We start from the raw sequence: 112,925 nt of genomic DNA on the forward strand, positions 1-112,925 counted from the left end.
AGATCAGGCCTAAAGCTGATCATGTCCATAGGTTGCGATTGTGGCTGTGGGATGTCCATAGCCCGTACTAACCTGTGCCCGCCGTCCTTGGGCAAGTCGGCGGGGGCCAGGTTCTGGGTTATGCGCCGCTGTGGATAGTTCAGCCCGGAGTTGACGATGGCACTGCGTACCCGGTCCTTGCTTTCCTTGACCGTGGTTTCTGGCAGGCCAACCAGGGTGAGATGAGGCAGGCCGTTGGCCAGGTGGGTTTCGACGCTGACCGAGGGTGCCTGCACGCCCACCTGGGCGCGGCTGTGGACGATGGCTAGGGACATGGTCGCTCCGTTGTCGCTGAAAAGGGCCGCTTCCTGCGGCTGGGTCAAGGATAGCGATGGTGGCCACGACAGGCGCAACAAGTGTGCGTCGTGGTTTTGCAGAGCAGGTTTTTTCCCTGTGTTTTCTTAAAAATCGGCAAAAAATGGATCCAATAATCTTTGCGCAGGTGCGTGGTATGGCTTAGTGTTGTTGGGCAAATGCCGTTGCCATGGGATGGCACAGCGTCTTCTTTCAAATGGACTTGAGGTATTGCGCCGTGCAAACGCTCACCCACACGCGCCAGGTTATCCGCGAACTGGTGCAGGCCAATTCATTCATTGAACTCACCTGCTTTTTCGACAGCCTTGAGGCGCAATGGCGCCAAGCCCCGCCGGGCGAGTTTCCGGCCTACCTTGTGGCCATCGAAGGGCACATGCTGGTCGAGCCGGAAAACCAGGGTGACAGGGCCCTGAGCCAAGTCATCAAAGCCTGGATTCACGCCTGCCCGAAGGCTTATCACCCACAGGTGGTAATGGGCATGCACTGCTTCCACCGGGCTTGCCAGGTGCAGGACGCTGGCCAGCGCAACGCTGCGCGCTTGCTGGCCGTCGAGCAAATATGTGAAACCGCGACCGCGCACCTGTTGTGTGCAATGGACCGCTGCGCACAACCCGTGGCAGCTGCCATTGGTATGCTGCGTATCAGTGCGCAGCTGCGCGAGCCTGGCTGGTTGATCGAACTGTTTCAGGGGCAGCCTGCGCGGTACAGGCCCAGCGCCCATGCCGATGTGGAAGTGCAGGAAGCCGCGGCGCCCTTACTGGTGAAGCATGGCTTGTTGCCCTTGGCCGAGCTGCCCCAAGCGTTGCCGGCGTGCCTGAGCAGGCGGGTCGATCACGAAAACGAAGCACCACGCTATTACTGGTTGCGCCATGCGCTGGTGGCACGCCCTGGTTGTTTTGAAGCGATCCAGGCCCACGCCGATTACCTGCTGCCCCGTTGGGGCGCCAGCTTCGATGCGTTAGACCTGTTGGCCAATGGGCCATTGTGCGAGGCGTGGGATGAAGCGTTGCGCAATGCGTTGCGCTGGATGGCCGTCGAAGACCGGCTGAAACTGCCACATACCGAACAGTTGCAGGCTGTCGCCGACTGGCAGCAACTGTTCGATGCCTGGTTGCAGCGCCCGCTAAGGCCAAGGGAAAGCGCCGTTGTGCTGGCTTGGCGAGGCGCGCTGCGTAGCAGTGCCTTGCAAGACCATGCCGGCGGTATGCGCGATTTCGCCGCGAGCTTGGCGTGTAACGCCGATCACGGTGCCATCGCTGCCATGGGCGAGCCATTTCGCTGCTTGGTCGGGCTGATACTTCGCGATGGCATGGCAGATGAACACCAACTGTTGCGCACCGCCATCGAGCGCCTGTGTGAAGGCCGCTCGCATGCTGGCGCCTGTGCAATGCGTGCTGCCGGGCATCGCTTCGGCCTATGGGGGCTGCCACGTTCGGCCGAGCAGGCCAGGCTATGGTCGCAGGTGGCGGTAACGCGCCAGCGCGCGGGCCAGGCGCCAGGCTTCGAGGTGCTTGCTGTGGCGCGGCTGCTGTGGGCGGCCAACCGGCATGAGGTGGCGTGTTACCTGTACGAGCGGTGTGCCGAGCTGAGCTTGCCGGGGGCTGCCCTTGGCCTGTACGAGCTGCACAGCGGCGGCCTGGGCAACACCCCGGCGGACTATCTGGATGACGAGGCGGCTGAGTATTGGCTGCAGCGTGCGGTAGAGGCGGGCAGCAGGCAGGCCAAGTACAACCTCGCCTGCCTGCGCATGGATGGCGATGAGGACTTGAATGATCGAAGTGCCATGCTGGCCGTCAGGCGCTTGCTGGTCGATGCGTTGGGTAATCCGCAGACCAATGCTCGCGCGCGCTTGCATCTGGGAATGCTGTTGCGCCAGTTTGGCGAAGCGCAGGAGCGATCCGAGGCGGTTGCCTACCTGTCGAGCCTGGTCGAGCACCCGGACGCGTGGATTGCCGGGCGCGCCAGTGCCGAACTGGGGTTGGCCTGGATGCAGGGGCGCGGCACCCGCAAGCAGAGCCGTTTTGCCGCTATCGAATGGGCCAACCGTGCGGCTGCCTTGCAGCCTGGGGATCCAGCCATCGAAGACATCCAGGCCGAGATCCTCAACTCGCACAACCGGGTGAAGACGCTGGTTACCCAGTGTGGTGCGACCTTGTTTCGCGGCACCTTGCATGCCAGCGAGTTGCCGCCGAAACAGGCAATCCTCGAGGCGGCCCGCATGGGGGCCTCGGCCTGACACCGTGGCACTGACCGCGACGGGCTGAACGTCGGTGACTTTGCCTTCAAAGCATTGCGTGCGCTGCCATTAGTGACAAAAGCGCCTTGTATCGCGAGTTATTCTTGCGCGCCGGGCGTCATGCGTGCTTCCAGCTCGGCAACTTGTTTTTCCAAGGCCTCCAGCCGAGCGCGGGTGCGCGCCAGCACGACCATCTGGCTGTCGAATTCGTCACGGCTGACCAGGTCCAGCTTGCTGAAGGCGCCTTGCATCAGCACCTTGAACTGGCTTTCCAGTTCTGCACGGGGCTGTGCAGTATCGCTGCTGAACAGGCGCGAGGCCTGGTCGCTCAGGGCATCGAGAAGGGCTTTGGGCGCAAGCATGGGGCTGTCCACTGAAACTGAGAAATGGCCGGCAGTGTAGCACGCACAAACCTGACGTTTGAGTGCACGTTTTTCGCGCAATGCGCCCTGCCGCTGCGCACCGAAACTGTGCATGTTTCCCATGCTGGCGACTGGCCAATCCCGACCCTTTCGCATAACTCGCTGTTTTCCGGTGATTTGCCGGAACTGGCAAGGTTTCTGCAAAGACCTGTACGAGCCATGCACTGATGCAGTTCCTTGTGACCAAGCAGTGCGCACGCGGAGCCGGATGCCGACGACGCGTTACAAAGCCAACCGCTGCGCTTAGACTTGAGACGGGTTTGTTTTCCTGGGGCAAGTCCACCAAATCGGGAGAGAGTTTCATGAAGCTAGTCACAGCCATCATCAAGCCGTTCAAGCTGGACGACGTGCGCGAGTCGCTGTCGGAAATCGGCGTGCAGGGCATCACCGTCACCGAAGTCAAAGGCTTCGGTCGGCAAAAGGGCCACACCGAGCTGTACCGAGGTGCTGAATATGTGGTCGATTTCCTGCCCAAGGTGAAGATCGATGTCGCCATCGATGACAAGGACCTTGATCGGGTAATCGAAGCCATCACCAAGGCAGCCAACACCGGCAAGATCGGTGACGGCAAGATTTTCGTGGTGAATCTGGAGCAGGCAATCCGCATCCGTACCGGCGAAACCGATACCGACGCGATCTAAGCAGCAATAAAGCCTCACCAAACCCAACGCCCCAGGAGAAAACAACATGACTCTGCGTAAGATCGCAGGGCTAGGAGCCCTATTGTCCCTCGTAATGCCCGGGCTTGCCCTGGCAGAGGAAGCTGCCCCAGCGCTGAACTCCGGCGACACCGCCTGGATGCTGACCGCAACGGCGCTGGTGCTGTTCATGACCATTCCGGGCCTGGCCCTGTTCTATGGCGGTATGGTGCGTTCCAAGAACGTGCTGTCGGTGATGATGCAGTGCTTTGCAATCACCGGCCTGATGAGCATTCTCTGGGTCGTCTACGGCTACAGCATGGCCTTCGATACCACCGGTATGGAAAAGGGCGTGCTCAACTTCAATTCCTTCGTCGGCGGCTTCTCCAAGGCCTTCCTCAGCGGCGTCACGCCCGAGAACCTGACGTCGGCCACCGCACTGTTCCCTGAAGCGGTCTTCATCACCTTCCAGATGACCTTCGCCATCATCACCCCGGCACTGATCGTGGGTGCTTTCGCCGAGCGCATGAAGTTCTCCGCGATGCTGGTGTTCATGGGCATCTGGTTCACCCTGGTGTATGCGCCGATCGCGCACATGGTGTGGAGCGGTGACGGTGCACTGATGTGGGACTGGGGCGTACTGGACTTCGCTGGCGGCACCGTGGTGCACATCAACGCGGGTATCGCAGGCCTGGTCTGCTGCCTGGTGCTGGGCAAGCGCAAGGGCTACCCGACCACCCCGATGGCCCCGCACAACCTTGGCTATACCCTGATGGGCGCCGCCATGCTGTGGATCGGCTGGTTCGGCTTCAACGCAGGCTCCGCCGCTGCCGCCAACGGCACCGCTGGCATGGCCATGCTGGTCACCCAGATCGCCACCGCTGCTGCTGCACTGGGCTGGATGTTCGCCGAGTGGATCGGTCACGGCAAACCCAGCGCCCTGGGCATCGCTTCGGGCGTGGTTGCCGGCCTGGTTGCCATTACCCCGGCTGCAGGTACCGTGGGCCCGATGGGCGCCCTGGTGATCGGCTTGGCTTCGGGTGTGATCTGCTACTTCTGCGCCACCACCCTCAAGCGCAGGCTCGGCTATGACGACTCGCTGGATGCCTTCGGCGTGCACGGCATCGGCGGCATCATCGGTGCCATCCTTACCGGTGTGTTCGCAGCCCCGGCGCTGGGCGGCTTCGGTACCGTCACCGATATCGGCATGCAGGTCTGGATCCAGGCCAAGGGCGTGATCTTTACCGTGGTCTACACCGCCATCGTCACCTACGTGATCCTCAAGGTGCTGGATGTGGTGATGGGCCTGCGGGTCAACGAAGAAGAAGAGTCGGTCGGCCTCGACCTGGCTCAGCACAACGAACGCGGCTACAACCTGTAACTGCGACGCGGTAAAAACTTGCCCGGCTTGCCGGGCATTTTTTTGCCAGATTTTCAGCATTTCGCGCTTGGCAAACGGTTTATCCGTCACGTTCGCGACGTAGGTAAAAAACTTACAAGTCGTAGGGCGTTTATGGTGCTTTGCTTTTTCCACGGGCGCGCTAGAATGCGCGCCGAAGGGTGTTTGACGTGTAGTCCACACACTTCGCCAGCCTTTGCTAGGCTTGCCAATAGCGTGTGGCCAGCAGGGGCTAGATGGATTTGTCAGGTCCTGCCAGGAGCAGGGCCTGCTGGGTGCCGCCTCCCATCAGGAGCGCCGACCCAAGGGCAGTGGCCTAACCCACGGCCAGTTGAATTTTCACTGGTGGCTGCCGGTCTACGGCTGCACTGGTCTATAACTAACCTGCTTTTCGCAAGTCATGAGGTAGAACATGAGCGACGACGATCTGGAAAACGACGACCTCGAAGTAGGCGATGAAGACGAGGCTGATGAAGGCCTCGAAGCGGCGGCTGACGACGGCGTTGAAGACGCTGGCGATGACGACAGCAGCCCGGCACCTGCTGCCAAGGGCAAATCCAAGGCGGCTGTCTCGGTAGACGAGATGCCGAGCATGGAAGCCAAGCAGAAGGAGCGTGATGCACTGGCCAAGGCGATGGAAGAATTCCTTTCGCGCGGTGGCAAGGTGCAGGAAGTCGAGGCCAACGTGGTCGCCGACCCGCCCAAGAAGCCGGACAACAAATACGGCAGCCGCCCTATCTGAGTGGCTGAACGCAAAAAAGCCCGCCGTCGCTGCGGGCTTTTTTGTGGGCGTTTGCCGATATCTTTTCATTGCCAGTGAGATCGAGCGCAGCTCGCGATGCGCCGCGCGGGCGGCGCTCGATATACGCACCAAGGCAAATTTCGAGGCGGTCTTTTGTCAGCGCCAGCGCGAAAGGACGTCGGGCAGCTGCGAAAGGCGCTGGATCTCGGCATCCGGTGCCTGCTCACCCGTCCACGCCTTGCCCTGGGGGTTGAACCAGACGGCCCGTAGCCCGGCGCGCTGGGCGCCTGCGATGTCATCGCCGGGGTGGTCGCCGATGTGAACGGCGGCGCTGGCGTCCGCCTCGCCGCGGCGCAGGGCTTCCAGGAACGGTGCCGGGTCCGGCTTGCCGATGCCGAGGTCTTCGGCGCACAGGGCAAAGCGAAAGTAGTCCGCCAGCCCCAGCCGGCTCACATCGGCATTGCCGTTGGTGACCACGCCCAGGGTGTAGTGATGGCGCAAGATCTCCAGCACCGGCTGCACCTCGGGGAAGATCTCCACCTGGTGGCGAGCGTGCAGGAACACTTCAAAGCCTTCGTTGGCAAGCGACTGCGCTTGCTTTTCGCTGTAGCCGACCTCTTCCAGGGCATGGAACAGCACCCGTCGGCGCAGGGCGCTGATGCGGTGCTTGAGGCCGGGCTCGGCCTGCACCAGGCGCTCGCGGATGGCGAACAGGTGCTCCACCGGCACGCCGCCCAGGATCGGGGCGTTGGCTTCGAGCCAGTCGCGCAGCACGACTTCGGCGCTGGCGATGACCGGCGCGGTGTCCCACAGGGTGTCGTCGAGGTCGAATGTGATCAGCTTGATGCTCATGAGTCTGTGCCTTTGCTGCGTTTGGCCCGAGGGTGGGCGCTGTCGTACACCGCGGCCAGGTGCTGGAAGTCCAGGTGGGTGTAGATCTGCGTGGTACTGATGTCGGCATGGCCGAGCATCTCTTGCACCGCCCGCAGGTCCTGGGACGATTCCAGCACATGGCTGGCGAAGGAATGGCGAAGCATGTGCGGGTGCAGGTGCTGGCCCAGCTCGCGCTCACCCGCCTTCTTCACCCGTTGCTGCACAGCCCGTGGCGTGATGCGGTTGCCCTGGCGGGTGATGAACACTGCGCGGTCACGCGGGTTGCCGATGCCGCGCAGGCGGTACCAGGCCTGCAGCGCCTCGCGGGCCTTGCGGCCAACCGGCAGGACGCGGGCCTTGCCACCCTTGCCCAGCACCTGCACCAGGCCGGCGGCGAGGTCGATGTGATCGAGGTCGAGGTTGGTCAGCTCGGACAGGCGCAGGCCGGACGAATAAAAGAGCTCAAGAATGGCCTGGTCACGGCGGGCGATGAAGTCGTCGTCGACGCCGCCATCAAGCAGCTGCAGGGCGCGGTCGGTGTCCAGCACCTTGGGCAGCCGGCGCTCACCCTTGGGCGCGCTCAGGCCGGTGGCCGGGTCGTGCTGGCACAGGCCTTCGCGGTTGAGGTAGCGGTACAGGCCGCGCACCGCCGACAGCAGCCGGGCCAGGCTGCGTGAAGACTGACCGTGGTGGTGCAGGCGGGCGATCAGCTGGCGCAGTTGCTGGATCTGCAGCGCCTGCCAACCGGCAATGCCGTGTTCCTTGCAGTAGCCGATGACCTTGTCCAGATCGCGCCGGTAGCCCACCAACGTATGCTCCGACACCTGGCGCTCGTTGCGCAGGTGTGCGCAATAAGCCTCCAGCTGGCGTTCCATCAGCGTACCGAGCGCAGGGTCTGGGTAACGCGCGGTACAACGCGGCCGAGCACTTCGGCGATGTAGCCGAGGAACAGGGTGCCGACGCTGCTCTTGTAGTGTTGCGGGTCGCGGCTGCCGATCGCCAGCACCCCGTGCAGCCCCTGGTATTCGAGGGTGGCCACGGCGCTGGAACCCACCTCCCGGCGCTGTTCTTCACCGAACAGGAACGCCAGCTCGTGTTCACGCAGGTTGCCACTGACCGTCTTGCCGCCGCCCAGCAGGGCACCGATGGCCTGTTGCGCCTCGGCGTTGCTGACCCAGCGCCCGACCGGCGCAACGTTGTCGCCGAACAGGATGAGGCTGACGAAGGGCACCTGGAATTCCTGGCGCAGGCTGTCTTCGACCGCCATCACAACTTCTTCCAGGGTACCGGCGTCGAGCAGGTCGAGGATCAGCCGTCGGGTCTTGTCGAACAGCCGGTCGTTGTCGCGGGCCACGTCCATCAGTTGCGACAGGCGATGGCGCATCTCGATGTTGCGGTCACGCAGCAGCTTGAGCTGGCGTTCCACCAACGACACGCTGTCGCCACGCTGGTGCGGGATGTGCTGTTCGATCAGCAGCTCGTCGTGCTCGGCGAAGAAGGTGGGGTGGGCGCGCAGGTAGGCGACCACCGCTTCGGCATCGAGCTCGGCGGACTGCTGGGGTACAACCTTGGGCTGATCGGTCATGGCGGTTACTCGCTTAGAGACGAACCTGTCCTTCGTAGACGCGCACGGCAGGGCCGGTCATCAACACGGGCTTGCCGGGGCCGGCCCATTCGATGTGCAGGCGGCCACCGGGCAGGTCGAGGGACACCGGGGAATCCATCCAGCCTTGGCTGATCGCTGCCACGGCCGCGGCGCAAGCGCCGGTGCCGCAGGCCTGGGTTTCGCCCGCGCCGCGTTCCCACACGCGCAGGTTGGCGCGGTGGCGGTCGATGACCTGGAGGAAGCCGGCATTCACCCGCTGCGGGAAGCGTGGGTGGTTTTCGATCTTCGGGCCCAGCTCATGCACGGGGGCAGTATGCACGTCGTCGACGCGCAGCACGGCATGCGGGTTCCCCATGGACACGGCGGCAATCGAATGCAGCTGGCCGTCGACTTCCAGTGGGTAGTTCAGCGCCTGCTCGTCAGCGACAAAGGGGATTTCGGCAGGAATGAACCGCGGTGGGCCCATGTCGACACTCACCTGGCCGTCGTTCTGCACGTCCAGCACGATGATGCCGCTTTTGGTTTCCACGCGGATACGCTTTTTCGCGGTCAGGCGCTTGTCCAGCACGAAACGGGCGAAGCAGCGCGCACCGTTGCCGCACTGCTCCACTTCAGAGCCGTCGGCGTTGAAGATGCGGTAGCGGAAGTCCACTTCCGGGTTGTTCGGCGCCTCGACGATCAGCAACTGGTCGAAGCCGATGCCGGTATGGCGGTCACCCCATTGCTTGGCGTGCTTTGGCTGGATATGCGCGTGCTGGCTGACCAGGTCGAGGACCATGAAGTCGTTGCCCAGGCCGTGCATCTTGGTAAAACGCAGCAGCATGGGCTTACTCCGGCAGCAGGCTTTCGCCAGCGTACAGTTCGGCGATGGTCTCGCGGCGGCGTACTTCGAACGCCTGGTCGCCGTCGACCAGGATTTCAGCGCAACGGCCACGGGTGTTGTAGTTGGAGCTCATGACAAAACCATAGGCGCCCGCGGACTGCACGGCCAGCAGGTCGCCTTCGGCCAGGTTCAACACGCGGTCCTTGCCGAGGAAGTCGCCGGTCTCGCAGATCGGGCCGACCAGGTCGTAGGCACGGCCTTCGCCTTCGCGTGGGATGACCGCGCTGACACCCATCCAGGCCTGGTAAAGGGCCGGGCGAATCAGGTCGTTCATTGCCGCATCGATGATGGCGAAGTCCTTGTGTTCGGTGTGCTTGAGGTATTCCACGCGGGTGAGCAGCACGCCGGCGTTGGCCACGATGTAGCGGCCCGGCTCGAACACCAGGGCCAGGTCGCGCTTGCCTACGCGTTCGCGAATAGCCTTGATGTAGTCGGCCACCAGCGGTGGCTCTTCGTCGCGGTAGCGCACGCCAACGCCGCCACCCAGGTCCAGGTGGCGCAGGTGGATGCCGCAGTCGGCGAGGCGATCGACCAGGTCCAGCAGGCGGTCGAGGGCATCGAGGAACGGTTCCACGGTGGTCAGCTGCGAGCCGATGTGGCAGTCGACGCCGACCACTTCCAGGTTCGGAAGCTGCGCAGCACGCACGTAGATGGCCTCGGCGTCGGCGATGGCGATGCCGAACTTGTTTTCTTTAAGGCCGGTGGAAATGTACGGGTGGGTTCCTGCGTCAACGTCCGGGTTGACCCGCAGCGACACCGGGGCAACCTTGCCCATCTCGGCCGCCACGACTTGCAGGCGCTCCAGCTCGTCGGTGGACTCGACGTTGAAGCAGTGCACACCCACTTCCAGGGCGCGGCGCATGTCTTCGCGGGTTTTGCCGACGCCGGAGAACACCACGCGGTCGGCGCGCCCGCCAGAAGCCAGCACGCGCTCCAGCTCACCGCCGGAGACAATGTCGAAACCTGCGCCCAGGCGCGCCAGCACGTTCAGCACGCCAAGGTTGGAGTTGGCCTTGACCGCGAAGCACACCAGGTGCTCGGTGCCTTGCAGGGCGTCGGCGTAGCTGCGGTACTGGGCCTCGATGTGGGCGCGCGAATACACATAGGTGGGGGTGCCGAAACGTTCGGCGACGGCCGACAGGGCCACCCCTTCCGCGAACAGCTGACCGTCGCGGTAGTTGAAAGCGTTCATCTGGTTTCCTTACTGCGCAGGCGACTGCTCGGGCTCGGACTGCAGCTCGGGCTGCTGCGCTGGCGCCGGGGCCGCGGCCGGCTTGGCTTTGGGCTGGTGCTGGTGCGACTTGTGCGCTTTGCCGTTATCGCCGTCTTCAGGCAGGTACAGCGGGCCTTTCTGGCCGCAGGCCGAAACGAGGCAGGCAACAGCGACCAGCGCCGCGAAGGAGGAAATCAGGCGCTTCATGGGTGAAATCCTTAGAAAAATGCAGTATTGCGCCCGAGTATACCGAGCGACCGGCGGCTTGCCTATGCAAGGGCCGGTCCGCCGGGCGGGCGATTCTTGCCGCCTGCAATGGCTAAACTTTGCATTCGGCGCCAAGCGCCCGTATCTTGCCCGGCTTGCCTGTAACGCAGCCAATTTCGAGGTTCCTGCAATGAGTTTGAGTGAAGCGCGTTTCCATGATCTGGTCGACGCGACCCAACAGGCGTTGGAAGACCTGTTCGACGAGAGCGGCTTGGACCTGGACATGGAGAACTCCGCCGGTGTTCTCACCGTCAAGTTCGAAGGTGGCGCCCAGCTGATCTTCAGCCGCCAGGAACCGCTGCGCCAACTGTGGCTGGCCGACCGTTCGGGTGGTTTCCACTTCGACTACGACGAAGAGAGCAAGAAGTGGGTGTGCGAGAAGAGCGACGAACTGCTGGGCGAAATGCTCGAACGCATCGTCTGGGAGCGGGCTGGCGAGAAGCTGGACTTCGACGAGATCTGACATGAGCAGCGTCCAGGCCCGGCCACCCAAGCCGCTCTACAGCAACGTCAGCCCCGCCGTGCCATCGCCGTGCATCAGCGTTTGCCGGCTGGACGAGCAGCGGGTGTGCACCGGCTGCCAGCGGCATGTGGAGCACATTCGCGAATGGCGTTCAGCCGATGACGAACGGCGTCGGCAGATCTGCCGCGAGGCCCAGGCCCTGCGCGACCAAGCTAAGGCACACTGCTAGCAGGGGCTTGAGTATTTGCCCGGCTGTGGTAGTGTCGGGTTCTGCGTCGGTGACGCCAAAGCCTTCACAAACCCCGCCCTTGGGCGGGGTTTTGCTTTATCTGCACGACGAAAATCGCCTGTTCAAAGGAGTCTGACTGGATCATGAGCACCAAGCCTTCCCTCATCCTCACCCGATTGGACGTACAGCGTCTGGAGCGTCTTATCGACAGCCTCGACGAGAGTACGCCGGGTGTGCTCGCCCTGCAGGACGAGCTGGACCGCGCCGAGCAGGTGGTCGGTCACGAGGACGTGCCAGCGGGCGTGGTGACCATGAACTCGCGCGTGCACTGCCGTGAGGAAGCCAGCGGCAAGGACTACCACCTGACGTTGGTCTATCCGAAGGACGCAGGGCCGGAAGGCAATGTCTCGGTCCTGGCACCGATCGGTTGCGCTTTGCTGGGGCTGTCGGTGGGCGAGCAGATCGACTGGCCGGCACCGGGTGGCAAGACCCTCAAGCTGAAGCTGCTGGAAGTGGAATACCAGCCAGAAGCGGCGGGCGATTACGACCTGTAAGGGTCAAGGGGGCCGCACAGCGGCCCTCGGTCATTCCCCCAGCACCTGCTCCAACCCCTCATTCAACGCCTGCTCCAGCACCCGCTTGTAGCTCAGGTACACCTGCGTCGCGCCCAGCCGGTCATCCAGCAGCTCGGACAAATCCAGGTCGGTGATGTAGCACCGGTACTGTCCGGCACCGCGCCGTTGCCCGATGATCTGCCTGGCCACCACTGCATACAGCTGACCACCATGCTCCAGCTCGGAAAACTCTTGCTGGTCGCAGTACAGCGTCACATGCGCCGCACCCGCCACTCCGGCCTGGATGATGGCCTGCACCGCATAGTAAGGCTGGCCGCTGCCTTCGACCGGAGCCTGGCGCGCCTCGATGCTGCGCGCCTTGCCAGCGCCGGAAGGCAACAGTTGCGCGTAGTGGATGTCCAGCGAGGCAGCGCGCTGGGTATCCAGCGGCAGCCGGGCATCACGGCGCATCACCACTGATCGCAGGAAGCGTTGCAGTGGCAGCAGCAGGTGGGCTTCGTCATGCAGGGGAAGGCGCTGCTGCCACAGGGCATTGTATTCATCCAGCACATACAACTCGGCCCAGCCACCCTGCAGGCGGTAGAACACCTGGATGCAAGCCGGGCGGCCCTGTTCCAGCACCAGGCGCAAGTCGTGGTCCAGCAGTGCGTTGCTATCCAGGTACAGCGGGCTGTAGGCGCTACGCTCCTCGCCCAGGTGGGCCAGCAGTGCTTCGTGCTCGGCCAGGGTGGCCAGGCCGACATGCCCGGCCAACAGCTCCAGCACATGGGTGTGTTGGGCCACCTGTAGCAGGTAGCGGTGGTTCAAGCCTTGGTCCAGCAGCAGCTGCACCGTGTCGAAAATTTCCTCCACGCGCTGGCCGATGGCCTGCGCGCGGCTCTGGCAAAAACAGCGCACTCGTACCCGTGGCCGGTGGCCGCGCAGCACCGGGCTGTTGAGGAAGTCCCGCAGGCAGCGCACCAGCGCGTGCTCACCGTCGTAGCGCTGGACCAGCACTTCGTTCCAACTGTTCAGGGTGACCTGGTCCAGGGTCAGCACCAGGTTTTCGCGCACGCCTGCGTAGCTCAACGAATCGGTACGCTCGGTGGTCATCAGGATGTTCAGGTCGCGGTGATGGCGCAGCGGGTCGATGGCGACATTGACCAGCAACAGCACCTCGTCGGCAACGCTGGGCTGCAGCAGGCGCACTTCGCTGACGATTGGCAAGGGCAGGGGAATGCTTTGCTGCAGGCAACCCATCAGGTTGAACAGCTCGAACTCGCTGAGGTCGCTGACGCCCGGGTGCAGCGCCAGGCGCGTGCTGCTGTCGATCACGCCGTTGCGGTGGGCCCAGGCCAGCAGTTCAAGCAGCTCGCGGCAGCGTTTGATCGGGCTGAAGTGCTCCACCTCGTTGGTACTCAGGTTGCCGCTGTACAGCTCCCAGTGGTAGCTGCCTGGCTCCTTGCGGTTGGGCGCCTGGACCAGGGTCAGGGTGCCTTCGGCCAGGTCCGGGGCGATGCCGGGGTTGATTACCTCGACCTTGCCGGCGCGGCGCTCGAAGGCCGCATACAGGCGCCGGCCCAGCACATTGAGGTCGCGCTGGTCGGCGCGGCTGCTGGCGTTCTGGGTGCTGGCAAACTGGCTGAGGAAGCGGTAGCTATGGTTCAGCTCGGCCACCAGTTCGCGGCGCTCGACAGCGACTTGCTGCACTTTCCATTGGCTGCGGCTGTCCAGCAGGGCCAGCTGACGCTCGTCCCAGCCCCACTCGTCTGCCAGGCGCTGCAACAGCCGGCGCTGCCAGCCATTGGCGCGGCCCTGGTCGCTGAGCTTCTTGTTCACCTTCAGGTACAGGCTGCGCCTTACCAGCTCCAGGCGCGCGGGCTCGCCACGTTGCAGCAGGTAACGTTCGATGCGTCGGTACACCATCACATACGGGTCCAGCTCGTCGAGGTCGAGCTGGTTGGCGAACACCGCCTGCTTGTAGTCCAGGCTCAGGCAGCGCACGGTGGGGTGTTCGCTGGCGTAGGCCTCGGTCAGCAGCAGCTTGAGTAGCGACTTGTAGGGCGAATCGATGCCCTTGAACAGTTGCCACAGGCCGGCACCGACGAACTCGCCGGGCGGAACGTGCGCCAGGTTGCCCAGGTCGAGGGCGTCCTGGCTGTGGATGAAGCGCTTGGTCAGCAGGGTCTGGGTGTAGGCGTGGTAATTGTGTTCCTGGTAGATGGGTACCAGCCACCACAGCGGTGTACGCCCTGCCAGCCATAGGGTAGTGCGATAGAACTCGTCCAGCAGCAGGTAGTGTTGGGTGGTGCCGCAGTCGTCGGAGCCCAGCTGGCCATCGCGTTGGCCCTGGGCAAAGCCTTGCGTGTCGATCAGGAAGAAATGCGCCTCGGCGCCCAGGCTTGCCGCCCAATCCTCCAGCAATTGGCACTTGCGGCGCAGTTCTCCCAGCAAGTGCTCGGGCAAGCCGGGCGCATGGCACACCCACAGGTCCATGTCGCTGTGCTCGGCCTGGGCCAGTGAGCCCAGGCTGCCCATCAGGTAGAGGCCATGGATCGGCCGTGGCGGGTTGCCATGGCGGGCCTTGTAGGTGAACGAGCGGGCCAGGCGCTGGGCCTCGACCACCAGCTCGGCACCTGGCTCGTAGCCCGACACGCCAGCCGGTGTGCTACCCGAGACGTAGCCCGGCAACAGCGGATGGTTTACGTGAAACAGCAGCGGCAGTAGCGTCAGTACCTGTTGCTGGCGTGTCGACAGGCCTTCCATTGCCCGCTGCAGCCTCCCCTGGTTCAGCTGCAGGAAACGCGCACGCAATGTCGCCAGGACTTTGCGATCAATGCCTTCGTCCAGGTCAGGGCGGATTTCGTGAGGGTGGTTCATTGTGCGCTCGGGTAGGCCAGTAAAGCTGTGGCGAGTGTAGCCTGAGTGGTGGGGCCGGATAAGCGCTAATTGGGATTTTGGCGCCATTTTTCCAGCGCGCGCCTGCTCCAGCTTTTGCTGCGCTTCAGGCATGATGGGCGCACTGATTTCATGTAGAGAAATTCCGATGCGTGTATGGATCGATGCCGACGCCTGCCCCAAGGCGGCCAAGGATCTGATCGTCAAGTTCGCCCTCAAGCGCAAGTTCGAAGTGGTGATGGTGGCGGGCCAGGCCGTGGCCAAACCAGCGTTCGCGATCGTGCGCCTGATCGTGGTACCCAGCGGCATGGACGCAGCCGACGACTACCTGGTCGAACACGCCGTGCCCGGTGAGTTGGTGATCTGCAGTGATGTGCCGCTGGCTGACCGCCTGGTTAAAAAGGGCGTGACCGTGCTGGACCCGCGCGGGCGTGAGTTCGACGAGCGCAACATGGGCGACCGCCTGGCGGCGCGCAACCTGTTCACCGAGTTGCGTGAGCAGGGCCAGGTGGGGGGAGGGCAGGCGGCTTATGGTGAACGTGAAAAGCAGGCGTTCGCCAATGCGCTGGACCGGATCATTGCCCGGCTGAGTAAAACCTGATGCGGGGCTGCTTTGCAGCCCCAAAGGCTTACTGGTCACCCTCGTGCGTGAGTTCCAGGATTCGGTCCACCAGCTTGTAGATCCCGCCCGCCGCTTCGCTGATCGACTTGGCTTCCATGTAAGCCGGGGTAGTCACAAGCTTGCGCTGGGTGTCTTCGACAATGTCGTGCACATCGCACTCTTCATGGGTGCCGCCCATCTTCTCGACAGCCGCCGCAGTGCCTGCGTCGCTACCGATGGTGCAGACCACGCCCGGCCCGTAGATCTTCGCGGCCAGTGCCGGCGAAATGCAGATCAGGCCAACCGGCTTGCAGGCGTCGGCAAAGGCTTCGGCCAGGGCCAGCACGTCCGGGTTGACGCTGCAGTTGGCGCCTTCCACGGCGAAGTTGGACAGGTTTTTCGCCGCCCCGAAGCCGCCTGGCACGATCAGCGCATCGAAGTCTTCAGCCTTGGCTTCGCGGATGTCCTTGACCTCGCCGCGGGCAATGCGCGCCGACTCCACCAGGACATTGCGCGACTCGGGCATTTCTTCGCCGGTCAGATGGTTGATGACATGCATCTGCGTAATGTTCGGCGCGAAGCACTGCACCTGCGCACCGCGCTGGTCGAGGCGCAGCAGGGTGATCACGCTTTCGTGGATTTCGGCGCCGTCATACACGCCACAGCCGGAAAGAATCACCGCTACTTTTTTTGTCATGCTCATTACTCCAGTGTCGAGGCGCTAAATGTCCTCTAGTTTGGCAGATGTCGCCATAGGGGTTGCCGCAGGTGCGGCCTAATCTTGATGGATACCGCCTGAGGCCGTACCCATGGACCTGATATTGCTGGCCGTGCCGTTCTTCTTCGTGCTCATCGCCCTGGAGCTGGTGGCCGACCGTGTGCGTGGCCAGCGCAACTTTACCCTGGCCGATTCGATCAACAGCCTGAGTACCGGCGTGCTGTCGACCAGCACCGGGTTGCTGACCAAAGGCGCAGGGCTGGTGACCTATGCCCTGGCGTTCGAGCACCTGGCACTTTTGCGCCTGCCGCCCGAAGCCTGGTGGGTATGGCTGCTGGCCTTTGTCCTGTACGACTTCTGCTACTACTGGCTGCACCGACTGGGCCATGAACGCAACGTGCTGTGGGCCGCGCATTCGGTGCATCACCAAAGCGAGGAATACAACCTCACCACCGCGTTGCGCCAGACCAGTAGCGGGTTCATCTTCTCGTGGATCTTCTACCTGCCGCTGGCACTGCTGGGCGTGCCGCCACTGGTGTTCATCACCGTGGCATCGCTCAACCTGCTGTACCAGTTCTGGGTGCATACCCGGCACATTCCCAAGCTTGGCTGGCTTGAGTGGGTGTTGATCACGCCATCCAACCATCGCGTCCACCATGCGCAAAACCCTGTTTACTTGGATCGCAACTACGGCGGTGTGTTCATTCTCTGGGACCGTCTGTTCGGCACCTTCAAAGAGGAGGACCCGGCCGAGCCTGTGGTGTTCGGGGTAACCACGCCGCTGGCCAGCTGGAACCCTCTGTGGGCCAACCTGCAGTTCTATGCCCAGCTCTGGCATGACGCCCGGCGCACTGCCAGCCTGTGGGACAAGCTGCGCATCTGGTTCATGCCCACTGGCTGGCGCCCGGCCGATGTGGCCGCACGTTACCCACAGGCCAAGCAGGACCTGACGCTTTTTCGCAAGTTCGAGGTTGCCCTGGGCCGCCCGCAACAAGCCTACGTGGCGACGCAGTTCGTGGTTTATGTGGCCTTGGGCAGCTACCTGATGGACGTAGCCGAACGCCTGCCGGCCGCCGCGCTGGTGCTCGGCTGGTCGCTCATGGCGTTTGGTCTGTTCGTGCTGGGCGGGTTGCTGGAGAACCGGCCCTGGGCTGCACGCCTGGAACTGGCGCGGCTTGTGGTGAATGCGCCGGCGCTGTACCTGGCCGGCGCACTGGGCCTAGCGGTGGTCGCGCCGCTGGCCTGGTTCCTGCTCGTGGTCTATAGCCTTCTCAGCCTGTGGGGCCTGGGCCTGGTCCGCCGCCTTGCGCTCCGCGCGCAAGGCGCGGAAACGCCGGCGCAGCCACAACAGGACGCCCAGCCCCACCAGGCCTCCAAGTACCCATAGCTCGTAACGCTTCACGTTGCCCAGCAGGCCTTCGAGAATGGCGCCGAAGTGGTACGCAGCCGCGCCCAGGGCTATTGCCCAGATGGCCGCGCCAAGGCCGTTGAGCAGCAGGTAGCGGCGCGGCGGGTAGCCCGACAGGCCAATGGCCACCGGCATGACCGTACGCAGGCCATAAACGAAGCGGAAGCTCAGCACCCAGATGTCGGGGTGGCGGCGGATGTGGTCCAGCGCCCGGTCACCCATCGCTTGCCAGCGTGGTTTGCGCGCCAGGATCCTGCGCCCGTGGCGGCGGCCCATAAAGTACCACAGCTGGTCGCCGGCATAGCTGCCGAAAAACGCCACCAGGCACACCAGCTTGATGTCCATGTACCCACGGAATGCAAGGAAACCCGCAAGCACCAGGATGGTCTCGCCTTCGAAGAAGGTGCCTAGAAAAAGGGCAAAGTAGCCGAAATCCTGCAGGAATTGTTGAAGCATTTTCTGAGGTGCTGGCGAAATGAACGCGCAGCCTACCCCTTCGCGCGCATTCGTGAAAGTGTCCAAATGTGTCTCGACGTGAACAATTCCTACACAGACAATGCCAGAGGCCACGCGCCATGGCTTGCCCTGGTGTGTAACACAGGCGTCATAATGGGCGCTTATCTTGCCGCTCAATTGATGATAGGGCGTTAACGTCCTCAGGAACGCCAGATGAATAATGAAGTGCTCACCCCTGTCGCGATCAAGGATGCCCAGGAGCTCCCGGAAGAGTTGGTGCAGACCCCGCCAGACCTGCCGCCGGCGCCCGAACCGGAGCCTGTAGAGGAACAGGTCGCCGAGCCTGTGGCCGCGGCGCCCGCGCCCGCGCCGGCCCCGGCAATCACCGTCCCCGGCCTGGACGACAGCAGCCTGTACATTCATCGCGAACTCTCGCAGCTGCAGTTCAACATCCGCGTGCTGGAACAGGCCCTGGACGAGAACTACCCACTGCTCGAACGCCTCAAGTTCCTGTTGATCTTCTCCAGCAACCTCGACGAGTTCTTCGAGATCCGCGTCGCCGGCCTGAAGAAGCAGATCAACTTCGCCCGTGAACAGGCCGGTGCCGACGGCCTGCAGCCGCACCAGGCGCTGGCGCGTATCAGTGAGCTGGTGCACATCGAGGTAGAGCGCCAGTACGCGATCCTCAACGACGTGCTGCTGCCGGAGCTGGAAAAGCACCAGATCCGCTTTATCCGCCGCCGTTACTGGACGCCCAAGCTCAAGACCTGGGTGCGCCGCTATTTCCGCGACGAAATCGCCCCGATCATCACCCCGATCGGCCTCGATCCGACCCACCCGTTCCCACTGCTGGTGAACAAGAGCCTCAACTTCATCGTCGAGCTGGAGGGGGTCGATGCCTTCGGCCGCGACTCGGGCCTGGCGATCATCCCGGCCCCGCGCCTGCTGCCCCGGGTTATCCGCGTGCCTGAAGAGGTGGGCGGCCCAGGTGCCAACTACGTGTTCCTGTCGTCGATGATCCACGCGCACGCCGACGACCTGTTCCAGGGCATGAAGGTGAAGGGCTGCTACCAGTTCCGCCTGACCCGTAACGCCGACCTGGCGCTGGACTCCGAAGAAGTCGACGACCTGGCCCGCGCCCTGCGCGGCGAGCTGTTCTCGCGCCGTTACGGCGACGCCGTGCGCCTGGAGGTGGCCGACACCTGCCCGAAACACCTGTCGGACTACCTGCTCAAGCAGTTCAGCCTCAGCGAAAGCGAGCTGTACCAGGTCAATGGCCCGGTCAACCTCACCCGCCTGTTCAGCATTACCGGCCTGGACAGCCACCCGGAGCTTCAGTACACGCCGTTCACCCCGGCGATCCCCAAGCTGCTGGTGAACGCCGACAACATTTTCAGCGTGATCAGCAAGCAGGACATACTGCTGATGCACCCCTTCGAGTCCTTTACCCCGGTGGTCGACCTGCTGCGCCAGGCCGCCAAGGACCCGCACGTGCTCGCCGTGCGCCAGACCCTGTACCGGTCCGGGGCCAACTCGGAAATTGTCGATGCCCTGGTGGACGCTGCGCGTAACGGCAAGGAGGTCACCGCGGTGATCGAACTGCGCGCGCGCTTCGACGAAGAGTCCAACCTGCAGATGGCCAGCCGCCTGCAAGCGGCCGGTGCGGTGGTGATCTACGGCGTGGTCGGTTTCAAGACCCACGCCAAGATGATGTTGATCCTGCGTCGCGAGCAGGGCGAGATCGTGCGTTATGCGCACCTGGGCACCGGTAACTACCACGCCGGCAATGCCCGCCTGTACACCGACTACAGCCTGCTGACCTCAGACGACGCCCTCACCGAGGACGTCGGCAAGCTGTTCAGCCAGCTCATCGGCATGGGCAAGACGCTGCGCATGAAAAAGCTGCTGCACGCGCCGTTCACCCTGAAGAAGGGCATGCTCGACATGATTGCGCGCGAAACCCAGTTTGCCCTCGAAGGCAAGCCGGCGCACATCATTGCCAAGTTCAACTCGCTGACCGACGCCAAGGTCATCAAGGCGCTGTACAAGGCCAGCCAGTCGGGTGTGAAGATCGACCTGGTGGTGCGTGGCATGTGCTGCCTGCGCCCAGGCATTCCGGGGGTTTCACACAATATCCAGGTGCGCTCGATCATCGGCCGCTTCCTTGAGCACACGCGGGTGTTCTACTTCCTCAATGGCGGCGAAGAGCAGATCTACCTGTCCAGTGCCGACTGGATGGAGCGCAACCTCGACAAGCGCGTCGAGACCTGCTTCCCGGTGGAAGGCAAGAAGCTGTTGCTGCGGGTGAAGAAGGAGCTGGAAGGCTACCTGACCGACAACACCCACGCCTGGACCTTGCAGCCAGACGGGCGCTACGTGCGCATCACCCCGACCGGCAACCAGAACCCGCGCAGTGCCCAGGCGACCCTGCTGGAGCGCCTGAGCAACCCGGTCCTCAACGTACGCTGAGGACGAAGCCGACCCGGGCCAGCCACTCCGCCTCGTTGGCGAAGTCGGCCTGGGTCAGCTGGTTCTGTTCCAGCCAGCCTTCAGGGAAGGCCACATCCAGGCTTGCATCGCCAGCGTTGAGCACCACCTTCGGCATCTGCTGGTTGCCACGGATGTGGTGAAACAGAATGGCGAAGCGCAGCAGCACGCACAGGCGCAGCAGCTTGATGCCTTCATCACCCAGCTCGGCGAACTTGTCCTTGGGGATGTTGCGGCGGTGGCCGCGTACCAGCAAGGCCATCATCTGCTGGTCCTCGCGGGAGAAGCCCGAAAGGTCGGAGTGCTCGATCAGGTAGGCGCCGTGCTTGTGGTAGTGATAGTGGGCGATATCGAGGCCTACTTCGTGCACTTTCGCGGCCCAGCCCAGCAGATCGCGCCAATTCCCGTCTTTCAGCCCCCACGCATCAGCCACTTGGTCGAAGGCATGCAGTGCCTTGCGTTCCACGCGCGCAGCCTGGCCCTGGTCCACGTGGTAACGCTCCATCAACGAGTTGAGGGTGCGTTCGCGCACGTCTTCATGGTGGTGGCGGCCGAGCAGGTCGAACAGCACACCTTCGCGCAGGGCGCCGTCACAGTGGTCCATGCGCTGCAGTTCCAGCGCGTCGAAAATCGCTTCGAGAATGGCCATGCCCGCCGGGAAGATCGTGCGGCGGTCCGGCTTGATGCCGTCGAAGTCGATCTTGTCGACTTCCCCCAGCTTGAACAGCTTGCGCTTGACCCAGGCCAGGCCCTCGGCGTTGACCTCACCATTGCCCAGGCCACCGGCCTTGATGGCGGCGCCGATGGCGCGGATGGTGCCGGACGAGCCGATGGCCTCGTCCCAGGTCAGGCGATGCAGGGCATGCTCGATGCTCATCAGTTCCAGGCGCGCGGCCGTGTAGGCCTGGGCGTAGCGGGCCGGGGTGATCTTGCCGTCGCGGAAGTAGCGCTGGGTGAAGCTGACGCAGCCCATCTGCAGGCTTTCGCGCAGCAGCGGCTCGAAGCGCTGGCCGATGATGAACTCGGTACTGCCGCCGCCGATGTCCGCCACCAGGCGCTTGCCGGGGGTGTCGGCCAGGGTGTGCGACACACCCAGGTAGATCAGGCGCGCCTCTTCACGGCCGGAGATGACCTCCACCGGGTGGCCGAGGATGGCTTCGGCGCGCTGGATGAATTCGGTACGGTTGCGCGCTTCGCGCAAGGCGTTGGTACCGACGATACGCACGGAGCCTGCGGGCATGCCGTTGATCAGCTGCGAAAAGCGCTTGAGGCAATCCAGGCCTCGTTCCATTGCCTCTTCACTGAGTTTGCGTTCTTCGTCGATGCCGGCGGCAAGCTGAACCTTCTCGCCGAGCCGCTCGAGAATGCGGATTTCGGTATGGTGGGCCTTGGCCACGACCATGTGAAAACTGTTGGAGCCAAGGTCGATGGCGGCGATCAGGGACAGGTTCTTCGCGATGGTATGCGGCATGATCTGGTTGTTCTCGGTCGTTAACCCGGCAATCGTGCCACGATAGCAGGCTGACGCCAACGCGTGACACGCAGCCGATATGCTCGCCTTGATGCAAGGCAATGTGCCATTCGATTCTATGACGGCTGTATGACAGTTTCGATTCGCGGCGTCTTGCACAACTATAGTTACAGTCAATCGTCCGTGGCTTCCTGTCGGCGGCGGGGGCGGCTATGATGGGCAACGTTTTTTATTGCTTACGACCTTGGAGATTTCCATGAGCGACAAAATCAAACACGTCACCGACGCCAGCTTCGAAGCCGACGTACTGCAGGCTCAAGGCCCGGTGCTGGTCGACTACTGGGCTGAATGGTGCGGCCCATGCAAGATGATCGCTCCGGTTCTGGACGATATCGCTGCTACCTACGAGGGCAAGCTGACCGTCGCCAAGCTGAATATCGACGAGAACCAGGAAACCCCGGCCAAGCACGGCGTGCGTGGTATCCCGACGCTGATGCTGTTCAAGAACGGTAACGTCGAAGCCACCAAGGTTGGCGCGCTTTCCAAGTCGCAGCTGGCCGCGTTCCTCGACGCCCACCTGTGATGTGAAAAAAGCCCCGCAAATGCGGGGTTTTTCTTTTCCAGAGCACTAGACGCAGAAAAAAGCAAGTGTTACATTCGGCCTCGCACTGCTTTTCCAGTGCCCTCTACACGCCGTCGCCGAAGCATCCCTAATTCGAATCAGTACGCGATCCTGTCGCCATCTAGCGGCGCGGCCTCATTAAGCCAGAAGCTTAATTCTCCCTTCTTACATGATTACGTCACTCCCCTTATGAACCTGACTGAACTCAAGCAAAAGCCGATTACCGATCTTTTGGAAATGGCCGAACAGATGGGCATCGAGAACATGGCCCGTTCGCGCAAACAGGACGTGATCTTCGCCCTGCTGAAGAAGCACGCGAAGAGCGGCGAAGAGATTTCGGGTGACGGCGTGCTGGAGATTCTCCAGGATGGTTTCGGTTTCCTGCGCTCGGCTGATGCGTCCTACCTGGCCGGCCCGGACGATATCTACGTCTCGCCCAGCCAGATCCGCCGTTTCAACCTGCGTACCGGCGACACCATCGTCGGCAAGATCCGCCCGCCGAAGGAAGGGGAGCGTTACTTCGCTCTGCTGAAGGTTGATACCATCAACTTCGACCGTCCGGAAAACGCGAAGAACAAGATCCTGTTCGAAAACCTGACGCCGCTGTTCCCGAACAAGCGCCTGAAGATGGAAGCCGGTAACGGCTCCACCGAAGACCTGACCGGTCGCGTCATCGACCTGTGCGCCCCGATCGGCAAAGGCCAGCGTGGCCTGATCGTCGCCCCGCCAAAAGCGGGCAAGACCATCATGCTTCAGAACATCGCGGCCAACATCACCCGTAACAATCCCGAGTGCCACTTGATCGTGCTGCTGATCGACGAGCGCCCGGAAGAAGTGACCGAAATGCAGCGCACCGTGCGCGGCGAAGTGGTTGCTTCCACCTTCGACGAGCCGCCAACCCGCCACGTGCAGGTTGCCGAAATGGTGATCGAGAAGGCCAAGCGCCTGGTCGAGCACAAGAAGGACGTGGTCATCCTGCTGGACTCCATCACCCGTCTGGCGCGTGCCTACAACACCGTGATCCCGAGCTCGGGCAAGGTGCTGACCGGTGGTGTCGACGCCCACGCCCTGGAGAAGCCGAAGCGCTTCTTTGGCGCCGCGCGTAACATCGAGGAAGGCGGTTCGCTGACCATCATCGCCACCGCGCTGGTCGAAACCGGCTCGAAGATGGACGAAGTGATCTACGAAGAGTTCAAGGGCACCGGCAACATGGAGCTGCCGCTGGACCGCCGCATCGCCGAGAAGCGCGTGTTCCCGGCCATCAACATCAACCGTTCCGGTACCCGCCGCGAAGAGCTGCTGACTGCCGACGACGAACTGCAGCGCATGTGGATTTTGCGCAAGCTGCTGCACCCGATGGACGAAATCGCTGCCATCGAGTTCCTGGTCGACAAGCTCAAGCAGACCAAGACCAACGACGAGTTCTTCTTGTCGATGAAGCGCAAGTAAGCTTCGCCAGCAGGAATCGATTGGGGCTGCTTCGCAGCCCATCGCGGCACAAGGCCGCTCCTACAGGATTACGCACTACCTGTAGGAGCGGCCTTGTGCCGCGATGGGGCGCGAAGCGGCCCCAAGTCATTTTTGGCCATTAGGTGCCGAACGGCGCTACACTCTGCACCCCGACCGATACGGCCAACACGAGGCTCATGCATGCAGTATCGCGACTTGCGCGACTTCATCCGTGGCCTGGAGCAGCGCGGCGAACTCAAGCGCATCCAGGTTCCGATCTCCCCAGTCCTGGAAATGACAGAGGTCTGCGACCGCACCCTGCGTGCGAAAGGCCCGGCATTGCTGTTCGAAAAGCCCACCGGCTTTGACATCCCGGTGCTGGGCAACCTGTTCGGCACGCCAGAGCGCGTGGCCATGGGCATGGGCGCCGAGTCGGTCGATGAACTGCGCGAAATCGGCAAGTTGCTGGCCTTCCTCAAGGAGCCCGAGCCACCCAAGGGCCTGAAGGACGCCTGGTCGAAGCTGCCGATCTTCAAGAAAGTCGTGTCGATGGCACCGAAAGTGGTCAAGGACGCGGTATGCCAGGAAGTGGTGGTCGAGGGTGACGACGTCGACCTCGGCGCACTGCCGATCCAGCACTGCTGGCCAGGCGACGTGGCGCCGCTGATCACCTGGGGCCTTACCGTCACCCGCGGCCCGAACAAGGACCGCCAGAATCTGGGCATCTACCGCCAGCAGGTCATTGGCCGCAACAAGGTCATCATGCGCTGGCTGAGCCACCGTGGGGGCGCCCTCGACTATCGTGAGTGGTGCGAGAAAAACCCCGGCCAGTCGTTCCCGGTTGCCGTGGCCCTGGGTGCTGACCCGGCAACCATCCTCGGTGCCGTGACCCCGGTGCCGGACACCCTCTCCGAATATGCCTTCGCCGGCCTGCTGCGCGGCAATCGCACCGAGCTGGTCAAGTGCCGTGGCAGCAACCTGCAGGTACCGGCCACCGCCGAAATCATTCTGGAAGGCGTGATCCACCCGGGCGAAATGGCCCCGGAAGGCCCGTATGGCGACCATACCGGCTACTACAACGAAGTGGACAGCTTCCCGGTGTTCACCGTCGAGCGCATCACCCACCGGCAGAAGCCGATCTATCACAGCACCTACACCGGCCGCCCGCCAGATGAACCGGCGATTCTCGGTGTGGCGCTGAACGAAGTGTTCGTGCCGATTTTGCAGAAGCAGTTCCCGGAAATCACCGACTTCTACCTGCCGCCGGAAGGCTGCTCGTACCGCATGGCGGTGGTCACCATGAAAAAGCAGTACCCGGGCCACGCCAAGCGCGTGATGCTGGGTGTGTGGTCGTTTCTGCGACAGTTCATGTACACCAAGTTCGTTATTGTCACCGATGACGATATCAACGCCCGTGACTGGAACGATGTGATCTGGGCCATCACCACGCGCATGGACCCCAAGCGTGATACGGTGATGATCGACAACACGCCGATCGACTACCTGGACTTCGCGTCGCCGGTATCGGGGCTGGGGTCGAAGATGGGCCTGGACGCCACGCACAAGTGGCCGGGCGAGACTACACGCGAATGGGGGCGGGTCATTGTCAAGGACGAAGCCGTCACCCGCCGTATCGATGAGCTGTGGGATCAGTTGGGAATAGATTGATGCAGGTAACGTTGCAGCCGTCCGGGGCGGTGCTGGCGCTCGAACCCGGGGAACGGATCCTGGATGGAGCGCGGCGGTTGGGCTATGACTGCCCGAATAGCTGCCGCAATGGCAATTGCCATGTCTGCGCCGCGTTGTTGGTCGAAGGGCGGGTACGCCAGGACGGCGAAGTCCGTGACCATGGCGAGCTGTTCACCTGCATTGCCGAGCCGCTGGAGGACTGTGTGTTGCTCTGGGATGGCGTGCTCGCCCTGGGCGAGCTGCCGGTGCGCAAGCTGGCGTGCAGCGTCACTGAATGCGTCGACGTGGGTGGCGACGTCTGGCGGGTGCGCCTGCGTGCGCCAGCCGGCAAGCCACTGCGTTACCACGCCGGGCAGTACCTGATGATCGAGCGCGAAGGCGGCAAGCCGGCCGCGTTTTCGCTGGCCTCCGCACCCCACGCCGGGCGTGAGCTGGAGCTGCACGTGCTGGCGCGTGAGCCCAGTGCATTGCAACTGATCGAGCAGCTCAAGCGTGACGGCCTGGCACGCATCGAAATGCCGTTTGGCGACACCCACCTGGCCGAGCTGCCCGACGGGCCGCTGGTATTGATTGCCGCCGGCACCGGCATGGGCCAGATGCACAGCCTGCTCGAGCATTGCCGAGCCAACGGTTTCAAGTACCCGGTACACCTGTACTGGGGTGTGCGCCGGCCCGAAGACTTCTACCAGATCGAGCACTGGGACGAATGGCAGCGCCTGCCCAACCTGTTCCTGCACCGGGTCGTCAGTGACCTGTGCGGCTGGGAGGGCCGCTGCGGCATGCTGCATGAGGCGGTCTGCGAGGACATCGCCGACCTCAATACGGTGCATGTGTATGCCAGCGGTTCACCGAACATGATCTACGCCACCCTCGACGCCCTGGTCGAAGCCGGCATGGATGCACACCGCATGCGTGCGGATGTGTTTGCCTACGCGCCACGCGGTTAATAACCGAAGTTGCAAAAAGTGGGTATAAGGCGGTAATTGTTACCGCCTTGGCTAATAACTTTAACCGTTGCCGAAACAGTACTTCCCCAGTCGTCGGAACCGCGCATTAAAGTATTGCCACAGGGCTTGAGTATTCCTGCATTTCTAGCCTATGGTTACTGCAAGCGCCCTTGGTACAAGGCTTGGGGCCGCAGTTTGAGCGAATCTCGCTACATCTGTAGTTCACAGGGATAATGGCGGCAGCTTATGTCGGCAATTGAAAGTATGTCTTGGCAAGTTTCATATCCTCCGGCACTCGACTTTGGTCAGCAACATACTCGCGACCAGTTGTTCAACTCCATGAAGACGACCATGTCTCGGCATCAGGGCGGGCCGGTGTGGCTGTTTGCCTATGGTTCGCTGATCTGGCGCCCGGAGTGCAATTCGGTGGAGCGCCAGCGCGCACGGGTACATGGTTATCACCGCGGCTTGTACCTGTGGTCGCACGAACATCGTGGCACCCCGGAAACCCCCGGCCTGGTGTTTGGCCTGGACCGCGGTGGTTCTTGCAGCGGTTTTGCCTACCGGCTGGATGAGAGCAACCTGGACGACTCGCTGATGGCCTTGTGGCAACGCGAGATGCCGTACCCGGCCTATCGGCCGCATTGGCTCAACTGCCGGCTGGGCGATGGCAGCAAGGTACAGGCCTTGGGCTTTGTGCTGGAGCGGCATTTGCCGTGCTACGCGGGCAACCTGCCGGATACCCTGCTCAGCCAGATCCTGGCCAGTGCCAAGGGGCGTTATGGCACCACGCGCGACTATGTCGAGCAGACCTTGAATGCCTTGCGCAGCCACCAGATGCCCGATCGCAACCTGGAGGCGCGGTTCAGGCGTTGCCATAACCTGCGTGAAGTTTGAGTTTCTGGGGCCGCTGTGCGGCCCCAGAAAAATCAATGCATCAGCACCACCAACTTACCCACAGCCTGCCGCTGCCCCAGTTTCTCGATGGCAGCCCCGGCCTCGGCCAGTGGATAAGTCTGCGACACCAGCGGCTTCAACTTACCTTCGGCATGCCAGGCAAACAGCTGCTTGAAGTTGGCCGCGTTATCCTCGGGCTGGCGCTGTGCAAACGCCCCCCAGAACACCCCCAGCACCGCCGCGCCCTTGAGCAGCACCAGGTTGGCCGCCAGCTGTGGAATGCTGCCGCTGGCAAAACCCACCACCAGCAGCCGGCCATTCCAGGCCAGCCCGCGCACTGCCTGCTCGAACAGCTCGCCCCCCACTGGGTCGTAAATGACGTCCACGCCCTGGCCACCGGTCAGCCGCTTGATTTCTTCGCGCAGGCTGGCCTGGGTGTAGTCGATCAGCTCATCTGCCCCGGCCGCCTTGGCCACGGCCAGTTTCTCGGCACTGCTGGCTGCCGCGATCACCCGCGCGCCCATGGCCTTGCCGATTTCCACCGCCGCCAGACCGACCCCACCGGATGCGCCCAGTACCAGCAGCGTCTCGCCTGCTTGCAGTTGGCCGCGCTGGCGCAGGGCGTGCATCGAGGTGCCATAGGTCATGCCGAAGGCGGCAGCGGTGGTGAAGTCCATGCTGGCCGGGATCGGCAGTACGTTGTAGAAAGGCACCGCCACCTGCTCGGCGAAAGCACCCCAGCCGGTGAGCGCCATGACCCGGTCGCCGACCTTCAGCGCGCCGGCTTTTTCCCCGACTGCGGCCACCACGCCTGCGGCTTCGCCGCCGGGTGAGAACGGCAGCGGTGGCTGGAACTGGTATTTGCCTTCGATGATCAGGGTGTCGGGGAAATTGACACCGGCGGCCTGCACATCCAGCAGGATCTCGTTTTTCCTGGGCTGCGGGCTGGCCACGTCTTCCAGTACCAGATCGCGCGCCGGACCCAGGGTTTTGCACAACACAGCTTTCATCGGGGCTATTCCTTTGCGGGTAGTGGCCGATAAGTGTAGGAGGGCCGCTTGCCGGGTCAACGAGCATGGCCCGCCCTGATGGGCCGGCATAAGCCCGGGCTTGGGTTTGAGCGGCGTGCTGGGTAAGCTGGCGCCAACTGTATTGAGGAGCGAATTCGTGAAAGCGTGGATCTTGATGGTACTGGCGCTGCTGCTGCCGGCTGCGGCCATGGCCGAGGAAGCCAAGGAAGGGGCGCCCAAGGTCGCCTACATCAGCCTGAGCCCGCCCTTTGTCGGCAACTATGCCCTCGACGGCGGCCCGCGGCTGCGCGTGTACAAGGCCGACGTGGCCCTGCGCGTGACCGGTGACGAAGCGGCCAAGGCGGTAAAGCATCACGAACCGCTGATCCGCAACCAGCTGGTAGCACTGTTCACCCAGCAGACCGTGGACAACATGAGCAACGTCGAGGCCAAGGAACACCTTCGCCAGGAGGCTTTGAAGCAGGTGCAGCAGGTGCTGGAAGCGGAAGAAGGCAAGCCGATCGTCGAAGACCTGCTGTTCAACAACCTGATCGTGCAGTGATCAATGTGGGAGCGGGCGGCGCGGTGAATGGCACCGGCTTCGCCGGTGTTCGCGGGCTTGCCCGCTCCCACAGTTGCCGATCATAGATCCTGAGGTGTCAGGACGCCAGGCTACGGCGAAACCGCGCCAGGGCGACGCTGAAAAACACCAGGCCAATCAGCGCCAGCGCCAGGATATCCGGCCATACCACCGCCCAGTCGGCATCCCGGAACAGGATCGCAGTACCCAGGCTGACAAAGTGCGTTGACGGTGACCCCTGCATCACCCATTGCAGCCATTGGGGCATGCTGTCCAGGGGTGTGCTGCCGCCAGACAGCAACAGCATCGGGATGATCACCGGGATTGCCAGCAGGCCGAACTGCGGCGTCGAGCGTGCCAGGGTGGCGAGGAAGATGCCCAGCGCGGTACTGGCGAACAGGTACAGCGCGGTCACGGCCAGAAACAGCCCCATCGAGCCGGACAGCGGCACACCCAGCGCGCCTTTCACGACCACCACCAGCGAAACCCACGTGCAGATCACCACCACCAGCGCGTTGCTGCCGATTTTCGCCAGCATGATTTCCAGTGCGGTGAGCGGCAGAACCAGTAGGTGGTCGAGCGTGCCATGCTCACGCTCGCGCAGCAGCGCGGTGCCGGTGAGGATGATCGCCAGGATGGTGATGTTGTTGACGATCTGGATCACCGCCAGGAACCAGCCCCCCTCAAGGTTGGGGTTGAACAGCGCCTTGGGGTTGATCAGCACCGGGCTTTGCACGTTGCCGCGCTGGCTGTAGTCGAGCAGCTCGCGCTCGAAGATGCGGCCAATGTAGCCGGCGCCCATGAACGCCTGGCTCATGGCCGTGGCGTCGACGTTGACCTGCAGCTCCGGCGAGCGCCCGGCCAGCAGGTCGCTCTGGAAGTTCACCGGTACGTTGATCACGAAGGTGTACTCGCCGCTGTCCATGGCCTGGTCCAGGCGTTCTGCGGGCAGCGGCACGGCTGGCTGGAACTCGGGCGGTTGCAGGGCTTCGCTGAGCTTGCGCGAGAGCAGGCTATGGTCTTCATCCACAACCGCCACGCTGGCGTTGTGTACGCCGATCACCGAGCCGGCTGCCGGCATGTAGATCGCCACGCTGAAGGCATATAGCAGGAACAGCAGCAGGACGCTGTCATGGCGCAGGCTGGTCAGTTCTTTCAGGCCCAGGCGCAGGGTGTGGTTCAGGCGCGACATGTCAGGCCTCCTGCTTCTTCAACATGGCCAGGCTCAGGCCCGTGAAGGCAGCGAAGAAGCCCAGCAGGATCAGGCACTGCGGCCACAGCTCACGCAGCCCCAGCGCCTTGGTGAAGGTGCCGACCGCGATATCGAGGAAGTAGCCCGCCGGGAACAGCTGACCCATCACCGCCGCTGCGCCATCCAGCGACGAGCGTGGCACGATCAGCCCGGAAAACTGGATGGTTGGCAGGCTGGTGATGATCATGGTGCCCAGGATGGCCGAGATCTGGGTGCGGGTGAAGGCCGAGATCAACAGCCCCAGGCTGGTGGTAGCCAGCAGGTAGGCCACGCCACCACAGGCCAGGGCCAGCACGCTGCCCTTGAGCGGCACGGCGAACAGCCAGCGGTTCATGGCCACCAGCAGCGCCAGGTTGACCAGGCTCACGGCCAGGTAAGGCATCTGCTTGCCAAGCAGGAACTCCAGGCGAGTGAGGGGGGTGGCGTAGAAGTTGGTGATGGAGCCGAGCTCTTTCTCGCGGACAATGCCCAGCGCGGTGAGCATGGCGGGGATGAAGGCCAGGATCAGCGCCATCACGCCGGGGCCGATGGCATTCACGCTGACCACGTCCTGGTTGTAACGAAAACGTGTTTCCAGGCGTACCAGCTCCTGACGCGGCTGCGGCTCTGGGCTGGCCTTTGCCAGTTGCTCAAGGTTGGCCTGGTGCACGGCTTCCACGTAGTTGCGGCTGGTTTCTGCGCGGAACGGCATGCCGCCGTCGAGCCAGGCCGCCACCACCGGTTGGCGCCCGGCGTACAGGTCGCGGCCAAAGCCGGGCGGAATCTCCAGCGCCAGTTTGATTTCCGAGCGTTGCAAGCGCTGGTGCATCTCGCGGCTGTCACGAATCGGCGCCTGTTCGGCAAAATAGCGTGAGCCACGGAAGGCCTCAAGGTAGGCCCGGCTTTGCGGGCTCTGGTCCTGGTCGTACACGGCGAAGGCAAGGTTTTCTACATCCAGCGAAATGCCGTAGCCGAAGATCACCATCATGAACAGCGCGCCTGCCAGGGCGAAGGCCAGGCGTACCTTGTCGCGCAGCAGTTCCTTGCCCTCACGGCTGGCCACCGCCAGCAGGCGGCGCAGGCTGAAGCCCTGGCGCAGCGGCGGAGCGGGCGTGGCTGCCTGCTCCAGCACGGCGTTGTCCGTGGCTGGCGGCGCGAGCTCCTGGGCCTGCTCCAGGCAACGCACGAACGCGTCCTCCAAAGTGTCACCGTGGTACTGGCGCTGGAGGGCATCGGGGGTGTCGCAGGCCAGTACCCGCCCGGCATGCATCAACGAGATGCGGTCGCAGCGCTGGGCTTCGTTCATGAAGTGGGTGGAGAGGAAAATGGTCACGCCCTGTTCGCGTGACAATTGCACCAGCAGGCGCCAGAAGTCGTCGCGAGCGGCTGGATCGACGCCGGAGGTCGGTTCATCGAGAATCAACACTTCCGGGCGATGCAGTACCGCCACCGCCAATGACAGGCGCTGGCGCAGGCCAAGGGGCAGGGCGCCGGACGGTTGGTCGGCAATAGCGGCGAGGTCGAAGCGCTCGATCAGCTCATCGATGCGTTGGGCGCTCTCGGCTTTGGGCAAGTCGAACAGGCGGGCATGCAAGGCCAGGTTCTGCCGGGTGCTGAGCTCGCCATACAGCGAGAAACTCTGCGACATGAACCCGACCCGCTTGCGCGTGCCCAGGTCACTGGCGTCCACCGGGCGGCCGAGCAGGCTGGCGCTGCCCTCGCTGGCGGGCATCAGCCCGGTGAGCACTTTCATGGTGGTGGTCTTGCCGCAGCCGTTGGAGCCAAGGAAGCCGAAGATCTCGCCACGGCCAATGGCGAAACTGACCTTGTTCACCGCCGTGAAGTCGCCAAAGCGCAGTGTCAGGTCGTGGGCCTCGATGGCGACCGGGCCATCTGTGGCCGGGCGCGGCGGGATGTGCAAGGGTTGATGCTGCGCCTTGCCCGCACCTTGGTAATGGGTGAAGGCGTCGTCCAGCTTGCCGCTGGGGGTGACTGCGGCCAGTTCGTGGCTTGGCCCTGCGGCCAGCAGTCGGCCGCCATCGAGCATCAGGCAATGCTCGAACTGTTCGGCTTCTTCCATGTAGGCGGTAGCCACCAGCAGGGTCAGTTGCGGGCGCTGTGCGCGAACCTGCTCGACCAGCTCCCAGAAGCGCCGCCGCGACAGCGGGTCGACGCCGGTGGTGGGTTCGTCGAGGATCAGCAGGTCCGGCTCGTGGATCAGCGCGCAGCACAGCCCCAGCTTCTGCTTCATGCCACCTGACAGCTTGCCGGCCGGGCGCTCGGCAAAGCGTTGCAGGTCGGTGGCCTGCAGCAGGTTGGCCATGCGCTGTTCGCACTCGCTGCGGCCCAGGCCGAACAGGGTGGCGAAAAAGCGGATGTTCTCGCTGATCGACAGCTCCGGGTACAGGTTATTGCCCAGCCCCTGCGGCATGAACGCTACTTTCGGGTACAGCGCCGCGCGATGACGGCGCTGGCGGATCGAGCCACCCAGCACCTGCAGCTCGCCCTGTTGCAGGCGTTTGACGCCGGCGATCAACCCCAGCAAGGTCGATTTGCCGGCGCCGTCAGGGCCGATCAGCGCGCAGCGGGTGCCCGCAGGCAGGCTGAAGCCGAGGGTGTGCAGGGCCACCAGGTCGCCGTAGCGGTGGCCGATGCCCTCGGCCAGCAGTGCCGGGGCGTTCATTGCAGGTTGGCCGGCCAGTCCACCTCAGCCGTGCGCACATACCCGGCGCCTGGCATACCCGGTTTGGCCTGCGGCACTGCGCCGGGGTCGGTCAGGCGAAGCTTGACGCGGAACACCAGCTTTTGCCGCTCGTCGCGGGTTTCGACCTGCTTGGGGGTGAACTGGGCCTTGGCTGCGACAAAGGCCACCTTGGCCGGCAAAGCGCGCTCGGGCAGAGCGTCGAGTACGATGCGCGCCTGGTCGCCTACGGTCAGCGTGCCGCTGGTGGAAGCCGGCAGGTACAGGTTCATGTACTGGTCGCTGGGGTCGATCAGCATCAGCACGCGGCCGCCGGCACCCAGCACTTCACCGGGCTCGGCCAGGCGCAGCTGGATAATGCCGTTGATGGGCGCACGCAGGCTGCTGTCGTCGATTTCGCTGGTGAGCTGGGCCACCTGGGCTTCGGCTGCGCCGATGGCGGCTTTGATCGCTGCCAGCTGGGCGCGGGCGGCGACCACGGCGGCGTTGGCGGTGTCAAAGCGTGCCTGTTGCTGGTCGAGCAGTTGCTGGCTGGCGTATTTGCGCTGGAAGATTTCGCGCACGCGCTTGAGGTCCTGGCTGGCTAGCAACAGTTCGCTCTGGCGCAGCTGCACGCTGGCCTGGGCCGCGGCGTAGTTTTCCCGCGCGCGCAGCACTTCGGCTTCGGCCTGGGTGCGCTGGGCTTCCATGGTGCGGGTGTCAATGCGCGCCAGTAGCTGGCCGCGGGTGACTTTGTCGCCTTCGTCGACCAGCACTTCGGCCAGGCGGCCGGGGACCTTGCTGGCGATCTGCACTTCGGTGGCTTCGAGGCGGCCGTTGCCCATGCTCAGGCCTTCGGGCAGCTGGTCGTGGAGCGACTTCCAGTACCCCAGCCCTGCGGCTGCAGCGAGCAGGGCGATCAGCGCGGTGGCGAAGATTCTGGGGGCGTATCGGTTCATCGATCTGCATCCTTGCGGTTTTGCACACCACATCATGTCGCGGGGCCATTCGTGGCGTGTTGATATCGGTCAAACCCTTGACCTTAGCCACTGTTTCAAAGCAACGCGACAATCACCGCCCATTGTTCGGGTGTCACGGGCATCACCGACAGGCGGCTGCCTTTCTGCACCAGCGGCAGCTCGGCCAGCCCGGACTGCTGCTTCAACCTGCCCAGTTCCAGCACCCGTGGCAGGGTTTGCACATGGGCCACATCCACCGCACTCCACGGGTTCTTGTCGGCCGTGGCCTTGGCATCGTAGTAGTGGCTTTGGGGGTCCAGCGCGGTGGGGTCGGGGTACGCCGCGCGGGTGACTCTGGCAATACCGGCGATGCCCGGTTGCGGGCAGCTGGAGTGATAGAAGAAGAATTCGTCACCCACATTCATGGCCCGCAGGAAATTACGCGCCTGATAGTTGCGCACGCCGTCCCAGCGCGCTTCGCCAAGGCGGCCGAGGCCCTCGATGGAGAGTTCGTCGGGCTCGGATTTCATCAGCCAGTAGGCCATGGATGCTGCTCCTGAAAAGGTTTGAAATAACCTGTTGCACGAAACCGACAGCCGGTTGGCGTCAAGGTTTGCGTGCGGACGCAGGTTGTCGGAAAATGCGCCCCGTTTAAAGCGCGATGCGCTGGCGATACCCAGAAAATCGCCAAGCACTGAACAGTTTGCCTGGGGGGCAATCTTCAATGAATCAACGCAAAAAGCCGGATCTGCTGTGGATCCTGGTGTTCATTTTTGGCCTGGGTGTGGTCACTACCGGTTATGCGCAGGGTTTGTGGGAGCGCAAGCTGGACAGCGCCTACCAGATGCCGGTCGACGCCAGCCAGCCACAACGTTGATGCCCCCGCTGGCGCCGCTCAACGCGGTGCCAGGTACCAGCCACGGTCCGAGACCGTCCCCTGCAGTGGTACATCCCAGCTGGCCTGCGCCAGCCGCTCGACTTTCTGGCATTCGTGCGCCAGCCCCAGCAGCAATGGTTTTTTCCAGGTTTGCCGACGCGCCTGGTAGGCCAGGCTGCGATCATAAAAGCCGCCGCCCATTCCCAGACGCCCGCCCACTTCGTCAAAACCGACCAGCGGTAGCAGGACCAGGTCCAGCGCCCAGACCGGTCGCTGCCGCTTGCGGTCGGTCACCGGCTCGGGAATACGGAAGCGGTTGGGCTTGAGCTTTTCGCCCTGCTCGAACCGCTGGAATACCATGCGCGTGCGCGGCCAGGCGTGCAGCACCGGCAGGTAGGTACGCTTGCCCCGACGCTGGGCTTCGCGCAGCAGCAGGCAAGGGTCGATTTCGCCGTCGTTGGGCAGGTACAAGGCAATGTGGCGGGCGCGGCGGAACAATGGGTGTTGCGCCAGCTGGCGGTACAGGCCGAGGGTGGCCTTGCGTTGCTGGGCAGGGGTAAGGGCGCGGCGGGCATTGCGAAGCAGGCGACGGAGCTGGGGGCGGGTAAGCGGCGCGGTGTCGGTCATGGCACGGGCGATCCCAGATGTACTGGCCGGCACTGGACGGTCGGCCAAAACGAATTGCCCGCCTGAAGGGCGGGCAAAAAAATTCAGGCTCCCCGATCAGACCGCTGTCGGTGTAGCCCTTGAACCCGAAAGTTCAAGGTGGAGATTGCAGGGGGCGTTAAGGCTTTCCGTCGGGCGGACATGCACACCGGCCCCAGCGTGCAACCCCCGTGGTTGTGCGTATCGGCTCAGGGACATAACCGACTGGCGCATCCACCAGGGAGTGGCGCCAGTATACCAATCTCAGCCGATTTTGGTATCCGTGTCGTCGGACAAAGCCTTGTCTACCCGATCCAGCAGGTCACGCACCTGTTCGCGGTTGGCGCCGCTGGCCGGGGCTTCGGCGCGGTCTTCCTGGCGATGCAGCATTTCGTGGGTAATGTTCAATGCCGCCATGACCGCGATGCGGTCGGCGCCAATCACCTTGCCGCTGCTGCGGATCTCGCGCATCTTGCCGTCCAGGTAGCGCGCGGCGCTGACCAGGTTGTTGCGCTCTTCCGGCGGGCAGATGATCGAGTATTCCTTGTCGAGAATCTGCACGGTGACGCTATTGCTTGAACTCATGAGTCTTGCTCCAGAGCCTTGAGGCGTAAGATCATCGACTCGACCTTGCGCTTGGCGATCTCGTTCTTTTCGATGAGGTGGGCGCGCTCTTCGCGCCAGGATTTTTCCTGAGCTACTAGGAGTGCATTTTGCCGTTTTAGTTGCTCGACGCGTTCGATCAGCAACTCGAATCGGCTCATCAGTGCCTGAAGGTCGTTCTCTTGCGTGGGTTGCACTCGATTCGCTCCGTCGTTGAGTCACCTGGCGATGATGCCTCTCCCTGGGCGGCGACGGCCAGTGCCGATGGTCTTGGCGCGCCTGCCGGTGCTAGGATACAAGGTCTCCATTCTAGTCATTGCGCCGTCTGGCGCCTAGCTGCCCATGCCCAATACCCAATCGCCTTACATCGCCTTCGCCATGCTGCTCTCGAGCAATGGTCATCCTGTCACCCCGGCCGAACTGCACGGCCTGCTGGTCGGCCGCAGCTGCGCCGGCGCCGGCTTCGACGCCGATGCCTGGCTGGCCGATGCCGCCCAGCTGCTGGAAAACGAGCCCGGTGACACCGTGCGCAACGCCCTGATCGGCCTGCAGGAAATGGTCAAGGGCGAGCTGACCAGCGACGACATGGCCATCGTCCTGTTGCTGCCTTCCGACGACGCCGCCCTGAGCGACCGCGCCACCGCGCTGGGCCAGTGGTGCCAAGGCTTCATTACCGGTTTCGGCCTGAATGCCGGCGGCAAGGACTTGTCTGACGAAGCCAAGGATGTGCTGCAGGACCTGGTGGCCATTTCCCAGGTACAGGAAGCCCTCGAAGAGTCCGAGGACGGCGAGAGCGACTACATGGAAGTCATGGAGTACCTGCGCGTGGCGCCTCTGCTGCTGTTCTCCGAGCTGGCCAAGCCGGCCGCACCCGCGCCCAAGCCATCGCTGCACTGATCAACCGGGGGTAGTCTGCCCATGAGCCACATTCCCAAGGGCGAGTATGCCCGTCGGCGCAAGGCGCTGATGGCGCAGATGGTCCCCAACAGCATCGCCATCCTGCCCGCCGCCGCTGTTGCCATCCGCAACCGCGACGTCGAGCACGTGTATCGACAGGACAGCGACTTCCAGTACCTCAGCGGCTTTCCGGAGCCTGAGGCGGTCATTGCGCTGATCCCGGGGCGTGAACATGGCGAGTACGTACTGTTTTGCCGTGAGCGCAACCCGGAGCGCGAACTGTGGGACGGGCTACGGGCCGGCCAGGAAGGCGCGGTGCGCGATTTCGGCGCCGACGATGCCTTCCCCATCACCGACATCGACGAGATCCTGCCGGGCCTGATCGAAGGCCGCGAGCGGGTGTACAGCGCCATGGGCAGCAACCCCGAGTTCGACCGGCGGCTGATGGACTGGATCAACGTGATCCGCTCCAAGGCCCGCCTGGGCGCGCAGCCGCCGAACGAGTTCGTTGCGCTGGATCATCTGCTGCACGACATGCGCCTGTATAAATCGGCAGCGGAAGTGAAGGTGATGCGTGCCGCCGCAGCCATCTCGGCGCGGGCACATGTGCGGGCCATGCAGGCCTGCCGGGCCGGGCTGCACGAATACAGCCTGGAAGCCGAACTGGATTACGAGTTCCGCAAGGGCGGCGCGAAGATGCCGGCCTACGGCTCGATTGTCGCGGCCGGGCGCAATGGCTGCATCCTGCACTATCAGCAGAATGACGCCCCGCTCAAGGATGGCGACCTGGTGCTGATCGACGCCGGTTGCGAAATCGACTGCTACGCCAGCGACATCACCCGCACCTTCCCGGTCAGCGGGCGCTTCTCGCCCGAGCAGAAGGCCATCTACGAGCTGGTGCTCAAGGCCCAGGCCGCGGCGTTTGCCGAAATCGCCCCGGGCAAGCACTGGAACCACGCCCACGAGGCGACCGTGAAGGTCATCACCGAAGGCCTGGTCGAGCTTGGCCTGCTTTCGGGCGAGGTGCAGGCGCTGATCGACAGCGAGGCCTATCGCGCCTTCTACATGCACCGTGCCGGGCATTGGCTGGGCATGGATGTGCACGACGTGGGCGAGTACAAAGTGGGCGGTGAGTGGCGGGTGCTGGAGCCCGGCATGGCGCTGACCGTCGAGCCGGGCATCTACATAGGCGCCGACAATCAGGCCGTGGCCAAGAAATGGCGCGGCATTGGCGTAAGGATCGAGGACGACGTGGTGGTGACCAGGCAAGGTTGTGAAATCCTGACTTCGGGCGTGCCGCGCACGGTTGCCGAGATCGAGACGCTGATGCAGGCCGCCCGCAAGGACGCGGCATGAACCGCGTGAACCTGGCGATCATTGGCGGTGGCCTAGTGGGCGCAAGCCTGGCCTTGACCCTGCAGGCCGGGGCCAAGGCGCGCGGCTGGAAGATCTTGCTGATCGAGCCGTTCGCCCCTGGCGACAGCTTCCAGCCCAGCTACGATGCGCGCTCTTCGGCGTTGTCGTTCGGCACCCAGCAGATCTACCAGCAGCACGGCCTGTGGCAGGCTATCGGCCGCCGTGCCGAGCCGATTCGGCAAATTCACGTTTCCGACCGTGGCCGTTTCGGGGCCACCCGCCTGGATGCCCTGGAAGAAGGCGTACCGGCGCTGGGCTACGTGGTGGAAAACGCCTGGCTTGGCCAGTGCCTGTGGCAAGGGCTGGACAGCGACGTGGTGAGCTGGCGATGCCCGGCGGAAGTGACCTCGATGGAGGCGATCGAAGGCGGTTACCGCCTGGGGTTGAATGACGACACCCAGCTGGAATGCGACCTGGCGGTACTGGCCGACGGTGGCCGTTCCGGCCTGCGCGAGCAGTTGGGGATTCACGTGCGTCACACGCCCTACCAACAGAGCGCGTTGATTGCCAACATCACCCCGGGTGAAGCCCACGGCGGCCAGGCGTTCGAGCGCTTCACCGAAGAAGGCCCCATGGCCCTGCTGCCGTTGCCGGAAAACCGCTGTGCGCTGGTGTGGACCCGCCAGGGCATGGATGCGCGGCGCCTGGCCGACATCGATGAGCGCAGCTTCCTGCGCGAGCTGCAAGGCGTGTTTGGCTATCGCCTGGGCGCGTTGCGCCAGGTCGGCGCCCGGCACCTTTATCCCCTGTCACTGATCGAGGCCCAGGAACAGGTGCGGCCGCACCTGGTGGTACTGGGCAATGCCGCGCACAGCCTGCACCCCATTGCCGGCCAGGGCTTCAACCTGTCGCTGCGTGATGTGCAGGCGCTGGCGGACGCGTTGCTGGCCGGGCCGCAGCAGCCCGGTGACCTGGCCACGCTGCAGGCTTACGCCCAGCGCCAGCGCCTGGACCAAGCGATGACCATCGGCTTTTCCGACCAGGTCACCCGCCTGTTCGGCAGCAACCAGCCGTTGCTGGCCGCCGGGCGCAACCTTGGCCTGCTCGGGCTCGACCTGCTGCCGCCGGCCAAAAGCTGGTTCGCCCGCCAGGCCATGGGCCTGGGCACCCGCCCCGATCCGCGGGGGCAGGCATGAGCAACCCGCGTAAACTGGCACGTCGTGCGCGCATGTTGCGCTGGATGCTGAACCTCTACCCGCCGTACCTGGGGGCGGGCATCCGCGTGCAGTCCATCAGCCCCGACCTGCGCAGCGTCAAGGTGGCGATGAAGCTGACCCGCTGGAACCGCAACTATGTCGGTACCCAGTTTGGCGGCAGCCTGTATTCGATGGTCGATCCTTTCTACATGCTGCTGCTGATCGAGCAGTTGGGCCGCGACTACATCGTCTGGGACAAGGCCGCCAGCATCGATTTCATCTCGCCGGGCAAAGGCCCGGTGTATGCCGAGTTCCACGTCGATGACGCGCTGCTGGACGACATCCGCCAGCAGACCGCCACCGGCAAGAAGTGCCTGCCGCGATTGCAGGTCGATATCCGCGATGGCGCCGGCGAGCTGGTGGCGCGGGTCGATAAAACCCTATACGTGCGGCTCAAGCCGCAAGCGAGGCTGGCGTAAGGCATGGAAATGCGCGCAGATCTGTTGATTGTCGGTGCCGGTATGGTTGGCAGCGCACTGGCCCTGGCGTTGCGCCACAGTGGCTTGCAAATCCTCTTGCTCGATGGCGGCCCGCTAACGGTCAAGCCCTTCGACGCCCAGGCGCCCTTCGAACCGCGTGTCAGCGCGCTGTCGGCGGCCAGCCAGCGCATCCTCGAGCGCCTCGGCGCGTGGGACGGCATCGCCCAGCGGCGTGCTACGCCGTATTCCGACATGCATGTGTGGGATGGCAGCGGCACCGGGCAGATTCACTTCTCGGCCGCCAGCGTGCATGCCCAGGTGCTTGGCCATATCGTCGAGAACCGGGTGGTGCAGGATGGCCTGCTGGAGCGCCTGCACGACAGCGACATCGGCCTGCTGCCCAATGCGCGGCTGGAGCAGTTGCGTCGCTCGGGGGACGAGTGGTTGCTGACCTTGGCTGATGGCCGTCAACTGCGTGCTCCACTGGTGATCGCCGCCGACGGTGCCAATTCGGCGGTACGGCGCCTGGCCGGTTGCGAAACCCGCGAATGGGATTACCTGCACCATGCCATCGTCACTAGCGTGCGCTGCAGTGCCGGGCACCAGGGCACGGCCTGGCAGCGCTTCACCGATGAGGGGCCGTTGGCGTTTCTGCCGTTGACCCGCGATGGCCAGCAGGATTGGTGCTCGATTGTGTGGTCGACCACCCCGGAGCATGCCGAGCAGTTGATGGCACTGGATGAAGCCGCCTTCCTGCAGGCCCTGGAGCGGGCCTTCGAGGGGCGCCTGGGTGACGTGCTGCAGGCCGACCCGCGGGTGTGCGTGCCGCTGCGCCAGCGCCACGCCAAGCGCTATGTGGACGAGGGCCTGGCCTTGATCGGCGATGCTGCGCACACCATCCACCCGCTGGCGGGGCAGGGCGTCAACCTGGGCTTCCTCGATGCTGCGGTGCTGGCCGAAGTGCTGGTCAATGCCTGCGAGCGCGGTGAGCGGCTGGCAGGTGTGAAGGTGTTGAGCCGTTACGAGCGGCGGCGCATGCCGCACAACCTGGCGCTGATGGCGGCAATGGAGGGCTTTGAGCGGTTGTTCCAGGCCAACCCGCTGCCGTTGCGCTGGTTGCGTAACAGCGGGTTGAAACTGGTGGAGCAGATGCCGGAGGCCAAGGCGCTGTTTGTGCGCCAGGCGCTGGGTTTGAGTGGTGATCTGCCGGATCTGGCCAAAGCCTGAAGGCTGTGCGCGATGCTTTGTAGGAGCAGCCTTGTGCTGCGAAGAGGCCAGTGAAACCAGCCAGTTTTGCTCGGTTGGCTGCCGGCCCTTTCGCAGCGCAAGGCTGCTCCTACAATGGGCGGTGCAAGCTCTGCAACATCCGGTAACTGCTAGGTAGATGAGCCAGAAAATGGGATTCACTACCATTCGCACCTCTCATACGATCCGAGGAGTGCTTCCCATGTTGCCACGCAAGCCCCTACTGGCCGCCCTGGCCCTGACCCTGTTCGGCGGCACTGCCCAAGCGGCGGACGAAGTGGTGGTGTACTCCTCGCGCATCGACGAGCTGATCAAGCCGGTGTTCGATGCCTATACCGCCAAGACCGGGGTCAAGATCAAGTTCATCACCGACAAGGAAGCCCCGCTGATGCAACGCATCAAGGCCGAGGGCGACAACGGCGTGGCCGACCTGCTGTTGACCGTCGATGCCGGCAACCTGTGGCAAGCCGAGCAGATGGGCATCCTGCAGCCGATCAAGTCCGACATCATCGACAACAACATTCCGCCGCAGTACCGCGCCTCGTCCCATGACTGGACCGGCCTTAGCCTGCGCGCCCGCACCATCATCTACTCCACCGAGCGGGTCAAACCCGAGGAGTTGAGCACCTACGAAGCCTTGGCCGACAAACAGTGGGAAGGCCGCCTGTGCCTGCGCACGGCCAAGAAGGTGTACAACCAGTCGCTCACCGCGACGCTGATCGAGACCCATGGCGAGGCGAAGACCGAGCAGATCGTCAAAGGCTGGGTCAACAACCTGTCCACCGACGTGTTCTCCGACGACAACGCGGTGATCCAGGCCATCGAGGCCGGCCAGTGCGACGTGGGCGTGGTCAACACTTACTACTACGGCCGCCTGCACAAGCAGAACCCGAACCTGCCGGTGAAGATCTTCTGGCCCAACCAGGGAGACCGTGGCGTGCACGTCAACCTGTCGGGTATTGGCCTGACCAAGCACGCGCCACACCCGGAAGCGGCGAAAAAGCTGGTGGAATGGATGACGGGCGAAGAAGCGCAGAAGCTGTTCGCCGACATCAACCAGGAGTTCCCGGCCAACCCGAAGGTGAAGCCTTCCGAGGAAGTGGCGGCGTGGGGCAGCTTCAAGGCTGACAGCATTCCGGTGGAAATTGCCGGCAAGCGCCAGGCCGAAGCCATCCGCTTGATGGATCGCGCTGGCTACAACTAAGCGCCAGGCCGTATCCTTCCGGGGCCTGCAAGGGCCTCTTCGCGGGCATGCCCGCTCCCATAGGTTTTGCACTGCCTTTGAGGGTTGTGCGGCCCCTTGTGGGAGCGGGCATGCCCGCGAACGACCGCAAAGCGGTCGCACATCAGCCACAGAGACATAGAACTTGCCCCACACCCCCCAACGCCGCTGGTACCTCCCGGTCTCCCTGATCGCCGCCCTGGTGCTGCTGCCCCTGAGCGTCCTGCTGCTGTCCTGGCAGTCGATCGATACGCAGATCTGGTCGCACCTGCTCGACACCCAGATGAGCCGCCTGTTGGGCAATACCCTGACGCTTGTGGTGGGCGTAGGTATCGGCGTCACCGTGCTAGGCGTGAGCCTCGCCTGGCTCACCAGCCTCTGCGAGTTCCCAGGCCGGCGCTGGCTGGACTGGGCGCTGATGCTGCCGTTCGCCATCCCTGCCTATGTGCTGGCGTTTGTCTTCGTCGGCCTGCTGGACTTCGCCGGCCCGGTGCAAAGCGCCCTGCGTGAGGTGTTCGGGCCGATGCGCCTGCCGCGGGTGCGCTCCACCGGCGGGGTGATCATCGTGCTGGTGCTGGTGTTCTACCCCTACGTCTACCTGCTGGCGCGCACGGCCTTCCTGGCCCAGGGCAAAGGCCTGATGGAAGCGGCGCGCGTACTCGGGCTATCGCCCTTGCAAGCGTTCTGGCGCGTGGCCCTGCCCATGGCGCGGCCGGCGATCGGTGCCGGCATTGCCCTGGCCTTGATGGAAACCCTGGCCGACTTCGGCGCGGTGGCCGTGTTCAATTTCGACACCTTCACCACCGCCATCTACAAGACCTGGTACGGCTTCTTCAGCCTGTCCAGCGCCGCCCAGCTGGCCAGCCTGTTGCTGCTGGCGGTGATGCTGGTGCTGTACGGCGAGCGCCGTGCCCGGGGTGCCAGCCGCAGCGGCAACGAGCGACCGCGGGTGCAGGCGTTGTACCACCTGCGTGGGGTGAAGGCGTTGCTGGCCAGTGGCTGGTGCCTGCTGGTGTTTGCTTGCGCCTTCGTCATCCCGCTGCTGCAGCTGCTGGCGTGGTTCTGGCAACGCGGCCGGCATGACCTGGACGAGCGCTATGTCGGTCTGGTGTTGCACACCTTGTACCTGGGCAGCATGGCGGCACTGGTCACGGTGAGCGTGGCGCTGTTGCTGGCCTTTGCCCGGCGGCAGGCGCCGACGGGGGGTATCCGCGCCGGGGTCGGCCTGGCCAATCTGGGCTATGCCTTGCCCGGCTCGGTGCTGGCAGTGTCGATCATGCTGGCCTTCAGTTACCTCGATAACCACTTGGTCATCCCGCTGTCCAGCTGGTTGGGCGGGGCAGGCAAGCCGCTGCTGCTGGGCAGCCTTGCGGCCTTGCTGTTGGCCTATCTGGTGCGTTTCATCGCCGTGGCCTACGGGCCGCTGGAAAGCAGCCTGGAGCGTATCCGCCCGTCACTGCCCGAGGCTTCCCGTAGCCTGGGCGTGAGTGGGCCAAGATTATTTTTCAAGGTGTATCTGCCGCTTCTGGTGCCCGGTGCCCTCAGCGCCGCCCTGCTGGTGTTCGTCGATGTGCTCAAGGAGATGCCGGCCACCTTGCTGATGCGACCGTTCGGCTGGGACACCTTGGCGGTACGGGTGTTCGAGATGACCAGCGAGGGCGAATGGGCACGTGCCTCGCTGCCCGCATTGACGCTGGTGCTGGTGGGTTTGCTGCCGGTCATCGGCCTGATCCGCCGTTCGGCACATCGACCCGGTTACAGTCACTGAGGGTGCCAGCCTGCGTCCTTGCGGCTACAATGCGCGGCATTCGCGTGGTGGGTCCTACAAGAAGAGCTGACGATCAAACGTCATCGACCGCCGCCGCTTCGCCACGCCCGGAAGGAGAAACCCATGGGACAGCGCACGCTTTTGTATGACCTGCACCTGGCGCTTGGCGCCAAAACGGTCGATTTCGGTGGCTGGGACATGCCCCTGCACTATGGCTCGCAGGTCGAGGAGCACCACCAGGTGCGCAGCGATTGCGGGGTTTTCGATGTGTCCCACATGACCGTGGTCGATGTCGATGGCAGCGACGCAACTGCCTGGCTGCAGCGTTTGTTGGCCAACGACGTGGCCCGCCTCGGAGAAACCGGCAAGGCGCTATACAGCCCGCTGCTCCATGAGGAGGGCGGGGTGATCGACGACTTGATCGTCTATCGCACGGAAAACGGCTACCGCCTGGTCACCAACGCCGCCACCCGGGCCAGAGTGCTCGATTGGCTGCAACAGCAGCGGGCCGGTTTTGCCGTGGACTTCCAGGTCCGCCCCGATCTTGCCATTCTCGCCATCCAGGGCCCGCGTGCCCGCGAAAAGGTGGCAGCCCTGCTCAGCCCCACGCGCGCAGCACTGATTCGCGAACTGCGCCCGTTCGAAGGCGTTGCCGAGGGCGACTGGTTTATTGCCCGCACCGGGTATACCGGTGAAGACGGCCTGGAGATCATCTTCCCGGGCGATCAGGCGGTGGCATTCTTCAACGACCTGGTCGGCGCCGGCATCGCCCCCAGTGGCCTCGGCGCCCGCGACACCCTGCGCCTGGAAGCCGGCATGAACCTGTACGGCCAGGATATCGACGAAGCCCACACCCCGCTGACGTCCAACCTCGGCTGGAGCATCGCCTGGGAGCCAGCCGAGCGCGACTTCATCGGCCGCGCCGGCCTGCTGGCGGAAATCGAACAGGGTGTGCAGGAAAAACTGGTCGGCCTGGTACTGGAAGAGCGCGGCGTGCTGCGTGCCCACCAGGTGGTGCGTGTGGCAGGGATTGGCGAAGGGGAGATCACCAGTGGTAGTTTCTCACCTACGCTGAGCAAGTCCATTGCCCTTGCGCGCGTACCCATGGCCACCGGCGACCGGGCCGAGGTGGAAATCCGCGGCAAATGGTACCCGGTGCGGGTGGTCAAACCGACCTTCGTGCGCCACGGCAAGATTCTGATCTGAACAATTTATAACCGGCGGGCGTACCGCTGAGCCAATCGAGGAATTCAAGACATGAGCAATATCCCCGCCGAACTGCGTTTTGCCGAAAGCCATGAGTGGGCTCGCCTGGAAGCCGACGGCAGTGTGACCGTGGGTATCAGCGATCACGCCCAGGAAGCCTTGGGTGATGTGGTGTTCGTCGAGCTGGCTGAAGTCGGCAAAGTGTTTGGCGCTGGCGACGCTGCAGGTGTGGTGGAGTCGGTCAAGGCCGCTTCGGACATCTACGCCCCTATCGGTGGCGAAGTGATCGCAGTCAACGAAGAGCTGGCCGACAGCCCGGAGCAGCTCAACGAAGAACCTTACGGCGCGTGGATCTTCAAACTGAAGCCAAGCAACCCGGCCGAGCTGGACAAGCTGCTGGATGCTGCTGGCTACAAGGCCGCTATCGGCGAGTAAGACCGCGTCGCCTGCTTCGCGGGCGCGCCCGCTCCCACAGGGATAGCGCCCGCCGCTGGCCTTTGATCAACCTGTGGGAGCGGGCATGCCCGCGAAGAGGCCGGTACTGACCAAGCAAGTTTCCCCGCAGAATCTGCAATCCCTTCCTAGACTTGTAAGTCTCCATGAGACCTGGTCTAGGAAGAGAGCGTCGTCATGTCCCAGTCGCCATCCCTGCATCAACTGCAAGAGCTCAACCCTTTCCTGCGTCGCCACCTGGGCCCCGATGCCGCAGAGCAGCAGGCCATGCTCAACGTGTTGGGTGTTGCCAGCCGCAACGAGCTGATCGAGCAGACCGTACCGCCAGACATCCGCCTCAATCGCCCCCTCGACCTGCCAGCGGCGCTGGACGAACAGGCCGCCCTGGCCAAGCTCGCCGGATACGCCGAGCAGAACCAGGTCTGGACCAGCCTCATCGGCATGGGCTACCACGGCACCATCACCCCCACGGTCATCCTGCGTAACGTGCTGGAAAACCCCGGCTGGTACACCGCCTATACGCCGTATCAACCCGAAATCGCCCAAGGCCGGCTGGAGGCGTTGCTGAACTTCCAGCAAATGGTCATCGACCTCACCGGGCTGGCGCTGGCCAATGCCTCGCTGCTCGATGAAGCCACCGCCGCCGCCGAGGCCATGGCCTTGGCCAAGCGGATGGCGCGCAACAAGAGCAACGCCTTCTTTGCCGACCAACACTGCCACCCGCAGACACTGTCGGTGCTGAAGACCCGCGCCGAGGGCTTTGGCTTCGAACTGATCGTCGACGCTGTGGATAACCTTGGCAAACACGCGGTTTTCGGCGCGTTGCTGCAGTACCCCGACACCCACGGCGAGGTGCGCGACCTGCGCCCGCTGATCGACCATCTGCACAGCCAGCAGGCGCTGGCCTGCGTGGCTGCCGACCTGCTCAGCCTGGTGGTGCTGGCGCCCCCCGGCGAGCTGGGCGCCGATGTGGTGCTGGGCTCGACCCAGCGCTTCGGCGTGCCGATGGGCTACGGTGGCCCCCACGCGGCCTACTTCGCCTGCCGCGACGACTACAAGCGTGCCATGCCGGGGCGCATCATTGGCGTGTCCCGCGATGCCCGTGGCAACACGGCGCTGCGCATGGCCCTGCAAACCCGCGAGCAGCATATCCGCCGCGAGAAGGCCAACTCCAACATCTGCACGGCCCAGGTGTTGTTGGCCAACATTGCCGGCTTCTACGCGGTGTATCACGGCCCTGAAGGCCTGCAGCGCATCGCCCAGCGCGTGCACCGGCTGACCTTCATCCTGGCGGCTGGGCTGGAAGCCAAAGGCATCCAGCGGCTCAACCAGCATTTCTTCGACACCCTCACCCTGGATGTAGGCGGTGCCCAGGCGGCCATTATCGAAAGCGCTGAAGCCGCGCACATCAACTTGCGCATTCTTGGCCGGGGGCACCTGGGCGTGAGCCTGGACGAAACCTGTAACGAGCACACGGTGTTGCGCCTGCTCGACATCTTTCTCGGTGTGGACCACGGCCTGCAGATCGCTGCCCTCGATCAGTTGGCCCTGCCCGAAGGCATTCCTGCTGGCCTGGTGCGGCGCACGCGGTTTCTCGCTCACCCGGTGTTCAACCTGCACCACAGCGAAACCGAGATGCTGCGCTACCTCAAGCAGTTGGAGAACAAGGACCTGGCCCTGAACCAGTCGATGATCCCGCTGGGCTCGTGCACCATGAAGCTCAACGCCACCAGTGAGATGATCCCCATCACCTGGCCCGGCTTTGCCCGGATGCACCCCTTTGCCCCGGCGGCCCAGGCCACAGGTTACAAGGCGATGATCGATGAACTCGAACGCTGGCTGTGCGCGATTACTGGCTTCGACGCCATCTGCATGCAGCCCAACTCCGGTGCCCAGGGCGAGTACGCAGGCCTGATGGCCATTACTCGCTACCATCGCAGCCGCCACCAGCCACAGCGCACGCTGTGCCTGATTCCGTCGTCGGCGCACGGCACCAACCCGGCGTCGGCGCAAATGGCGGGCATGGAGGTGGTGATCGTGGATTGCGACGAGCACGGCAACGTCGACCTGGCCGACCTCAAGGCCAAGGCCCACGCGGCCGGGGAGCGCCTGTCATGCCTGATGGTCACGTACCCGTCCACCCACGGGGTGTACGAAGAGGGTATTCGCGAAATTTGCGAAGTGGTCCATCAGCACGGCGGCCAGGTGTACATGGATGGCGCCAACCTCAATGCCCAGGTGGGGCTGACGCGTCCGGCCGACATTGGTGCCGATGTCTCGCACATGAACCTGCACAAGACTTTCTGCATTCCCCACGGCGGGGGTGGCCCCGGCATGGGGCCGATCGGTATCCGCGCGCACCTCACGCCGTTTGTAGCCAGCCACCCGGTGGTACCGGTGCCCGGCCTGGACCCGAACAACAGCGCGGTCAGCGCTGCGCCCTGGGGTAGCGCAAGCATCTTGCCGATCAGCTGGATGTACATTGCCATGATGGGGCCGCAGTTGGCCGATGCCAGCGAGGTGGCGATCCTTTCGGCCAACTACCTGGCCAGCCAGCTGGGCGGCGCCTTCCCGGTGCTCTACCGCGGGCGCAACCAGCGGGTGGCGCATGAATGCATCCTCGACCTGCGGCCGTTGAAGGCACTGACTGGCATCAGCGAGGAGGACGTAGCCAAGCGCCTGATGGACTATGGCTTCCACGCCCCGACCATGTCGTTCCCGGTGCCGGGTACGCTGATGGTAGAGCCAACCGAAAGTGAGTCGAAAGCCGAGCTGGATCGGTTCGTCGAGGCGATGCTGGCGATTCGTGCAGAGATTGGCGAGGTGCAGGAAGGCAACTGGCCAGCGGAGAACAACCCGCTCAAGCACGCGCCGCATACCCTGGCTGATGTACTGGGGGTGTGGGACAGACCGTATAGCCTGGAGCAGGGGGTGGCGCCCAGTGCTCACGTGCGCCAGCACAAGTACTGGCCGGCGGTGAACCGGGTGGACAACGTGTATGGGGACAGGAATCTGTTCTGTGCGTGTGTTCCGGTGGAGGCATATCGCTGAGAACAGGGGCCGCAAAGCGGCCCCAAGGAATTACTCGGCTACCGCATTCTTGGCCAGGATGGCATTGGCCAGCTTCATGTCGGAAGCCTGCATCCCTGGGTGCTCTGCCCGCGCCTGGCGCATGGCCGCTTCCAGGAACGGCCCGCGGATCGCGCCTTCGCTGGCGACGAAGCTGCTAGCGTCATCCTGCGCGGCCACAACCAGTTTGTGATCTCGCGAGGTCAGGTAGCTCGATGCCGTGGTTGCACCGGAAGTCATCACGTTACGCCAGAAGGTATCGGCCATGGCCGAGCCAATGGGCAGCGAAAGCAAGGCAGCGGCAGCGATGGCGGTTTTGAGACGCATGTTGAAACACCTCGAAGGGTGAGGGTTGAAGATGCGCGATTGGATCTTTCCGGGCAAGGCAAGTTCCTTGAATACAAAGGACTTTTCGTCAGCTGCAGACGCGCAGCACTTCCTCCGCTCGGGTCTGCCCGCAAGCCACTTTGGCCTCGCCGCAACGGCGCAGGTCAACCAGGCCATCGTCAAGCGCCTGGCGCCGCAAATGGGTCAGGTCGGCGTTCGGGCCAATCAATGCACGCAGGCTTTCGCTGGGCTGCAGCAGCTCGAACAGGCCCGTACGCCCATGAAAACCGGTGCCACGGCAGGTCGGGCAACTGGCTGATGGATTCGCCACACAGTCTGGGCACACAGTACGCACCAGTCGCTGGGCCATGACCCCGACCAGCGTGGCCTTGATCAGGTAGTCGGCCACACCCAGCTCTTGCAGGCGGGTGATTGCAGCGCAGGCGTCGTTGGTATGCAGGGTCGACAGTACCAGGTGCCCGGTCAGGGCCGCCTGCACCGCCACCAGCGCCGTTTCGCGGTCGCGGATCTCGCCGATCATGATGATGTCCGGGTCCTGGCGCAGCATGGCCCGCACGGCGCTGGCAAAACCCAGGTCTAGCGCGGGCTGTACCTGCAGCTGGTTGAAGGCCGGCTCCAGGCGCTCGATAGGGTCTTCGATGGTGCACAGGTTGACCTGCGGCGTGGCCAGCAGCTTGAGGCTGGCGTACAGCGTGCTGGTCTTGCCGGAACCGGTGGGGCCGGTGACCAGGATGATTCCTTGGCGCTGGCGCAGCAGGCCTTGCCACTGGGCCAGTTGTGGCCCCTCTAGACCGAGGCGCTCGAAGCCCTCGTGCAGTTGGTGCGGGTCGAACAGGCGCAGTACCAGCTTTTCGCCGAACGGGGTCGGCAGGGTCGACAGCCTTAGCTCCACTTCGCCGCCACCTGGTAGCCGGCTTTGCAGGCGGCCGTCCTGCGGGCGGCGCTTTTCTGCAACGTCCAGGCGGCCCAGGTGTTTCAGGCGGCTGACCAGCGCCAGGGTGACCCCGGCGGGGAAGGCATACACGGTGTGCAGCAGGCCATCGATGCGGTAGCGCAACTGGCCCTGTGCGCGTCGGGGTTCCAGGTGGATATCGCTGGCGCGCTGATCAATGGCGTACTGCAGCAGCCAGTCGACGATATGCACGATGTGCGCGTCGTCGGCGCTGGCCTCGGCCTGGCGCTTGCCTAGCTCCAGCCACTGTTCGAGTTCGCCCAGGCTGGTCGATTGCTGGTGCTGCGCGCCCTTTACCGACTGGGCCAGGCGGTGAAACGACTGCCCTGACTGGCGGATCTGCAACGGGTTGGCCAGCACGCGGCGGATCGGCCGACCCAGGCTGCGGGCCAGGTCAGCCTGCCAGTCGTCCTGGTAGGGCTGGGCGCTGGCCACGGTGATGCCGGAGGGGTCGTCGGCGACGATGAGGATACCGTGGCGCTGGGCGAAAGCAGGGGATACCAGGCCGGCGACCTGGGGCAGGTCGAGTTGCATGGGGTCGATACGCAGGTAGGGCTGGCCGACCTTGTTGGCCAGCCATTGGCAAAGGTGGTCCAGCTCCAGCAGTCGGCCAGGTTGCCGGCGGTCTTCCAGGCAGCAGGCGGCGATTTGTTCCAGCGGGTGGCCAGTGGGGTGGGTGGCGGCGTGTTCGAGCACTTGCAGGATGTCGGTGGCGTGCAGGTACTGGTCGGCGAGCAGGGCCTGTAGCATGTGCTTCAGGTCGAGTTCCAGGTTGTCGGGGGTGTGCATGGTTGGCGTCCGTGCCTGATGGGGAGTGCTGATCAAGGCTAGCCGGGCAGCGGAAGAGCATCGGAGGTGAAGGGTTTCAGGAATTTGCTATTTCTGTACCGGCCCCATCGCCGGCAAGCCAGCTCCCACAGGTACTGCGCAATGTTCGAACCTGTGGTGATCCTGTGGGAGCTGGCTTGCCGGCGATGGGGCCGCAAATATTCATACAACCGCCAGCTCCACCCGGTGCATGTTGGTCAGGCTCACCTCACCCACACACACCAAATTACGCAGTTTCTGCGCAATCACTTCGGCCCGGTGCCAGCTCAGGCCGCCGATGCCGACTTCGATATCCAGCCAGTCTTCCTGCTGGCTGACGTGCACGCTTTGCGGGGTCAGGAACTGCAGGGCAAACAGGTTTAGCACGCGGCACAGGCTGTCGGGCTCGGCGTCGGCCTGCAGGCGGTAGTGCACGGTGCTGTGGGCGTTGCTGGCGGCCCAGGCGTCGGTACGGGGTTGTGCGTTCATGCTGGTCTCCGCAAATGTGGGAGAAATTCTTGCACGTCAGTGGCGGCATTTTTTCGCTATGATCTGATCATTTCGCTGTATTGATGAATTGATCAATTCAAATAACGCCGCTCAGGAGATTGAACAATGCATAGCGAGCTGGACGCCTACGACCGCCGCATTCTCGAACTGCTGCAAGAGGATGCTTCGCTGTCCAGCGCGCAGGTCGCCGAACGCGTAGGGCTGTCGCAATCGCCGTGCTGGCGGCGCATACAACGCTTGAAGGAAGAGGGGGTGATTCGCGGGCAGGTGACATTGCTGGACCGCAAGAAGGTCGGCCTGAACACGCAGATTTTCGCCGAAGTAAAGCTCAATGCTCACGGGCGCTCCAACTTTACCGAATTCACCGAGGCGATCCGCGGGTTTCCGGAGGTACTGGAGTGTTATGTGCTGATGGGGGCGGTGGACTTTCTGCTGCGCATCGTCACGTCGGACATCGAGGCCTACGAGCGGTTCTTCTTCGAAAAGCTGTCGAACGTGCCGGGCATTCAGGAAGTGAACTCCATTGTGGCGCTGTCCGAGATCAAGTCCACTACCAGCCTGCCACTTTCGCGGTAGGACACACATTACAAGGCAGATGCGGTAACTGTAGGAGCAGCCTTGTGCTGCGAAGGGGCCGGTCTGACATAAAAAAATCTGTGGCAAAACGGGCCTCTTCGCAGCACAAGGCTGCTCCTACAGGGATTGCGTCCACCTGTAAGCCTTGTGCTGCGAAAAAGGCGATGTGGTATCAAGCCTTGAGCAGGTGCTTCCAGCCGCGGCTCTGGTCTACCGCCCGGGCCTGTTCGATACGCGCTTCCAGCACTTCATCGCTGATCGGCAGTTCGGCCAGCTCGTGCAGCTTCTTCAGGTCGCCATACAGGCGGTCCATCTGCGGCGCTTCCAGCACCTGACGGGCGTGGTGCAGCCAGCCCAGCAGTTGCTCGATACGTGGCAGCTGCTCGGCCAGGTCCTCTGGGCGCTGGGTGTACAGCGGCAGCTTCAACGCACGGCCTTCTTCGCCCAGCAGGTGTGCCAGCCAGCTGGCCAGCTGCGCCTTGCCCTGGCGTTCGCCACGGCCCTTGCGCTCCACGGTCCAGGTACGGGCCAGCAGCCAGCGCGAGGTTTCCAGCGAGAACTGGCCCCAGCGCACGTCTTCCAGCTCTTCGGCAAACTGCTCGGGCGCGGCGCGGCGGATGTCCTCGTCGTCGTTGCCGGCCTGCACCAGCGGGCGCCAGTCTTCCAGCAGGGCATCGAGGCTGCTGCGCAGGTCACGGGTGCTGGCACGCGGCGCGGCTTGGCCCAGGCTGGCGGTGAGTGCGCGCAATTCGCTCAGGCACTCGACCCAGTCCTGCAGCAGGCGCCAGTGGCCGTTGTGGCGGTACTGCTCGGCCAGGCGCTGGCTGCTGCCCAGCAGTTGCCAGGCCAATGCGGCGTAGGCGTCGTCCAGGGCCATTTCGGCTTCCAGCTCGGTGTGCGGCAGGCCCAGCTCGTAGCTGTCCGGCTCCAGCAGGCGGTAGCCACGCTCGGCCTTGCTGATGTCGCAGGGCATCAGCGGCAGGCTGGCGGCCAGCTCGGCGGCCAGCTCCAACAGCGCTTGCGGGTCACCTTCGCGCAGTTCCAGTTCCAGCTCGCAGATCTCTTCCTTACGCTTGCCGGCAATCACGAAGCCCTGGTCCAGCGCGGCCTCGATCACTACTTTGCTCTTGCCACGGCCCCAGGCGATTTCGGCGTATTCACGGCTGAAGTCGGTGGTGAACAGCGGCTTGATGGTTTTCTTGTCCAGGCCTGCCAGTTGCTCGGGCCAGCAGGTGGCGTCCAGCTTCTTCAGGTCGAGCTTGACCTTGTCCAGGTTCCATTCGTACTCGTTGCGCTCGGACAGGCCGGCCACGCTGGTGCCGCGGCACTTGAGGGTCTGGATGACGGCATCGCCATCGCGGCGCAGGCGCAGGGCGACACGGGCAGCGGCCAGCTCACGCTCGGGGGTGTCGAAGTACTGGTTGAGCAGTTCACGGGTCTGCCAGCCGGACTTGTTGCGCTTTTTCAGCAGAGGGTGCTCGCGCAGGGCGGCAAGGGTCTCGCGGCTGGCGCGGAGCTTCAGTTCGGTTTCTTTGTGCATCACAGACTCGAAAGAGGGGCGTGGTTGGCGGAGAGTCTACAGCAGTCAGCCGCCAACGGTTTATTCCAGACGGCGGATAGTCCTATGATGGGCAACGCTTCCGAGGAGTATGTGCATGCCGTTGCCGACGCTGAAAGACCAGTTTGCCGCCTTGATCGCCGCGCCTTCGGTCAGTTGCACCCAGCCCGCGCTGGACCAGTCCAACCGCCAGGTCATCGACCTGCTGGCGGGGTGGCTGGGCGACCTGGGGTTTACATGCGACATCCAGCAGGTCACTGCAGGCAAGTTCAACCTGCTGGCCAGCCGTGGCAGCGGCCCGGGTGGCCTGGTGCTGGCCGGGCACAGCGACACCGTCCCCTATGACGAACAGCTGTGGGCCAGCGACCCGTTGAAGCTGACCGAGGTCGATGGGCGCTGGGTCGGCTTGGGCAGCTGCGACATGAAGGGCTTTTTCGCCTTGGTCATCGAAGCCGTCATCCCGCTGTTGGAGCACGACTTCAAGCAGCCACTGCTGATCCTCGCCACCTGCGACGAAGAAAGCTCCATGTCCGGTGCCCGCGCCCTGGCCGAGGCCGGCCAGCCGCTGGGCCGTGCTGCGGTCATCGGCGAGCCTACCGGGCTGCGGCCAATCCGCATGCACAAGGGCATTCTCATGGACCGCATCGACATCCTCGGGCGCAGCGGCCATTCGTCGGACCCAAGCCTGGGCCGCAGCGCCCTGGAGGCCATGCACACGGTGATGGCCGAGCTGATGGGCTTGCGCCAGCAATGGCAGCACACCTATCGCAACCCACAGTTCACCGTGCCGACCCCGACCATGAACTTTGGCTGCATCCACGGCGGCGACAACCCCAACCGCATCTGCGGCCAGTGTGCGCTTGAATTCGACCTGCGGCCGTTGCCGGGCATGGATGTGGAGCAACTGCGCGCAGCCATTCGGGAGAAGCTGGTGCCCGTGGCCGAGCGCCATGAAGTGCGCATCGACTACGCGCCACTGTTCCCGGAGGTGCCGCCGTTCGAGCAGGCTGCCGATACCGAGCTGGTGCAAGTGGCGGAACGCCTGACCGGCCATCGCGCCGAAGCGGTGGCGTTTGGCACCGAAGCGCCTTATCTTCAGCAGCTGGGCTGCCAGACCATCGTGCTGGGCCCTGGCGACATCGCCTGTGCCCACCAGCCCGGCGAATACCTTGAAATGTCACGAATCGAGCCTACCGTGCGTCTATTGCGTGACCTGATCCGGCACTATTGCCTGCACTAAACGTCAATCGAGTTGATTCGTTCCTGCCTAGAGGAGACCGCGCGTGACCGCAAGCCTGTTCCGACGATGATCTTGAACGCCCCTTGTATCGCCGTTCTCCGTCCACTTATCCACAGGCCCTGTCATGCCCGACTACGTCAACTGGCTGCGTCATGCCTCCCCGTACATCAATGCCCATCGCGACTGCACCTTCGTGGTCATGCTCCCCGGCGATGGGGTGGAACACCCTAATTTCGGCAACATCGTCCACGACCTGGTGTTGCTGCACAGCCTTGGCGTGCGCCTGGTGCTGGTGCATGGCTCGCGCCCGCAGATCGAAAGCCGATTGGCCGAGCGCGGGCTGACCCCGCACTACCACCATGGCCTGCGTATCACCGATGCCGCCACCCTGGACTGCGTGATCGATGCCGTTGGCGCCCTGCGCCTGGCCATCGAGGCGCGCCTGTCGATGGACATCGCCGCTTCGCCGATGCAGGGCTCGCGCCTGCGGGTGGCGTCCGGCAACCTGGTCACCGCGCGGCCGATCGGCGTGCTTGAAGGGGTGGACTACCACCACACCGGTGAAGTGCGCCGGGTCGACCGCAAGGGCATCAGCCGCCTGCTCGACGAGCGCTCCATCGTGCTGCTATCGCCGCTGGGCTACTCGCCCACCGGGGAAATCTTCAACCTGGCCTGCGAAGACGTGGCCACCCGTGCCGCCATTGAGCTGGGGGCCGACAAGTTGCTGCTGTTCGGCGCCGAGCCGGGCCTGCTGGACGCAGACGGCAAGCTGGTGCGGGAACTGCGGCCGCAGCAGGTTGCCCCGCACCTGCAGCGCCTGGGCAGCGACTACCAGGGTGAACTGCTGGACGCCGCCGCCGAGGCCTGCAAGGGCGGCGTGGCACGCAGCCACATTGTCAGTTATGCCGAGGACGGCGCGCTGCTGACCGAGCTGTTCACCCGTGGTGGTGGCGGTACGCTGGTGTCGCAGGAGCAGTTCGAAGTGGTGCGTGAGGCGACCATCGAGGATGTAGGCGGCTTGCTGGAGCTGATCAGCCCGCTGGAAGAACAGGGCATCCTGGTGCGCCGCTCGCGTGAAGTGCTGGAGCGGGAGATCGAGCAGTTCAGCGTGGTGGAGCGCGAGGGCATGATCATCGCCTGTGCGGCGCTGTACCCGATTGCCGAATCCGAAGCAGGGGAGTTGGCGTGCCTGGCGGTGAACCCGGAATACCGCCACGGCGGGCGCGGGGATGAATTGCTGGAGCGCATCGAGAGCCGGGCGCGACAGATGGGTTTGAATACCCTGTTTGTGCTGACGACGCGTACTGCGCACTGGTTCCGTGAGCGCGGTTTTGCACCCAGCGGCGTGGAGCGCCTGCCATCGGCGCGGGCATCGCTGTACAACTACCAGCGCAACTCCAAGATTTTCGAGAAGCCCCTGTAAGCCTGTGCCGGCCTCTTCGCGGGCTCGCCCGCGAAGCAGGCGACACCGGTCTCAAGCAAAAACGCCGCCCTTGTGGGCGGCGTTTTGTTTACACGGTGTGCAGGTACCAGTTGTACTCGAGGTCGGAGATCGAGTGCTCGAACTCCTCCAGCTCGCTTTCCTTGCACGCGACAAAGATGTCGATGTACTTCGGATCGATGTACTTGTTGAGGATCTCGCTGTCGTCCAGCTCGCGCAGGGCATCGCGCAGGTTGTTCGGCAGGCTCTGCTCCAGCTGTTCGTACGAGTTGCCTTCGATCGGCTTGCCCGGCTCGATCTTGTTGGTCAGGCCATGGTGCACGCCAGCCAGCACGGCCGCCATCATCAGGTACGGGTTGGCATCGGCGCCGGCTACCCGGTGCTCGAGGCGCACGGCATCGGCAGAGCCTGTTGGCACACGCAGCGCTACGGTGCGGTTGTCCAGGCCCCAGCTTGGCGCGTTCGGTACATAGAACTGCGCGCCAAAGCGGCGGTACGAGTTGACGTTCGGGCAAAGGAACGCCATGGACGCGGGCAGGGTCTCGAGCACACCGCCGACAGCGTGACGTAGCGCGGCGTTCTGCTCGGGATCCTCGCTGGTGAAGATGTTGTGGCCATCTTTGTCCAGCACGGAAATGTGTACATGCAGGCCGTTGCCTGCCTGGCCCGGGTAGGGCTTGGCCATGAAGGTGGTATCCATTTCATGGTCGTAGGCGATGTTCTTGATCAACCGCTTGAGCAGTACTGCGTAGTCACAGGCCTTGAGCGGGTCGGGCACGTGGTGCAGGTTGACTTCGAACTGCGCCGGGGCGCTTTCCTTGACGATGGCGTCGGCCGGGATGCCTTGTTCTTTCGCGCCTTCAAGGATGTCCTGCAGGCAGTCGGCATATTCGTCGAGGTCGTCGATCAGGTACACCTGGGTCGACTGCGGGCGTTTACCTGAAATTGGCGAGCGCGGCGGCTGTGGGCGGCCGTTCACGTTCTCCTGGTCGATCAGGTAGAACTCCAGCTCGAATGCAGCGCAGATGGTAAGGCCCAGTTCGTCGAACTTGCTCACTACCTGACGCAGCACTTCACGAGGGTCGGCGAAGAACGGCTCGCCTTCGATCTCGTGCATGGTCATCAGCAGTTGGGCAGTGGGGCGCTTTTGCCACGGCTCATTACAGAGCGTGTCGGGGATCGGGTAGCAGATGCGGTCAGCATCGCCGATGTCCAGGCCAAGCCCGGTGCTTTCGACGGTGGAACCGTTGATGTCCAGGGCGAAGAGGGAGGCCGGCAGGTTGATGCCTTTCTCGTAAACCTTGTGGAGGCTGGTGCGCTCAATGCGCTTGCCACGCACCACACCATTCATATCTGCAATCAGAAGGTCAACGTAGAGAACCTCAGGATGTTCCTTAAGGAACGCGTTCGCTTCGTTAAGCTGAACGGCACGCGGGGGTACCGACATGATGCAACACCTTTGTTGTTAAAAATATCAATCAAGGGGGGCTTGCAGGACCAGTCAATCGAAAAGCCATACTGATGTCAAGCCAACCCCATGATGCCCTGAAATGGCACATCTACGGCAGATTTGCTGCAAATCGGGGCGTGCCATTATCCGCTATTTCTCGTGTGAAGGGCTATCTCAAGCGTACCGTCTTTTATTTTTTACGCGGGTGTTGTGTAAAAAAATGAACAAGGCTAAGCTCGGTCACAACCCAGAACACAATAATACGAGGGTCACATGGTCCGCTTGCCGCGACCTGAAAGCACTGCCTGCGCAGTGCCAACGGGTACTTCTGTCGTTTTTGCAAGCTTCGTCGATGGCGTGGTCGCCCTGGCCGCAATAATTGACGTTTGGCGTTTTCGGGCCCGCCCTCGTAGCGGCTTGCCGCCCTTCGCTTCGTCTTCCTGCCCTTCGAACTCATTACGGACACACTTGTTTTCAGTGTATCCACTGCGGCGCTGCGCGGGGGTTTTTGCTTTAGCAATCTACTCCATCCAGAATCAATGCGCGGCCCACCTTACCTCCTGAGGTATTTATGAGTAACAACCTCGACCAGCTCACCGATTGGTTGAAAGAGCACAAGATCACCGAAGTCGAATGCATGATCAGTGACCTGACCGGCATCACGCGCGGCAAGATTTCGCCCACCAACAAATTCATCGCCGAAAAAGGCATGCGCCTGCCCGAGAGCGTGCTGCTGCAGACCGTGACCGGCGACTACGTCGACGACGACATCTATTACGAACTGCTCGACCCGGCCGACATCGACATGATCTGCCGCCCCGACGAGAATGCCGTGTTCCTTGTACCGTGGGCCATCGAGCCGACTGCGCAGGTGATCCACGACACCTACGACAAGAAGGGCAACCCGGTCGAACTGTCGCCACGCAACGTCTTGAAGAAAGTCCTCAAGCTCTACGCCGACAAGGGCTGGCAGCCGATTGTCGCGCCTGAGATGGAGTTCTACCTGACCAAGCGCAGCGAAGACCCGGACTTCCCGTTACAGCCTCCGGTAGGCCGTTCGGGCCGCCCGGAAACCGGCCGCCAGTCGTTCTCGATCGAAGCCGCCAACGAATTCGACCCGCTGTTCGAAGACGTCTACGACTGGTGCGAACTGCAGCAGCTGGACCTGGACACGCTGATCCACGAAGACGGCACGGCGCAGATGGAAATCAACTTCCGTCACGGCGACGCCCTGCACCTGGCCGACCAGATCCTGGTGTTCAAGCGCACCATGCGCGAGGCGGCGCTCAAGCACAACGTGGCTGCAACCTTCATGGCCAAGCCGATGACCGGCGAGCCGGGCAGTGCCATGCACCTGCACCAGAGCGTGGTCGACGTGGCCACCGGCAAGAACATCTTCAGCAATGAAGACGGCAGCATGAGCGAGCTGTTCCTCCACCACATCGGTGGCCTGCAGAAGTTCATCCCCGAGGCGCTGCCGCTGTTCGCCCCCAACGTCAACTCGTTCCGCCGCTTCCTGCCCGACACTTCGGCGCCGGTGAACGTGGAGTGGGGCGAAGAAAACCGCACTGTCGGCCTGCGCGTACCGGATGCCGGCCCGCAAAGCCGCCGGGTCGAGAACCGCCTGCCGGGCGCCGACGCCAACCCATACCTGGCCATTGCTGCCAGCCTGCTGTGTGGCTACATCGGCATGGTCGAAGGCATTCAGGCCAGCGCGCCGGTACAGGGCCGTGGCTACGAACGCCGCAACCTGCGCTTGCCGCTGACCATCGAAGACGCCCTGGAGCGCATGGAAAACAGCCGTGCGCTGGTGCAGTACCTGGGCAAGAAGTTCATCACCGGCTACGTCGCAACCAAGCGCGCCGAACACGAAAACTTCAAGCGTGTCATCAGTTCCTGGGAGCGAGAGTTCCTGCTGTTCGCTGTCTGATAAACCCTGGGGCCGCTGGAGCGCGGCTGTCGAACAACGGAGAAGCACATGAGCACCAACAACCCGCAAACCCGTGAATGGCAAACCCTGAGCGGGGAGCACCATCTCGCACCTTTCAGTGACTACAAGCAGCTGAAGGAGAAGGGGCCGCGCATCATCACCAAGGCCCAGGGGGTGCATTTGTGGGACAGCGAGGGGCACAAGATCCTCGACGGCATGGCGGGCCTGTGGTGCGTGGCGGTCGGTTACGGCCGTGAAGAGCTGGTGCAGGCAGCAGAAAAGCAGATGCGCGAGCTGCCGTACTACAACCTGTTCTTCCAGACGGCCCACCCGCCTGCACTGGAACTGGCCAAGGCCATTACCGATGTGGCGCCCGAGGGCATGACCCATGTGTTCTTCACCGGCTCCGGCTCCGAAGGCAACGACACCGTGCTGCGTATGGTGCGCCACTACTGGGCGTTGAAGGGCAAGCCGCACAAGCAGACGATCATCGGCCGTATCAACGGCTACCACGGCTCCACCTTTGCTGGTGCTTGCCTGGGCGGCATGAGCGGCATGCACGAGCAGGGCGGCTTGCCGATCCCGGGCATCGTGCACATCCCGCAGCCGTACTGGTTCGGCGAAGGCGGTGACATGACCCCGGATGCGTTCGGTATCTGGGCGGCCGAACAGCTGGAGAAGAAAATCCTCGAAGTCGGCGAAGACAACGTCGCCGCCTTCATTGCCGAGCCTATCCAGGGTGCAGGCGGCGTGATCATCCCGCCAGAAACCTACTGGCCGAAGGTGAAGGAGATTCTCGCCAAGTACGACATCCTGTTCGTTGCCGACGAAGTCATCTGTGGTTTCGGCCGTACCGGCGAGTGGTTCGGCTCTGACTACTACGACCTCAAGCCCGACCTGATGACCATCGCCAAGGGCCTGACCTCCGGTTACATCCCCATGGGCGGTGTGATCGTGCGTGACAAAGTGGCCAAGGTGATCAGCGAAGGCGGTGACTTCAACCACGGCTTCACCTATTCGGGCCACCCGGTAGCGGCCGCGGTGGGCCTGGAAAACCTGCGCATCCTGCGCGACGAGAAAATTGTCGAGAAGGCGCGTACTGAAGCGGCACCGTATTTGCAAAAGCGTTTGCGTGAGCTGCAGGACCACCCGTTGGTGGGGGAAGTGCGCGGCCTTGGCATGCTTGGCGCGATCGAACTGGTGAAAGACAAGGCCACCCGCAGCCGTTACGAGGGCAAGGGCGTGGGCATGATCTGCCGCACCTTCTGCTTCGAAAACGGCCTGATCATGCGTGCGGTGGGTGACACCATGATCATCGCGCCGCCGCTGGTCATCAGCCATGCGGAAATCGACGAACTCGTGGAAAAGGCACGCAAATGCCTCGACTTGACCCTTGAGGCGATTCGGTAGGCATTTGCTAGGCTAGCGATGTGACATTAAGTCGTTACAAGGCTCTGCTTTCCTTGAAACAGAGCCTCGTAACTTGCCAGACTAGCGACTGATTCAGTCGCCGCGCGCTCTGCACCGTAGGTCCTGGCTGCTGAACAGATGGCTAAATAAAAATTCTGGAGCATGACGCATGAATAAAATGGGCAAGACGTTGCTGGCTGCAGCCCTGATGGGGGCCATGGCTACTGCTGCACAGGCTGACGACAAGGTGTTGAACGTCTACAACTGGTCGGACTACATCGCGCCGGACACCATCGCCAAGTTCGAGAAGCAGACCGGTATCAAGGTCAAGTACGACGTATTCGACAGCAACGAAACCCTCGAAGCCAAGCTGCTGGCAGGCAAGTCGGGCTACGACATCGTGGTGCCGTCCAACAACTTCCTGGCCAAGCAGATCAAGGCGGGGGTTTACGAGGAACTGGACCGTTCCAAGCTGGCTAACTGGAAAAACCTCGATCCGGACCTGCTCAAAGCCGTTGGCGATGCCAGCGACAAGGACAACAAGCACGCCTTCCCGTACATGTGGGGCTCGATCGGCATCGGCTACAACCCGGAGAAGGTCAAGGCCGCGCTGGGCGTGGACAAGATCGACTCGTGGGACGTCGTGTTCAAGCCTGAGAACATTGCCAAGCTCAAAAGCTGCGGTGTGAGCTTCCTGGATGCACCGACCGAAATGATCCCGGCCGCGCTGCACTACCTGGGCCTGCCGAGCGACAGCACCAAGAAAGAAGACCTGAAGGCCGCCGAGGACCTGTTCCTCAAGATTCGTCCTTCGATCACCTATTTCCACTCCTCCAAGTACATCGGCGACATGGCCAACGGCAACATCTGTGTAGCCGTCGGTTACTCGGGTGACCTGGAGCAGTCCAAGGCCCGTGCCCACGAAGCCGGAGACAAGGTCAAAGTGGACTACGTCATTCCGAAAGAAGGCGCCGGTACTTTCTACGACATGGTCGCCATCCCGAAAGATGCCGAGCACAAGGATGAGGCCTACCAGTTCATGAACTTCCTGCTGCAGCCGGAAATCATGGCCGAGATCACCAACGCCGTGCGCTTCCCGAACGGCAACCAGGCTGCCACTGCGCTGGTGGATAAAGACATCAGCGGTGACCCGAGCATTTACCCGCCTGCCGAAGTGAAGAAGCAGCTGTACGCAATCGCTGCGCCTGACGCTTCTGTGCAGCGTGTGATCACCCGCAGCTGGACCAAGATCAAATCGGGCAAATAAGCCCGATGCGACACCTCTGGGCCGGGCTTTACCGGCCCAGAGCCAGTGAAAGGCAATTGTTGATTGCGGCATCGAAGCTGCGAAGGTAAGTTGCGCGCCGGTTTTGCGTGTGCGGCAGCATTGTCGCGACCCAGGCACTGATTGTGAGGAGCACCCACTTGTCTATTTCTGTATTCCGCAAGGCCTTGATGGCCGGTGCGGGCCTGACGCTGGCATGCAGCGTCCAAGCGGCGCCTACGGTGCACTTTTACAACTGGTCCGACTATATCGGCCCGACCACACTCGCGGACTTCGAGAAAGCAACGGGCATCAAGCCCGTGCAGGACGTGTTCGACTCCAACGAAACCCTGGAAGGCAAGCTGCTGGCCGGTAACACCGGCTATGACGTGGTAGTGCCGTCCAACCATTTCCTCGGCAAGCAGATCAAGGCGGGCGCGTTCCAGAAGCTCGACAAGAGCCTGCTGCCCAATTATGCCAACCTGGACCCGGCGTTGATGAAACGCCTGGAAAAGAACGACCCAGGCAACCAGTACGCCGTGCCTTACCTGTGGGGCACCAACGGCATCGGTTACAACGTCGACAAGGTGAAGGCCGCGCTGGGCGTGGACACCATCGACTCCTGGGCCGTGCTGTTCGAACCCGAGAACATGAAGAAACTCTCCAAGTGCGGCGTGGCGTTCCTCGACTCGGCGGACGAAATGCTGCCGGCGGTGCTCAACTACATGGGCCTCAACCCCAACAGCACCGACCCCAAGGACTATGCAAAAGCCGAGCAGAAGCTGCTGGCCGTGCGCCCGTACGTGACCTACTTCCACTCGTCCAAATACATCACCGACCTGGCCAACGGCGACATCTGCGTCGCGGCAGGCTTCTCGGGCGATATCTTCCAGGCCAAGGCCCGCGCTGAAGAAGCGAAGAAGGGCGTGAACCTGGCCTACGCCATTCCCAAGGAAGGCGGCAACCTCTGGTTCGACGTGCTGGCGATCCCCGCCGACGCCAAGAACGTCAAAGAGGCCCACGCCTTCATCAACTATTTGCTGAAACCTGAGGTTATCGCCCAGGTCAGTGATTACGTCGGTTACGCCAACCCGAACCCCAAGGCTGGCGACCTGATGGACCAGGCCGTGAGGACTGACGCTGCGGTTTACCCACCGCAGGAAGTGCTGGACAAGATGTTCGTGAATTCAGAGTTGCCGCCCAAGGTGCAACGCTTGATGACCCGTAGCTGGACCAAGGTCAAGTCGGGCAAGTAACAATCCAGGCCCGCCGCCCAAGCAGGGGCGGGCACACAAATCTTGTTGGGAGTTTCACTCATGGCAGTTGCCTCCGGTGCCTATAAGAAAGCCCTCGAGGGTGGCCAGCAACCCAAGCAGGTGCTGGTCAAAATCGACCGGGTCACGAAGAAGTTCGACGAAACCATCGCCGTAGACGATGTGTCACTGGAAATCCGCAAAGGCGAGATCTTCGCCCTGCTGGGTGGCTCCGGTTCCGGCAAATCGACCCTGCTGCGCATGCTGGCCGGCTTCGAGCGCCCTACCGAAGGGCGGATCCTGCTCGACGGCGTCGACATCACCGACATGCCGCCCTACGAGCGGCCGATCAACATGATGTTCCAGTCCTACGCCCTGTTCCCACACATGACCGTGGCGCAGAACATCGCCTTCGGCCTGCAGCAGGACAAGCTGCCCAAGGCTGACATCGACGCCCGCGTGGCCGAGATGCTCAAGCTGGTGCACATGACCCAGTACGCCAAGCGCAAGCCGCACCAGCTGTCCGGTGGACAGCGTCAGCGCGTAGCCTTGGCCCGCTCCCTGGCCAAGCGCCCCAAGCTGCTGCTGCTCGACGAGCCGATGGGTGCGCTGGACAAGAAACTGCGTTCGCAGATGCAGCTGGAACTGGTGGAGATCATCGAGCGCGTGGGCGTGACCTGCGTGATGGTGACCCACGACCAGGAAGAGGCCATGACCATGGCCCAGCGTATCGCCATCATGCACTTGGGCTGGATCGCCCAGATCGGCTCGCCTGTGGATATCTACGAAACGCCAACCAGCCGCCTGGTGTGCGAGTTCATCGGCAACGTCAACCTGTTCGAAGGTGAAGTGGTGGACGACGCCGAAGGCCACGCGATCATTGCCAGCCCGGAGCTGGAGCGCAAGATCTACGTCGGCCACGGCATCACCACCTCGGTGGAAGACAAGCACATCACCTACGCCCTGCGCCCGGAAAAGATGCTGGTCACTACCCAGCAGCCGACCTGCGAGCACAACTGGTCGCGCGGCAAGGTACACGACATCGCCTACCTGGGCGGCCACTCGGTGTTCTACGTCGAGCTGCCGAGCGGCAAGGTGGTGCAGTCGTTCGTCGCCAACGCCGAGCGCCAGGGCACCCGCCCGACCTGGGGCGATGAAGTGTACGTGTGGTGGGAAGACGACAGCGGCGTGGTACTGCGGTCATGAAACTGCGCAAGCTCAAGCGAGCCTTCCAGCGCCTGACCCCGAAGGGGCGGCACGTGGTGATCGGCGTGCCGTTCATCTGGCTGTTCCTGTTCTTCATGCTGCCGTTCTTCATCGTGCTGAAGATCAGTTTCGCCGAAGCCGACGTGGCGATCCCGCCGTACACCGAGATCTACAGCTACGTCGAAGACAAGATCCAGTTGGTACTCAACCTGGCCAACTATGGCTTGTTGACCGAGGATGAACTGTACCTTTCGGCTTATCTGGGCTCGTTGAAGATGGCCTTCTTCAGCACCCTGATGTGCCTGCTGATCGGCTTCCCGATGGCCTACGCCATTGCCAACGCCAAGAAGGAAACCCAGACCGTCCTGCTGCTGCTGATCATGATGCCGACCTGGACCGCGATCCTGATTCGCGTCTACGCCTGGATGGGCATCCTCAGCAACAACGGGCTGCTGAACGGCTTCCTGCTGTGGACCGGGTTGATCGACCAGCCGCTGCAAATCCTCAACACCAACCTGGCGGTGTACATCGGCGTGGTCTATTCGTACCTGCCGTTCATGATCCTGCCGCTGTTCGCCAACCTGGTGAAGCATGACCAGAGCCTGCTGGAAGCGGCATCGGACCTGGGTTCGAGCACCTTCAACAGCTTCTGGAAAATCACCGTGCCGCTGTCGAAAAACGGCATCATCGCCGGCTGCATGCTGGTGTTCATCCCGGTGGTGGGCGAGTTCGTGATCCCTGAACTGCTCGGCGGCCCGGAAACCCTGATGATCGGTAAAGTGCTGTGGCAGGAGTTCTTCAACAACCGTGACTGGCCGGTAGCCTCTGCGCTTGCGGTAGTGATGCTGGCGATCCTGATTGTGCCGATCCTGCTGTTCAACCGCAGCCAGGCCAAAGAAATGGAGGGCCGCGCATGAAACGCTTCAGTTTCTCCAAGCTGATGCTGGTGCTCGGCTTGCTGTTCATCTACCTGCCGATGCTGATCCTGGTGATCTACTCGTTCAACGCCTCCAAACTGGTGACGGTGTGGGGTGGCTGGTCGATCAAGTGGTACGTCGGCCTGCTCGACAACACCCAGTTGATGGGGTCGGTGATGCGCTCGCTGGAAATCGCCTGCTACACGGCGGTGGCGGCGGTGGCGCTGGGTACGCTGGCGGCCTTCGTGCTGACCCGGGTCACCCGCTTCAAGGGCCGTACGCTGTTCGGTGGCCTGGTCACCGCGCCGCTGGTAATGCCTGAAGTGATCACCGGTCTGTCGCTGTTGCTGCTGTTCGTGGCCATGGCGCAGATGATCGGCTGGCCGCAGGAGCGCGGTATCGTCACTATCTGGATCGCCCACACCACGTTCTGTGCGGCGTATGTGGCGGTGGTTGTATCGGCGCGGCTGCGTGAGCTGGACCTGTCGATCGAAGAAGCGGCAATGGACCTGGGTGCCAAGCCGTGGAAGGTGTTCTTCCTGATCACCATCCCGATGATCGCGCCGTCGCTGGCGGCGGGCGGCATGATGTCGTTCGCGCTGTCGCTGGACGACCTGGTACTGGCCAGCTTCGTGTCTGGCCCGGGTTCGACCACCTTGCCGATGGAAGTGTTCTCGGCAGTGCGCCTGGGCGTGAAGCCGGAGATCAACGCCGTGGCCAGCCTGATCCTGCTGTCGGTGTCGCTGGTGACCTTCTTTGTCTGGTACTTCAGCCGCCGCAGCGAAGAGCGTCGTCGCAAGGCGATTCAGCAGGCGATCGAGGAAGGCGCTGCGGCCAATGCTTCGCAGCCGCAGGTCAAGCGCCCGACACAGGTAGCTGCGTCGGCCTGACCCGGCCCTTTCGCGGGCATGCCCGCTCCCACAGGGACACCACAGTTTTCAGCTTGTGGTGGGCCCTGTAGGGGGGGGAAACTACAGTCATCAGGTTTGTGATGAACCCTGTGGGAGCGGGCAAGCCCGCGAATGCCCCAGCACCCATTCAAAGCCATACGGCGTCCCAGTGGGGATAGTCCCTGACACTCCTGACCAATCCAGCCCTCAATGGATTGGCAACAATGTACCGGGCTACATGCACCACATTCTCTTCTCTGCGCAGCGCATGGTCCTGGTAACCCGGCTGCCATATCCGTTTGTGCCTGACACCTGCCTTGCGCAACGCAATGGCTGTGCGTGATTTGAATTTTGAACGGTAGCGGCTCAACTGGCACTGCCGGGTAGCTGTTGGTTTCTGGATATGGCAGAAGCTCAGGTGTGCCGTGCGGGCCTCTTCGCGGGCACGCCCGCTCCCACAGGTACTGCACAGGTCCCAAGGGTGGCGCGAAGAGGCCGGCACAGGCTGTGAAAATACCGAACTGATCCGCGTCAGTGATGTTTATCGAACCCTGAACTACGCTCACAGTCGCATTCCACAATCATTTGTGCACAAGCAAGGAGCCAGCATGGCGTTGATGCGTCCGCTGTCGGTCGTCTGCCTGGGGCTGCTTTACATGCTCACCGGCTGTAGCAAGGAAGAGGTCCCCGAGACGTTGCCTCGGGTAGGTGTGCAACAGGTCCAGCCCACCGATTTCGCTGCCAGGGTCACCCTGACCGGCGACGTACAGGCGCGGGTGCAGACCGATTTGTCGTTCCGCGTCGGCGGCAAGATCATTGCGCGCAGTGTGGATGTGGGCGATCACGTCAAGGCCAACCAGGTGCTGGCCCGGCTCGACCCAAAAGACCTGCAGAACAACGTCGACTCGGCCAAGGCCGAAGTATTCGCCGCGCAGGCGCGGGTCACCCAGACCAGCGCCGCCTTCGTGCGCCAGCAAAAACTGCTGCCCAAGGGCTACACCAGCCAGAGCGAATACGATGCTGCCGAGGCCGCGCTGCGCAGCAATCAGAGCGCGCTCAAGGCCGCCCAGGCGCAACTGGCCAATGCCAACGAGCAACTCAGCTACACCGCACTGGTCTCCGAGGCCGCCGGGGTGATCACCGAGCGCCAGGCCGAAGTCGGCCAGGTGGTGCAGGCGACCATGCCGATCTTCAGCCTGGCCACCGATGGCGACCGCGATGCAGTGTTCAACGTCTACGAATCGCTGCTGGTAGCCCCCCCCAGCGATGCAGGGGTGATCGTCAGCCTGCTGGACGACCCCAAGGTCCAGGCCCATGGCTTCGTGCGCGAAATCACCCCGACGGTGTCGGCGCAAAGCGGCACGGTGCAGGTCAAGGTCGGCCTGAAAGACGTGCCTGCAGGTATGCAACTGGGTGCACCGGTGACCGCCACCACCAATGCCCAGGGCCGGCCCAGCATCGAACTGCCGTGGTCGGCGCTGACCAAGGCCCTGCATGAGCCCGCTGTGTGGGTGGTGGGCGAGGGCGACAAGGTGGAATTGCGCAAAGTCGACGTCAGCCGTTACCTCACCGGCAAGATTGTGGTCGCCAGCGGCCTGAAGGGCGGCGAAACCGTGGTGGTCACTGGCGGGCAGTTGCTGCACCCCGGCATGCAGGTGCAGAAGGTGGACGCCAAAGCCCAAGGGGGTGAGCTATGAAACGCCTGCTGCTGATGCTGTCGGCCGGCGTATTGCTGGCTGGCTGCAGTAGCGACGAAGAAGCACCAGAGCCGATTCGGCCGGTGCTGTCGGTGAAGGTCGAACCCCAGGTGCAGTCACAGCTGGGCCGCTTCGCCGGCAGTATCCAGGCGCGTTTCGAAAGTACCCTGGGCTTTCGGGTTTCCGGGCGCATTGCCCGGCGTTGGCTGGATGTGGGCGCCCAGGTGAAGCCGGGCGACACCTTGGCCACCCTCGACCCGACCGACCAGCAGAACCAGCTGCGCGCAGCCGAAGGCGACCTGGCCAAGGTGCAGGCGCAGTGGATCAACGCCCAGGCCGATGCCCGTCGTCAGCAACAGCTGTATGACCGCGGCGTTGGCGCCCAGGCCCAGCTGGATATCGCCCAGACCAACCTGAAAACCACCAGCGCGGCGCTGGAGCAGGCGCGCTCTACGCTCAGCCAGGCACGTGACCAGCTTGACTACAGCACCCTGCGCTCCGACCACGCCGCCGTGATTACCGCCTGGCAGGCCGAAGCCGGGCAAACGGTAACGGCCGGGCAGGCCGTGGTGACCCTGGCCCGACCGGATGTGAAGGAAGCGGTCATCGACCTGCCAATCGGCCTGGCCGAGCAGATGAGCAAAAACCTGACGTTCACCGTGGCCTCGCAACTGGACCCGACCATCAGCACCACGGCAAGCCTGCGCGAACTGGAGCCCCAGGCCGATGCCACCACCCGTACCCGCCGCGCTCGCCTGACCCTGGCCAGCACGCCGGCGGCCTTTCACCTCGGCACCGCCATCAGTGTGACCCTCAGTTCGCAAGTGTCCCCGCGCAGCGAATTGCCCTTGAGTGCCTTGCTCGAGCGCGATGGCAAGACCCAAGTATGGGTGATCGATACCCAGCAGAAGACTGTGGCCACCCGTGACGTGACGCTGATCGGCCGCACCGCGGACAGCGTCGTGCTGAGCGCCGGCGTGCAGCCTGGTGAGCGCGTGGTCACCGCCGGCGTCAACAGCCTCAAGCCTGGCCAGAAGGTCACCTTCGACGAGGATGCGCAATGAAAGGAAGCTTCAACCTGTCCGACTGGGCACTCAAGCATCAATCGTTCGTCTGGTACCTGATGTTCGTTGGCTTGTTGATGGGGATTTTCTCCTACTTCAACCTGGGCCGAGAGGAAGACCCGTCGTTCACCATCAAGACCATGGTCATCCAGACCCGCTGGCCCGGCGCGACCCAGGACGAAACCCTGTACCAGGTCACCGACCGCATCGAGAAGAAGCTCGAGGAGCTGGACTCTCTCGACTACACCAAAAGCTACACCCGACCGGGTGAGTCCACCGTCTACGTGTACCTGCGCGACACCACCAAAGCCAAGGACATCCCGGATATCTGGTACCAGGTGCGCAAGAAGATCCAGGATATTCGTGGCGAATTCCCGGCGGGCATCCAGGGCCCGGGCTTCAACGACGAATTCGGTGATGTATTCGGCTCGATCTATGCCTTTACCGCCGACGGCCTGACCTTGCGCCAGCTGCGTGACTACGTGGAACAGGCGCGGGCGGAGGTCCGCGATGTACCCAACATCGGCAAGATCGAGCTGGTCGGCACCCAGGACGAAGTGCTGTACCTGAACTTCTCCACCCGCAAGCTGGCTGCCCTGGGCATTGACCAGCGCCAGGTGATGCAGGCACTGCAAGCGCAGAACGCGGTGACGCCGGCCGGCATGATCGAGGCCGGGCCGGAGCGTATTTCGGTGCGAACGTCCGGGCAGTTTGCCTCGGAAAAGGACCTGCAAACCGTCAACTTGAGGATCAACGATCGCTTCTTCCGCCTGGCCGATATCGCCGACATCGAGCGTGGCTACGTCGACCCGCCTTCGCCCATGTTCCGCTACAACGGCCAGACGGCCCTTGGCCTGGCCATCGGCATGAAGGCCGGCGGCAATATCCAGGTGTTTGGTGCGGCACTGAAAAAGCGCATGGACCAGGTAATCGAAGACCTGCCGGTAGGTGTCGGGGTACACACCGTCTCCGACCAGTCAGTGGTGGTCAAGGAGGCGGTCGGCGGCTTCACCAGCGCGCTGTTCGAGGCGGTGGTGATCGTGCTGGCCGTGAGTTTCGTCAGCCTTGGCGTACGCGCCGGCCTGGTGGTTGCCTGCTCGATTCCGCTGGTGCTGGCCATGGTGTTCGTGTTCATGGAGTACAGCGGCATCACCATGCAGCGGATTTCGCTGGGTGCGCTGATCATTGCGCTTGGCCTGCTTGTGGACGATGCGATGATTACCGTGGAGGTGATGGTCACGCGGCTGGAAATGGGCGAAAGCAAGGAGCAGGCGGCGACGTTCGCCTACACCTCTACAGCCTTCCCCATGCTTACCGGCACCTTGGTGACCGTGGCTGGGTTCGTGCCCATTGGCCTCAACGCCAGCTCTGCGGGTGAATACACCTTCACCCTGTTCGCGGTGATCGCCGTGGCGCTGATCGTGTCCTGGGTGGTGGCGGTGTTCTTCGCGCCAGTGCTCGGGGTGCATATCCTCAAAAGCGACAAGCTCAAGGCCCATGAGGCCGAGCCTGGCCGGGTCGGACGGGCATTTGAGGGCGGGTTGCTGTGGTGCATGCGCAACCGCTGGTTGACCATCATCGGCACCGTAGTGCTGTTTGCCCTGTCGATCTTCTGCATGCGTTTTGTGCAGAACCAGTTCTTCCCGTCCTCGGACCGCCCGGAAATTCTCGTCGACCTCAACCTGCCGCAGAACGCCTCGATCGAGGAAACGCGCAAGGTGGTCGACCGCCTCGAGGCGCGGATCAAGGACGACCCGGACCTGGTGCGCTGGAGCACCTATATCGGGCAAGGCGCGATTCGCTTCTACCTGCCCCTCGACCAGCAGCTGCAGAACCCGTACTACGCGCAATTGGTGATCGTCAGCAAGGGCTTCGAAGAGCGCCAGGGCATGATCGACCGCCTGCAGAAGATCCTGCACGAAGACTTCGTCGGCATCGGTACCAACGTGCAGTCGCTGGAGATGGGCCCGCCGGTGGGCCGGCCGATCCAGTACCGGGTCAGCGGTGCCAACATCGACCAGGTGCGCAAGCACGCCATCGAGCTGGCCACCTTGCTCGACCAGAACGAACACATCGGCGAGATGATCTACGACTGGAACGAGCCGGGTAAGGTGCTGCGCGTGGAAATCGCCCAGGACAAGGCCCGCCAGCTGGGGCTGTCGTCCGAAGACGTGGCCAATGTGATGAACAGCATCGTCAGTGGCGTGCAGATCACCCAGGTCAACGACAACATCTACCTGGTGGACGTGGTCGCACGCGCCGAAGACAGCGAGCGCGGCTCGCCCGATACGCTGCAGAACCTGCAGATTCTGACCCCCAACGGCACCTCGATCCCGCTGCTGTCGTTCGCCACCGTGCGTTACGAGCTGGAGCAACCGCTGGTGTGGCGCCGTGACCGCAAGCCGACCATCACCATCAAGGCTTCGGTCAATGGCGAGATCCAGCCCACTGACCTGGTGGCGCAGCTCAAGCCGAAGATCGATGAGTTCGCCAGCCAGTTGCCGGTCGGTTACGAAGTGGCCACGGGCGGTACGGTGGAGGAGAGCAGCAAGGCCCAGGGCCCCATCGCCAAGGTCATTCCGCTGATGCTGTTCCTTATGGCGACCTTCCTGATGATCCAGCTGCACAGCGTGCAGAAGTTGTTCCTGGTGGTCAGCGTGGCGCCGCTGGGGTTGATCGGCGTGGTACTGGCGCTGGTGCCCACGGGCACGCCGATGGGCTTCGTGGCGATCCTCGGCATCCTGGCGCTGGCAGGTATCATCATTCGTAACTCGGTGATCCTGGTAACCCAGATCGACGAGTTCGAAGCCCAGGGCTTCTCGCCGTGGGATGCGGTGGTGGAGGCCACCAACCATCGTCGTCGGCCGATCCTGCTGACCGCAGCGGCGGCGAGCCTGGGCATGATCCCGATTGCCCGCGAGGTGTTCTGGGGGCCGATGGCCTACGCCATGATTGGCGGGATCATCGTTGCCACCTTGCTGACGCTGCTGTTCCTGCCGGCGCTGTATGTGGCCTGGTACAAGATCCGCGAGCCTGAAAACAGTACCAAAACCCAGCACTAAACCCTGTGGGAGCGGGCATGCCCGCTCCCACAGAGGTACTTTCGTCGCCTGTAATACTGCGATTTTAATTTGGTTATATAAACATTCTTAAACAGTATTTTTAAGAATAACTCCGCCTCACTACTATTGCCCTCAGGCCAGGCGCAAATCCCCTTCTAACCTCTGCCCGGCACCCTCACTCCAAGGAGAACGAGCATGAGTGCATCTCTGCGTAGCATCGACGGTCAGGACGAAGCCACCATTCTGCGTGAAATCCAGAGCGCCTTGCGCGACCTGCGGTTTGGTGCGGTGGAGATCACTGTGCACAACGCTCAGGTCGTACAGATCGAGCGCAAGGAGAAGTTCCGCCTGCAACAGCCCGGCAACAAGTCCGGCTGATCGCGCCACACCTCCAAAATTAGAAAAATGCCAATCGGGAGCTTCACCATGTCCATTCGCCGTTATGCGCTTGCCGCTCTGGCCAGTGCTGTTTTTGCCGGTTCCGCCATCGCCAAGGACTACGAACTGCTGAACGTGTCCTACGACCCGACCCGCGAGCTGTACCAGCAGTACAACGCCGAGTTCATCAAGCACTGGCAGCAGGCCCACCCGGGCGACAAGGTGAAGATCCAGCAATCCCATGGTGGCTCGGGCAAGCAGGCCCGTGCGGTGATCGACGGCCTGCGCGCCGACGTGGTGACCCTGGCCCTGGCCGGCGACATCGACGAAGTGGCCAAGCTCGGCAAGACCCTGCCGGACAACTGGCAGACCCGCCTGCCGGATGCCAGCACCCCGTATACCTCGACCATCGTGTTCCTGGTGCGCAAGGGCAACCCGAAAGGCATCAAGGACTGGGGCGACCTGATCAAGAAGGACGTCTCGGTCATCACCCCCAACCCGAAAACCTCCGGCGGTGCACGCTGGAACTTCCTGGCGGCCTGGGCCTATGGCCTGAAGGCCGGTGGTAGCGAAGACAAGGCCAAGGCCTACGTGCAGGAGCTGTTCAAGCACGTACCGGTGCTGGATACCGGCGCCCGTGGCTCGACCATCACCTTCGTCAACAACGGCCAAGGCGACGTGTTGCTGGCCTGGGAAAACGAAGCCTTCCTGGCGCTGAAGGAAGACGGTGGCGCCGACAAGTTCGACATCGTCGTACCGTCGCTGTCGATCCTGGCCGAACCGCCCGTGGCGGTGGTGGACAAGAACGCCGAGAAGAAGGGCAATACCGACATTGCCACCGAATACCTCAAGCACTTGTACAGCCCGGCCGGGCAGAAGATTGCCGCCGAGAACTTCTACCGCCCGCGTGACGAGAAGGTCGCCGCCGAATTCGGCAAGCAATTCCCGAAACTGGACCTGGTAACCATCGACAAGGACTTCGGTGGCTGGAAAACTGCACAACCCAAATTCTTCAATGATGGCGGTGTGTTCGACCAGATCTATCAGGCACAGTAAACGCCAGGGAAAAGCGGGGGCCGCCTTGCGGCCCATTCGCGGCACAAGGCCGCTCCCACAAGGAATCGCAACCCCCTGTAGGAGCGGCCTTGTGCCGCGAATGGGCTGCAACGCAGCCCCAGGATTCAAAAGCTTGCACCGGCCCGGGATTGTTCCCGGGCTTAGTGCGTTCAACCAGGGATACTTATGTCGCGTCGTATTTCCCCCGTCATACCCGGCTTCGGGCTGACGCTGGGCTACACCTTGGTGTACCTCAGCCTGATCGTGCTGATACCGCTGGCAGCCATGTTCATTCATGCCTCGCAGCTGACCTGGGAGCAGTTCTGGAACATCATCAGTGCGCCGCGGGTGATCGCCGCGCTCAAGCTGAGTTTCGGCACCGCCCTGTTCGCCGCCATCATCAACGGGGTGATCGGCACCCTGCTGGCCTGGGTGCTGGTGCGCTACACGTTCCCTGGGCGCAAGATCATCGACGCGATGATCGACCTGCCGTTCGCCCTGCCCACCGCCGTTGCCGGTATCGCCCTGACTGCCCTGTACGCGCCTGCGGGCTGGGTTGGCCAGTTCGCCACCGACCTTGGCTTCAAGATTGCCTACACCCCGCTGGGCATCACCCTGGCCCTGACCTTCGTCACCTTGCCGTTCGTGGTGCGCACGGTGCAGCCGGTACTGGCCGATATCCCGCGTGAAGTGGAAGAGGCCGCGGCCTGCCTGGGGGCCAAGCCGCTGCAGGTGTTCCGCCATATACTGGCGCCAGCCCTGCTGCCGGCCTGGCTCACCGGCTTTGCCCTGGCCTTCGCCCGCGGCGTGGGCGAGTATGGTTCGGTGATCTTCATTGCCGGCAACATGCCGATGAAGACCGAGATCCTGCCGCTGCTGATCATGGTCAAGCTTGACCAGTACGACTACACCGGCGCGACCGCCATCGGCGTGCTGATGCTGGTGGTTTCCTTCATCCTGCTGCTGCTGATCAACCTGCTGCAGCGCCGCATCGAAACCCCTTGAAGGAGGCCGGCATGTCCAGTTCATCCCTGAGTGCAAGCGCCGCCGCCAACGCAGCCCGCCGTGGCAGTGCTACCTCGCGGCGTATTCTCATCGGCCTTGGCTGGCTGGTGTTCGCCCTGTTCCTGCTGCTGCCGCTGGTGATCGTGGTGTCGCAGGCGCTGAAGAACGGTTTTGGCACCTTCTTCGAGGCGATCTTCGAGCCTGATGCCTTGTCGGCGCTGAAGCTGACCCTGCTCGCCGTAGCCATTTCGGTACCGTTGAACCTGGTGTTCGGTGTCAGCGCCGCCTGGTGCGTGAGCAAGTACACCTTCCGTGGCAAAAGTATCCTGGTCACCCTGATCGACCTGCCGTTCTCGGTATCGCCGGTAATCGCCGGCCTGGTCTACGTGCTGATGTTCGGCGCGCAGGGGCTGTTCGGGCCCTGGCTGCAGGACCATGACATCCAGATCGTCTTCGCCCTGCCGGGCATCGTCCTGGCGACCATTTTCGTCACCGTGCCATTCGTGGCCCGTGAGCTGATCCCGCTGATGCAGGAGCAGGGCACGCAAGAAGAGGAGGCCGCGCGCCTGCTCGGCGCCAATGGCTGGCAAATGTTCTGGCACGTGACCTTGCCCAACATCAAATGGGGCCTGATCTATGGCGTGGTGCTGTGTACTGCACGGGCCATGGGCGAGTTTGGCGCAGTGTCGGTGGTGTCGGGCCACATTCGTGGCGTGACCAACACCTTGCCGCTGCACGTAGAGATCCTCTACAACGAGTACAACCACGTCGCAGCCTTCAGCGTGGCCAGCCTGTTGCTGATCCTGGCGCTCTTCATCCTGCTGCTCAAGCAGTGGAGCGAGAACCGTATTAACCGCCTGCGCCACAGCGCCGCGGAGGAATGATTCATGTCGATCGAAGTTCGTAATGTCAGCAAGCGCTTCAACAGCTTCCAGGCCCTGAACAACATCAACCTGGACATCAATAGCGGCGAGCTGGTGGCGCTGCTGGGCCCGTCCGGCTGTGGCAAGACCACGCTGCTGCGCATCATCGCCGGCCTGGAAACCCCGGACCAGGGCAACATCGTGTTCCATGGCGAGGATGTGTCCGGCCACGACGTGCGTGACCGCAACGTCGGGTTCGTGTTCCAGCACTACGCGCTGTTCCGCCACATGAGCGTGTTCGACAACGTCGCCTTCGGCCTGCGCATGAAGCCCAAGGGCGAGCGCCCGAGCGAGAGCAAGATTGCCGAGAAAGTGCACGAGCTGCTGAACATGGTGCAGCTGGACTGGTTGTCCGACCGCTACCCGGAGCAGCTGTCCGGCGGCCAGCGGCAGCGTATCGCCCTGGCCCGCGCCCTGGCCGTGGAGCCCAAGGTGCTGCTGCTGGACGAGCCGTTCGGTGCGCTGGACGCCAAGGTGCGCAAGGAGCTGCGCCGTTGGCTGGCGCGGCTGCACGAAGACATCAACCTGACGTCGGTGTTCGTCACCCACGACCAGGAAGAGGCCATGGAAGTGGCTGACCGCATCGTGGTCATGAACAAGGGCGTGATCGAGCAGATCGGCTCGCCGGGCGAGGTGTACGAAAAACCCGCCAACGATTTCGTCTACCACTTCCTGGGCGATTCGAACCGCCTGGCGGTGAGCGAAGGGCACCATGTGCTGTTCCGCCCGCACGAGGTGTCGCTGTCGCGGCATGAGACCGAAGGGCACCATGCTGCCGAGGTGCGGGATATCCGGCCGCTGGGCGCTACCACGCGAGTGACCTTGAAGGTGGAAGGGCAGAGCGAGTTGATCGAGGCCGAGGTGGTCAAGGACCATGACAGCCTGACCGGGCTGGCGCGGGGCGAGACGTTGTTCTTCCGGCCGAAGGTTTGGCAGAAGGTGGCGGATATCTGAGCCGCACTTGATGAGAAAAAGCCCGGGCTTGGTTCCGGGCTTTTTTTTGCCTGACGGATTGCCGGGGCTGTGTGCCGCGGCCGAAGTGGGAGCTGGCTTGCCGGCGATCGAGGGCGCAGCCCTCGCGGCATTCTCATGCCTTGCGCGAATATTTTGCATGCCGACAATGCATCGCACTTACCCCTGAAAGCCGTAGGCCGCGCAATTCGTGGGTTTCACGCTCCCCCGCAAAAACGATATTCAATTCAGTTCTAACCATAATTTTAAACATTACTTTAAGAGATAAGCCTCTGGCCCCGATGATTCAGCCACACACCTGAATCGAGACCCCAGGAGTTTGATCAATGGGTAATGTCCAGTCGGCCGTCAGGGCCTACGACCAGCCATGGCGCCCGGCCCCGGGTGACCTGGTCGAGCTTGGACGCACGCTTCGCCTCCCGCTTGGCCAGCTGCGCCTGCAACGCACGCCCGTCAGCGGGCTCAAGCGCCGCGACAAGCTGGTGTTGGGCCTGCTGGTGCTGGTGCTGCATGGCGCTGCAGCGTACTGGGTCAGCCAGGCGCCAACGCCCGAGCTGCCAGTGGTGCCGCCACAGGTGCCGCCCATGACCATCGAGTTCGCAGCGCCAGCGCCGCCCGTGGTCGAACCACCGCCGCCAGCGCCCGCGCCGCCTGTGGTCGAGCCGCCACCGCCACCACCGGTAGTCGACGAACTGGCCGCCAAGCCCAAACCCAAGCCAAAGCCCGTGCCCAAGCCTGTGGTCAAGCAAGCGCCCAAGCCACAGCCCAAGCCAGTCGAGGCACCACCGCCAGCGCCGGTGGCCGCCCCCGCACCGCCTGCGCCAGCGCCACCCGCGCCGGCCCCGATAACCCCGGCATCGGCCAACGCCGCGTACCTGAAGAACCCGGCACCGGAATACCCGCAAATGGCCCAGCGCCGTGGTTGGGAAGGCACCGTGCTGTTGCGCGTAGAGGTGCTGCCAAGCGGCAAGCCCGGGCAGATCCAGGTACAGAAAAGCAGTGGCCGTGACGCCCTCGACGCTGCCGCGCTGGCCGCGGTCAAGCGCTGGAGCTTCGTACCCGCCAAGCAGGGCGATGTGGCCCAGACCGGCTGGGTAAGCGTGCCGATCGATTTCAAGCTTCGCTAACTATTTCGCAGAACACAGGAAGACACCATCATGAGCCTGCTGGCATCCCCCCTCGAATCCGTTGAAAGCGCAGTCATCTGGCTGCTGGTCGGTTTCTCTGTCGTCACCTGGGGCCTGGCCCTGGTCAAGGTCGCGCAGTTCGTGCGGCTGAAAAACCAGGACAAGCGCTTCCACCAGCAGTTCTGGGCTGCCTCCAGCCTGGACTCGGCTGCCGAACTCAGCCATGAGCTGCCCGGCCCGGCGGCCCGCGTTGCCCAGTCCGGCTATGCCGCGATTGCCGTTGGTGATACCCAGGCCAATGACCTGAGCCACGCCATCAACCACCAGGACCGCCTGGAGCGTGCCCTGCGTCAGCAGATCGTGCGTGAGCGCCGCTCGCTGGAAACTGGCCTGGCGGTGGTCGCCAGTATTGGCAGTACCTCGCCTTTCATCGGCCTGTTCGGCACCGTGTGGGGCATCATGGAAGCGCTCAAGGGCATCAGTGCGGCCGGCTCCGCCAGCCTGGAAACTGTTGCTGGGCCCATCGGTGCGGCACTGGTGGCTACTGGTGTGGGTATCGCCGTCGCGGTGCCGGCAGTGCTGGTGTACAACTACTTCCTGCGTCGCCTCAAGCTGACTGCTGCCGACCTGGATGACTTCGCCCACGACTTCTACAGCCTGGCGCAGAAGAGTGCCTTCCGTGTGCTGGTGCACCCTGCTGTGCAAAAAGCCCAGCCTGGTTTCACCCAACCCGTGAAGGAGGCGTCCTGATATGGCCTTTTCGACCCAGGACAGCGACGAAGTCCTCAGTGAAATCAACGTCACGCCTTTGGTAGACGTCATGCTGGTGCTGCTGGTGGTGTTTATCGTCACCGCGCCGCTGCTGACCAACGCCATCCCTATCAACCTGCCCAAGACCGAGGCCGTGGCCCCGGTGGAGCAGAAGGACCCGCTGGTGGTCAGCATCGACGGTGAAGGCAAGCTGTTCATCAACAAGGACCAGATCCAGCCCGACCTTCTGGAAACCAACCTCAAGGCTGCCAAGGACAAGGACGCGGACGTGCGCGTGCAACTGCAGGCCGATGACGGCGTGAACTACGGCGAAGTGGCGCGGGCCATGGCAGCCATCGAACGTGCGGGGATCAGCAAACTGGCGGTGATAACCGCGCGCTGACTTTTACCAAACCTCTTCAGGCAAATGCTTATGGGCCACATCTCTTGGCAGGGGTTGGCCCTTTTTTTTTTGCCCGCTCCCACAGGGATCGCACAAGCTATTGGTGTTTTGGTTATTAATAAATAGCTTCTTATTCCTTTACGAATATAACTCCCTCCCTATACTTGTCTCCAAGCACGCAAACTTACTGGAGGCGTCCCCATGCGCAATGAGTCGATTCGTTACCTGATTGTGCCGGGCTGGCAAGGATCGCCAGACAACCATTGGCAAAGTCACTGGCAGCGCACCCTGCCCAACAGTGCGCGGGTCGAGCAGCAAGACTGGCTCACCCCGCAACGGCAGGACTGGGTGCAGGCGCTGGAGCAGGCGATTGCCGCCGAGCGCTCGCCGGTGATCCTGATTGCCCACAGCCTTGGCTGCGTCACTGTCGCCCATTGGGCTGCGCAGGCCAGTCCGGCCTTGCGGCGGCAGGTGCGGGGTGCACTGCTGGTGGCTCCGGCAGACGTCGAACGGCCGACCTGCGCGCCGGCCCTGCGCAACTTCGCGCCGATCCCGACCGAAGCCTTGCCATTCCCCAGCCAGGTCGTCAGCTCTGACAACGACCCTGCCGTAAGCGTGCCGCGGGCGCTTTACCTAGCCCAGGCGTGGGGCGCCGAAGCGGGGTTGCTGAGCAATGCCGGGCACATCAACGTCAAGTCCGGCCATGAGCGCTGGGAACAAGGCTTCGCCTACTTGTATCGCTTGCAGAGCCGGGTCGAGCAGCGCGCACTGCGTCGCGCCTGATAGGCCTTAGCGTTTTCCGTTTACCTGACGCCCGGCCAATGAAGGCCTGGGGCGGGAGTTCGTCATGACGTTTCAAAACCCGTTTGGCCAGCCACTGCTGACCTTCCCCGAGCTGGACAAGAGCCCGCTGAGCATCCGTGCCAAGGCCCTGGTGTTTATCGACCCGCGTTCGCAGCAGTTGCGCGAAGACCTCGAGCGCTTGGCGCCGCAACCTTTGCCTGTGCTGATCCGTGGCGAAACCGGCACCGGCAAGGAGCTGCTGGCCCGGCAGATCCACCGTGCCAGTGACCGTGGAGGGCTGTTCGTGTCGGTCAACTGCGCGGCCATCAGCCCCACTTACGCCGATGCCGAGCTGTTCGGCTACAGCGCCGGCAGCCATGGCGGTACGGCCAGCAGCCGCGCCGGCTGGTTCGGTTCGGCCAACGGCGGCACGCTGTACCTGGACGAAATTGCCGACTTGCCGCTGGCCATCCAGGGCAAGCTGCTGTCGGCCCTGGAAAACCGCGAGGTCACCCGGGTGGGCGCGCAGCAGCCACAGCCGGTGGATGTGCGCCTGGTCGCCGCCACCAGCATTGACCTGGCGCGGGTGGTACGTGCGGGGCGCTTCAACGAGCGCCTGTACCAGTACCTGCGCGAGGGCGCGCTGGAACTGCCGCCACTGCGCGAGCGGCCGGGCGATATCCTGCCGCTGGCCGAGTACTTCGTGGGCATCTACAGCGTACGCCTGCAGCGGCCTGTGCCGTTGGTAAGCGAGGCGGCGCAGCAGGTACTGGAGGCGCATTTCTGGCCTGGCAATACCCGCGAACTGGAGAACGTCATTCACTTTGCCTTGCTGGTGAATGACAGCGAAGAGATCCAGCCAGAGGACCTCGACTTGCCCAACACCGCACGCTAGATACCGCTCATAAGCAAAGTGGCTGGTGGCAGTTTGCTTTTGGAATAAGCAGCTAAGTAAAAGATATTGTTACGGAATAAAAAATCTAGGTATTGTCCGTTTCACGCCCGCTGGTGAACCGGTTGGGCAACCGATTCGCCATCGCCGATGGCCCAGATTCAGAACAAGGACCACCATGAAGAAGACCCTGCTGACCACCGCCCTGGCCGCTGCCCTGTCGTTCTCCGGCCTGGCCGCCGCTGCCGAGAAACTGGTGGTTGCCGCTACCCCGGTACCGCACGCCGAAATCCTTGAGCTGATCAAACCGACCTTGGCCAAAGAGGGCGTGGACCTGCAGATCAAGGTCTTTACCGACTACGTGCAGCCGAACGTGCAGGTGGACCAGAAGCGTCTGGACGCCAACTACTTCCAGACCCTGCCGTACCTGAAGAGCTTCAACGAAGGTAAAGGCACCCACCTGGAAACGGTCATTGGCGTACACGTCGAACCCTTCGGTGGCTACTCGAAGAAGATCAAGAACCTGTCCGAGCTGAAGGAAGGCGCTACCGTTGCCATCCCTAACGAAGGCAGCAACAGCGGCCGCGCCCTGATCCTGCTGCAGAAGGCTGGCCTGATCACCCTGAAAGACCCGAAGAATGCCCTGGCCACCCCCAAGGACATCGCCGAGAACCCGAAAAAGCTGAAGTTCCGCGAGCTTGAGTCGGCCATGCTGCCGCGTGTGCTGGACCAGGTCGACCTGGACATGATCAACACCAACTACGCCCTGGAAGCCGGCCTGAACCCGGCCAAGGATGCGCTGGTGATCGAAGGTGCCGACTCGCCGTACGTGAACTTCCTGGTTGCCCGCCCGGACAACAAGGACAGCGAAGCCATCCAGAAACTGGCCAAGGCCCTGACCAGCCCGGAGGTGAAGGAATTCATCGCCAAGAAGTATCAGGGCGCTGTGCTGCCGGCGTTCTGATTCGGTTCCAGATTGTTGCATGACTAACGCCGACACCCTTGTGTCGGCGTTTTTGATTCTGTTTCAGGGGCTGCAAAGCAGCCCCAGGATGTATGCCCCGGTGAAAAATGCTTGGTGATATGCATATGCAATAAAGATATTTATTAAAAATTTTTTAGATCATTACAGTCTAGCAATCGTGCCCCCGCGCACCCCGCAGACTTGCTTTACCCATGACCCTCGACACCGCATTCATCCTCAGCACGCTACCCGCCTTCCTCAAGGCCGTGGGCGTGACCTTGCAGGTAGGCCTGATCGCCATCGCCACCTCGCTACTGGTAGCCCTGGTCAATGCCACCCTGCTGGTACTACGCACCCCCTACCTGTGGCGTCTGGTCAAAGCCTACGTGGAGCTGGCCCGCAACACGCCGCTGCTGATCCAGTTGTTCTTCGTCTACTTCGCACTGCCGAGCCTGGGCCTGAAGATTTCCGGTTTTTCCGCTGCGATCATCACCATGACCTTCATGGGCGGTGCCTACCTCACCGAAGTGTTGCGGGCAGGCATCGAGGCCGTGCCCCGTGCCCAGCTTGAGTCCGGGCGTTCCATCGGCCTTTCCGAGGGGCAACTGTTGCGCCATGTGGTGCTGCCCCAGGCCGGTATCCTCAGCCTGCCGGCACTGTTCGCCAATTTCATCTTCCTGCTCAAGGAAACCACTGTGGTGTCGGCGGTGGCCGTGCCGGAAATCCTCTACACCACCAAGAACTACATCGCGCTGTACTACAAGACCTACGAAATGCTCACCGTGCTGACCCTGCTCTGCGTGCTGCTGTTCCTGCCGCTGTCGTTACTGCTGCGCTATGTGGAAAGGAGGCTGCAACATGGCCAGTTCGGGATTTGACCTGTTGCTGCAGGCGTTGCCGCAGCTCGCCGGCGGCGCCGCGCAGACCTTGGCCATCTCGGCGCTGGGTATTCTGTTCGCAACGCTGGGTGGCGTGCTGTACGGCGTGCTGGCGACCCTGGGCAACCGTGCCCTGAACATCGCCTTGCAGGTGTACCTGGAGCTGTTCCGCGCCATCCCGGTGCTGGTCTGGCTGTACCTGGTGTTCTTCGGCCTGCCGATCTTCTTTGCCCTGAGCATCCCCAGCTTCTGGTGCGCCGTACTGGTACTGGCCCTGTGGGGCGCCAGCGAGGTAGGCGAGGTGGTGCGCGGTGCACTGGCCTCGCTGCCGCGGGGCCAGCGCGAGGCCGGGTTGTCGATCGGCCTGGCCGGCTGGCAGCTGTATGGCTACGTGCTGCTGCCGCAAGCGCTCAAGCGCATGACCCCACCGACTATCAACATCTACACGCGGATCATCAAGACCAGCTCGCTGGCGGTGCTGATCGGCGTGGTCGAGGTGATCAAGGCCGGCCAGCAGATCATCGAACGCACCTACGAATCGGTGCTGATCTATGGCGCCTTGTTCCTGTTCTTCTTCATCGTCTGTTATCCGCTGTCCGCCGCTTCACGCGTGCTGGAACGCCGTTGGGCACACTCATGAGCGCATTGATCGAATTCCAGGGTTTCAACAAGTTTTTTGGCGAGCAACAGGTGCTCAAGGACGTCGACCTCAAGGTGGCGGCCGGCGAAGTGGTGGTCATCCTCGGCCCCAGCGGTTGCGGCAAAAGCACGCTGCTGCGCTGCCTCAACGGCCTGGAGCAAGCCCATGGCGGCCACCTGCGCCTGGCCGGGCAAGAGCTGCTTGACCCGCGCACCGACTGGCGCGACGTTCGCCAGCGGGTTGGCATGGTGTTCCAGAGCTACCACCTGTTCGGCCACATGAGCGTGATCGACAACCTGCTGCTCGGCCCGCTCAAGGTGCAAAAACGCGAACGAGCCGAAGCGCAGGCCCAGGCCGAGGCGCTGCTGGCGCGGGTCGGCCTGCTGGACAAACGCGACGCCTTCCCCCGGCAATTGTCCGGCGGCCAGCAACAGCGCATCGCCATCGTGCGCTCGCTGTGCATGAACCCCGAGGTGATGCTGTTCGACGAGGTTACCGCCGCACTCGACCCGGAAATGGTCAAGGAAGTGCTGCAGGTGATCCAGGGCCTGGCCCGCGACGGCATGACCTTGCTCATCGTTACCCACGAAATGGCCTTCGCTCGCGCGGTGGCCGACCGCATCGTGTTCATGGAGGCCGGCAGGATCCTTGAACAGGGCGACCCCGAGAGCTTCTTCACCCGACCGCAGACCGCACGCGCGCAGCAGTTCCTGGAGAAATTCTCCTTCGTAGAAAGCCTGCCAAAGACACTGCACAAGGAACTGTCATGAAAACTGCCAACCTCACCAAACTGCTGGCGCCGTTGTTTGGCCTGGCCCTGCTGGCCGGCTGCAACAAGGCCGAAGAACCGCCCAAGCCGGCAGCGGCATCGCCAGCCACCAGCTACCTGGAAACCATCAAGGCCCGTGACAAGCTGATTGTCGGGGTGTTCACCGACAAGCCACCGTTCGGCTTCGTCGATGAAAAAGGCCGCTATGTGGGCTTTGACACCGACATTGGCCGGCGCCTGGCCAAGGACCTGCTGGGTGATGAAAACAAGGTCGAGTTCGTTGCCGTGGAACCGGCCAGCCGCATTCCGTTCCTGCAGAGCGACAAGGTCGACCTGATCCTCGCCAACATGACCGTGACCCCGGAGCGCAAGGAAGCGGTGGACTTCACCAACCCCAACCTGCGCGTTGCCGTGCAGGCCATCGTGGCTGATGGCAGCTCGGTACAGAAGCTCGACGACCTGGCCGACAAGACCATCATCGTCACCACCGGCACCACGGCAGATATCTGGCTGACCAAAAATCACCCTGACTGGAAACTGCTCAAGTTCGAAAAGAACAGCGAGTCGCTGCAGGCCCTGGCCACCGGCCGTGGCGATGCCTATGCCCAGGACAACCTGATCCTGTTCAGCTGGGCCAAGCAGAACCCGGGCTACCGCGTGCTGCCGCAGCTGCTGGGTGAAGAAGCACCGATTGCGCCGGCGGTGAAGAAGGGCAACACCGAGCTGCGTGACTGGGTGAATGCCGAGCTGGCCAAGCTGGGGGAAGAAAAGTTTCTGCTGAAGCTGTATGACCAGTATGTGCGCAAGGAACTGAGCGATGACACCAAGCCGGAAAGCGTGATCGTCGAAGGCGGCAAGTGGCAGGGCTGACCGTGTGATTGGGGCCGCTTTGCGGCCCATTCGCAGCACAAGGCTGCTCCTACAGTTGTGTAGGAGCAGCCTTGTGCTGCGAATGGGCTGCAAAGCAGCCCCATCGATCACCCACCCGGTACCAGCCTCAGGGTACTTTGCGCCGGAATCACCCCCATCTGCGCCCGCTGATACTCCCCCTGCACATACCCCTCGGCCTGGTCCGCATAATACTTGTCGAACGGCACGCCACTCTGGCCGACCGGGTTGATGGTCAGTGCCTGCCCGGCATCGGCAAAGTCGATCAGCCGCCGGGTCGACGGCCCATAGGTGACCGGCCACGGCGCCGGGCCGATCTTCGCCGAGAGGTTGTTCGGCACTTCGTGGGTACCGGGTGCGGCGAACGGCCCGACGTTGAACAGCAGGTTCAGCGGCTTTTTCACCCCCAGCGGGTGGTTGTGCGTCAGGGTATGCGCCTTGCCCCATTGCCAGCTGGCCGGGTCACTGCCCAGGGTGTCGCGCAGATGCTTCAAACTGCTCTGCCAAGCCGTGCGCACGACTGCGGTACGGTCGGTGCGCAGGTTGCCTCCGCGGGTGTTCCACCAGGGTGAATCGGCATCCGCCGCCAGGCGCGGCAAGGCGGCATCGATGGCGCGGGTGCTGATCAGTACCGGGAACCACGTGTCACCCAGTTCGTCATGCAGGGCAGCAAATGCCAGTTCGTAGAGGAACTGGTTGAACAGCGTGGCGCTGGTCGAGTCCAGCGGGTAGTCGCCGCGCCAGGCAGCCAGTTGCTCGACCAGTTCCTTTTCTTCGTCACCTTCGGCCACCGCGCGCAGCGTGGCCAGCAGCGGGGCTAGGGTGCGCGGGCCATGGTCGCTGGCGGTGTCCAGCTGCAGTGCCTGGCTGTTCTGCGTGTCCCATTTCACCTCAGGGTTGGCCAGCTGGCGGTCGAGCTGGCGGCCACGGTCGGGCAGGTTGTAGTAACCCGGTATCGGCACCGCTGCCGGCGGTTGGTAGTTGGCAGAGACGATGTAGCCGCGCGCCGGGTTTTCCTGTTGTGGGTTGGCGTTGAAGGGATAGAACCCGAGCTTGTCGGCCTGCGCGCTGGCACCGTCGAGGATGAACGCCGGGTCGACGCCGTCTGGGCGGATTGGCAGCTTTGCCGCGGCCCACCAGCCGATATCGCCACGGGCATTGGCCCAGACAAAGTTCAGCCCCGGCGCGTGAACCTTGGCAGCGGCTTCGCGCATCTTGCCCAGCGTATCGGCTCGGTTGAGCTGGTAAAAGCCTTCGAGGATCGGATTTTCGGATTCCAGAAATGCCCACCACATGGCGATTGGCGTGGGCCCGGCCGTGGCGCCCAGCACGTCGTTGACGATCGGGCCATGGGGCGAGCGGCGCAGGCTGAGAGTGACCGGCGCTTCGCCTTTCACCGCAATCTGCTGTTCGGTCTTTTCCAGCGTCTGCCATTTGCCGTCGACCATGACCTGGTTGGCGTCGGCCGGGTTGGTGCGCTCGGCGATCAGGTCGACGTCGTCGTTCTGGAACATGGTCAGGCTCCAGCCGAAGTCGCGGTTATGGCCCAGCAAGGCGAACGGGTTGAGCGCCTGGAAGTAGCCATACAGGTTGAAGCCGGGCGCCGACAGTTCGGCCTCGTACCACACCGCCGGCACCGCGAAGCCGATATGCGGGTCGCCGGCCAGCAGCGGCTTGCCGCTGCGGGTATGGCTGCCGGCCACCGCCCAGGCGTTACTGCCTTCGAACTGCGGGATACCGGCGTCGCCCAGTGCTTCATGGCTGAGCCGGGCAAGGGCCTCCAGGCTTTGCCAGTCGGCAGCCGCCAGTGGCGTGCCCAAGGCGCCTTCGGGCTGCCAGCCGAGGTCGAAGATGTTCAGGTATTCAGGCCCTAGCTGGTCGCGGATGTAGGTAAGCGCGGGCTCGGTGCGAAACGCGGCCGCGAAGCTGTAGGCCAGGTAACCGGCGATACTCAGGGTGTCTTCGGCGGTGAACGGGCGCGGGGTGATGCCGAGCAGGTCGAACTCCATGGGCTTGGCATGGCTGGCCTGCCAGCTGTTGACCCCGTCGAGGTAGGCTTGCAGGGCCTGCCAGGCAGGGGATTGCGGGTCCTGACGCTTGGCCATCAGTGCGGCCTGATCGCGAATGCGCAGGCTGCGGAACAGGGTGTCGGTGGGCAGCAGCTTGTCGCCCAGCACCTCGGCCAGTTCACCACGGGCCAGCCGGCGCAGGATCTCCATCTGGAACAGCCGGTCCTGGGCATGCACATAGCCCAGGGCGCGATACAGGTCTGGTTCGCTCTGCGCCTGCAGGTGCGGCACGCCGCGGCGGTCGTAGCGCACGCTGACCGGCGCTTGCAGGCCGGCCATGGCCACCTCGCCCTCGCGTTGTGGCAGTTTGCCCTGCACGTACCAGTAACCGGCGCCAGCGGCCACGGCCACAACCACGGCCAACAGGGTCAGGCTGCGCTTCATGCAGACTCCTTGTGCGTTCAAGCGGAAAATGTGGTCCGATCATCGGCGGATTCGCGAACAGAGCATAGCCCCAGGAAGGAGTTTCCATGTCCCTCAGCGAAAAACAGAAAATGCTCGCCGGCCAGCTTTACCACGCTGGCTGCCCCGAGCTACAGGCCGAGCAAATCGCCAACAAGCACTGGATGCACCGTTACAACAGCAGCGTAGAACTGCTCAACGATGCCCGTCACGGGCTGTTGGCCGAACACTTCAATGAAGTTGGCGAAGGCGCGGTGATCCGCCCGCCGTTCTATTGCGACTACGGCTACAACATCAGCGTCGGTCGCAATACCTTCATGAACTTCAACTGCGTGATCCTTGACGTGGTACAGGTGCATATCGGCGACGATTGCCAGATTGGCCCCAACGTGCAGATCTACACCGCCGATCATCCGCTCGACCCCGAGGTGCGACGCAGCGGGCTGGAGAGTGGGCGGCCGGTGACCATTGGCAACAACGTGTGGATTGGCGGTGCGGCGATCATCCTGCCGGGGGTGACCATTGGCGACAACGCCGTGGTGGGCGCCGGCAGTGTGGTGACGCGGGATGTGCCGGCGGGTGCGACGGTAGTGGGTAACCCGGCGCGGGTGCGTCAGCCCGCCCAAGGGCAGTAGCAGCCCACTGCCAGGGTATTGGAGGCGCTGACCTGGCGACCGTCGAGCAAGGCCTTGAGGATTGGCTCGATGAAGCTGTTGCTGGCGTTGCACACGGCGCCTTCGCTGTACGGGCCAAAGTAGGCTAGGCGGCCTTGCCGGTCCCAGATGGCCACGGCCGGGGAGGCCGGCAGGTCTTCGCTGCCCGGCAGGTTGGCGATGGGTTTGAGGGCGGCGAGGTTGGCGGGCAGTTGGCCGTGGCTGCCGGGCTTTTGCAGCACGTGGAAGGTAACGCCGTGGCCTGCGAACTGGTTTACCAGGTCGCCCAGGTGTTGCTGGTTTCCGACATTGCACGGGCACGCCGGGTCCCAGAAATGCACCACCCGGACCGGGCCGGGGCCGGCCAGCTCGGCAGGCAGTTGCAGCTGCCTGCCGTCGAACAGCGTGGCCTGGTTGTCGAACGGGCGTAGGTAGCGGGCCTGGAAGGTGGTATAGGCCTGCCAGGCCAGAGCGGTGCAGAGTGGCAGGGCAAGGGCAATCAAGATTGGTTTGACGAGTCGCGTCTGCATGGATGTCTGCGGATATGTTGTGGTGGGTTCACTGGCCCTATCGCCGGCAAGCCAGCTCAGGTGACACATACCCCAAGCTTGCCATGGCGCCTGCCAGAGCTGAAGATTCCAGATCAATACATTGCATCAACGTGGATGTGCTCGATGCCCGCTGCTTTTCACCCCGACCACCTGCGCCACAGCCTTTTGCCGTTAACTGCTCGCCAGCCGTTGTCGGTCGAGGCACAGGACTACCAGCGCTTCTATGGGCTGAACCTGTCGGTACACAGCTGGCTGGGCGGTTTCCAGGCGGCGGGCTTCGACCTGGTCGGGCAGGCCTGGTTGCCTGACCAGCCAACCGCGACGCTGTTCCTGCTGCACGGCTACTACGACCACATGGGCCTCTACCGGCATGTGATCGAGTGGGCACTCAAGCAGGGTTTCGCCGTAATCAGCTGCGACCTGCCCGGCCACGGCCTGTCCAGCGGCGAGCGGGCCAGCATCAGCGATTTCGCCGTGTACCAGCAGGTGCTGGAGGCGCTGTTCGAACAGGTGCGCACGCTGCAACTGCCGCGCCCGTGGCACCTGTGCGGGCAGAGCACGGGCGGCGCCATCGCGGTGGATCACTTGCTGCACCAAGGCGCGCGCAGCCCCATCGATGGCCAGGTCATCCTGTTGGCACCGCTGGTGCGGCCGTGTTCCTGGCGTTGGTCGAAGTTCAGCTACCGGGTGCTGCGGCATTTCGTCAACGGCATCGAACGGCGCTTCAGCGAGAACACCAACGACCCGGCCTTCCTGCCGTTTCTGGAGGCCGACCCGCTGCAACCCCGTCGCCTGCCAACTGCCTGGGTGGGCGCACTGATCGCCTGGGTCAAACGCATCGAGGCCGCGCCCCGCAGCTCGCGGCGGCCGTTGATCGTGCAGGGGGAGGCCGATGGCACGGTGGATTGGCCCTACAACCTTGAAGTACTCAAGGCCAAGTTTGCCGAGCCGCAGATCCTGATGCTGCCCCAAGCCCGCCACCACCTGGCCAACGAGCTACCGGGCATCCGCCAGCGCTACTTCGACTTCATCGACCAGCGCCTGGGCTGATCACTTCAGGTCGTTGGTGCTCTGGCCAACTGCCAGGCCGGCACGCACAGCGGCCAGGGCCGCCTGGTAGTAGGCCTTGCCGTCGGGCGACTCGGCGAAGGTGGCGAACTCTTCCAGCTCGGCATCGGACAGGTCGCGGTAGACGTACAGCAGCGTGTTGTTGAGGTCTTCGCCAATCTGCCCCATCAACCGCTGGCGCTGGCCGTCGAGCAGGCCCTGGGCTTGGCCGCCGCCGAACAGGCCGGGGATCATCGAACTGAGGCTATCGGCTGCCACGCCGGCGATGGCCAGGCTCACTTCGGCACCGGCTTCACGCGCCGGCAGGGCCTGGGCCAGGTGGCCAATGACCAGCAGGCGGTCGTCGCTGGCCTGGATCTTCGGCAGCCCCTTGGCGTTCTTGGACAGCTCATCCTTGCGGGTGGCCTTGAGCTCCGCCGCCACCACCTTGCGCCCCAGCGGTGACTGGAAGAACGCCAGGGCCGGGGCCGGGTTGGCCAGGGTGGCGCGCAGCTTTGCCTGGGCACGACGGTCCACCGCCTGGGCCTGGAAGCGCTGGTTGCTGTTGTTGACCAGCGCCTGGTACACGGCGGGTGGCAAACTGTTGCGGTAGCGTTCCTGGGCGGCGCTCAGGGCATCGTTGAAGTGGGCACGCTGGTCGGGCCAGCCGGCGGCCTTGTACAGTTGATCCAGGTTGTCTGCCCAGACAGGCATGGTGCAGATCATCAGCAGAATCAGGGAAAACAGACGGCGCATTCAGGACTCCTGTCGGCAGGTGGCTATTGTCCTTGGCCCGGCGCCGGTTTGTCGAGTTATCCGCGTGTTTCTCGGCCAAGTGGCGCTGTGCGCCGGCATGGCTAATGGATATGATGCGCGCCATGCACATCTCCCCTGAACACCCGATGCTTGCGGCCGTCGTCGACGATCTGGCCACCCATGGCTGGTCCCGGCAGGCACTCTTTCTGCCTGGCGAACTGGTGCGCGCGCTGGCGGCCGAATGCCGGCGGCGTGATGCCGAAGGCGAGCTCAACCCTGCGGGAGTGGGGCGCGGTGTTACCCAGGAGGTGCGCGAAGCCATTCGCGGCGACCAGATCCAGTGGATCGATCCGGGGCAAGCCGAGGCCTGCGACCAGTATCTGTCGGCCATGGACCAACTGCGCCTGGCCATCAACCAGGGCCTGTTCCTGGGCCTGGAAGACTTCGAATGCCATTTTGCCCTGTACCCACCGGGGGCGTTTTATCGCCGGCACCTGGACCGCTTTCGCGACGATGACCGGCGCATGGTCTCGGCCGTGCTGTACCTGAATGAAGGCTGGCAGCCGCAGGACGGTGGCCAGTTGCGCATGTTCCTGGCAGACGACGTGGCGCTCGACGTCGAGCCTGTGGCGGGTTGCCTGGTGGTGTTTCTGTCGGGTGAAGTGCCCCACGAAGTGCTGCCGGCCGGCCGTGAACGGTTGTCGTTGACGGGTTGGTTCAGGCGACGTGGCAATGACCCGTTCTGATTTGCCCAAGGTGCTGGTCAGCGCCTGCCTGCTGGGGCAGCCGGTGCGCTATGACGGCCGGGCCAGCGGGCACCCGGACCTGTTGCAGCAATGGCAGGCCGAAGGGCGCGTGGTGCCGTTGTGCCCCGAGGTGGCCGGTGGCTTGCCCACCCCGCGCCCGCCAGCGGAGATACCGGGCGGGCAGGGCGGCGAGGTGCTTGATGGCACGGCACAGGTGCTGACGGTGACGGGCGAAGATGTCAGTGCCGAATTTCTGGCCGGGGCGCAGCTGGCGCTGGATCTGGTGCGTCGGCATGGCATCCGTGTGGCGGTACTGAAGTCTGGCAGCCCCTCGTGTGGTAACCGGCTGACCTACGACGGCACGTTCAGTGGGGTGAAGGTGGCGGGGGAAGGGGTGACCACGGCGCTGTTGCGGCGGGCTGGGGTGCAGGTGTTCAGCGAGCTGGAGCTGGAACAGGCGCAGCGGGCTTTGGGGTAAACCTGTACCGACCTCTTCGCAGCACAAGGCTGCTCCTACAGGGATCGCGTACCCTTGCAGGAGCAGCCTTGTGCGGCGAAGAGGCCGGTACAGGCAATACAAATCTTATTGCCCGGCTGCAGTCTCCTGCACACCCTTGAACCACTTCTGCTCAAGCTCGGCCGTGCGGCCACTGTCTTTCAAGCGTTGCAGCGCATTGTTCACCGCACTTTCGAACGCCGGGTTGCCTTTCTGGAACGGGATCACCAGTTTCTTCTCGGCAAATGGCAGGCTCACATCAAGCGGGCCGTCGCCCTTGGGCGCCTCACTCGATGGCGTGAGTGCAATGTCGTACTTGCCACTCTCGACACCTGTCAGTACTTCATCAGCCGGGGCTTCTACGAACTCGGCGCGCAAGTCCAGTTCCCTGGCCAGTTCCTGGCCAAATTCGATGTCGAAACCCGTCAGGTGGTCGTCTTGTTTGAACGCGTACGGCGACTTGTCAGCCTGTACGGCAATGCGCAGTTCGCCCCGGTCGGCGATTTCGTCGATCAGCTCCGCCTGGGCCAATGGACTGATCAGTACTGCCAGCAGTACCCCTATGGTCGAACGCATGATTGCCCCTTTTCTTTTAGCAGATGAATAACTTTCGCCACGGCTTTCTTCCTCGCCGTGATCGAGCGCAGCCTATGACCTTGAAGCCTCGGCATTGTTTAACCCTGACCGAAATATTTCTGTCAGGCAATGTGAACACCTTGGCGATTATTTCAACTAAGGTGAACTACCGTCGCCGCCGGATGAAGGGCGGCGGTCAATAAGTGAATCACAGGAGAAGTGAATGAACAGCCTATTTTCGCGCGCTGCCGTTGCCGGTCTGCTGATGGGAGCGTCGGTTTTCGCCGTTGCTGCGGACGCCCTCAAGAGCCAGGAGCCGCCCAAGGATGCCAAGGTCTTCATCGTTTCCCCCGCCGATGGTGCCACGGTCGACAAGACCTTCACCGTCAAGTTCGGCATCGAGGGTATGGCACTCAAGCCAGCGGGTGACCAGACTCCGCACAGCGGCCATCACCACCTGCTGGTGGACGTGGATAAAGAACCCGTCGCCGATATGCCGCTGCCGACCAGCCTGATGCCAGAGGCCGGCACCGCACTGCCGGCGGGCCCGCAAGTGCTGCACTTCGGCAAGGCGCAGACCGAAACCAGCATCACCCTTACGCCGGGCAAGCACACTCTGCAACTGATTCTGGGTGACCAGTATCACGTGCCGTTCAAGCCAAGCGTAGAGTCGAAGAAGATCACTGTTGACGTGAAATAAAAAAAGGGAGGCCACCATGGCCTCCCTTTTTCATGCTGCAAGCAAACTTAGAACAGGACGCGGGAACGGATGGTGCCCTTGACCTGTTGCAGCTTCTCTTGCGCCAGGTCCGAGTACTCGGCGTCGACGTCGATCACCACGTAACCGACCTTCTCGTTGGTCTGCAGGAACTGACCAGAGATGTTGATGCCGTTCTCGGCGAAGACTTTGTTGATCTCGCTGAGCACGCCTGGGATGTTTTCGTGGATGTGCAGCAGGCGGTGCTTGCCTGGGTGGGCCGGCAGGGCTACTTCCGGGAAGTTGACCGAGGACACCGAGGTCCCGTTGTCGCTGTACTTGACCAGCTTCTCGGCCACTTCCAGGCCGATGTTGGCCTGGGCTTCGGCAGTAGAACCACCGATGTGCGGGGTCAGGATCACGTTGTCCAGGCCGCGCAGCGGGCTCTCGAACTCTTCGTCGTTGGAGCGTGGCTCGACCGGGAACACGTCGATGGCGGCGCCGATCAGGTGCTTGTCCTTGATGGCGGCGGCCAGGTGGTCCAGCTCGACCACGGTGCCACGGGCGGCGTTGATCAGGATCGCGCCCTTCTTCATCGCGCGGATTTCCTTCTCGCCGATCATCCACTGGGTGGATGGCAGCTCAGGCACGTGCAGCGAGACGATGTCGGCCAGGCCCAGCAGCTCGTTCAGGCTGGTGACCTGCACGGCGTTGCCCAGTGGCAGCTTGGTCAGCGGGTCGTAGAAGTACACCTGCATGCCGAGGTTCTCGGCCAGGACCGACAGCTGGGTGCCGATCGAGCCGTAGCCGACGATGCCCAGTTTTTTACCGCGGATTTCGAACGAGTTGGCCGCGCTCTTGATCCAGCCGCCACGGTGGCAGGAGGCGTTCTTCTCAGGGATGCCGCGCAGCAGCAGGATGGCCTCGGCCAGCACCAGCTCGGCTACCGAACGGGTGTTGGAGTATGGCGCGTTGAACACGGCGATACCGCGCTCGCGGGCAGCTTCCAGGTCGACCTGGTTGGTGCCGATGCAGAAGCAGCCAACGGCTACCAGTTTCTTGGCGCAGTCGAAGATCTCTTCGGTGAGCTGGGTGCGCGAACGGATGCCGATGAAGTGGGCATCAGCGATCTTTTCCTTCAGCTCGGCTTCCGGCAACGAACCAGTGAGGTATTCGATGTTGGTGTAGCCGGCGGCCTTGAGGGTATCGACCGCGTTCTGGTGCACACCTTCAAGAAGAAGGAACCGGATCTTGCTCTTGTCGAGAGAAGTCTTGCTCATCTGCGTAAACCTGTATCCCGGAGAAAAAATGGCGAGGGGTGATGCCAGGCGCGAGGGCAGCCTTAGCATGAACAGCGGGAGGGCTATGCTAGCATACGCGACACAATCTGAGCTTATCCCGACAGGTGAAGAGTGCTCAGGGTGACTATGAATAAGTCGAGAGTTCCAGCGATGACCCACCCCGCTGTTATTGAAGAACTGATGACCCTTGTCGACCCTGGCAAGGTCCTGACCGACGCGGCTTCCCTCGAAGCGTATGGCAAGGACTGGACCAAGCATTACCCCCCGGCGCCCAGTGCCATCGTCTTCCCCAAGACAGTAGAACAGGTGCAGGCCATTGTGCGCTGGGCCAATGCGCACAAGGTGGCCCTGGTGCCATCGGGTGGGCGCACCGGGCTTTCTGCCGGCGCCGTGGCGGCCAATGGCGAGGTTGTCGTTTCCTTCGACTACATGAACCAGATTCTCGGCTTCAATGCCTTCGACCGCACCGTGGTCTGCCAGCCGGGGGTAATCACCCGGCAGCTGCAAACCTACGCCGAAGAGCAGGGCCTGTATTACCCGGTGGACTTCGCTTCCAGCGGCTCCAGCCAGATTGGCGGCAACATCGGCACCAACGCGGGCGGCATCAAGGTGATTCGCTACGGCATGACCCGCAACTGGGTGGCCGGGCTGAAAGTGGTCACCGGCAAGGGCGAGTTGCTGGAACTGAACAAAGACCTGATCAAGAACGCCACCGGCTATGACCTGCGCCAGCTGTTCATTGGCGCCGAAGGCACGCTGGGCTTCGTGGTCGAGGCCACCATGCGCCTGGACCGCGCCCCGCGCAACCTCACTGCCATGGTGCTTGGCACGCCGGACTTCGACTCGATCATGCCGGTGCTGCACGCCTTCCAGGGCAAGCTGGACCTTACAGCCTTCGAGTTCTTCTCCGACAAGGGCCTGGCCAAGATCCTCGCGCGCGGCGATGTACCCGCCCCGTTCGCGACCGACTGCCCGTTCTATGCTCTGCTGGAGTTCGAAGCCAGCACTGAAGAGGTCGCCAATGAAGCGTTGGCCACCTTCGAGCATTGCGTCGAGCAGGGTTGGGTGCTGGACGGGGTGATGAGCCAGAGCGACACCCAGCTTAAAAACCTGTGGAAGCTGCGCGAGTACCTGTCGGAAACCATCTCGCACTGGACGCCCTACAAGAACGACATTTCCGTCACCGTGTCGAAAGTGCCCGCGTTCCTGCGTGATATCGACGCCATCGTCGCGGAGCACTACCCGGATTACGAAGTCGTGTGGTACGGCCACATCGGCGATGGCAACCTGCACTTGAACATCCTCAAGCCCGAACACATGAGCAAGGACGACTTCTTTGCCTCGTGCACCAAGGTCAACAAGTGGGTGTTCGATATCGTCAAGCACTACAACGGCTCGATCTCGGCCGAGCACGGTGTGGGCATGACCAAGCGCGACTATTTAGGCTACAGCCGCTCGCCGGAAGAAATCGCCTGCATGAAGGCAATAAAGGCCGTCTTCGACCCTAACGGCATCATGAATCCGGGTAAGATCTTTTCACCTGAATAAAAAGCAGTATCCAGAGGAGTCGGCCATGAGTTACCAGCACCAGTACGTAGACGGCACGCGCATTCACTTCCCGCTGGGCAAGGTGGTGTGTATTGGCCGTAACTATGCCGAGCATGCCAAGGAACTGGACAACCCGATCCCCACCGAGCCGCTGCTGTTCATCAAGCCGGGCAGCTGCGTGGTGCCGGCCGAGGGCGGCTTCAAGATCCCGGCCGAGCGCGGTGCGGTGCACTATGAGGCCGAAATTGCCGTGCTGCTGGGCAAGCCGCTGTCGACCCATCCGAGCGAGGAGGAGGTGCTGGACGCCATTTCCGGTTATGCCCCGGCGCTGGACCTGACCCTGCGCGACGTGCAGGCCAAGCTTAAAGAGAAGGGCCTGCCGTGGGAACTGGCCAAGTGTTTTGATGGCGCTTGCGTGCTGCCGCCGTTCGTCTCCGCTGCCAGCTTTGAGGACGTGACCGACATCCCGGTGCGCCTCACCGTCAACGGCGAAGTGCGCCAGGACGGCAACAGCGCGATGATGCTGAACCCGATCGTGCCGATGATCCAGTACATGGCGGCGCAGTTCTCGCTGCAGGCCGGGGATGTGATCCTCACCGGCACCCCGGCAGGTGTGGGGCCGTTCAATGTCGGTGACGAACTGGTGCTGGAGCTGCCGGGCGTGAGCCGCTTCGAAAGCCGGGTGCTTTAACCCGAAACCGCGTCGCCCTCTTCGCGGGCGAGCCCGCGAAGAGGCCGGCCCTGTTTACCCTTTTTTCACACCCTATCCGGATAATGCGCGGACCTACGCCCATTCCCCAGGACACCCGCATGCCATCACCCTCCAGCGCCCCTGCAACTCCCAAGCGTCGCTTCTACCTGCGCTGGCCCTTCGGCCTGGCCGTGGCGGCGGTGATCGGTTATGGCGTTGCGGTGGCCATGCACTGGGATGACCGCGGTGCGCTGTGGCTGAAGGAAAGCTTTGAAAGCACCGCCGAGCGCAGCGAAAGCGTGTGGCTGCCGGACTATCAGGTTGATATCGATGCCAAGCCGCTACCGGGTATGGACGATGACGAAGCCTCGGACCTGGCCTTCAACCCGCATACCCGCACTCTGTTCGCGGTCATGGGCAAGAACCCCATCCTGGTGGAGCTGAGCCTGGAGGGCGATGTACTGCGCAAGATCCCGCTCAACGGCTGGAACAACCCGGAAGGCGTCGCCGTGCTGGAGGATGGCTACCTGGCCATCACCGACGAGCGCCTGCATGACCTGACCGTGGTCAAGGTAGATGCGCAGACCACGGCGTTGAACCACGCCGATTTCCAGAGCCACGACCTGGGCCCGTCAGTGAAGAGCAACAAGGGCTTCGAGGCTATCGCCTGGGACCCGTTGCGTCAGCGCCTGGTCATCGGCGAGGAGCGCCCGCCCAAGTTGTACACCTGGAACACCGATGGCCGCAGCCCCCTCAAGGGCCAGAAACAGCCGTTGCCTAGCGAAGAGCTCGACCTGCGCAACCTGTCTGCACTGGGTGTCGACCCGCGTACGGGCCACCTGCTGGTGCTCTCGGCCGACTCCAACATGCTGCTGGAGCTGGACGAGCAGGGCCAGCAAGTCAGCTTCATGACCTTGCTGGGCGGCTTCAACGGGCTTGAAGACACCATTCCGCGCGCTGAAGGTGTAGCCATGGACGACAAGGGCAACCTGTACATGGTCAGCGAGCCGGCACTGTTTTATCGCTTCAGAAAGAACTGACCCCAACATCCGAAGTTTCTGATGCTGGCATTAAGCTTTATTTCAGTTGTACATGGTTAGATTCGCCACCCCCACGTCGAGTCTGCCCCATGCGTCTTCTTATTCGCCTGCTTCTTGCCCTGGCCGTTATCGGTCTGCTCCTGCTCGGCTGGGCCGGGCAGGAGTTTCGCCTGTTCGAGCGTGGCTGGTTCAATCTGAAGACCTGGTGGCAGCCCGCCGAGCAGAGCATCGGCCTGAACCGCTACCGAGTGGTGGTGGAGGCGCAGCCGGTCGAGGGGCTGGATGACGATATCTCCGCGCTGACCTACGACCCTGACCGCAAGACCCTGTTCACCGTCACCAACGCCCGCTCGGAACTGATCGAACTGTCGCTGGAGGGCCGTATTCTGCGCCGCATACCGCTGACTGGCTTCGGCGACCCGGAAGCGGTGGAGTATGTAGGGCCCAACAGCTACGTGATCACCGACGAGCGTCAACAACGGCTGATTCGTGTACGGCTGGAAGACGACACGATGTTCCTCGATGCCGGTGATGCCGAACAGCTCAGCCTGGGCATTGGCCTGAACGGCAACAAGGGCTTCGAGGGCCTGGCCTACGATTCGGCGGGCAAGCGCCTGTTCGTGGCGAAGGAGCGTGACCCGATGCTGATCTATGAGGTGCATGGCTTCCCGCATGACAACCCGGCAAAGCCCTACGCCGTGCATGTGGTGCAAGACCGCAAGCGTGATTCACGGCTGTTTGTGCGGGACCTGTCGAGCTTGCAATTCGATGAGCGCAGTGGGCATTTGCTGGCGCTGTCGGACGAGTCGCGCCTGGTGCTGGAGCTGGATGTTGAAGGTCGGCCGCTGAGCACCTTGTCGTTGCGCAAGGGCTTTCAGGGGTTGCGGGCAACGGTGCCGCAGGCGGAGGGGATTGCGATGGACGAGGCGGGGACCATCTATCTGGTCAGTGAGCCTAACCTGTTCTATGTGTTCAAGCAGGCGGCGGAGTGAGGAGGTGGGGCTGCTTTGCAGCCCATTCGCAGCACAAGGCTGCTCCTACAGGAAATCGCGTACCCCTGTAGGAGCAGCCTTGTGCTGCGAATCGGGGGCAAAGCCCTCGCCGAAGATTACTCGGCCTTCAGGCTCTTCACACCTTCAGCGGTACCCAGCAGCAGCAAGTCCGCCGGCCGCGCCGCGAACAGGCCGTTGGTCACCACGCCGACGATGGCGTTGATCTGCGCTTCCAGTTCCACCGGGTTGGTGATCTGCAGGTTGTGCACATCGAGGATTACATTGCCGTTGTCGGTGACCACACCTTCGCGGTACACCGGGTCGCCGCCCAGCTTGACCAGCTGACGGGCCACATGGCTGCGCGCCATCGGGATCACTTCGACCGGCAGCGGGAAAGCGCCCAGTACCGGCACCAGTTTGCTGCCGTCGGCGATGCAGATGAAGGTCTTGGCCACAGCGGCGACGATCTTCTCGCGGGTCAGGGCCGCGCCGCCGCCCTTGATCAGGTTCAGGTGTGCGTCGCTCTCGTCGGCGCCGTCCACGTAGAATTCCAGCTCGCTGACACTGTTCAGCTCGTAGACCGGGATGCCATGGCCCTTCAGACGCTGGGCGGTGGCTTCGGAGCTGGCGACTGCGCCGTCGAAGGCAGTCTTGTGCTGAGCCAGGGCGTCGATGAAGAAGTTGGCAGTCGAACCGGTACCGACGCCGACGACGCTCTTTTCATCCAGCTTGGGCAGAATGAAGTCGACAGCGGCCTGGGCGACGGCCTGTTTGAGTTGGTCCTGGGTCATGCGGGCTCCGAAAAGGGGCAGGGCGGTTTTCAAAGTTGCCTAGTATAACGGCTTGGGCAGCTTTGCTGTGGTCGCCCGACGTAGCGCTGGGGTAGACTCGCAGCCCTCGTCCCGCGGCCCAGTGATGCTTTCCCGATGCTCGAACAGTACGTCAAGAAGATCCTCACCTCGCGCGTCTATGACGTTGCCGTCGAAACCCCGCTGCAGAGCGCCGGGCAGCTGAGCAAGCGCCTGGGCAACCAGATTTTGCTCAAGCGTGAAGACCTGCAGCCGGTGTTCTCGTTCAAGATTCGAGGGGCGTACAACAAACTGGCCCAACTGACCCCGGAAGAGCTGGCCCGTGGTGTGGTCACCGCCTCGGCCGGCAACCACGCCCAGGGCCTGGCCCTGGCTGCGCGCGAGATGGGCATCAAGGCCACTATCGTGATGCCCAAGACCACCCCGGAGATCAAGATCGAAGGCGTGCGCTCGCGCGGTGGCAAGGTAGTGCTGCATGGCGACTCGTTTCCAGAGGCGCTGGCTTATTCGCTGAAACTGGTCGACGAGAAGGGCTTTGTCTATGTCCACCCTTATGACGACCCGCACACCATTGCCGGGCAGGGCACCGTGGCCATGGAAATCCTGCGCCAGCACCCTGGCCAGCTGAACGCGATCTTCGTGCCCGTTGGCGGTGGTGGCCTGATCGCCGGCATTGCCGCCTATGTGAAGTACCTGCGCCCGGAAATCAAGGTGATTGGTGTCGAGCCCGACGACTCCAACTGCCTGCAGGCGGCCATGGCAGCCGGTGAGCGCGTGGTGCTGCCACAGGTCGGGTTGTTCGCCGACGGCGTGGCGGTGGCGCAGATCGGCCAGCACACCTTCGATATCTGCCGCCACCATGTGGATGAAGTGGTGACGGTCAGCACCGACGAGATCTGTGCAGCTATCAAAGATATCTACGACGATACCCGCTCGATAACCGAACCTGCCGGCGCCTTGGGTGTTGCGGGCATCAAGAAGTACGTCGAGCTGTACGGCGTGACCGGGCAAACCCTGGTGGCGATCGACTCCGGCGCCAACGTCAACTTCGACCGCCTGCGCCATGTGGCCGAGCGTGCCGAGCTGGGTGAGAAGCGCGAAGCGATCATCGCCGTGACCATCCCGGAACGCCCAGGCAGCTTCAAGGCCTTCTGCGAGGCTATCGGCAAGCGGCAGATCACCGAATTCAACTACCGCAAGCACACCTCCGACGAGGCGCACATCTTCGTTGGCGTGCAGACCCACCCGGAAAACGACCCACGTGCGGCGCTGGTGCAGCATCTGACCGAGCAGGGCTTCCCGGTTACCGACCTGACCGACAACGAGCTGGCCAAACTGCACATTCGTCACATGGTTGGCGGCCATTCGGCCGGCGCCAGCGATGAAATGGTGTTGCGCTTCGAATTCCCCGAGCGGCCAGGGGCGTTGTTCAACTTCCTCAATAAGCTGGGCGGGCGCTGGAACATCTCGATGTTCCATTACCGCAACCATGGCGCGGCTGACGGGCGCGTGGTGGCGGGCTTGCAGGTGCCGGAGGACGAGCGCCACCTGGTGCCAGCCGCGTTGGCCAAGATCGGCTACCCCTACTGGGACGAAACCGAAAACCCGGCGTACAAGCTGTTCCTGGGCTGAGCGGCTAAGCTTGGCTTATCGCTCAAGGATGTGAAGACATGGAACACCTGACCACCCTCAAGACCCTGCACATCATTGCCACCGCACTGCTGTTTCTGGGCGCCCTGGGCCTGGCGGCGTGGACGGTGCGCGCTCGCCGCCAAGGCGATGCCGAAGCATACGCCAAGCTGTTGCGCCGGCCGCTGGTGTTCATCTGGCTGGTGATGGGCCTGTGCCTGGTAAGCATGCCGTTCACCGGCTGGTGGCTGGTGCACCTGGTGGGCTGGCCACTGGGGCAGACCTGGGTGCTGGCGTCCAGCGTCATCTATACCTTCGGCGCCTTTGCCGTGTGGTGGCTGCTGGTACGGCTGAACCGGCTGCGCAAGGCCGAAGAGGTGGGGCTGCGGTTTACCCTGGCGCTGGCGGTGTTCAGCGGGGTCTGCTTCCTGTCCATTGCCGGGCTGATGGGCGCCAAGCCAGTCTGACAGTCCTCTTCGCGGGCACGCTCGCTCCCACAGGTACAGCGCAGCCCTTAAGGCCTGTGGTGATTCCTGTGGGAGCGGGCGTGCCCGCGAAGAGGCCGGCGCAGGAAACCCTCAATCCCTGAGTGAAACCACCGGCCACCCGCGCTTCTCGGCCTCGGCCCGCAGGTTCGGGTCCGGGTCCACCGCCACCGCATGCGCCACCCGTTGCAGCAGCGGCAGGTCGTTCATCGAGTCGCTATAGAAGTAGCTGTCTTCCAGGTCGAAGCCGTTTTCCAGCATCCAGCGTTCCAGCCGTGTCACCTTGCCTTCACGGAAACACGGTATATCGGTACTGCGGCCTGTATAGCGGCCGTCGTGCATCTCGCATTCGGTTGCCAGCAGTACCCGAACCCCGAGGCGCCGGGCAATCGGGGCGGTCACGAATCGGTTGGTGGCGGTGATGATCACCAACTGGTCGCCCGCCTCGCGGTGCTGCTGCAGCAAGGCCAGGGCCTTGGGCAGGATGATCGGCTCGATGCAGTCGCGCATGAAGTCGCGGTGCCATTCGTCGAGCTGGGCCACAGGCGTTGCCGCCAGGATCTCCATGGAAAAAGCCAGGTAGGCCTGCAGGTCCAGGGTGCCGTTGAGGTAGTCCTGGTAGAAGCCATCGTTGCGTTGCTTGTAGGCGACCGGGTCGAGAATGCCGCGCTCGCAAAGGTAATCACCCCAGGCATGGTCGCTGTCGCCACCGAGGAGGGTATTGTCCAGGTCGAATAAAGCCAGGCGCATTGCGGTCACTCGCATCAGCTACAGGTAGGCCCGCAGAATACGGAGTTTTCACCCGGCTGCACATAAGCTTGGCGGGCGCGTTGCTGCGCTCGCAAGCTTTGTGGAACAATGCGGTGACATGCGTTTGCGAGGTTGCTGCCGTGATCGACCCGGATGGTTTTCGCCCCAATGTCGGGATCATTCTCACGAATGATGCCGGGCAGGTGCTATGGGCTCGCCGGATCAACCAGGATGCCTGGCAGTTTCCCCAGGGGGGTATCAACCCTGACGAGACGCCGGAAGATGCCCTGTACCGCGAGCTGAACGAAGAAGTTGGCCTTGAACGCGATGATGTGGAAATTCTTGCCTGCACCCGCGGTTGGTTGCGTTATCGTTTACCCCAGCGACTGGTACGTACCCACAGCCAGCCGCTGTGCATCGGCCAGAAGCAGAAGTGGTTCCTGCTACGGCTGGTCAGCAATGAACAGCGGGTGCGGATGGACCTGACCGGCAAGCCGGAATTCGACGGCTGGCGCTGGGTGAGCTATTGGTATCCGCTGGGCCAGGTTGTGACATTCAAGCGCGAGGTGTACCGACGCGCCCTGAAAGAGCTAGCACCGCGTCTGCTGACGCGCGACTGACGACGGAGTTCGACCCCGAGCCATGCTCAATACGCTGCGCAAGATCGTCCAGGAAGTAAACTCCGCCAAAGATCTCAAGTCGGCGTTGGGGATCATTGTCTTGCGCGTCAAGGAGGCCATGGGCAGCCAGGTCTGCTCGGTCTACCTGCTCGACCCGGAAACCAACCGCTTCGTGCTGATGGCTTCCGAAGGCCTGAACAAGCGCTCCATCGGCAAGGTCAGCATGGCCCCCAACGAAGGCCTGGTTGGCCTGGTCGGTACCCGGGAAGAGCCGCTGAACCTGGAAAACGCCGCCGACCACCCGCGTTATCGATACTTTGCCGAAACCGGTGAAGAAAAATTCGCCTCCTTCCTGGGTGCACCGATCATTCACCACCGCCGCGTGGTCGGGGTGTTGGTCATTCAGCAAAAGGAGCGCCGCCAGTTCGACGAGGGCGAAGAAGCCTTCCTGGTCACCATGAGCGCCCAGCTTGCCGGGGTAATTGCCCACGCCGAAGCCACTGGCTCGATCCGTGGCCTTGGCCGCCAGGGCAAGGGTATCCAGGAAGCCCGCTTCGTCGGTGTCCCTGGCTCGCCTGGCGCTGCCGTGGGGCGTGCGGTGGTGATGCTGCCGCCGGCCGACCTGGAAGTGGTGCCGGACAAGGCCGTCGATGACATCGACGCCGAACTCAAGCTGTTCCAGAACGCCCTTGAAGGCGTGCGCGACGACATGCGCAAGCTGTCGGCCAAGCTGGCCACCCAGCTGCGCCCTGAAGAGCGCGCGTTGTTCGATGTGTACCTGATGATGCTCGAAGATGCAGCCCTGGGCGGCGAGGTGACCGAAGTCATCAAGACCGGCCAGTGGGCGCAGGGCGCCCTGCGCCAGGTGGTTGGCGAGCACGTCAGCCGCTTCGAGCTGATGGACGATGACTACCTGCGCGAGCGCGCCTCCGACGTCAAGGACCTTGGCCGGCGCCTGCTGGCCTACCTGCAGGAAGCCCGCTCGCAGTCGTTGGTGTATGCCGACAACACCATTCTGGTCAGTGAAGAGCTGACACCGGCCATGCTCGGCGAGGTGCCGGAAGGCAAGCTGGTGGGCCTGGTCTCGGTACTGGGTTCGGGCAACTCCCACGTCGCCATCCTCGCTCGCGCCATGGGCATCCCCACGGTGATGGGCCTGGTCGACCTGCCGTACTCCAAGGTCGACGGTATCGAGCTGATTGTCGACGGGTACAAGGGCGAGGTGTTCACCAACCCCAGCGAAGTGCTGCGCAAGCAGTACAGCGAAGTGGTCGAGGAAGAGCGCCAGCTGGCCCAGGGCCTGGATGCCCTGCGCGAACTGCCATGCGTCACCCCCGATGGCCACCGCATGCCGCTGTGGGTCAACACCGGCTTGCTGGCCGACGTGGCCCGTGCCCAGCAGCGCGGCGCTGAAGGGGTAGGCCTGTACCGCACCGAAGTGCCGTTCATGATCAACCAGCGCTTCCCCAGCGAGAAAGAGCAGTTGGCCATCTACCGTGAGCAGTTGGCGGCCTTCCACCCGCTGCCGGTAACCATGCGTACCCTCGACATCGGCGGTGACAAGGCGCTTTCGTACTTCCCGATCAAGGAAGAGAACCCCTTCCTGGGCTGGCGCGGCATCCGCGTCACCCTCGACCACCCGGAAATCTTCCTGGTGCAGACCCGCGCCATGCTCAAGGCCAGCGAGGGCCTGAACAACCTGCGTATCCTGCTGCCGATGATTTCCGGCATCCACGAGCTGGAAGAAGCGCTGCACCTGATCCACCGCGCCTGGGGCGAGGTGCGTGACGAAGGCACCGACGTGCCGATGCCTCCAGTGGGCGTGATGGTGGAAATCCCTGCCGCGGTGTACCAGACCAAGGAGCTGGCGCGGCAGGTGGACTTCCTGTCGGTCGGCTCCAACGACCTGACCCAGTACCTGCTGGCGGTGGACCGCAACAACCCGCGGGTTGCCGACCTGTACGACTACCTGCACCCGGCGGTGCTGCAAGCCTTGAGCGCGGTGGTGCGCGATGCCCATGGTGAAGGCAAGCCAGTGAGCATCTGCGGTGAGATGGCCGGTGACCCGGCGGCGGCGATCCTGCTGATGGCCATGGGCTTCGACAGCTTGTCGATGAACGCCACCAACCTGCCGAAGGTGAAGTGGATGCTGCGCCAGGTGAACATGAGCAAGGCCAAGGAACTGCTGGCCGAGGCCCTGAGCCATGACAACCCGCAAGTTATCCACAGCTCGTTGCAGCTGGCCCTTAAAAACCTCGGGTTGGCGCGGATGATCGGCCCAGGGGCCAACAAAACCCTCTGATTTTTCGGAGCCGCTTGCGGCCCTTGCGCGGCGCAAGGCCGCTCCTACAGGAGATCGCGTAGCCCTGTAGGAGCGGCCTTGTGCCGCGATGGGCTGCGCAGCAGCCCCATGGCCCTCAAACCTTTAACTCAACCTCCCCCAAATGCCCGCCAAAGGGCCCGAAACTGCGCTCGATCAGCCGCCTTCGTCCCTGATCATCCACGATCAGCACCGTACTCGCCCGGGTCCCGTAGTTCTGGCTGGCGATGAATACGCTCGACAGCAGTTTCTCGGTCGCCACCCCCACGCCTGTCTCGGGCAGGTCACCATCAGCTGCCGGCTCGTTATCGGCCAGCAAATCCAGCAACCGGCGCGGTTCTGGCGTTTCCAGCAGGCCCTCCAGCCCGCTACGTGCCTTCACCAGCTTCGGCCACGGCGTATCCAGCCCGGCGTTGGATAACCCGTACACCCCGGCGTCCAGCAGGCAGGGCGTAGCGTCACGGGCATGCAGATAACCCAGCTGCCGCGCATCACCCACCAGCAGGTTAAACCCCGAATACTGCCCGCTGCGGCTGGCCACCTGGTCCAGGTAAGCCTCGACCCCAAGCTTACCCTGCAGGTACGCTGCCACCAGTTCACCCCGCGAGCGCGGCCCCAGTGCCTGGTCCGGGTCGCGGATATTGGTCAGCGCCGCAAACCGCCCCTGCGGCCCCACGCCCAGCCATGTGCCACCGGCCTCCAGGTCGCGCCCGGCATGCACCCCAGGCGCATCGTCCCAGGCCGCCAGGGGTTGAGTGGGGCGGGCATAGAACTCGTCGCGGTTGGCCGCGACGATCAGCGGCAGGGCATGCCCCGGCCGCCAGGCAAATACGATCAGGCACATCGGTTTGGCCTCTGTGTTTTCTGCCACTGTACCCACAGCGGCGTGGCGGATCCATCCTGACACAGAGTTCACTAGAGCCCCGAGCCCGGCTTCCGTTACCATGCCGGATTGTTTTCCTGGGGAAGCCGAATGGAATTCGTGCTCTATCTGCTGTTGGGCGCCTGTGCCGGTGTGCTGGCGGGGCTGTTCGGCGTGGGCGGTGGCATCATCATCGTGCCGGTGCTGGTGTTCAGCTTCACCTTGCAGGGCTTCGACGCCTCGGTGCTGACCCACCTGGCGGTCGGCACATCGCTGGCAACCATCGTGTTCACTTCGATCAACGCCGTGCTTGAGCACCACCGCAAGGGCGCGGTGCAATGGCCGATCTTCGCCTGGATGACCCTCGGCATCCTGCTGGGGGCCGGTGTCGGTGCCAAGACCGCCTCGCTGATCCAGGGCCCGCTGCTGCAGAAGATCATCGGCGTGTTCGCCCTGGTCATCGCCGCGCAGATGGCCCTGGACCTCAAACCCAAGGCAAGCCGCGGCATCCCCGGCAAACCCGCCTTGATCGGAGCCGGTGGGGTGATTGGCTGGGCGTCGGCCATTTTCGGCATCGGCGGTGGTTCGCTGACTGTGCCGTTCCTGACCTGGCGCAGCCTGCCCATGCAGCAGGCGGTGGCCACGTCCTCGGCCTGTGGCCTGCCGATTGCCGTGGCCAGTGCCCTGAGCTTCATGCTGCTGGGTTGGCACGAGGAGCACCTGCCGGCCCACAGCCTGGGTTACGTCTACCTGCCGGCGATGGTCGGCATTGCCGTGACCAGCATGTTTTTCGCCCGCTTTGGCGCGCGTCTGGCGCACAAGCTGTCGCCCCGTTTGTTGAAACGCCTGTTCGCAGCGCTGCTGTTCTGTGTCGGCCTCAGCTTTTTGATTTGAATCGAGAGGAAGTTCCATGCTGCCTTACCCGCAGATAGACCCCGTGGCCCTGGCCATCGGGCCGCTGAAAATCCATTGGTACGGGCTGATGTACCTGATCGGCATCGGCGGCGCCTGGCTGCTGGCTTCGCGCCGGCTGCACCGCTTCGACCCCACCTGGAGCCGCGAGAAGCTGTCCGACCTGGTGTTCTGGCTGTCGATGGGGGTGATCGTCGGTGGCCGCCTGGGTTACGTGCTGTTCTACGACCTGCATGCCTACCTGGCCAACCCGACGCTGATCTTCGAGGTGTGGAAGGGCGGCATGTCGTTCCACGGCGGCTTCATCGGCGTGATGCTGGCGGCCTTGTGGTTCGGCAAGCGCAACAACAAGTCGTTCTTCGAGCTGATGGACTTCGTTGCCCCGCTGGTGCCGATCGGCCTGGGTGCCGGGCGTATCGGCAACTTTATCAACGCCGAGCTGTGGGGCAAGGCGACCGACGTGCCGTGGGCGATGGTGTTCCCGCCGTTCAGCGACCCTGCCCAGTTGCCCCGTCATCCGTCGCAGCTGTACCAGTTTGCCCTGGAAGGTGTGGCATTATTCGTGATTCTCTGGTTGTACTCGCGCAAACCGCGCCCGACCATGGCCGTTTCCGGCATGTTTGCGCTGTTCTACGGCATTTTCCGCTTTATCGTGGAGTTTGTGCGGGTGCCTGATGCCCAGCTTGGCTACATTGCCTTCGGCTGGTTGACCATGGGTCAGTTGCTTTGCTTGCCGATGATCGTCGGCGGCATCTTCTTGATCTGGTTGGCCTACAACCGCAAACCTACGGCAAATCCAGCCGTATGATTTTCACGGCAGGGGCGGTCCCCCTGCCGTTCTTGTTACAGGAAAGTCATGAAACAGTATCTAGATCTGGTCCGTGAAGTCATCGAGAACGGTACGTTGCAAGGCAATCGCACCGGCATCCGTACCATCAGCATGCCGGGCGCCATGCTGCGCTTCGACCTGCAGAAGGGCTTCCCGGCCATCACCACGCGCAAGCTGGCGTTCAAGTCGGCGATCGGCGAGATGGTCGGCTTCCTGCGGGGCGTGAAAAACGCCGGTGAATTCCGTGAGCTGGGCTGCAAGGTCTGGGACCAGAACGCCAACGAGAACGCCCAGTGGCTGGCCAACCCGTTCCGCCAGGGCCATGACGACCTGGGCGAGATCTACGGCGTGCAATGGCGTCAGTGGCCAGGCTACAAGCGCATCCCGCTTAGCAACCCGGCCGCTATCGAAATGGCCGAGAAGGCAGGCTTTCGCCGAATCGCCCAGGACGAAGAGGACGGCGTCGCCTTCGTCATTCTGTACAAGGCCATCGACCAGGTGCGCCAGTGCCTGGACACCATCGCCAACGACCCGGGCAGCCGCCGCATCCTGTTCCACGGCTGGAACTGCGCGCAGCTGGACGAAATGGCCCTGCCGCCGTGTCACCTGCTGTACCAGTTCCACCCGAATGTAGAGACCAAGGAAATTTCCCTGACCCTTTACATCCGCTCAAACGACCTGGGCCTGGGCACACCGTTCAACCTCACCGAAGGCGCGGCGCTGCTGTCGCTGTTCGGCCGTCTGACCGGTTACACCCCGCGCTGGTTCACCTACTTCATCGGCGATGCCCATGTGTACGAAAACCACCTGGACATGCTGAACGAGCAGCTCAAGCGCGAGCCGCTGGAAGCGCCGAAGCTGGTGATCAGCGACCGCGTGCCGGCGTTTGCCGAGACGGGCAAGTATGAGCCGGAGTGGCTGGAGAAGATCGAGCCGAGTGATTTCTGGCTGGAAGGCTATGAGCACCATGCGCCGATGACAGCGCCGATGGCGGTCTGATAGATCTCCATTGTTTGAACTGGCCTCTTCGCGGGTTCACCCGCGAAGCTTTTGGCTCAATGCCCGTGACTGCGCCCTACATGCGAATGCTCGGTGTCCGGCACCGATACCGCCCCGTTCGTCTCCAGTTGCTGCAAGATCGCGCATTCATTCCCCTGCACATTGCAGCGCCGCCGCAGCTCCACCAGCTGCTCTTGCAACGCCACCAAGCCATCGATCCGCGCCTGCACATGCTCGATATGTTCGTCGATCAGCGCATTGACGCTGCCGCACGAGTCGGCGGGGCTGTCGCGCAGGCGTAGCAGGCTGCGGATTTCTTCCAGGGTCATGTCCAGGGTGCGGCAGTTGCGGATGAAGGTCAGCCGTTCCACGTGGGCCTGGGTATACAGCCGGTAGTTGCCTTCTGTACGGGCAGGCTCGGGCAGCAGGTTTTCACGCTCGTAGTAGCGGATGGTTTCCACCGCGCAGTCGGTGGCTTTGGCCAGTTCTCCGATCTTCATCACGAAATCTCCAGCAAGTGGCTTGACCCTATAGTGGCTACAGGGTGTTCACTTGGCAACAGGCTCACTTTAAGGACGACCCCATGAACCAGCCTGTCAGCCACGAACACAAGCATCCGCACGATCACGCCCATGGCGATGACGACCATGGGCACGCCGCCCACGGCCACAGCTGCTGCGGGGCCAAAGCCGCGCCGGCGCTGGTGCAGCTGACTGAAACGGCCAGTGCCCAGGCACAGCTCAGCCGCTTCCGCATCGACGCCATGGACTGCCCGACCGAGCAGACCCTGATCCAGGACAAGCTGGGCAAGCTGGCCGGTATCGAGCAGCTGGAATTCAACCTGATCAACCGCGTACTTGGCGTACGCCACACGCTGGACGGCACTGGCGACATCGAGCGTGCCATCGACAGCCTGGGGATGAAGGCCGAGCCGCTGGGTGCCGAAGGCGACAGTACCGCCGCCGCGCCCCAACCGGCCAAGACCCGCTGGTGGCCGCTGGCATTGTCGGGTGTTGCCGCCATCGCCGCCGAAATCGTGCACTTTGCCGCGCTGGCGCCGGAATGGCTGGTGGCGGCATTGGCGCTGGCAGCCATTCTTGGTTGCGGCCTGGGCACCTACAAGAAGGGCTGGATTGCCCTGAAAAACCGCAACCTCAACATCAACGCGCTGATGAGCATCGCCGTGACCGGTGCTGTGCTGATCGGCCAGTGGCCGGAAGCGGCCATGGTGATGGTGCTGTTTACCGTTGCCGAGCTGATCGAAGCCCGCTCGCTGGACCGCGCACGCAATGCCATCAGCGGGCTGATGCAGCTGACCCCGGAAATGGCCACGGTGCAGCAGGCAGATGGCCAATGGCGCGAAGTGGAAGTGCGCGAAGTGGCCACCGGCGCGCTGGTGCGGGTGCGCCCCGGCGAGCGCATTGGCCTGGATGGCGAAGTGACCAGTGGGCAATCCAGCGTCGATCAGGCGCCGATCACCGGCGAAAGCTTGCCTGTGGAGAAGGCCGTAGGCGACAAACTGTTCGCCGGCACCATCAACCAGGCGGGTGCGCTGGAGTTTCGCGTTACCGCTGGCGCGGGGCAATCGACCCTGGCGCGGATCATCAAGGCCGTGGAGGAAGCGCAAGGCGCGCGGGCGCCTACTCAGCGCTTCGTCGACCAGTTTTCCCGTATCTATACCCCGGTGGTGTTTGCCATCGCCCTGGCCGTGGCGGTGATCCCGCCGCTGTTCATGGCCGCAAGCTGGTTCGACTGGGTGTACCGCGCTTTGGTGCTGCTGGTGGTCGCGTGCCCGTGCGCCCTGGTCATCTCGACCCCGGTGACCATCGTCAGCGGGCTGGCCGCTGCTGCGCGCAAAGGCATCCTGATCAAGGGCGGTGTGTACCTGGAAGGCGGCCGCCACCTGGATTACCTGGCCCTGGACAAGACCGGCACCATCACCCACGGCAAGCCGGTACAGACCGACGCCAAAGTACTAGAGCCGGTGTTCGAAGGCCGTGCGCAAGCCCTGGCTGCCAGCTTGGGCGAACGTTCGGACCACCCGGTTTCCCGCGCCATTGCCCAGTTCGGCAAGGAGCAACGCCTGGCCTTGAGCGAGGTCGATGACTTCGCTGCCCTGGCCGGGCGCGGGGTGCGTGGCACCATCGCTGGCGAGGTCTACCACCTGGGCAACCACCGCCTGGTGGAAGAACTGGGGCTGTGCTCACCCGAGCTGGAAGCCCAGCTGGATGCGCTGGAGCGCCAGGGCAAGACCGTGGTCCTGCTGCTTGACCGCAGTGGCCCGCTGGCCCTTTTCGCAGTGGCCGATACGGTCAAGGACAGCAGCCGGCAGGCCATTGCCGAGCTGCATGAGCTGGGCATCAAGACTGTCATGCTGACCGGTGACAATCCGCATACCGCGCAGGCCATCGCCGCCGTGGTGGGTATCGACCGCGCCGAGGGCAACCTGCTGCCAGGCGACAAGCTGAAAACCATCGAAACCTTGTACGCACAGGGCCATCGTGTGGGCATGGTGGGTGACGGCATCAACGACGCCCCGGCCCTGGCCCGCGCCGAGATCGGTTTTGCCATGGCCGCCGCTGGTACCGACACCGCCATCGAAACGGCCGATGTGGCGCTGATGGACGACGACTTGCGGAAAATCCCGGCCTTCGTCAGGCTGTCGCGCCAAAGTGCGGCGATCCTCCTGCAGAACATCGTTCTGGCGTTGGGCGTCAAGGCGATATTCCTGGCGATTACCTTTGCCGGCATGGCCACCCTGTGGATGGCGGTGTTCGCCGACATGGGCGTTAGCCTGCTGGTGGTATTCAACGGCTTGCGCCTTTTGCGCAAATAGAGGACGTGCATGCTGAGTTCGGAGCTTAAAGCCTTTTACATGGTGGCCCGCCTGGGCAGCATCACCCTGGCGGCGAAGAAGCTCGGGCTCAGCCAGCCCACGGTGACCACGCAGATCCGCAACCTGGAAAGCCAGTACGCGGTGGAGCTTTTCTACCGCGGCGGGCGGCGGCTGGTGCTGAGCGAAGAGGGCGTGCGACTGCTGCCGATGGTCAAGGCGCTGTTGCAACAGGAGGCCGACATCGAGTTCGAGCTGCGCAACAGCGGCCAGGCCCAAGGCAGCTTGCGCATCGCCGCCACGGCGCCTTACTACATTCTCGACCTGGTGAAAATCTACCGCGAGCGCTTGCCGCAGGTGGATGTAGCGGTGGAGATCGGCAACTCGCAGCAGGTGCTGGAAATGCTCGAAGACTACCGGGTGGATATCGCCGCTTCGTCGCAGCTGCTGGAGGACGCCCGGCTGGTGCGGCGGGTGCTGGGCACCGATCCGCTGGTGGTGGCGGTGCACCGCCACCACCCGTTGGCCCACCGCCAGACGGTGTCCATCGATGTGGTGGCCGGGCATTGCCTGTTGATGCGGGAGAAGGGCTCGACCACGCGCAAGCTGACCGAGCAGATGATGCAGGAGGCCGGGGTGACGGCCGGGGCCTTGCTGGAAATCGGCAGCCGCGAGTCGATCCGTGAGGCGGTGCTGCGCAACATCGGCATCAGCGTGATTGCCCGGCACGAGGTGCCGCACAACCCGGAGCTGCGGGTGCTGGCGCTGGAGAATGCGCCGGTGATGCATGAATACCTGTATTGCCTGAAGGAACGGCGCCAGGCCCGATTGCCGGCTGCCTTTCTTGGGGTGGCGCAGGAAGTGGCCGGCTCGCACTTCTGATTCAGGCGTACACAGCCGTTGTAGGGGCAGCCTTGTGCTGCGAAGAGGCCCTGACAGGCGCTGCAAATGCATGTGCTGTACCGGCCTCTTCGCAGCACAAGGCTGCTCCTACAAGTAGGGTGACGGCCTGTCAGGCCATTACCAAATTTGCCTATACGACTATCACCCGCTTTTGCCTTAACGCCACAGAACCTTCGCACAGCCTTCCTAGCATGGCCCCATCTCTTCGATGAGGCCCAGCCATGAACCACACCACCCCCGGCGCACAGATGAAAGTGCGCAACATCCACAAGCGCTTCGGTGCCTTCACGGCACTCAACGATGTCTCGCTGGACATCGCCGCCGGCGAACTGGTGTGCCTGCTCGGCCCGTCCGGCTGTGGCAAGACCACGCTGCTGCGCTGCATCGCCGGCCTGGAGCGCCAGGACC

107 protein-coding genes, 1 other RNA gene and 2 pseudogenes (1 of these 110 running past the window's edge) are annotated in these 112,925 nt (G+C 63.2%); 74 read left to right on the top strand and 36 right to left on the bottom strand.

Annotated elements, in window-relative coordinates; all coding sequences use genetic code 11:
• On the bottom strand, positions 1–314 hold a 314-nt coding region (locus tag SB756_RS13505; protein ID WP_410910969.1), incomplete at its 3' end, for a magnesium chelatase domain-containing protein.
• 257 nt (positions 315–571) lie between these two features.
• On the opposite strand from SB756_RS13505, the gene SB756_RS13510 reads away from it, so the two are divergent.
• Positions 572–2,590 (top strand): DUF4034 domain-containing protein, encoded by a 2,019-nt coding sequence (locus SB756_RS13510; RefSeq protein WP_410910970.1) that lies wholly within the window; start codon positions 572–574, stop codon positions 2,588–2,590.
• 98 nt (positions 2,591–2,688) lie between these two features.
• On the opposite strand, the gene SB756_RS13515 is transcribed toward SB756_RS13510, so the two are convergent.
• Entirely contained in the window at positions 2,689–2,952 is a 264-nt protein-coding gene (locus SB756_RS13515; protein WP_049273661.1) for an accessory factor UbiK family protein, read from the bottom strand.
• Positions 2,953–3,314: 362 nt separating this feature from the next.
• Here SB756_RS13515 and glnK point away from each other — a divergent pair, with 362 nt between their 5' ends.
• The 3 genes from glnK (at position 3,315) to sutA (ending at position 5,791) form a co-directional block, all read left to right on the top strand.
• Positions 3,315–3,653 carry a P-II family nitrogen regulator gene (glnK, locus tag SB756_RS13520; protein WP_002555808.1) on the top strand — a complete coding sequence of 113 codons (339 nt, stop codon included), beginning with the start codon at positions 3,315–3,317 and terminating at the stop codon, positions 3,651–3,653.
• A gap of 46 nt (positions 3,654–3,699) precedes the next feature.
• Entirely contained in the window at positions 3,700–5,031 is a 1,332-nt protein-coding gene (locus SB756_RS13525) for an ammonium transporter (protein WP_016502193.1), read from the top strand.
• A gap of 430 nt (positions 5,032–5,461) precedes the next feature.
• The gene (gene sutA, locus SB756_RS13530; protein WP_019473552.1) at positions 5,462–5,791 is read left to right on the top strand and encodes a transcriptional regulator SutA; all 330 of its coding nucleotides are present in this window, start codon (positions 5,462–5,464) and stop codon (positions 5,789–5,791) included.
• A 156-nt stretch (positions 5,792–5,947) separates the two neighbouring features.
• Here sutA and SB756_RS13535 read toward each other — a convergent pair whose 3' ends face one another.
• The 6 genes from SB756_RS13535 to lptM are packed head-to-tail and all read right to left on the bottom strand — an operon-like array spanning position 5,948 to position 10,573.
• Positions 5,948–6,643, bottom strand: a complete 696-nt coding sequence (locus SB756_RS13535) for an HAD family hydrolase (protein WP_197864492.1) — start codon at positions 6,641–6,643, stop codon at positions 5,948–5,950.
• Positions 6,640–7,539, bottom strand: a complete 900-nt coding sequence (gene xerC / locus SB756_RS13540; protein WP_019473713.1) for a tyrosine recombinase XerC — start codon at positions 7,537–7,539, stop codon at positions 6,640–6,642. Before xerC ends, SB756_RS13535 begins: the two co-directional genes overlap by 4 nt.
• Complete coding sequence (locus SB756_RS13545; protein WP_049273680.1) at positions 7,539–8,249, bottom strand: DUF484 family protein; 711 nt, start codon at positions 8,247–8,249, stop codon at positions 7,539–7,541. Before SB756_RS13545 ends, xerC begins: the two co-directional genes overlap by 1 nt.
• Positions 8,250–8,262: 13 nt before the next feature.
• Positions 8,263–9,093 (bottom strand): diaminopimelate epimerase, encoded by an 831-nt coding sequence (dapF, locus tag SB756_RS13550; RefSeq protein ID WP_016502188.1) that lies wholly within the window; start codon positions 9,091–9,093, stop codon positions 8,263–8,265.
• Between the two features lie 4 nt (positions 9,094–9,097).
• A complete protein-coding gene (gene lysA / locus SB756_RS13555; RefSeq protein ID WP_410910971.1) occupies positions 9,098–10,345 on the bottom strand; it encodes a diaminopimelate decarboxylase in 1,248 nt (415 codons plus the stop codon).
• Positions 10,346–10,354: 9 nt separating this feature from the next.
• Entirely contained in the window at positions 10,355–10,573 is a 219-nt protein-coding gene (gene lptM / locus SB756_RS13560) for an LPS translocon maturation chaperone LptM (RefSeq protein ID WP_341797088.1), read from the bottom strand.
• A 190-nt stretch (positions 10,574–10,763) separates the two neighbouring features.
• Here lptM and cyaY point away from each other — a divergent pair, with 190 nt between their 5' ends.
• From cyaY to rnk, 3 genes are all read left to right on the top strand, one after another.
• Positions 10,764–11,096, top strand: coding sequence for an iron donor protein CyaY (gene cyaY, locus SB756_RS13565; protein ID WP_341797087.1), 333 nt, complete (start codon positions 10,764–10,766; stop codon positions 11,094–11,096).
• Position 11,097: 1 nt separating this feature from the next.
• A complete protein-coding gene (locus SB756_RS13570) occupies positions 11,098–11,325 on the top strand; it encodes a DUF1289 domain-containing protein (protein ID WP_341797086.1) in 228 nt (75 codons plus the stop codon).
• Between the two features lie 143 nt (positions 11,326–11,468).
• Entirely contained in the window at positions 11,469–11,879 is a 411-nt protein-coding gene (rnk, locus tag SB756_RS13575) for a nucleoside diphosphate kinase regulator (RefSeq protein WP_016502183.1), read from the top strand.
• Between the two features lie 30 nt (positions 11,880–11,909).
• On the opposite strand, the gene SB756_RS13580 is transcribed toward rnk, so the two are convergent.
• Complete coding sequence (locus SB756_RS13580; protein WP_410910972.1) at positions 11,910–14,759, bottom strand: class I adenylate cyclase; 2,850 nt, start codon at positions 14,757–14,759, stop codon at positions 11,910–11,912.
• A gap of 166 nt (positions 14,760–14,925) precedes the next feature.
• Between SB756_RS13580 and SB756_RS13585 the strand changes: the two genes are divergently transcribed.
• Positions 14,926–15,378, top strand: a complete 453-nt coding sequence (locus SB756_RS13585) for a YaiI/YqxD family protein (protein WP_019473824.1) — start codon at positions 14,926–14,928, stop codon at positions 15,376–15,378.
• A 28-nt stretch (positions 15,379–15,406) separates the two neighbouring features.
• On the opposite strand, the gene elbB is transcribed toward SB756_RS13585, so the two are convergent.
• Positions 15,407–16,075, bottom strand: coding sequence for an isoprenoid biosynthesis glyoxalase ElbB (gene elbB / locus SB756_RS13590; RefSeq protein ID WP_341797083.1), 669 nt, complete (start codon positions 16,073–16,075; stop codon positions 15,407–15,409).
• Positions 16,076–16,187: 112 nt separating this feature from the next.
• Here elbB and SB756_RS13595 point away from each other — a divergent pair.
• Positions 16,188–16,814, top strand: a pseudogene (locus tag SB756_RS13595) (sterol desaturase family protein); the annotation flags it as partial.
• Positions 16,815–17,315: 501 nt separating this feature from the next.
• On the opposite strand, the gene SB756_RS13600 reads toward SB756_RS13595, so the two are convergent.
• Complete coding sequence (locus SB756_RS13600; RefSeq protein ID WP_341797082.1) at positions 17,316–17,960, bottom strand: DedA family protein; 645 nt, start codon at positions 17,958–17,960, stop codon at positions 17,316–17,318.
• Positions 17,961–18,173: 213 nt separating this feature from the next.
• On the opposite strand from SB756_RS13600, the gene ppk1 reads away from it, so the two are divergent.
• On the top strand, positions 18,174–20,429 hold the full coding sequence (gene ppk1 / locus SB756_RS13605) for a polyphosphate kinase 1 (RefSeq protein WP_049275804.1): 2,256 nt from the start codon (positions 18,174–18,176) through the stop codon (positions 20,427–20,429).
• Here the strand turns inward: ppk1 and ppx are convergent.
• Positions 20,416–21,918, bottom strand: a complete 1,503-nt coding sequence (gene ppx / locus SB756_RS13610; protein WP_410910973.1) for an exopolyphosphatase — start codon at positions 21,916–21,918, stop codon at positions 20,416–20,418. The two genes, ppk1 and ppx, sit on opposite strands and share 14 nt — an antisense overlap.
• A gap of 256 nt (positions 21,919–22,174) precedes the next feature.
• On the opposite strand from ppx, the gene trxA reads away from it, so the two are divergent.
• From trxA to SB756_RS13635, 5 genes are all read left to right on the top strand, one after another.
• Positions 22,175–22,501, top strand: a complete 327-nt coding sequence (gene trxA / locus SB756_RS13615) for a thioredoxin TrxA (protein WP_012274768.1) — start codon at positions 22,175–22,177, stop codon at positions 22,499–22,501.
• 228 nt (positions 22,502–22,729) lie between these two features.
• Entirely contained in the window at positions 22,730–23,989 is a 1,260-nt protein-coding gene (gene rho, locus SB756_RS13620; protein WP_003253661.1) for a transcription termination factor Rho, read from the top strand.
• Positions 23,990–24,190: 201 nt separating this feature from the next.
• The gene (gene ubiD / locus SB756_RS13625) at positions 24,191–25,657 is read left to right on the top strand and encodes a 4-hydroxy-3-polyprenylbenzoate decarboxylase (protein ID WP_410910974.1); all 1,467 of its coding nucleotides are present in this window, start codon (positions 24,191–24,193) and stop codon (positions 25,655–25,657) included.
• Positions 25,657–26,625, top strand: coding sequence for a CDP-6-deoxy-delta-3,4-glucoseen reductase (locus tag SB756_RS13630; protein WP_410910975.1), 969 nt, complete (start codon positions 25,657–25,659; stop codon positions 26,623–26,625). Before ubiD ends, SB756_RS13630 begins: the two co-directional genes overlap by 1 nt.
• Before the next feature lie 246 nt (positions 26,626–26,871).
• Positions 26,872–27,522: a gamma-glutamylcyclotransferase gene (locus tag SB756_RS13635; protein ID WP_341797079.1), complete on the top strand. Its 651-nt coding sequence runs from the start codon at positions 26,872–26,874 to the stop codon at positions 27,520–27,522.
• A 32-nt stretch (positions 27,523–27,554) separates the two neighbouring features.
• Here the strand turns inward: SB756_RS13635 and SB756_RS13640 are convergent, their stop codons facing one another.
• Positions 27,555–28,532, bottom strand: a complete 978-nt coding sequence (locus tag SB756_RS13640) for an NADPH:quinone oxidoreductase family protein (protein ID WP_063424115.1) — start codon at positions 28,530–28,532, stop codon at positions 27,555–27,557.
• 157 nt (positions 28,533–28,689) lie between these two features.
• On the opposite strand from SB756_RS13640, the gene SB756_RS13645 reads away from it, so the two are divergent.
• A complete protein-coding gene (locus SB756_RS13645) occupies positions 28,690–29,094 on the top strand; it encodes a flagellar basal body-associated protein FliL (protein ID WP_016489751.1) in 405 nt (134 codons plus the stop codon).
• Positions 29,095–29,191: 97 nt separating this feature from the next.
• On the opposite strand, the gene SB756_RS13650 is transcribed toward SB756_RS13645, so the two are convergent.
• The 4 genes from SB756_RS13650 to SB756_RS13665 form a co-directional block, all read right to left on the bottom strand.
• Positions 29,192–30,304, bottom strand: a complete 1,113-nt coding sequence (locus SB756_RS13650) for an ABC transporter permease (RefSeq protein ID WP_341797078.1) — start codon at positions 30,302–30,304, stop codon at positions 29,192–29,194.
• Between the two features lies 1 nt (position 30,305).
• Entirely contained in the window at positions 30,306–33,026 is a 2,721-nt protein-coding gene (rbbA, locus tag SB756_RS13655; protein WP_410910976.1) for a ribosome-associated ATPase/putative transporter RbbA, read from the bottom strand.
• Positions 33,023–33,982 (bottom strand): HlyD family secretion protein, encoded by a 960-nt coding sequence (locus tag SB756_RS13660; RefSeq protein ID WP_341797076.1) that lies wholly within the window; start codon positions 33,980–33,982, stop codon positions 33,023–33,025. The genes rbbA and SB756_RS13660 overlap by 4 nt, the downstream gene beginning before the upstream one ends.
• Before the next feature lie 95 nt (positions 33,983–34,077).
• Positions 34,078–34,527 (bottom strand): EVE domain-containing protein, encoded by a 450-nt coding sequence (locus SB756_RS13665; protein ID WP_341797075.1) that lies wholly within the window; start codon positions 34,525–34,527, stop codon positions 34,078–34,080.
• A 179-nt stretch (positions 34,528–34,706) separates the two neighbouring features.
• Between SB756_RS13665 and SB756_RS13670 the strand changes: the two genes are divergently transcribed.
• Positions 34,707–34,859: a hypothetical protein gene (locus tag SB756_RS13670; RefSeq protein ID WP_016489747.1), complete on the top strand. Its 153-nt coding sequence runs from the start codon at positions 34,707–34,709 to the stop codon at positions 34,857–34,859.
• A gap of 18 nt (positions 34,860–34,877) precedes the next feature.
• Here SB756_RS13670 and SB756_RS13675 read toward each other — a convergent pair whose 3' ends face one another.
• From SB756_RS13675 to SB756_RS13690, 4 genes are all read right to left on the bottom strand, one after another.
• Entirely contained in the window at positions 34,878–35,486 is a 609-nt protein-coding gene (locus SB756_RS13675; RefSeq protein ID WP_341797074.1) for a 5-formyltetrahydrofolate cyclo-ligase, read from the bottom strand.
• A gap of 85 nt (positions 35,487–35,571) precedes the next feature.
• Positions 35,572–35,751, bottom strand: a non-coding RNA gene (ssrS, locus tag SB756_RS13680) — 6S RNA.
• 17 nt (positions 35,752–35,768) lie between these two features.
• Complete coding sequence (locus tag SB756_RS13685; RefSeq protein ID WP_049278290.1) at positions 35,769–36,089, bottom strand: cell division protein ZapA; 321 nt, start codon at positions 36,087–36,089, stop codon at positions 35,769–35,771.
• Entirely contained in the window at positions 36,086–36,268 is a 183-nt protein-coding gene (locus SB756_RS13690) for a TIGR02449 family protein (protein ID WP_029886233.1), read from the bottom strand. Before SB756_RS13690 ends, SB756_RS13685 begins: the two co-directional genes overlap by 4 nt.
• Before the next feature lie 181 nt (positions 36,269–36,449).
• On the opposite strand from SB756_RS13690, the gene SB756_RS13695 reads away from it, so the two are divergent.
• The 10 genes from SB756_RS13695 (at position 36,450) to gcvP (ending at position 48,980) form a co-directional block, all read left to right on the top strand.
• Positions 36,450–37,004: a YecA family protein gene (locus tag SB756_RS13695; protein ID WP_016502163.1), complete on the top strand. Its 555-nt coding sequence runs from the start codon at positions 36,450–36,452 to the stop codon at positions 37,002–37,004.
• A gap of 21 nt (positions 37,005–37,025) precedes the next feature.
• Positions 37,026–38,360: a Xaa-Pro aminopeptidase gene (pepP, locus tag SB756_RS13700; RefSeq protein ID WP_341797073.1), complete on the top strand. Its 1,335-nt coding sequence runs from the start codon at positions 37,026–37,028 to the stop codon at positions 38,358–38,360.
• Complete coding sequence (gene ubiH, locus SB756_RS13705; RefSeq protein WP_410910977.1) at positions 38,357–39,556, top strand: 2-octaprenyl-6-methoxyphenyl hydroxylase; 1,200 nt, start codon at positions 38,357–38,359, stop codon at positions 39,554–39,556. The genes pepP and ubiH overlap by 4 nt, the downstream gene beginning before the upstream one ends.
• Positions 39,553–40,035 (top strand): DUF4442 domain-containing protein, encoded by a 483-nt coding sequence (locus SB756_RS13710; RefSeq protein ID WP_016489741.1) that lies wholly within the window; start codon positions 39,553–39,555, stop codon positions 40,033–40,035. The genes ubiH and SB756_RS13710 overlap by 4 nt, the downstream gene beginning before the upstream one ends.
• A 9-nt stretch (positions 40,036–40,044) precedes the next feature.
• The gene (locus SB756_RS13715) at positions 40,045–41,262 is read left to right on the top strand and encodes a 2-octaprenyl-3-methyl-6-methoxy-1,4-benzoquinol hydroxylase (protein WP_410910978.1); all 1,218 of its coding nucleotides are present in this window, start codon (positions 40,045–40,047) and stop codon (positions 41,260–41,262) included.
• Positions 41,263–41,482: 220 nt separating this feature from the next.
• Complete coding sequence (locus SB756_RS13720; RefSeq protein ID WP_341797071.1) at positions 41,483–42,484, top strand: extracellular solute-binding protein; 1,002 nt, start codon at positions 41,483–41,485, stop codon at positions 42,482–42,484.
• Positions 42,485–42,647: 163 nt separating this feature from the next.
• The gene (locus tag SB756_RS13725) at positions 42,648–44,270 is read left to right on the top strand and encodes an ABC transporter permease (RefSeq protein WP_410910979.1); all 1,623 of its coding nucleotides are present in this window, start codon (positions 42,648–42,650) and stop codon (positions 44,268–44,270) included.
• A gap of 123 nt (positions 44,271–44,393) precedes the next feature.
• Positions 44,394–45,476, top strand: coding sequence for a glycine cleavage system aminomethyltransferase GcvT (gcvT, locus tag SB756_RS13730; protein WP_410910980.1), 1,083 nt, complete (start codon positions 44,394–44,396; stop codon positions 45,474–45,476).
• Between the two features lie 51 nt (positions 45,477–45,527).
• A complete protein-coding gene (gcvH, locus tag SB756_RS13735; RefSeq protein ID WP_341797069.1) occupies positions 45,528–45,911 on the top strand; it encodes a glycine cleavage system protein GcvH in 384 nt (127 codons plus the stop codon).
• 195 nt (positions 45,912–46,106) lie between these two features.
• Positions 46,107–48,980, top strand: a complete 2,874-nt coding sequence (gcvP, locus tag SB756_RS13740) for an aminomethyl-transferring glycine dehydrogenase (RefSeq protein WP_341797068.1) — start codon at positions 46,107–46,109, stop codon at positions 48,978–48,980.
• A gap of 30 nt (positions 48,981–49,010) precedes the next feature.
• Here the strand turns inward: gcvP and SB756_RS13745 are convergent, their stop codons facing one another.
• From SB756_RS13745 to SB756_RS13755, 3 genes are all read right to left on the bottom strand, one after another.
• The gene (locus SB756_RS13745) at positions 49,011–49,325 is read right to left on the bottom strand and encodes a DUF2388 domain-containing protein (RefSeq protein ID WP_410910981.1); all 315 of its coding nucleotides are present in this window, start codon (positions 49,323–49,325) and stop codon (positions 49,011–49,013) included.
• Positions 49,326–49,413: 88 nt separating this feature from the next.
• Positions 49,414–51,087, bottom strand: coding sequence for a GspE/PulE family protein (locus SB756_RS13750; protein ID WP_410910982.1), 1,674 nt, complete (start codon positions 51,085–51,087; stop codon positions 49,414–49,416).
• Positions 51,088–51,288: 201 nt separating this feature from the next.
• A complete protein-coding gene (locus SB756_RS13755; protein WP_410910983.1) occupies positions 51,289–51,594 on the bottom strand; it encodes a hypothetical protein in 306 nt (101 codons plus the stop codon).
• Between the two features lie 126 nt (positions 51,595–51,720).
• Here SB756_RS13755 and SB756_RS13760 point away from each other — a divergent pair, with 126 nt between their 5' ends.
• A complete protein-coding gene (locus SB756_RS13760; RefSeq protein WP_016502150.1) occupies positions 51,721–52,191 on the top strand; it encodes an Lrp/AsnC family transcriptional regulator in 471 nt (156 codons plus the stop codon).
• A 172-nt stretch (positions 52,192–52,363) separates the two neighbouring features.
• On the opposite strand, the gene SB756_RS13765 is transcribed toward SB756_RS13760, so the two are convergent.
• The gene (locus tag SB756_RS13765; protein ID WP_410910984.1) at positions 52,364–53,731 is read right to left on the bottom strand and encodes a CYTH domain-containing protein; all 1,368 of its coding nucleotides are present in this window, start codon (positions 53,729–53,731) and stop codon (positions 52,364–52,366) included.
• Between the two features lie 115 nt (positions 53,732–53,846).
• Between SB756_RS13765 and argE the strand changes: the two genes are divergently transcribed.
• Together argE and argA are read left to right on the top strand one after the other, a co-directional pair.
• Positions 53,847–54,989: an acetylornithine deacetylase gene (gene argE, locus SB756_RS13770; RefSeq protein WP_341797064.1), complete on the top strand. Its 1,143-nt coding sequence runs from the start codon at positions 53,847–53,849 to the stop codon at positions 54,987–54,989.
• A gap of 124 nt (positions 54,990–55,113) precedes the next feature.
• Positions 55,114–56,412, top strand: a complete 1,299-nt coding sequence (gene argA / locus SB756_RS13775; protein WP_016489729.1) for an amino-acid N-acetyltransferase — start codon at positions 55,114–55,116, stop codon at positions 56,410–56,412.
• An 88-nt stretch (positions 56,413–56,500) separates the two neighbouring features.
• Here the strand turns inward: argA and SB756_RS13780 are convergent, their stop codons facing one another.
• Positions 56,501–57,877: a glutamine synthetase family protein gene (locus tag SB756_RS13780; protein WP_016502146.1), complete on the bottom strand. Its 1,377-nt coding sequence runs from the start codon at positions 57,875–57,877 to the stop codon at positions 56,501–56,503.
• Between the two features lie 574 nt (positions 57,878–58,451).
• Between SB756_RS13780 and SB756_RS13785 the strand changes: the two genes are divergently transcribed.
• From SB756_RS13785 to SB756_RS13815, 7 genes are all read left to right on the top strand, one after another.
• Positions 58,452–59,810, top strand: a complete 1,359-nt coding sequence (locus tag SB756_RS13785; RefSeq protein ID WP_016502145.1) for a glutamine synthetase family protein — start codon at positions 58,452–58,454, stop codon at positions 59,808–59,810.
• A gap of 48 nt (positions 59,811–59,858) precedes the next feature.
• Entirely contained in the window at positions 59,859–61,220 is a 1,362-nt protein-coding gene (locus SB756_RS13790) for an aspartate aminotransferase family protein (RefSeq protein WP_019473410.1), read from the top strand.
• Between the two features lie 169 nt (positions 61,221–61,389).
• On the top strand, positions 61,390–62,487 hold the full coding sequence (locus tag SB756_RS13795; protein ID WP_016502143.1) for a polyamine ABC transporter substrate-binding protein: 1,098 nt from the start codon (positions 61,390–61,392) through the stop codon (positions 62,485–62,487).
• 158 nt (positions 62,488–62,645) lie between these two features.
• Positions 62,646–63,740: a polyamine ABC transporter substrate-binding protein gene (locus SB756_RS13800; protein WP_041167936.1), complete on the top strand. Its 1,095-nt coding sequence runs from the start codon at positions 62,646–62,648 to the stop codon at positions 63,738–63,740.
• Between the two features lie 60 nt (positions 63,741–63,800).
• Positions 63,801–64,943, top strand: a complete 1,143-nt coding sequence (gene potA / locus SB756_RS13805) for a polyamine ABC transporter ATP-binding protein (RefSeq protein ID WP_043198900.1) — start codon at positions 63,801–63,803, stop codon at positions 64,941–64,943.
• Positions 64,940–65,860 carry an ABC transporter permease subunit gene (locus tag SB756_RS13810; RefSeq protein ID WP_341797062.1) on the top strand — a complete coding sequence of 307 codons (921 nt, stop codon included), beginning with the start codon at positions 64,940–64,942 and terminating at the stop codon, positions 65,858–65,860. Before potA ends, SB756_RS13810 begins: the two co-directional genes overlap by 4 nt.
• Positions 65,857–66,750, top strand: coding sequence for an ABC transporter permease subunit (locus tag SB756_RS13815; RefSeq protein ID WP_016489721.1), 894 nt, complete (start codon positions 65,857–65,859; stop codon positions 66,748–66,750). The genes SB756_RS13810 and SB756_RS13815 overlap by 4 nt, the downstream gene beginning before the upstream one ends.
• Positions 66,751–66,898: 148 nt before the next feature.
• Here the strand turns inward: SB756_RS13815 and SB756_RS13820 are convergent.
• Positions 66,899–67,102: pseudogene (locus SB756_RS13820) on the bottom strand (transposase); the annotation flags it as partial.
• A 256-nt stretch (positions 67,103–67,358) separates the two neighbouring features.
• Between SB756_RS13820 and SB756_RS13825 the strand changes: the two are divergent.
• The 18 genes from SB756_RS13825 to SB756_RS13910 all read left to right on the top strand — a co-directional run bounded on the left by SB756_RS13825 (position 67,359) and on the right by SB756_RS13910 (position 84,983).
• Positions 67,359–68,447: an efflux RND transporter periplasmic adaptor subunit gene (locus SB756_RS13825; RefSeq protein WP_341797061.1), complete on the top strand. Its 1,089-nt coding sequence runs from the start codon at positions 67,359–67,361 to the stop codon at positions 68,445–68,447.
• Positions 68,444–69,511 (top strand): efflux RND transporter periplasmic adaptor subunit, encoded by a 1,068-nt coding sequence (locus SB756_RS13830; RefSeq protein WP_341797060.1) that lies wholly within the window; start codon positions 68,444–68,446, stop codon positions 69,509–69,511. Before SB756_RS13825 ends, SB756_RS13830 begins: the two co-directional genes overlap by 4 nt.
• Positions 69,508–72,573: an efflux RND transporter permease subunit gene (locus SB756_RS13835; RefSeq protein WP_410910985.1), complete on the top strand. Its 3,066-nt coding sequence runs from the start codon at positions 69,508–69,510 to the stop codon at positions 72,571–72,573. The genes SB756_RS13830 and SB756_RS13835 overlap by 4 nt, the downstream gene beginning before the upstream one ends.
• A 195-nt stretch (positions 72,574–72,768) precedes the next feature.
• Positions 72,769–72,951 (top strand): sulfur starvation response protein OscA, encoded by a 183-nt coding sequence (gene oscA / locus SB756_RS13840; protein WP_016489716.1) that lies wholly within the window; start codon positions 72,769–72,771, stop codon positions 72,949–72,951.
• Between the two features lie 48 nt (positions 72,952–72,999).
• On the top strand, positions 73,000–74,007 hold the full coding sequence (locus tag SB756_RS13845) for a sulfate ABC transporter substrate-binding protein (protein ID WP_016502136.1): 1,008 nt from the start codon (positions 73,000–73,002) through the stop codon (positions 74,005–74,007).
• Between the two features lie 186 nt (positions 74,008–74,193).
• Positions 74,194–75,012, top strand: coding sequence for a sulfate ABC transporter permease subunit CysT (cysT, locus tag SB756_RS13850; RefSeq protein ID WP_012274724.1), 819 nt, complete (start codon positions 74,194–74,196; stop codon positions 75,010–75,012).
• Positions 75,013–75,023: 11 nt separating this feature from the next.
• Complete coding sequence (cysW, locus tag SB756_RS13855; protein WP_016502135.1) at positions 75,024–75,896, top strand: sulfate ABC transporter permease subunit CysW; 873 nt, start codon at positions 75,024–75,026, stop codon at positions 75,894–75,896.
• 3 nt (positions 75,897–75,899) lie between these two features.
• Positions 75,900–76,889, top strand: coding sequence for a sulfate/molybdate ABC transporter ATP-binding protein (locus SB756_RS13860; protein ID WP_016502134.1), 990 nt, complete (start codon positions 75,900–75,902; stop codon positions 76,887–76,889).
• Positions 76,890–77,233: 344 nt separating this feature from the next.
• Positions 77,234–78,034 (top strand): energy transducer TonB, encoded by an 801-nt coding sequence (locus SB756_RS13865; protein ID WP_028614098.1) that lies wholly within the window; start codon positions 77,234–77,236, stop codon positions 78,032–78,034.
• A 30-nt stretch (positions 78,035–78,064) separates the two neighbouring features.
• A complete protein-coding gene (locus SB756_RS13870) occupies positions 78,065–78,784 on the top strand; it encodes a MotA/TolQ/ExbB proton channel family protein (RefSeq protein WP_016502132.1) in 720 nt (239 codons plus the stop codon).
• Between the two features lies 1 nt (position 78,785).
• The gene (locus tag SB756_RS13875; RefSeq protein ID WP_012274719.1) at positions 78,786–79,187 is read left to right on the top strand and encodes an ExbD/TolR family protein; all 402 of its coding nucleotides are present in this window, start codon (positions 78,786–78,788) and stop codon (positions 79,185–79,187) included.
• 201 nt (positions 79,188–79,388) lie between these two features.
• Positions 79,389–79,970 (top strand): alpha/beta hydrolase, encoded by a 582-nt coding sequence (locus SB756_RS13880; RefSeq protein WP_341797058.1) that lies wholly within the window; start codon positions 79,389–79,391, stop codon positions 79,968–79,970.
• A gap of 64 nt (positions 79,971–80,034) precedes the next feature.
• Positions 80,035–80,865: a sigma 54-interacting transcriptional regulator gene (locus tag SB756_RS13885; protein WP_341797057.1), complete on the top strand. Its 831-nt coding sequence runs from the start codon at positions 80,035–80,037 to the stop codon at positions 80,863–80,865.
• 175 nt (positions 80,866–81,040) lie between these two features.
• Positions 81,041–81,826: a MetQ/NlpA family ABC transporter substrate-binding protein gene (locus tag SB756_RS13890; protein ID WP_016502129.1), complete on the top strand. Its 786-nt coding sequence runs from the start codon at positions 81,041–81,043 to the stop codon at positions 81,824–81,826.
• Positions 81,827–82,038: 212 nt separating this feature from the next.
• A complete protein-coding gene (locus SB756_RS13895) occupies positions 82,039–82,704 on the top strand; it encodes an amino acid ABC transporter permease (protein ID WP_063423255.1) in 666 nt (221 codons plus the stop codon).
• The gene (locus SB756_RS13900; RefSeq protein ID WP_027609997.1) at positions 82,685–83,344 is read left to right on the top strand and encodes an amino acid ABC transporter permease; all 660 of its coding nucleotides are present in this window, start codon (positions 82,685–82,687) and stop codon (positions 83,342–83,344) included. Before SB756_RS13895 ends, SB756_RS13900 begins: the two co-directional genes overlap by 20 nt.
• Positions 83,341–84,114: an amino acid ABC transporter ATP-binding protein gene (locus SB756_RS13905; protein ID WP_340622995.1), complete on the top strand. Its 774-nt coding sequence runs from the start codon at positions 83,341–83,343 to the stop codon at positions 84,112–84,114. Before SB756_RS13900 ends, SB756_RS13905 begins: the two co-directional genes overlap by 4 nt.
• Positions 84,111–84,983 carry a transporter substrate-binding domain-containing protein gene (locus SB756_RS13910; protein ID WP_341797055.1) on the top strand — a complete coding sequence of 291 codons (873 nt, stop codon included), beginning with the start codon at positions 84,111–84,113 and terminating at the stop codon, positions 84,981–84,983. The genes SB756_RS13905 and SB756_RS13910 overlap by 4 nt, the downstream gene beginning before the upstream one ends.
• A 107-nt stretch (positions 84,984–85,090) precedes the next feature.
• On the opposite strand, the gene SB756_RS13915 is transcribed toward SB756_RS13910, so the two are convergent.
• Positions 85,091–87,454: a penicillin acylase family protein gene (locus SB756_RS13915; RefSeq protein WP_410910986.1), complete on the bottom strand. Its 2,364-nt coding sequence runs from the start codon at positions 87,452–87,454 to the stop codon at positions 85,091–85,093.
• Between the two features lie 86 nt (positions 87,455–87,540).
• Between SB756_RS13915 and SB756_RS13920 the strand changes: the two genes are divergently transcribed.
• Positions 87,541–88,107 (top strand): sugar O-acetyltransferase, encoded by a 567-nt coding sequence (locus tag SB756_RS13920; RefSeq protein ID WP_016502123.1) that lies wholly within the window; start codon positions 87,541–87,543, stop codon positions 88,105–88,107.
• Here SB756_RS13920 and SB756_RS13925 read toward each other — a convergent pair.
• Complete coding sequence (locus SB756_RS13925; protein WP_410910987.1) at positions 88,086–88,655, bottom strand: DUF6436 domain-containing protein; 570 nt, start codon at positions 88,653–88,655, stop codon at positions 88,086–88,088. The two genes, SB756_RS13920 and SB756_RS13925, sit on opposite strands and share 22 nt — an antisense overlap.
• A gap of 144 nt (positions 88,656–88,799) precedes the next feature.
• On the opposite strand from SB756_RS13925, the gene SB756_RS13930 reads away from it, so the two are divergent.
• Positions 88,800–89,726 (top strand): alpha/beta hydrolase, encoded by a 927-nt coding sequence (locus SB756_RS13930; protein WP_341797052.1) that lies wholly within the window; start codon positions 88,800–88,802, stop codon positions 89,724–89,726.
• On the opposite strand, the gene SB756_RS13935 is transcribed toward SB756_RS13930, so the two are convergent.
• The gene (locus SB756_RS13935; RefSeq protein WP_410910988.1) at positions 89,727–90,479 is read right to left on the bottom strand and encodes a DUF2059 domain-containing protein; all 753 of its coding nucleotides are present in this window, start codon (positions 90,477–90,479) and stop codon (positions 89,727–89,729) included. It abuts the gene before it with no gap.
• A gap of 110 nt (positions 90,480–90,589) precedes the next feature.
• Between SB756_RS13935 and SB756_RS13940 the strand changes: the two genes are divergently transcribed.
• Together SB756_RS13940 and SB756_RS13945 are read left to right on the top strand one after the other, a co-directional pair.
• Entirely contained in the window at positions 90,590–91,225 is a 636-nt protein-coding gene (locus tag SB756_RS13940) for a 2OG-Fe(II) oxygenase (RefSeq protein ID WP_080889153.1), read from the top strand.
• Complete coding sequence (locus tag SB756_RS13945) at positions 91,212–91,703, top strand: DUF523 domain-containing protein (protein WP_410910989.1); 492 nt, start codon at positions 91,212–91,214, stop codon at positions 91,701–91,703. The genes SB756_RS13940 and SB756_RS13945 overlap by 14 nt, the downstream gene beginning before the upstream one ends.
• Positions 91,704–91,808: 105 nt before the next feature.
• On the opposite strand, the gene SB756_RS13950 is transcribed toward SB756_RS13945, so the two are convergent.
• Entirely contained in the window at positions 91,809–92,297 is a 489-nt protein-coding gene (locus SB756_RS13950; protein ID WP_341797050.1) for a transporter substrate-binding domain-containing protein, read from the bottom strand.
• 223 nt (positions 92,298–92,520) lie between these two features.
• On the opposite strand from SB756_RS13950, the gene SB756_RS13955 reads away from it, so the two are divergent.
• Positions 92,521–92,997, top strand: a complete 477-nt coding sequence (locus SB756_RS13955; RefSeq protein ID WP_197864823.1) for a DUF4399 domain-containing protein — start codon at positions 92,521–92,523, stop codon at positions 92,995–92,997.
• Between the two features lie 47 nt (positions 92,998–93,044).
• Here the strand turns inward: SB756_RS13955 and serA are convergent, their stop codons facing one another.
• Positions 93,045–94,274: a phosphoglycerate dehydrogenase gene (gene serA, locus SB756_RS13960; protein WP_016489694.1), complete on the bottom strand. Its 1,230-nt coding sequence runs from the start codon at positions 94,272–94,274 to the stop codon at positions 93,045–93,047.
• A 171-nt stretch (positions 94,275–94,445) separates the two neighbouring features.
• Between serA and SB756_RS13965 the strand changes: the two genes are divergently transcribed.
• The 4 genes from SB756_RS13965 to SB756_RS13980 all read left to right on the top strand — a co-directional run bounded on the left by SB756_RS13965 (position 94,446) and on the right by SB756_RS13980 (position 98,566).
• The gene (locus SB756_RS13965) at positions 94,446–95,843 is read left to right on the top strand and encodes an FAD-binding oxidoreductase (RefSeq protein ID WP_341797049.1); all 1,398 of its coding nucleotides are present in this window, start codon (positions 94,446–94,448) and stop codon (positions 95,841–95,843) included.
• A gap of 25 nt (positions 95,844–95,868) precedes the next feature.
• The gene (locus tag SB756_RS13970; protein ID WP_016502113.1) at positions 95,869–96,534 is read left to right on the top strand and encodes a fumarylacetoacetate hydrolase family protein; all 666 of its coding nucleotides are present in this window, start codon (positions 95,869–95,871) and stop codon (positions 96,532–96,534) included.
• A 119-nt stretch (positions 96,535–96,653) separates the two neighbouring features.
• Positions 96,654–97,574 (top strand): SdiA-regulated domain-containing protein, encoded by a 921-nt coding sequence (locus SB756_RS13975; protein WP_063423265.1) that lies wholly within the window; start codon positions 96,654–96,656, stop codon positions 97,572–97,574.
• Between the two features lie 89 nt (positions 97,575–97,663).
• The gene (locus tag SB756_RS13980; protein ID WP_410910990.1) at positions 97,664–98,566 is read left to right on the top strand and encodes an SdiA-regulated domain-containing protein; all 903 of its coding nucleotides are present in this window, start codon (positions 97,664–97,666) and stop codon (positions 98,564–98,566) included.
• 116 nt (positions 98,567–98,682) lie between these two features.
• Here the strand turns inward: SB756_RS13980 and rpiA are convergent, their stop codons facing one another.
• Positions 98,683–99,357 carry a ribose-5-phosphate isomerase RpiA gene (gene rpiA, locus SB756_RS13985; RefSeq protein ID WP_016502110.1) on the bottom strand — a complete coding sequence of 225 codons (675 nt, stop codon included), beginning with the start codon at positions 99,355–99,357 and terminating at the stop codon, positions 98,683–98,685.
• Between the two features lie 135 nt (positions 99,358–99,492).
• Between rpiA and ilvA the strand changes: the two genes are divergently transcribed.
• Both ilvA and SB756_RS13995 read left to right on the top strand, forming a co-directional pair.
• Entirely contained in the window at positions 99,493–101,007 is a 1,515-nt protein-coding gene (gene ilvA / locus SB756_RS13990; protein ID WP_341797047.1) for a threonine ammonia-lyase, biosynthetic, read from the top strand.
• A 38-nt stretch (positions 101,008–101,045) separates the two neighbouring features.
• The gene (locus tag SB756_RS13995) at positions 101,046–101,471 is read left to right on the top strand and encodes a DUF2269 domain-containing protein (RefSeq protein ID WP_410910991.1); all 426 of its coding nucleotides are present in this window, start codon (positions 101,046–101,048) and stop codon (positions 101,469–101,471) included.
• A 111-nt stretch (positions 101,472–101,582) separates the two neighbouring features.
• Here SB756_RS13995 and SB756_RS14000 read toward each other — a convergent pair whose 3' ends face one another.
• Complete coding sequence (locus SB756_RS14000; protein ID WP_341797045.1) at positions 101,583–102,239, bottom strand: HAD family hydrolase; 657 nt, start codon at positions 102,237–102,239, stop codon at positions 101,583–101,585.
• A gap of 140 nt (positions 102,240–102,379) precedes the next feature.
• Here SB756_RS14000 and SB756_RS14005 point away from each other — a divergent pair, with 140 nt between their 5' ends.
• Both SB756_RS14005 and ptsP read left to right on the top strand, forming a co-directional pair.
• On the top strand, positions 102,380–102,859 hold the full coding sequence (locus tag SB756_RS14005; protein WP_003249017.1) for an RNA pyrophosphohydrolase: 480 nt from the start codon (positions 102,380–102,382) through the stop codon (positions 102,857–102,859).
• Positions 102,860–102,881: 22 nt separating this feature from the next.
• Positions 102,882–105,161 carry a phosphoenolpyruvate--protein phosphotransferase gene (gene ptsP, locus SB756_RS14010; RefSeq protein WP_341797044.1) on the top strand — a complete coding sequence of 760 codons (2,280 nt, stop codon included), beginning with the start codon at positions 102,882–102,884 and terminating at the stop codon, positions 105,159–105,161.
• Positions 105,162–105,276: 115 nt separating this feature from the next.
• Here the strand turns inward: ptsP and SB756_RS14015 are convergent, their stop codons facing one another.
• The gene (locus SB756_RS14015) at positions 105,277–106,023 is read right to left on the bottom strand and encodes an NRDE family protein (RefSeq protein ID WP_341797043.1); all 747 of its coding nucleotides are present in this window, start codon (positions 106,021–106,023) and stop codon (positions 105,277–105,279) included.
• A 129-nt stretch (positions 106,024–106,152) separates the two neighbouring features.
• Between SB756_RS14015 and SB756_RS14020 the strand changes: the two genes are divergently transcribed.
• From SB756_RS14020 to SB756_RS14030, 3 genes are read left to right on the top strand one after another with little or no spacing between them, the layout of a single operon-like run.
• A complete protein-coding gene (locus SB756_RS14020; protein ID WP_016502104.1) occupies positions 106,153–106,935 on the top strand; it encodes a sulfite exporter TauE/SafE family protein in 783 nt (260 codons plus the stop codon).
• A gap of 16 nt (positions 106,936–106,951) precedes the next feature.
• Positions 106,952–107,761: a prolipoprotein diacylglyceryl transferase gene (gene lgt, locus SB756_RS14025; RefSeq protein ID WP_410910992.1), complete on the top strand. Its 810-nt coding sequence runs from the start codon at positions 106,952–106,954 to the stop codon at positions 107,759–107,761.
• Positions 107,762–107,809: 48 nt separating this feature from the next.
• Positions 107,810–108,781 (top strand): thymidylate synthase, encoded by a 972-nt coding sequence (locus SB756_RS14030; protein ID WP_132844900.1) that lies wholly within the window; start codon positions 107,810–107,812, stop codon positions 108,779–108,781.
• Positions 108,782–108,837: 56 nt separating this feature from the next.
• On the opposite strand, the gene cadR is transcribed toward SB756_RS14030, so the two are convergent.
• Positions 108,838–109,281, bottom strand: a complete 444-nt coding sequence (cadR, locus tag SB756_RS14035) for a cadmium resistance transcriptional regulator CadR (protein ID WP_410910993.1) — start codon at positions 109,279–109,281, stop codon at positions 108,838–108,840.
• A gap of 83 nt (positions 109,282–109,364) precedes the next feature.
• On the opposite strand from cadR, the gene SB756_RS14040 reads away from it, so the two are divergent.
• The 3 genes from SB756_RS14040 to SB756_RS14050 all read left to right on the top strand — a co-directional run.
• Positions 109,365–111,617: a heavy metal translocating P-type ATPase gene (locus SB756_RS14040; RefSeq protein ID WP_410910994.1), complete on the top strand. Its 2,253-nt coding sequence runs from the start codon at positions 109,365–109,367 to the stop codon at positions 111,615–111,617.
• A gap of 9 nt (positions 111,618–111,626) precedes the next feature.
• On the top strand, positions 111,627–112,496 hold the full coding sequence (locus SB756_RS14045) for a LysR family transcriptional regulator (RefSeq protein WP_341797038.1): 870 nt from the start codon (positions 111,627–111,629) through the stop codon (positions 112,494–112,496).
• A 242-nt stretch (positions 112,497–112,738) separates the two neighbouring features.
• On the top strand, positions 112,739–112,925 hold the 5' end (the start) of the coding sequence (locus tag SB756_RS14050; RefSeq protein WP_410910995.1) for a putative 2-aminoethylphosphonate ABC transporter ATP-binding protein. It continues 872 nt past the right edge of the window; only the first 187 of its 1,059 coding nucleotides appear in the window; its start codon is at positions 112,739–112,741; its stop codon lies off the right edge, out of view.

It is taken from the genome of Pseudomonas sp. SIMBA_068 (assembly GCF_046534705.1).
Taxonomy (GTDB): Bacteria; Pseudomonadota; Gammaproteobacteria; order Pseudomonadales; family Pseudomonadaceae; genus Aquipseudomonas; species Aquipseudomonas putida.

Coding starts and splice junctions, on each gene's coding strand:
- SB756_RS13865 (WP_028614098.1), top strand. CDS start 77,234: ATGGGTAATGTCCAGTCGGCCGTCAGGGCCTACGACCAGCCATGGCGC.
- ppk1 (WP_049275804.1), top strand. CDS start 18,174: ATGAATAATGAAGTGCTCACCCCTGTCGCGATCAAGGATGCCCAGGAG.
- SB756_RS13880 (WP_341797058.1), top strand. CDS start 79,389: ATGCGCAATGAGTCGATTCGTTACCTGATTGTGCCGGGCTGGCAAGGA.
- SB756_RS14045 (WP_341797038.1), top strand. CDS start 111,627: ATGCTGAGTTCGGAGCTTAAAGCCTTTTACATGGTGGCCCGCCTGGGC.
- SB756_RS13785 (WP_016502145.1), top strand. CDS start 58,452: ATGAGTAACAACCTCGACCAGCTCACCGATTGGTTGAAAGAGCACAAG.
- SB756_RS13980 (WP_410910990.1), top strand. CDS start 97,664: ATGCGTCTTCTTATTCGCCTGCTTCTTGCCCTGGCCGTTATCGGTCTG.
- pepP (WP_341797073.1), top strand. CDS start 37,026: ATGAGCCACATTCCCAAGGGCGAGTATGCCCGTCGGCGCAAGGCGCTG.
- SB756_RS13695 (WP_016502163.1), top strand. CDS start 36,450: ATGCCCAATACCCAATCGCCTTACATCGCCTTCGCCATGCTGCTCTCG.
- SB756_RS13885 (WP_341797057.1), top strand. CDS start 80,035: ATGACGTTTCAAAACCCGTTTGGCCAGCCACTGCTGACCTTCCCCGAG.
- sutA (WP_019473552.1), top strand. CDS start 5,462: ATGAGCGACGACGATCTGGAAAACGACGACCTCGAAGTAGGCGATGAA.
- SB756_RS13875 (WP_012274719.1), top strand. CDS start 78,786: ATGGCCTTTTCGACCCAGGACAGCGACGAAGTCCTCAGTGAAATCAAC.
- SB756_RS13755 (WP_410910983.1), bottom strand. CDS start 51,594: ATGAACGCACAACCCCGTACCGACGCCTGGGCCGCCAGCAACGCCCAC.
- SB756_RS13535 (WP_197864492.1), bottom strand. CDS start 6,643: ATGAGCATCAAGCTGATCACATTCGACCTCGACGACACCCTGTGGGAC.
- SB756_RS14015 (WP_341797043.1), bottom strand. CDS start 106,023: ATGTGCCTGATCGTATTTGCCTGGCGGCCGGGGCATGCCCTGCCGCTG.
- SB756_RS13935 (WP_410910988.1), bottom strand. CDS start 90,479: ATGCGCCGTCTGTTTTCCCTGATTCTGCTGATGATCTGCACCATGCCT.
- SB756_RS13650 (WP_341797078.1), bottom strand. CDS start 30,304: ATGTCGCGCCTGAACCACACCCTGCGCCTGGGCCTGAAAGAACTGACC.
- SB756_RS13815 (WP_016489721.1), top strand. CDS start 65,857: ATGAAACGCTTCAGTTTCTCCAAGCTGATGCTGGTGCTCGGCTTGCTG.
- SB756_RS13795 (WP_016502143.1), top strand. CDS start 61,390: ATGAATAAAATGGGCAAGACGTTGCTGGCTGCAGCCCTGATGGGGGCC.
- SB756_RS13750 (WP_410910982.1), bottom strand. CDS start 51,087: ATGCACACCCCCGACAACCTGGAACTCGACCTGAAGCACATGCTACAG.
- SB756_RS13600 (WP_341797082.1), bottom strand. CDS start 17,960: ATGCTTCAACAATTCCTGCAGGATTTCGGCTACTTTGCCCTTTTTCTA.
- SB756_RS13810 (WP_341797062.1), top strand. CDS start 64,940: ATGAAACTGCGCAAGCTCAAGCGAGCCTTCCAGCGCCTGACCCCGAAG.
- lgt (WP_410910992.1), top strand. CDS start 106,952: ATGCTGCCTTACCCGCAGATAGACCCCGTGGCCCTGGCCATCGGGCCG.
- SB756_RS13790 (WP_019473410.1), top strand. CDS start 59,859: ATGAGCACCAACAACCCGCAAACCCGTGAATGGCAAACCCTGAGCGGG.
- SB756_RS13570 (WP_341797086.1), top strand. CDS start 11,098: ATGAGCAGCGTCCAGGCCCGGCCACCCAAGCCGCTCTACAGCAACGTC.
- SB756_RS13515 (WP_049273661.1), bottom strand. CDS start 2,952: ATGCTTGCGCCCAAAGCCCTTCTCGATGCCCTGAGCGACCAGGCCTCG.
- SB756_RS13710 (WP_016489741.1), top strand. CDS start 39,553: ATGAGCAACCCGCGTAAACTGGCACGTCGTGCGCGCATGTTGCGCTGG.
- SB756_RS13690 (WP_029886233.1), bottom strand. CDS start 36,268: ATGAGCCGATTCGAGTTGCTGATCGAACGCGTCGAGCAACTAAAACGG.
- SB756_RS13670 (WP_016489747.1), top strand. CDS start 34,707: ATGAATCAACGCAAAAAGCCGGATCTGCTGTGGATCCTGGTGTTCATT.
- SB756_RS13955 (WP_197864823.1), top strand. CDS start 92,521: ATGAACAGCCTATTTTCGCGCGCTGCCGTTGCCGGTCTGCTGATGGGA.
- SB756_RS13970 (WP_016502113.1), top strand. CDS start 95,869: ATGAGTTACCAGCACCAGTACGTAGACGGCACGCGCATTCACTTCCCG.
- SB756_RS13975 (WP_063423265.1), top strand. CDS start 96,654: ATGCCATCACCCTCCAGCGCCCCTGCAACTCCCAAGCGTCGCTTCTAC.
- SB756_RS13940 (WP_080889153.1), top strand. CDS start 90,590: ATGATGCGCGCCATGCACATCTCCCCTGAACACCCGATGCTTGCGGCC.
- ppx (WP_410910973.1), bottom strand. CDS start 21,918: ATGCCGCATACCATCGCGAAGAACCTGTCCCTGATCGCCGCCATCGAC.
- SB756_RS13675 (WP_341797074.1), bottom strand. CDS start 35,486: ATGACCGACACCGCGCCGCTTACCCGCCCCCAGCTCCGTCGCCTGCTT.
- SB756_RS13630 (WP_410910975.1), top strand. CDS start 25,657: ATGCAGGTAACGTTGCAGCCGTCCGGGGCGGTGCTGGCGCTCGAACCC.
- SB756_RS13715 (WP_410910978.1), top strand. CDS start 40,045: ATGCGCGCAGATCTGTTGATTGTCGGTGCCGGTATGGTTGGCAGCGCA.
- SB756_RS14030 (WP_132844900.1), top strand. CDS start 107,810: ATGAAACAGTATCTAGATCTGGTCCGTGAAGTCATCGAGAACGGTACG.
- rpiA (WP_016502110.1), bottom strand. CDS start 99,357: ATGACCCAGGACCAACTCAAACAGGCCGTCGCCCAGGCCGCTGTCGAC.
- SB756_RS13760 (WP_016502150.1), top strand. CDS start 51,721: ATGCATAGCGAGCTGGACGCCTACGACCGCCGCATTCTCGAACTGCTG.
- trxA (WP_012274768.1), top strand. CDS start 22,175: ATGAGCGACAAAATCAAACACGTCACCGACGCCAGCTTCGAAGCCGAC.
- SB756_RS13835 (WP_410910985.1), top strand. CDS start 69,508: ATGAAAGGAAGCTTCAACCTGTCCGACTGGGCACTCAAGCATCAATCG.
- SB756_RS13910 (WP_341797055.1), top strand. CDS start 84,111: ATGAAAACTGCCAACCTCACCAAACTGCTGGCGCCGTTGTTTGGCCTG.
- SB756_RS13860 (WP_016502134.1), top strand. CDS start 75,900: ATGTCGATCGAAGTTCGTAATGTCAGCAAGCGCTTCAACAGCTTCCAG.
- glnK (WP_002555808.1), top strand. CDS start 3,315: ATGAAGCTAGTCACAGCCATCATCAAGCCGTTCAAGCTGGACGACGTG.
- SB756_RS13965 (WP_341797049.1), top strand. CDS start 94,446: ATGACCCACCCCGCTGTTATTGAAGAACTGATGACCCTTGTCGACCCT.
- SB756_RS13585 (WP_019473824.1), top strand. CDS start 14,926: ATGCGTGTATGGATCGATGCCGACGCCTGCCCCAAGGCGGCCAAGGAT.
- ilvA (WP_341797047.1), top strand. CDS start 99,493: ATGCTCGAACAGTACGTCAAGAAGATCCTCACCTCGCGCGTCTATGAC.
- ubiH (WP_410910977.1), top strand. CDS start 38,357: ATGAACCGCGTGAACCTGGCGATCATTGGCGGTGGCCTAGTGGGCGCA.
- potA (WP_043198900.1), top strand. CDS start 63,801: ATGGCAGTTGCCTCCGGTGCCTATAAGAAAGCCCTCGAGGGTGGCCAG.
- SB756_RS13640 (WP_063424115.1), bottom strand. CDS start 28,532: ATGAAAGCTGTGTTGTGCAAAACCCTGGGTCCGGCGCGCGATCTGGTA.
- SB756_RS13765 (WP_410910984.1), bottom strand. CDS start 53,731: ATGCACAAAGAAACCGAACTGAAGCTCCGCGCCAGCCGCGAGACCCTT.
- SB756_RS13525 (WP_016502193.1), top strand. CDS start 3,700: ATGACTCTGCGTAAGATCGCAGGGCTAGGAGCCCTATTGTCCCTCGTA.
- argA (WP_016489729.1), top strand. CDS start 55,114: ATGCCCGACTACGTCAACTGGCTGCGTCATGCCTCCCCGTACATCAAT.
- SB756_RS13905 (WP_340622995.1), top strand. CDS start 83,341: ATGAGCGCATTGATCGAATTCCAGGGTTTCAACAAGTTTTTTGGCGAG.
- SB756_RS13780 (WP_016502146.1), bottom strand. CDS start 57,877: ATGTCGGTACCCCCGCGTGCCGTTCAGCTTAACGAAGCGAACGCGTTC.
- ubiD (WP_410910974.1), top strand. CDS start 24,191: ATGCAGTATCGCGACTTGCGCGACTTCATCCGTGGCCTGGAGCAGCGC.
- cadR (WP_410910993.1), bottom strand. CDS start 109,281: ATGAAGATCGGAGAACTGGCCAAAGCCACCGACTGCGCGGTGGAAACC.
- argE (WP_341797064.1), top strand. CDS start 53,847: ATGCCGTTGCCGACGCTGAAAGACCAGTTTGCCGCCTTGATCGCCGCG.
- gcvH (WP_341797069.1), top strand. CDS start 45,528: ATGAGCAATATCCCCGCCGAACTGCGTTTTGCCGAAAGCCATGAGTGG.
- rho (WP_003253661.1), top strand. CDS start 22,730: ATGAACCTGACTGAACTCAAGCAAAAGCCGATTACCGATCTTTTGGAA.
- SB756_RS13580 (WP_410910972.1), bottom strand. CDS start 14,759: ATGAACCACCCTCACGAAATCCGCCCTGACCTGGACGAAGGCATTGAT.
- serA (WP_016489694.1), bottom strand. CDS start 94,274: ATGAGCAAGACTTCTCTCGACAAGAGCAAGATCCGGTTCCTTCTTCTT.
- gcvP (WP_341797068.1), top strand. CDS start 46,107: ATGTCCCAGTCGCCATCCCTGCATCAACTGCAAGAGCTCAACCCTTTC.
- SB756_RS14040 (WP_410910994.1), top strand. CDS start 109,365: ATGAACCAGCCTGTCAGCCACGAACACAAGCATCCGCACGATCACGCC.
- cysT (WP_012274724.1), top strand. CDS start 74,194: ATGTCGCGTCGTATTTCCCCCGTCATACCCGGCTTCGGGCTGACGCTG.
- SB756_RS13825 (WP_341797061.1), top strand. CDS start 67,359: ATGGCGTTGATGCGTCCGCTGTCGGTCGTCTGCCTGGGGCTGCTTTAC.
- SB756_RS13950 (WP_341797050.1), bottom strand. CDS start 92,297: ATGCGTTCGACCATAGGGGTACTGCTGGCAGTACTGATCAGTCCATTG.
- SB756_RS13995 (WP_410910991.1), top strand. CDS start 101,046: ATGGAACACCTGACCACCCTCAAGACCCTGCACATCATTGCCACCGCA.
- gcvT (WP_410910980.1), top strand. CDS start 44,394: ATGGGACAGCGCACGCTTTTGTATGACCTGCACCTGGCGCTTGGCGCC.
- oscA (WP_016489716.1), top strand. CDS start 72,769: ATGAGTGCATCTCTGCGTAGCATCGACGGTCAGGACGAAGCCACCATT.
- SB756_RS13635 (WP_341797079.1), top strand. CDS start 26,872: ATGTCGGCAATTGAAAGTATGTCTTGGCAAGTTTCATATCCTCCGGCA.
- SB756_RS13720 (WP_341797071.1), top strand. CDS start 41,483: ATGTTGCCACGCAAGCCCCTACTGGCCGCCCTGGCCCTGACCCTGTTC.
- SB756_RS13665 (WP_341797075.1), bottom strand. CDS start 34,527: ATGGCCTACTGGCTGATGAAATCCGAGCCCGACGAACTCTCCATCGAG.
- SB756_RS13545 (WP_049273680.1), bottom strand. CDS start 8,249: ATGACCGATCAGCCCAAGGTTGTACCCCAGCAGTCCGCCGAGCTCGAT.
- SB756_RS13870 (WP_016502132.1), top strand. CDS start 78,065: ATGAGCCTGCTGGCATCCCCCCTCGAATCCGTTGAAAGCGCAGTCATC.
- ptsP (WP_341797044.1), top strand. CDS start 102,882: ATGCTCAATACGCTGCGCAAGATCGTCCAGGAAGTAAACTCCGCCAAA.
- SB756_RS13895 (WP_063423255.1), top strand. CDS start 82,039: ATGACCCTCGACACCGCATTCATCCTCAGCACGCTACCCGCCTTCCTC.
- SB756_RS13900 (WP_027609997.1), top strand. CDS start 82,685: ATGGCCAGTTCGGGATTTGACCTGTTGCTGCAGGCGTTGCCGCAGCTC.
- SB756_RS13920 (WP_016502123.1), top strand. CDS start 87,541: ATGTCCCTCAGCGAAAAACAGAAAATGCTCGCCGGCCAGCTTTACCAC.
- xerC (WP_019473713.1), bottom strand. CDS start 7,539: ATGGAACGCCAGCTGGAGGCTTATTGCGCACACCTGCGCAACGAGCGC.
- elbB (WP_341797083.1), bottom strand. CDS start 16,075: ATGACAAAAAAAGTAGCGGTGATTCTTTCCGGCTGTGGCGTGTATGAC.
- rnk (WP_016502183.1), top strand. CDS start 11,469: ATGAGCACCAAGCCTTCCCTCATCCTCACCCGATTGGACGTACAGCGT.
- SB756_RS13930 (WP_341797052.1), top strand. CDS start 88,800: ATGCCCGCTGCTTTTCACCCCGACCACCTGCGCCACAGCCTTTTGCCG.
- SB756_RS13945 (WP_410910989.1), top strand. CDS start 91,212: ATGACCCGTTCTGATTTGCCCAAGGTGCTGGTCAGCGCCTGCCTGCTG.
- SB756_RS13845 (WP_016502136.1), top strand. CDS start 73,000: ATGTCCATTCGCCGTTATGCGCTTGCCGCTCTGGCCAGTGCTGTTTTT.
- SB756_RS13915 (WP_410910986.1), bottom strand. CDS start 87,454: ATGAAGCGCAGCCTGACCCTGTTGGCCGTGGTTGTGGCCGTGGCCGCT.
- SB756_RS14000 (WP_341797045.1), bottom strand. CDS start 102,239: ATGCGCCTGGCTTTATTCGACCTGGACAATACCCTCCTCGGTGGCGAC.
- SB756_RS13830 (WP_341797060.1), top strand. CDS start 68,444: ATGAAACGCCTGCTGCTGATGCTGTCGGCCGGCGTATTGCTGGCTGGC.
- lptM (WP_341797088.1), bottom strand. CDS start 10,573: ATGAAGCGCCTGATTTCCTCCTTCGCGGCGCTGGTCGCTGTTGCCTGC.
- SB756_RS13660 (WP_341797076.1), bottom strand. CDS start 33,982: ATGAACCGATACGCCCCCAGAATCTTCGCCACCGCGCTGATCGCCCTG.
- SB756_RS13890 (WP_016502129.1), top strand. CDS start 81,041: ATGAAGAAGACCCTGCTGACCACCGCCCTGGCCGCTGCCCTGTCGTTC.
- rbbA (WP_410910976.1), bottom strand. CDS start 33,026: ATGAACGCCCCGGCACTGCTGGCCGAGGGCATCGGCCACCGCTACGGC.
- lysA (WP_410910971.1), bottom strand. CDS start 10,345: ATGAACGCTTTCAACTACCGCGACGGTCAGCTGTTCGCGGAAGGGGTG.
- SB756_RS13925 (WP_410910987.1), bottom strand. CDS start 88,655: ATGCAGACGCGACTCGTCAAACCAATCTTGATTGCCCTTGCCCTGCCA.
- SB756_RS14020 (WP_016502104.1), top strand. CDS start 106,153: ATGGAATTCGTGCTCTATCTGCTGTTGGGCGCCTGTGCCGGTGTGCTG.
- cysW (WP_016502135.1), top strand. CDS start 75,024: ATGTCCAGTTCATCCCTGAGTGCAAGCGCCGCCGCCAACGCAGCCCGC.
- SB756_RS13685 (WP_049278290.1), bottom strand. CDS start 36,089: ATGAGTTCAAGCAATAGCGTCACCGTGCAGATTCTCGACAAGGAATAC.
- SB756_RS13745 (WP_410910981.1), bottom strand. CDS start 49,325: ATGCGTCTCAAAACCGCCATCGCTGCCGCTGCCTTGCTTTCGCTGCCC.
- dapF (WP_016502188.1), bottom strand. CDS start 9,093: ATGCTGCTGCGTTTTACCAAGATGCACGGCCTGGGCAACGACTTCATG.
- cyaY (WP_341797087.1), top strand. CDS start 10,764: ATGAGTTTGAGTGAAGCGCGTTTCCATGATCTGGTCGACGCGACCCAA.